A 110278-nucleotide genomic window follows, 5' to 3' on the forward strand; every position below is an offset into this window, starting at 1 on the left:
GGCACGGCGAACCTGCGGGCCAGGGCGCGTGCTCGGGGTGGTGCCTTTGGGCTGACCCCGGGGGAGAACGGCGGGGTGCGGGCGCGCTGGCACGTCCCGGTCCATGGTCAGGACGTCCCATGATCAGGGTCTTCCTCGTCGATGATCATGAGATCGTCCGACGCGGCATTGCGCGGCTCGTCGACGTCGAACCAGAGCTGGAGGTCGTGGGGGAGTCGGCGACGGTGCGCGGGACGCTCGACCGGGTTCAGGTCACGCATCCTGATGTGGTCGTGCTGGACCTGCACCTGCCCGACGGGACCGGGATCGATCTGTGTCGCAGCATCCGTTCTGCGCACCCGGCGATCCGCTGCCTGATCCTGACCGCCGATGATGACGAGAGCGCCCGCGTCGCCGCGGTCATCGCCGGCGCCTCGGGACATGTGCTCAAGAGCATCCGCGGGGGACGTCTGGTCGAGGCCATCCTGCGGATCGCCCGGGGTGAGAGTCTGATCCCCGAGAATCTGGCGGAGCGAGTGCACAGAGACCTCTCTGCCCAGGCGCTCCACGCCCGGCGGCCGCGCGTGAGCCTCACGCTGCGCGAGCAGCAGGTGCTGAAGCTGATCACCGAGGGACTGACGAACCGGCAGATCGGGCAGCGGCTGGGTCTCGCGGAGAAGACCGTGAAGAACTACGTCTCCGGGCTGCTGGCCAAGCTCGGCATGGAGCGCAGGACTCAGGTAGCCGCCTACGGCGCCGCCACCCAAGACAGTGATATCCACAGCTGACGCACCTGTCTGGCGCCCACCCGACGCCTCTGGTAGGACCTATGGCCCTACATGGGCCCGACCCTGATGCGAGAGGCTGGACCCAGCTCGCAGGACTGCGGGCGGGGAGAAGGGAATCCACCTGTGATCATCGCGACAAGAACCCGATCAGACAACAAGATCCACTCTCTGGTTCTCGCCGAACTCGAGTGGACGCCGGAGATCGACGCCTCAGAGGTCGAGGTCGAGGTCGAAGCCGGAGTCGTCACCTTGTCGGGTGAAGTGGGGGACTATTTCGAATACCTCGCCGCCTCGCGTGCCATGCGACGCGTGCACGGCATCGCTGGGGTTCTGAATCGGCTGACCGTGCTTCCTCGCTCGGCGAGATGGGTCACCGACACGGACATCGGCCGCGTCGCTGAACGTGTCCTGACCTGGTCCGCGAACATCCCAGGGACGGTGCGGTCGCGGGTCGAGGGCGGGTGCGTGACGCTCACCGGGCAGGTCGACTGGCACTTTCAGCGGGAAGCGGCCGAGCGGGCGGTGGAGAACATCCGGGGAGTGCACACGGTGCGCAACGAGGTCACGCTGATCCCCCGCCCCGTCTCCGAGGAAGCCGCCGAACGGATCAGGAGTGCCCTGTTCCGCGATCCCCAGGTCGACGCCGGCCGCATCAGCGTCTCAGTCGTGGGCAACACGGCGGTCCTCACCGGATACGTGAAGTCGCTGATGGAGAAGACCCAGGCAGGTGAGGCTGCCTGGTCCTCACCTGACGTGACCACGCTCGACAATCGCCTCGACGTGCGCCCCTACTGAGGCGCACGCACTGATCGAAGCACACTTCCGGTCCCGTGATGCGCTGGGCCCAGCTCGACGTTGCTTCGAAGTCCACCCGACCTGAATCACCCGTCCCACGAGAGGAAGGGACCATGACAGATCATCTTTCTCGCTTCGATTCGCTGGCAGGGTTGGTGAGTCTTCGCCACAACTTGTTCGACGAAGGGATGCGCGGAACGCCGAGCACCGACGTCTACACCAGGGATGAGAAGGAACTGGTCGTGGAGGCGCATCTGTCGAATTTCGCGGACACCGACATCACCGTCAGCGTCGACGATCGAACGCTCGTGATCCAGGCGGAGCGGCGCGAACGCGAGGAGGACAAGGGCAAGCGGTACCTGCTCCGCGAGAGCACCAGCAGCTTTCGGCGCAGCGTCGATCTACCGGAGCAGGCGAAGGACCGGCAGATCAGGGCGGTCTTCGACCACGGGGTTCTGACGGTGTCCGTTCCGCTGGAGGAATCGACCACGCTCAAGTGGATACCGATCGACAACGGACACTCGAACAACTGACTCCGGCAAGACCGGAGTCTGCAAAGACTAAGGGGGCGTGATGTTCGACTGGCTCTATTTCTGGAACCTCATCTGGTCCTTCTTCACGCTGCTCTCGCTCGTCTTCGTTCCGGTCTTCATCGTGATGATCTACTTCGTCACGCGGACACCCAGGGCTCGGGCACCTGGAGCTCGTCCTGGGGCCTCGTCGAGGTTTGCCCGCTCGGACGGTGCGGTGCCCGGGCCCGTGGGTGAGAGTCACACGAAGAAGGCCGCGTGAGCTCCGGGTCGTCCCCCAGGGCCACCCGGCCCTCGCCGAATGGTGCGCACGGGTGTCATCCGCGGCTGGAGATCCAGGCGCTGACCTCGCGGGCCTGCAGATCCACGAACTTGCGCATATAGGGCTCGGCGGCCGCCTTGATCTTCTTGCCGATGATCGGAATGTTGACGTTGACGTCGCCCCGGACCGTGGAGAGCGTCTCGGTGGCCCCGCGCACGTGCAGGTTCTGCGCTGACTGCGCCGAGACCGGAGCCGAGGCGATCTTCACCGCGGTGTCCGCGCGGCGTGACCCGGCCCCGTCGGGTGCGCCCCAGGAATGGGTGACGTGCACGGTGACCTCACCCTTGATGACCTTCTTGGCGATCTCCGGCAGCTTGTCCGCGGGCATGGACTGCTCGGTGACGATCTCGAAGGGACCGTCCAGCGGGCCGAGGACCTCGAAGCTCAGCAGCTTCGCGCCGACCTTCTTGGACAGGTGCTCATTGAATTCTCGGTCCGCGTAGGCCTCGATGATGTCCTGCGCGCTGTGCGGGATCATGAGCTCTGTTTCAAGTGCCACTGATGGTCTCCTCGTTGACGTCTTGGTGAAGGCATTCTGCGACGGCGGTCACGGAACCTACCCATTGTAAAGTTGTCCCAGTGACCATCATGACTCTTCTCCTGCTCCTCGGCGGTTTCGTCCTGCTCGTCGGCGGCGGCGAGGCCCTGGTCCGAGGCGCCGCCTCCCTGGGTCGCACGGTGGGCCTGTCCTCGCTGATCATCGGACTCACCGTGGTGTCCTTCGCGACCTCAGCCCCGGAGCTGGCCGTCAGCACCGGCGCCGCGCTGAGCGGCTCACCCGGCCTGGCGGTGGGCAATGTGGTGGGCAGCAACATCGCCAACATCCTCTTCGTCATGGGCCTCACCGCGATCTTCGGCGCGCTGTTCGTGAAGATCCAGCTGATCAAGGCCGACATCCCGATCATGATCGGACTCTCGGGGCTCGCCCTGCTGATGGCGCTTGACGGCGGCTACAGCCTCCTCGACGGCATCGTGCTGCTGGGTCTGCTGCTGGCCTACCTGGTGGTCACCCTCGTGATGGCCCGTCGGCAGACGCGCCGGGAAGCCCGTGAGGAGGCGGAACGGCTCGATGTGGACACGGTTCTCGCCGGCGGCTCGGTGCGACTGACCAAGGGTCTGCGCACCTCGAAGCTGCGAGCCGTGCTGATCGACGTGCTCCTGGTGCTCGGCGGGGTGGCGCTGCTGGTCGTCGGTGCTCAGATGCTGGTCACCGCGTCCACCACCATTGCGATGGTGCTCGGGGTCAGTGATCTGATCATCGGTCTGACCATCGTGGCCATCGGCACCTCGCTGCCGGAACTCGCCACCAGCATCATCGCCGCCCTGCGCGGCGAGCGGGACATGGCGGTGGGCAACCTGGTGGGCAGCAACATCTTCAACATCGGCGCGGTCCTCGGGATCACCGCGATCATCGCCCCGGACGGCGTCGAGGTCGCCTCGGCCGCCGTCAACTTCGACCTGCCGGTGATGATCGCGGTCGCCCTGGTCCTGCTCCCGCTGGCGTTCACCGCCCAAGCAATCGGACGCTGGGAGGGACTGGTGCTGGTGGCGCTCTACAGCGCCTATGTCGTCTATCTGGTGCTCTACGCGGCTGGGCATTCAGCGCTGCAGCCCTTCAGCTCGGCGATGCTATGGTTCGTGCTGCCGATCACCGCGCTCTGGATCGCGGCTCTGGTCGGATACGAGGTCGGGGTGCTGCGCACCCGCCGGGCGGCCCGGGCCGGGGCGTCATAGCCGGATCAGCGAGTATCCTGTGTGAGGCCCGAAACTCACGATTCTCCCACCGCGCCGAAACACCACCGCGGATCTCCGGCATCGATCTGTATGCGAAACGAGGCGTCACTCTCCCATGGCTCTGTCAGGTCTGCGCACAGCGCTCACGGCGAACCCCTCCTATCGGCGCGTCGCCTCGGCCGCCGCCCATCCCGCGGGGGAACGCACCGACGAGCTGCAGATCTCCTCGACCACCGGACTTCGACCTGCGCTGATCGCCGAGATCGCGACCCAGCTGCGCGGCACGAGCCCCACCGGCACGCTGCTGGCGGTGACCGCCACCGACCGCGAGGCCGACGAGCTGGCCACCTCGCTCGCCGCATACGCCCCGGAGGCCGCGGTGGCGCACTTCCCCTCCTGGGAGACCCTGCCGCATGAGCGGCTCTCTCCACGCTCGGACACTGTGGGACGTCGGCTCGGGGTGCTGCGCCGACTCGCCCACCCGGACGAGGCCGGAGGCGTGCTCGACGTCGTCGTCGCTCCGGTCCGGGCCGTGGTGCAGCCGCTGGTCGCCGGGCTGGGGGATCTCGCACCGGTGCGGCTGAAGGTCGGCGAGTTCGCCGACTTCGACCAGACCGTCGCGCAGCTCGCCGATGCCGCCTATTCCCGGGTGGACATGGTCACCCGGCGCGGCGAGTTCGCCGTGCGCGGCGGCATCCTCGACATCTTCCCGCCCACCGAGCCGCACCCGGTGCGCATCGAGTTCTTCGGCGACGAGGTCGAGCAGATGCGCTGGTTCGCCGTGTCCGATCAGCGTTCGCTCGACACCGAGTCCACCGAACACCCGGAGGTGCTCGACGCCGCGCCCTGCCGCGAGCTGCTGATCACCGACGCCGTGATGGCCCGCGCCAAGGAGCTGATCATTCAGATGCCGCACGCGGCGGATCTGCTCACCAAGCTCGCCGAAGGCATCGCCGCCGAGGGCATGGAGTCCCTGGCCCCGGTCCTGGTGCCCGAGATGGTGCCCTTCGTGGACCAGCTGCCCACCGGCTCGCTCACCGTGGTGATCGAGCCGGAGAAGACCCGTGGGCGCGCCCACGACCTGGCCGCCACCAACGAGGAGTTCCTCGCCGCCGCCTGGTCCGCCGCCCCAGACGGCGCGGCCGCACCGCTGGACATCAGCGGAGCGCAGATCGGCAGCGAACAGCAGGGCCTGTCCGCAGGCGGCTTCGCCAGCCTCGCCGAGACCCGCGAAGCCTCCATCGCCCACGGCGCCGGCTGGTGGTCGATGACCTCCCTGGGCCTCGATGAGGAGCTGGAGCAGGACGCCGACATCGTCTCGATCGCCTCCCGTGAGCCGATCGGCTACCGCGGCAGCGTCGAAGACGTGATGACCTTCCTCGCCGAGCGCGCCAAGGCGAACTGGTCCGTGGTGGTCACCACCGCCGCCTCCGGCTCCGCCCAGCGGGTCCATGAGCTGCTCACCGAACACGACGTTCCCTGCGTCCGGGTGGACACCCTCGAGGAGACCCCTGCCCCGGGCACGATCACGATCTCCACCGCCAACGTCTCTGAGGGCTTCGCAGTGGACCCGCTGCAGCTGGCGCTGCTGACCGAGTCCGAGATGCTCGGCCGCGCCATCCGGCAGGACTCCGGCTCCGCACGGAAGGTGCCGGCCCGGCGTCGTCGCCATGTGGTGGACCCGCTGGCGCTGAAGCCGGGGGACTATGTGGTCCACGAGCAGCACGGCATCGGCCAGTTCGTGGAGCTGATCCAGCGCAAGGTCGGCTCCCCGCAGGCCATCAAGGCCGGCACCGCGGGCATCCGGGAGTACCTGGTCCTGGAGTACGCCGCCTCCAAGCGCGGCGGCGCGAAGGACCGGCTGATGGTCCCCACCGACCAGCTGGATCAGGTCTCCCAGTACGTGGGCGGCGAGGCGCCGTCGCTGTCGAAGATGGGCGGCAGTGACTGGTCCCAGACCAAGCGCAAGGCCAAGAAGGCGGTCAAGGAGATCGCCGGGGAGCTGATCAGGCTCTATGCGGCACGCATGGCTTCGCGCGGGTTCTCCTTCGGCCCCGACACTCCGTGGCAGGGGGAGCTCGAGGACGCCTTCCCCTACGCCGAGACCCCGGACCAGCTCACCGCCACCGATGAGGTCAAGGCGGACATGCAGCGCGAGATCCCGATGGACCGGCTGATCTCCGGAGACGTCGGCTACGGCAAGACCGAGATCGCCATCCGCGCCGCCTTCAAGGCCGTGCAGGACGGCAAGCAGGTCGCCGTGCTGGTGCCCACCACGCTGCTGGTCTCCCAGCACTATGAGACCTTCACCGAGCGCTACGCCGGGTTCCCGGTGCGGGTGGCGCCGCTCTCACGGTTCCAGACCGCCAAGGAGTCCAAGGAGACGATGGCCGGTCTGCGCGAGGGCAGTGTGGACATCGTCATCGGGACCCACCGGCTGCTGTCCAAGGAGGTCGACTTCCACGACCTGGGCCTGGTGATCATCGATGAGGAGCAGCGCTTCGGCGTCGAGCACAAGGAACAGCTCAAGAAGATGCGCACCAATGTGGACGTGCTCGCCATGTCCGCCACCCCCATCCCGCGCACCCTGGAGATGTCCATGGCCGGGATCCGGGAGACCTCCACGCTGGCCACACCGCCGGAGGAGCGGCACCCGGTGCTCACCTACGTGGGCCCCTACACCGATAAGCAGGTCTCCGCCGCGATCCGCCGCGAGCTGATGCGCGAGGGACAGGTGTTCTTCGTGCACAACCGGGTCTCCTCGATCGACGCGACCGCCGCCCGGATCCGGGAGCTGGTCCCCGAGGCGCGGGTGGAGGTCGCCCACGGGCAGATGAGCGAGACCCGGCTCGAGCAGATCATCCAGGACTTCTGGGAGAAGCGCTTCGACGTGCTGGTCTCCACCACGATCATCGAGACCGGGCTGGACATCTCCAACGCCAACACCCTGATCGTGGATCGGGCCTCGACCTACGGGCTCTCCCAGCTGCACCAGCTGCGCGGACGCGTGGGACGTTCCCGGGAGCGCGCCTACGCCTACTTCCTCTACCCGGCCGAGAAGCCGCTGGGCGAGGTCGCCCTGGAGCGGCTGCGCGCGGTGGCGGCGAACAACGAGCTCGGCGCCGGCCTGCAGCTGGCCATGAAGGATCTGGAGATCCGCGGCGCCGGCAACATGCTCGGCGGGGAGCAGTCCGGGCACATCGCAGGGGTCGGCTTCGACCTGTACCTGCGCCTGGTCGGCGAGGCTGTGGCCGATTACCGCGGGGACACCGAGGAGACCTTCACCGAGGTCAAGATCGAGCTGCCGATCAACGCCCACCTCCCGCATGACTACGTCCCGGGGGAGCGGCTGCGCCTGGAGGGCTACCGCAAGCTCGCCGCCGCGGACACCCAGGAGAAGATCGCCGAGGTCATCACCGAATGGCAGGACCGCTACGGGGACCTGCCCGACCCGGTGACCAACATCGTGGAGGTGGCCCGGTTCCGCAACCGCGCCCGGGCAGCGGGGATCCACGACGTCGGCACCCAGGGTCAGTTCATCAGGTTCGGCCCGGTGACCGAGCTGGCGGAGTCCAAGGCGATGCGCCTGGAACGGATGTACCCGGGCAGCCAGCACAAGGTCACCATGAAGCAGGTGCTGATCCCGAAGCCGAAGACCCGCGGCGTCACCGGGGTGGAGCTCACCGATTCAGAGCTGCTGGCCTGGCTCAATCAGGTGTTCGAGGCGATCTTCCCGCCGGTCTGATCCGCCGCCGGTCGGCGCAGCGCGGAACGGGGCAGCCCGTTCAGCGGCAGCGACAGCGGGCTGCGGTTCACGAGCATGCCCAGGCCCCAGCACAGCAGCAGTGCCGCCAGGGTGCGCAGCGGCGGGTTCTCCAGCGCGAAGAGGCGCAGCAACAGGTACAGGATGATCGCGTGGGCGAAGACCACGAAGGTCGCGGTCTGCACCAGTTCCGAGATGACGACGCCGAGGATCCGCCCGCGCCGCGGCTGGGTCAGCACGGTCGGATCGTCACCGTCCGCAGAGCTCGTGCTGGTCCGTTGCGGGCGCGGCCCGCCGAGCAGCGCGTTGACGGCGCTGGAGAAGACCAGCACCAGGCCGATGCTGATCAGCACCGAGACGGCCGGCGAGAGCAGGAACGTCCCGAAGCCTGAGTACTTGATGTTCATCGTCCGGACGCCAGCGGCCACGGCGCCGAAGCCGACACTCAAGCAGAGCAGCCCGAGCCACGGCCTGGCCGGCAGGCTCAGTCCGCGCGGGGAGCGCATGAAGCGGCCGAACCAGTGCCCGGCCAGCATGAACGCCATGCAGGCCGGTGCCAAACCGATCCCCAAGGGGGTATAGCCCATGACAGATCCTGGGATCTGCGCCACCGCGAGGCCGCCGACCGCCACCGCGACGCCGACCCACCAGGGCTGGCTGAGCACCGCGCGCAGCAGCAGCGCGGCGAAGAAGAGCACGGAGATGAACCAGAAGACCAGGAAGGGCATGTTCGTCATGGCGCCGCCGAAGAGCGCCTGGGGAACGGTCATCGGGTCGAACGGCCACGGGGTGGGGACCATCGCCAGCACCGCGACGCTGAGCAGCACGAACCAGACCAGATAGGGCAGGGCCAGGCTGCGGCTGCGGGCGAGGAACTCCTCACGCACGGTCCGCGAGGTGGAGAAGAAGAACCCGGCCAGGAAGAAGAACAGCGGCATCCGCCAGATCTGCAGGTACTCCGCCCCCGGCATGCCGGCCCAGGCGTGGCCGAGGACCACGGCGGCCACCGAGATGACCCGCAGCAGGTCGATGCCTAGATTCCGGGCGCGCACAGGTCGTGGCGCCGGAGCGGTCATGTCAGCTGAAGGTCGAAGCGAGGTCAGCGGACGTGTGGCTCCGCCGCCGACTCTCGCGAAGAGCTGGCGCGGGAGGCCATGGCGTCGAGCGGCTCACCGTGCTCACCGTGGAGGTCCTGCTGCTCCAGGGAGTCCGAGCGGCCGATGACCTCCTTGGCGACGAGGAACGAGCCGCAGTACAGGACGATGAAGATCATCCCGGGCAGCCAGACCTGATCCAGATCCCAGAAGTACAATGCGACGATCGAGCCGACGAGCATGAAGAAGACGAAGAGGAACGCGACGAAGTTCCCTACAAAATTGCCCTGGCCCGAATAGGCCTTGACCTTACCGTTGCTGATCATGTGCTCCCCTTAGGATGCGGTGCGGTCTGCTGGACGCCCATCTCAGTAGCTCCCGGCAGCACCCGATGTGCTGGAATCTCTAGGCTCCACGATATCAAGAGAGGAGCTCGCTCCGATGCGTGTGGCGCCGGCGGACACCATCGCGACGGCGTCGTCATAGCTGCGCACTCCGCCGGAGGCTTTGATGCCCAGCCGGCCACCGACCAGGGAGTGCATCAGGGTGATGTCGGCGAGGGTGGCTCCGCCGCCGGCGAACCCGGTGGAGGTCTTCACGAAGTCAGCCCCGGCCGCTTCCGCGGCCCGGCATACCAGCTCCTTCGCTGACTCGCCGAGCAGCACCGTCTCCAGGATCACCTTGAGGATCGCGCCGCCTGCGTGGGCGGCGTCGGCCAGCGCACGGATCTGCGCCTCGACGTAGCTGTGGTGACCGGCATTCGCGGCGGCGATGTCCACCACCATGTCCACCTCCTGGGCGCCGAGCTGAACCGCCTCCACGGTCTCCGCCAGCTTCGACGCGGTGGTCGAGGCTCCCAGCGGGAAGCCGACCACGGTGCAGGTCTTGACCTCGGTGCCGGTGAGCTCCGCGGCGACCAGCGGCACCCAGCGCGGGTTGATGCAGACCGCGGCGAAGGAATGGGTGCGCGCCTCGGTGACGATCCGCCGGATGGTGGCCTCATCGGTGTCAGGCTTCAGGGCGGTGTGATCGATCAGCGGTGCCATCTCGGCGGGGGTGGGGGTATGTGACATGGGCGTGCTCCTGGAGGGTCAGTGGGAGGGGCAGGTGGGGCTGGACGGCGGGCTGGTCAGCCCAGCAGGGACTCCATCGAGGTGCGCAGCTGTTCCAGGCGCTTGGCCGCCTGGGCGCGGGCCGCGCCGATGGCCTCGGGGTCGGCGTTGATTCCGGGGGTGTCCGCCACGGCTTCGAGGTAGCACTTGACCTTCGGCTCGGTGCCGGAGGGCCGGACGATCACCCGGTCCCCAGCCTCGGTGAGGTAGATCAGAGCATCGGTCTTGGTCGCCTCGCTCAGCTCCGTGCCGGGCAGCGGATCCCGGGTCAGGTCCAGGGACTCGACCACGGGGGAGCCGGCGATCTCCACTGGAGCCTGTGCGCGCAGCGCCGCGGTGACCTTGCCCAGCTCGGAGAGGTCGTTGACCCGGATGGTGACCTGGCCGGTGACGAAGACTCCGGCCTCGGCGGCGATCTCGTCCAGGGCGGCGATCAGGCTGGTGCCGCGGGCCTTCAGCGAAGCGGTCATCTCCGCGAAGATCAGCGCGGCAGAGACGCCGTCCTTGTCCTTGACGTGTTCGGGGTCCACGTTGAAGCCGATGGCCTCCTCGTAGCCGAAGCTCATGTGCTGGACCCGGGCCAGCCATTTGAACCCGGTCAGCGTCGCGGCATGTTCGACGCCGCGGACCTCGCACAGCCGCGCGAGCAGCCGGGAGGAGACGATCGAGTTCGCCAGCACCGGGGCGCTGCCGTCGGCCTGGGGGCGCAGCGGTCCGCGTTCGAGCAGGTGGCGGCCCAGCAGGGCCCCGATCTCATCACCGGAGAGCTGGCGCCAGGCGCCGGCCGACACGTCATAGACCGCCGCGGAGAGCCGATCAGCGTCGGGGTCATTGGCCAGCACCAGGTCTGCCTGCTCGGCCTCGGCGGCCTTCAGTGCGAGGTCCAGGGCGCCGGGCTCCTCAGGATTGGGGAAGTCGGCCGTGGGGAAGTCGGGATCCGGTTCGAACTGCTCGGCCACCGGGGTCACGGTGAACCCGCCGGCACGCAGCAGCGAGGTGACCATCTCCCCGCCGACGCCGTGCATCGCGGTGTAGACCACGTGCAGGTCGCGCTGCGGGTAGGTCTCCGGATCCAGCAGCTCCAGGGCCTCGCGCTCGTAGCTGCTGCGGGCCTCATCGGTGACGGGGTGCGGCTCAGCGTCGCCGGCGGAGGCGCCGGCGCCGTCAGCGGCCCCAGCGCCGACCTCCGCGGCGGGTGCGGGTGTGTCCGCCAGTTCGGCGATCCTTGCCGCGATGTCCTGATCCACCGGTGGCACGATCTGCGCACCGACCCCATGGCCGTGGGGTTCCAGGAAGCGGGAGAGCTCCCCGCCGAGGTAGACCTTGTACCCGTTGTCCTGGGGCGGATTGTGGCTCGCGGTGACCATCACACCGATCTCGGCGTCGAGCACCAGCACCTGGCGGGCCAGCAGCGGGGTGGGTCCCGGGCGGGTGAAGAGGTGGACCTCCCAGCCGGCGGCGGAGAAGATCTCGGCGGTGTCGGCGGCGAACTCGTCGGACTGGTGGCGGGCGTCGTAGCCGATCACGATCTTGCGCGCCCCGCTGCGCATCAGGTCCTGCGGGTTGTCCGCCTGCTGCTGGGCCTTGGCCAGCTGCTCCTCGGCGTAGCTGAGCATCCCCGCCGCCGTCTGGCGGACCACCAGGCGGTTCATCCGCAGCGGTCCCGGACCCAGCTCCGCGCGCAGCCCGGCGGTGCCGAAGGCGAGCCGACCGGCGAAGAGCCGTTGAAGCTCTGCGGTCGCCGAGGCGTCCGAGTCCTCGGCGCGCTGCAGCAGCTGCTGCAGCTTGGACCGGGTGCCGGCGTCCGGGTCCTGGTCGATCCAGCGGCGAACGGCAAAGATCAGCTTCTCGGTCATGGCGGTCTGCTCCCTCATCTCGGTCGGGGTATCGGGTCTGGGTCGGTCGGTCATCGGTGCAGGACAGAAGTGGAGAGCGACGGGCTCGGCGCGTGAGGCTCGTCAGAGGTCACGCTGATCAGGGCGCCAGGATGCGCCCGATGACCTCTGCCAGCAGGGCGGATATCCGCGGGGCGGCCTGGCGTCCGGCGTCGAGGACCTCGCTGTGGCTCAGCGGCTCCGGGGAGATGCCGGCGGCCTGGTTGGTGACCAGGGAGATGCCGAAGACCTCCATGCCGGCGGCGCGGGCGGCGATCGCCTCCAGCGCGGTGGACATCCCCACCAGATCGGCGCCCAGCGTTCCGGCCATCCTGACCTCGGCGGGAGTCTCGTAGTGCGGGCCGGGGAACTGCGCGTAGACACCCTCGGGCAGATCGGGATCGACTTCCCGAGCCGCTGCACGCAGCCGGCTGGAATAGAGGTCGGTCATGTCCACGAAGTGCGCGCCGCGCAGGGAGGAGGTGCCGGTGAGGTTGAGGTGATCGGAGATCAGCACCGGGGTGCCGGGCTTCCACTGCGGGTTCAGCCCGCCGCACCCGTTGGTCAGCACCATGGTCGCCGCACCCGCAGCGGCGGCGGTGCGCACCCCGTGGGCGACGGCGTCGACTCCGCGGCCCTCGTAGTAATGGGTGCGCGCGCCGATCACGAGCACATGCGCGCCCGAGGGGGTGCGCAGGACCTTCAGCGTGCCGCTGTGCCCGGAGACGCCCGAGGCATGGAAGCCGGGAACCTGTTCGGCGTCGACCTCCGCGATGAGCTCACCAAGCCTGGCGGCGGCCTCACCCCATCCGGAGCCCAGGGTGCAGGCCAGGTCGATCGAGTCGACGCCGGCCTGGTGCAGCAGCTCTCGCGCGGCCTCTTCGGCGCGCAGGTTCGCCGGGGCGGTCGGGTCATCGGTGGAGGTCAGCTCCGCAGGCGCGCCGAGTGGGTCGCCGAGCGGGGCGCTGGTGGGGGCACTGTGCTGGGTCTGGACTCTGTCGTGGCTCACATGGGTCAATCTACAGTCTGGGTGGGACACAGCGGCAGGCTGACGCGACGGATCTGGCTCCACCGGCGCGCCGCAGCGGCTCTCGAATCGCCGCGAGCTGACGGACCGGTCAGGTCGAGTCTTCGAGCTTGCGATGTCACATCCCTGTGTGGCGTATGACATTGCTGTCTCAACTGGGCAGAATGGGGCGGTGACTCCAACTAATATGCAACGACGCTTCGCCCCTGACCGCATCGCCATCCTCGGCGGAGGCCCGGGAGGCTATGAAGCCGCTATGGTCGCCGCCGACGCCGGCGCGGAGGTCACCATCATCGAGGAGAAGGGCCTCGGCGGCTCCGCGGTGCTCACCGACGTGGTTCCGTCCAAGACGCTGATCGCCACCGCCGACGCGATGCGCCGGGTCAACATCTCCACCGCCTTCGGCGTGCGCTTCGGTGAACATGCCAGCGGCACCGAGGGTGCGGCCGGCGACGAGGCCAAAGAGGCAGAGGCCTGGGCCGACTTCTCCAAGGTCAACGAGCGCCTGCTCAAGCTCGCGCACAGCCAGTCCCGCGACATCCACGCCACTCTGGAGTCCTATGGGGTGAGGGTGATCATCGGGCGCGGCAAGCTCGTGCCGCCGCACAGCATCGAGGTCACCTCTGGGGAACATGCCGGTGACGTGGTCGTCGCCGACGCGATCATCGTGGCGACCGGCGCTCACCCGCGCGAACTCGGCTCCGCAAAGCCGGACGGCGAACGGATCCTCAACTGGACCCAGGCCTACAACCTCACCGAGGTCCCGGAACACATGATCGTCGTCGGCTCCGGCGTCACCGGCGCCGAGTTCGCCTCGGCCTACCGTCGGCTCGGCGCCGAGGTCACGCTGGTCTCCTCCCGCGACCAGGTCCTGCCCGGGGAGGACGCCGACGCCGCCACGGTGCTGGAGAACTCCTTCAAACGCGTCGGAGTCCACGTCGCGTCACGGACCCGCGCCGAGTCCGTGGAGCGCACCGAGGACGGGGTCGATGTCCGGCTCACCAACGGTGAGGTGCTGCACGGCTCGCACTGCCTGATGGCGGTGGGCGGGATCCCGAACACCGCCGACCTCGGGCTCGAGGAGGCCGGGGTCGAGATCTCCGAATCCGGCCACGTCCAGGTGGACACCGTCTCGCGCACCACGGCCAACAACATCTACGCCGCAGGGGACTGCACCGGGGTGATGCCGCTGGCCTCCGTCGCGGCGATGCAGGGCCGTGTGGCCGTGGCCCATATGCAGGGCGAGAGCGTGAAGCCGCTGAAGCTCCACCAGGTCGCCTCAAACGTGTTCACCTCCCCGGAGATCGCCACGGTCGGGGTCACCCAGGAACAGGTCGACTCCGGAAAGTACCAGGCCGATGTGATCAAGCTCGACCTGGCCACCAACGCCCGGGCCAAGATGATGAACATCCGTGAAGGCTTCGTGAAGATCTTCTCGCGCAAGGGCTCCGGCACCGTGATCGGTGCCGTCGTCGTCGCCCCGCGCGCCTCCGAGCTGATCTTCCCGCTCGCGCTGGCCGTGACGCACAAGCTGCACGTCGACGACGTCGCCACCACCTTCACCGTCTACCCCTCGCTGACCGGCTCGATCTCCGAAGCCGCCCGCCGACTCCACCTTCACGTCACCGACCCGGAGGACTGACCCGCATGAGCAGCCCCACGCCCCCCGAACCGGTGAAGCCGGGAAGCGCGACGCCGCGCACCCCGACCGCGGTGGATGCCTTCGCCGAGGACTACTTCGAGCGGCTGCTCGCCCTGGACCCGGAGGAGGCCACGGTGCTGGGCCGCCCCGGCGTGGAGACCGAGTACGCCGACTACTCCCCGGCCGGACGCGAAGAAGTCGCGCAGCTGCAGCGCGAGACGCTGACCCGGCTGGCCGGGCTGACGCCAGCGGACCGCATCGACGAGGTGACCCTGCATGCGATGGCCGAGCGGATCGGGCTTGACGTCGCGCTGCACGATTCCGGGCGGACCGAGCTGAACAACCTGGCATCGGCACCGCAGGGAGTGCGGATGGTCCTTGAGCTGATGCCCGCGCAGACCGAGCAGGACTTCCTCCACATCGCCGGGCGGCTGCACAACCTGCCTGCCGCGCTCGAAGGCTACTGGGGCTCGCTCCAAGCCTCCGCCGAGCGAGGCCAGGTCCCCGCCGTACGCCAGGTCCAGGCGGTGGCGCAGCAGTGCCGCAGCTACGCCCGCGACGACGGCGCGCTCGCCGGCTACCTGCACAGCGGCCAGCAGGCCCAGGTCAGCGCGACCACGCAGGACGCCCTGGCCGCCGGCACCGCCGCCGCGCAGCAGGCCTACCGGCTGCTGGCGCGGCGCCTCGAGGAAAAGCTGCTGCCCCAGGCTCCGGCGGCCGACGCGGTGGGGATCGAGACGTACCGGCTGGCCAGCCGGTACTTCACCGGCACCGCGCTGGACCTCCAGGAGACCTACCGGTGGGGCCTGGAGGAGCTCGCCCGGCTCGTCGCCGCTCAGGAGGAGGTCGCCCAGCAGATCAGCCCCGGCGCCTCCGTGGAGGACGCCAAGGCGATCCTTGACGCGGATCCCACCCGACAGCTCTCCGGGACGGCTGCGCTGCAGGAATGGATGCAGCGGCTCTCGGACGAGGCGATGGCGGCCCTGAAGGACGTGCACTTCGACATTCCGTCCCCCATGGACGCCCTGGAATGCATGATCGCGCCGACCCAGGACGGCGGGGTCTACTACACCGGACCCAGTGACGACTTCTCCCGGCCGGGCCGGATGTGGTGGTCGGTGCCTGAAGCGGACGAGCGCTTCACCACCTGGGCGGAGACCACCACCGTCTACCACGAGGGGGTCCCGGGGCATCATCTGCAGATCGCCACCGCCACCCTGGTGAAGGACCGGCTGAACTCGTGGCGGCGCCACGGCAGCTTCGTCTCCGGCTTCGCCGAGGGGTGGGCGCTCTACGCAGAGCAGCTCATGGCCGAACTGGGATTCCTCGCAGACCCCGGAGACCTGATGGGGATGTATGACATGCAGCGGATGCGCGCGGCCCGCGTGGTCTTCGACATCGGGGTTCACTGCGGCTTCGACGCCCCAGCAGAATGGGGCGGGAAGCCCTGGACCCCTGAGCAGGGCAAGGAGTTTCTGCGCGCCCACCTTCCGATCTCGCCGGCGCAGCTGGACTTCGAGTTCACCCGCTATCTCGGCTGGCCCGGTCAGGCGCCGTCGTACAAGGTCGGACAGCGTGTCTTCGAGCAGATCCGCGCCGAGCGTGAGGCGGTCGCCCGGGCAGCCGAGGAGCCATTCGACCTGCGTGCCTTCCACACCGAGCTGCTGGGACTCGGCATGATCGGGCTGGACACGATGCGATTCGCGATGCGGCCATGAGACTGCGCCCCGGCCGGAACCGTGACTGGCCGGTGAGCCCTGCGGTGCAGACCTCCGCCGGGCGGGTGGAGCTGCGCCCCCTGCGGCCCGAGGACGAGCATCGCTTCATGGCGCTGCGCGTGCTCAACAGCGAGTGGCTGCAGCCCTGGGACGCCACCACCCCCGAGAATCCCGATCCCCGCGATTCCGCCGCCAGCTTCCGGCAGATGGCTCGCCACCTGACCCGCAGCGCCCGGACCGGCACGCACCTGCCCTGGCTGATCTGGTTCACCGCCGACGGCGGAGCGCCCCGGCTGGTCGGTCAGCTGACGGTGGGCCCGATCATCGCCGGCTCCGCGCAGACCACCTCCCTGGGCTACTGGCTCGACGAGGGACATGCCGGGCGGGGGATCACCCCGATGGCCGTGGCGCTCGCGGTCGACCACCTCTTCTTCGAACGCGGACTGCACCGGGTGGAGATCGCCGTTCGTCCGGAGAACGCAGCGAGTCTGCGGGTGGTGGAGAAGCTGGGATTCCGGGAGGAAGGAATGCGCCTGCGGTTCCTGCACATCCACGGGGCCTGGCGCGACCACAGGTGCTTCGCGCTGACCCGGGAAGAGATCGGCGACGGTCTTGTGGCGCGTTGCCGCGGATCACAATCCGGTGTCGGATAGGCTCACCCTGTACTTCATGAAGGGCAAGGGGGCCAGAGATGCTGGGCATGGAACACACCGAGAGCGGTTTCCTCTCCGCTGTGCAGGGCCTGCCCATCCCCTCCTCCGCGCTCATCGCCCTGATCGCCGTGCTCTTCCTGGGCGCCCTGGTCCTGCGCGGACGGCGCCAGGCCAGCAGCTTCACCGAGGCCGCGCCCACGGTTCAGGACGGCCCGACGATCACTCGGGAAACCTCCCTGCGGACGCTGCCGGCCTCCACCGAGCCGATGACCAGCACCACCGCCCACCCCGACACCCACCGAGGGGCGACAATGTCTTCCACCACTGAGTCCTCAGCCACCGCGTCTTCCACCACCGAGTCTTCCACCACCGAGTCTTCACGCTCGGCCTCCGGGTTCCAGCTGCACTGGGGTCGCACCCTGGTGGCGCTCCTCGGAGTGCTCGCTCTGCTCACCGCCGTCGTCACCGGGATCCTCGCGCCGCTCACCGCGGTGCCCGCAGCGCTGCCGCTCAGCGCCGCTGGCGTGTTCCTGCTCGCACTGGTGGCCATGAGGACCATGGCGGTGCTGCGCCGACGCAGCCGGCGTCGAGCGCGCGTGCAGTCCGCCATCGAAGAAGCGATGAATCCGCTGCAGTCCAGCCCCTGGGTGAATCCGGCCGACGCCGGGCTCTTCGACGCGCTGAGCGCCGACGACCGTGGCGCCGGGGGCCCGAACTCCTTGCAGCAGATCGACGAGGACGGACTTCCCGTGGGACTGGAACGCACCTTCGGGGCTGAGGTGCAGACCGCGGGCCCGGTCCTGGGCGATGCCGCTGAGCCGGTCGGCCCCTGGCAGCCGCGTTCCGTGCCGCGACCGAAATACCTGGACCTGGACAAGGCCGAGCGGATCGAGCCGGAGGCGCTCGCGGTGCAGACCCCCGTGCCGCGCAGCGACGTCAAGCTCACCCAGCGCCGCTTCCTGGACACGTCGGCCCCCGCTGAGCAGACCCCGGCGGCCCAGCAGAGCTCCACAGAGCAGAACCCCCCGGTGGACCAGATCAAGGCCCCGAAGCATGATTCGATGAACCTCGACGAAGTACTCAAGCGCCGGCGCGCCTGATGTCGCGAGGCATGACCCCAGCAGAGCTGGAGGCCAGGCAGCTGGCATTCATGGAGTCCTTCGACGCGCACCCGCCGATCGCGGAGGCGATTCAGCACACCGGCGTCTACGCCACCAGCGTGCACCTGGAATCGTTGCAGCACCGCCCGGGAGCGGGGGTGACCGGGGTCTACCGGGTGGCGACCGGACGCCCCGTGATGCCGCGCGGCGGACCTGCGGGGGCCTATACCGAGACCTCTGACCACGTGGACGAGCTCTATGTGGGCATGACCACCGAGCCGGTGCCCGCTGACGCTGACGGTGTCGTCCAGTCACACAGCCCCTATGGCCGGCTCTCGATCTGGCAGCACCCGCTGGACCCCTCGCTGCCAGGGCTGCGCATCGCGACCGACCCAGACTCGGTCCGCAATGTCTGGGGGGCAGGCCGGGACCTGGTCAGCCTGGAGACCATCAGCTATCGGCCGCTGCGTCGGGCCGTGATCGCCGCGGAGTTCGACGACGGCACCCGGCTGTTCCTGAAGGTCCTGCGTGAGCGTCGCGCCCATCATCTGCACACCCGGCACCAGCTGCTGCTCGACGCCGGGATCCCCGCCGCCGTGCCGGTGCGTGAGCCGGTGCTCGACGTCGTCGCCCTGCAGGAAGGCTCGGGGGAGTCCCTGGCAGAGTATTTCCTCGCCGACGGCGCCGCCGCCGCCGCGCCGGAGCAGTTCATCGATCTGCTCGAGAAGCTGCCCGCGGAGGTCATGACGCTTCCGGCACGAGAGGCCTGGACCGATCGGCTCTCGGCATACGCCTCGGCGGCCTCCTCGGCTCTGCCCGAGGCGGAGGACCGGATCCGCGCACTGGTGGAACACATCAGCGCTGCGCTCCCGCTGACCAATCGTGGCCCGGTGGTGCCCACCCACGGTGACTTCTATGAGGCCAATCTGCTGATGCGCGGCGGAGAGGTCTCGGCGCTGTTGGACGTGGATTCTCTGGGGCCGGGTCACCGGGTGGATGATCTCGCCTGTTTCCTGGGCCACCTTGCGGTGCTGCCCGCCGTGGACCCGCGCTATGTCCACGTCCCTGCCGCGTTCGAGCGCTTCGCTTCCGGATTCGCCGCCACCGTCGATGCGCAGGGGCTTCGGGTGCGCACCGCCTCCGTGGCGCTGTCCCTGGTGGCCGGTGCGCGCGACACCCGTCGGCGGCAGTGGCAGGCGCAGGCCGAGCATCGGCTCAGCTGTGCGGAGGCCGTGGTCGGTCTGCGCCCCGCGGGCCCGGCGCTGCCGGAGTGGCCGAGGCTCTAGAACTGAACGATCACGCCGTCGGCCAGCAGATCTGGGTGTGCCACTTCTCAGGATCAGGCTCGGCCCCTGGATCCGTGAGGTAGCTCTCCCACATCATGTCGCCGGGCGTGACGTCGGCGTCGACGAAGTAGCGTTCCAGCTCGGAGTACGTGCGCTCCAACGTGTCGTATGACCCGATGTGGATCGCTTCGACCACACGGCCACCGGGGAGACTGCCCGGAGCGACGGGTCCGTCCGGTGTGATGGGCGAGTCGACGGGAAATCCTGCCTCGACATCCACCGTGTCTCCCGGGCGACCGTGATATCTGCCGAACGGGGCACCCGTGGGGCTGACGCCCTGGGCTTGCAGCACTCGCATCGTCTCTTCAAACGCCCGAGAGAAGAAGTCGGTCAGTCCCGTCATCGGCACCCGCTCCCTGATGCCGGCGGTGTGCTTCTCGGAGAGCTGGGTGAGTCTGATGTCTGTCATAGGGTGATGCTCGTCGGGGAGACGCGCCACGGGTAGAGCCGAAAGTCCCTGCCGAGGATCCGACGGCCGAGCAGATCAGCTGCGCATCCTGCGCTTCAACCGGGTGAGCTTGCGGCGCAGGTCCGCCGCGGCCTCGGCCTTGCCCTGCCGCATCAGCGCCTCGATCTGACCCTCCAGGGCATCGGCCATCAGCGCAGGGCTGGCCTCGCGCTCGTCGGTGGACATCCGGAAGATCGTCTCGGCCTCATCGGCCCGCCCCATCTCCAGCAGCACCTTGGCCGCGAAGACCTCTGCGTCCCCGGCCGCATCCTCGTCTCCGGCCTCGGCGAACAGGTCAGCGGCTTCCAAGCCGGCGGCCACCGCCTTGGTTCCTTCACCCAGCGCCGTCCATCCGCGTGCCAGTGAATCGGTGATGTCCGCGCGCTGCCAGGTGGTCCCGTGTTCTCTCGCCAGAGCCAGCGCGCGATCCAGATGATCGATTCCAGTCTGGTCCTCGGCGCGGGTGAGCAGGTGCCCCAGAGAGTGGAGCGCCTGCAGCAGCACCAGCGGGTCCAGGTCCTCGCTGTGCTCGACCAGCTCGAGTCCACGTTCGTAGTGGCCGCGGGCCACCTCGAGGCGGTCCAGGGAGGCGGCCAGCGCCCCCGCGGCAAGATGGGCGCGCGCTGCCTCATCGGTCTCCTGGACCTCGCTGAAGAGCTCTGCGGCCTCGTTCCAATGCGACATCGCCTCCAGCGGCCGCTTCAGATGGGTCACCGCGTGGCCGAGCCCCATCAGCGCCCGGGCCCGGGTGGACCGGTCCTCCGCGGAGCCGCCCAGCCGCACGGAGAGGGCATCGAGCACCTTCTCCGCCTCGGGATAGTCGTCCAGTTCCAGGAGCTGCTGGCCCAGCGCCAGGCTCAGCAGTCGCGATTCACGGAACTCTCCGAGCTCGGCCTGCTGCACCGCGACCCGCCAGGCCAGGACCGAAGCCTCGCCGTCGTCTTCTTCTCCGGTGAGCCCAGCCAGCAGCGCGGCAGCTGAGGCGGCGCCCTTGCGCACCCTGGCCGCGGCGTAGAGCTCCACGGAGCGCAGCGCTGACTCGATGGCTTCGAGATTGCGGTCTTCGTGATGGTGGATCGTGGCCTGCAGCATCGCCATGGCGCCGTGCACTGCACGATTCGCCGGCGCGGCGAGGACCAGCCCAGCTGTGGTGAGCGCCTCGGCGATCTCACCGGAGAGCAGCAGGGTGTGCGCCAGGAACATTCTGGCGCCGGCCAGCGCCTCGGGCCGGTCGAGAGCGGTGAGGATCGCACAGGCCTCCTGCACCAGCGGCAGGGTGGGTTCGGGTCCTTCGTCCTGGAGCCTGCGCACGGCCAGGGAGGAGAGCACATCAGCGAGCTCCACGGTGACATTCCCGGACGCCTGGTCCTCCGCGCGCAGATCTTCGGCGACCCGGGACAGGATCTCACCCTCCACCCGGTCAGGTTCGCGCAGCAACATCGCGCCGAGGTCGTCTTCGACCCGGGCCTGCCGGAAGCGGCCCAGCTCGCGCAGCAGGCTCAGCCGCTGGGCGATGAAGGGAGCTGAAGCGGCGGAGTCCCCGCGCATCTCATGGACCCCGGCCAGGATGCGCAGCAGCATCAGCCGGTTCTCGGGATCCTCGCCGCCGGGAGAGCGCAGTCCGGCCTCAGCGGCCTCAGCGGCCGTGCGGAACCGCTCACCGTAGGCACCCTCGTATGCAAGGTCGAGCCAGCCCGCGGCGTCGTCGGCGGGCACAGTCGTCCCACCGGCGGCCTCGAGGAGTGCCGTCAGACGCGGAATCAGCGGACTCGTCATCTGCACCAGAGTAACGCCGATCGAGTGCCGTCGTAGAATGGCGCTCATGACTTCTTCCCCTCCGGCGCCTCGGCGTGTCCGCCGCGTCACGGGGTTCACCGCGATCACCGCCGCTGGGGTCATGGCTCTGACGAGCTGTTCGTCGCCGCCCCCCACGGAGGAGCCCACCGGCCGCGCCGCCGAGGGGGCCTGGACCATCGCAGTCGGGGATCACCCGCTGGATCAGACCATCGCCAATGTCTACGCTCTGGCGCTGAACTCCCGGGACACTCCCGCCGTGGTGGAGACCTCCGATCGCCGCCCCGCTGATGTGGTCGCCGAAGGTGAGACCGATCTGGTCCTCGGGCGATCCCTGACCTTAGCCCGGCAGCTCGATCCCGAGGCGTTCGCCGAGCTGGAGCAGCCGAGCTCGGCCGAGCTGCTCGGCGTGATCGAAGACAGCCTCGATGATCAGGCCCAGCTGCTGGACCCGATCGCTGCGGTGCTCGGCAGCTCCCTGGTGATCACCTCGATCACCGCCGAGCTCAATGACATCGCCACCGAGGGGGAGGTGGATGATCCCGCCTTCGCCGATGCCTGTGACGAGCTGCGCATCGGGGTGCGTCCGGACCTGCCCGCCCCGGAGCCTCTTCTGGCCGAGGTCTATGACTGCGATCCCGCCGAGATCGTCGTCGCGGGGGAGAACGAACTGCTCAACGCGGTGATCACCGCCGAGCTCGACGCCGCGATCGTCACGACCTCGCACCCCGACATCCAGGAGCAGGGGCTCATCGCGCTCACCGATGCTGAGCGCGCCTTCCCGCAGGAGCAGTACGTTCCGGTGGTCTCCGCGGAGATCGCCGAGGAGGTCCCCGGGGTGGCGGTGGAGCTGGCTCAGGCGTTGAACGAGGACGCCCTGGTCACGCTGCGCCGACTCATCGACGGGGATCAGGGGCTGACCCCGCAGGAGGCCGCGGAGTATTGGTTGGTCCAGGAGGGCTTCGTCGCGGAGCCCGAGGACTGGGGCTGACGAGGCTCGTAGCTGAGGGCAGACCGCTGGGTTCGCGCAGCTGTGCGCAACTCGCCGAACGGGTCGAGGCTTGTAACGTCCCGACGCGGACCGTGTCATAGGGCACAATCTGTTCATGGAGGAATTCGAGGACTTCACTCAGGCCCAGAAGCTCCGCAACGTGCGGTACGACGTGCGCGGACCCATCGCAGTGGAAGCCGCGCGACTAGAGCGCGCGGGCCACCGGATCACCAAGCTGAACATCGGCAATATGGCGCCCTTCGGCTTTGACGCGCCGGACTCGATCCTGGTGGACATGATCAAGAACCTTCCCAGCTCCCAGGGCTACTCCGAGTCCCAGGGCATCTACTCGGCCCGCACCGCGGTGGCCCAGTACTACCAGTCCCGCGGCATGCGCGATGCCGAGGTGTCGGACGTGATCCTGGGCAACGGGGTCTCCGAGCTGATCACGATGGTGCTGCAGGCGCTGCTCAACCCCGGCGACGAGGTCCTCATCCCAGCGCCGGACTACCCGCTGTGGACCGCGATCACCACCTTGTGCAGCGGACGCGCCGTCCACTACGTCTGCGACGAGGAGAACCACTGGTGGCCGGACCCGGAAGAGGTCGAGTCCAAGGTCACCGACCGGACCAAGGCCCTGGTGCTGATCAACCCGAACAATCCGACCGGGGCGGTCTACCCGCGCGAGATCCTCGAAGCCATGGTGGACATCGCCCGGCGGCACAATCTCCTGCTGCTCTCCGATGAGATCTACGAGAAGATCACCTTCGACGACGCGGAGATGATCAACGCCTGCACCCTGGCCGACGATGTCTTCACGATCACCTTCTCCGGGCTGTCCAAGACCTGGCGCGTGGCAGGATTCCGCTCGGGCTGGCTCTACATGTCGGGACCCAAGCACCGGGCCAAGAACTACATCGAGGGCCTGAACCTGATGTCGAACCTGCGCATGTGCCCCAACGTCCCGGCCCAGCACGCGATCCAGACCGCGCTCGGCGGCTACCAGTCCGTGGAGGAGTTCATCCGTCCCGGCGGCAGGCTCTACGAGCAGCGCAATGTCGCGCACAAGCTGCTCGCAGAGATCGAAGGCGTCGACGTCCACCAGGCCGACGGCGCGCTCTACCTCTTCCCGCGGCTGGACCCCGAGATCTATCCGATCCAGAACGATGAGACCTTCGTGATGGAGCTGCTGCGCCAGCAGAAGATCCTGGTCTCCCACGGTCGGGCGTTCAACTGGATCGATGACAACCACTTCAGGCTGGTGTCGCTGCCTCCGGTGGAGGAGCTGGAAGAGGCCATCGCCGGGATTGCGGACTTCCTGGCCTCCTACCGAGACGCGTTCGCCCGCACCTGAGCGGCCCGCCGCGAAGAATCGAGCAGGTGACGAGCTGAGCCGGTGACACGCTCAGCATGTGAAACAGGGGGGCTCTTTCGCCCCGGAAGGTGCAGGATAGGACAGTGCGCAACTCCAGGATGCAGGAATTCGAAGACTTCACCCAGTCGCCCAAGCTTCAGGACGTCCGGTACGACGTGCGCGGACCCATCGCGCAGGAGGCCGCCCGGCTGGAGCGCGAAGGGCATGCGATCACCCGGCTGAACATCGGCAACCCCGCGCCCTTCGGCTTCGAGGCGCCGGACTCGATCCGGATGGCGATGATCAGCAACCTCCACGACGCGCAGGGCTACTCCGACTCCCAGGGCATCTACTCGGCCCGGATCGCGGTGGCGCAGTACTACCAGGCGCGCGGGATGACCGAGGCCGATCCCTCAGACATCTACCTGGGCAACGGGGTCTCCGAGCTGATCTCGATGGTGCTCCAGGCGCTGCTCGCCCCCGGTGACGAGGTGCTCATCCCAGCTCCGGACTACCCGCTGTGGACCGGCGCCACGACGCTGGCCGGCGGCCGGGCTGTGCACTACATCTGCGACGAGGACAACAGCTGGTGGCCGGACCCGGAGGAGATCGAGTCCAAGGTCACCGCCCGCACCAAGGCCCTGGTCATCATCAACCCGAACAACCCGACCGGAGCGGTCTACCCGCGCGAGATCCTCGAAGCCATGGTGGACATCGCCCGGCGGCACAACCTGATGCTGCTCTCGGACGAGATCTACGAGAACATCACCTTCGACGACGCCGAGATGATCAACGCCTGCACGCTCTCCGACGACGTCTTCACGATCACCTTCTCCGGACTCTCGAAGACCTGGCGGGTCGCGGGCTTCCGCTCGGGCTGGATCTATGTCTCCGGCCCGACCCACCGTGCGAAGAACTACATGGAGGGGCTGACCCTCCTGATGAACATGCGCATGTGCGCCAATGTGCCGGCACAGCACGCGATCCAGGCGGCTCTGGGCGGGCATCAGTCCATCAAGGACCTGATCGACCCGGGCGGGCGGCTCTTCGAGCAGCGCGAGACCGCGTTCCGGCTGCTGCGTGAGATCGAGGGGGTGCAGGTGCACCAGGCCGACGGCGCGCTGTACCTCTTCCCGCGGCTGGACCCGGAGATCTATCCGATCGAGAACGACGAGAAGTTCGTCATCGAGCTGCTGCGTCAGCAGAAGATCCTGGTCTCCCACGGACGCGCCTTCAACTGGATCGATGACAACCACTTCCGACTGGTGACCCTGCCCGGGGTCGAAGACCTCGAGCACGCCATCGCCGGGATCGCGGAGTTCCTCGCGGACTACCGCGACGCCGCCGTCCGGGCCTGAGCAGTCGCCTCGGGCCGGCCTCGTTGGACGGTGAGACGGTGAGACGGTGAGACGGTGAGACGGTGCCGGCGGAGGCCTGCGCCGGCTGGGCTGCGGTCCATGGTGACCGGCCAGGCCCTCACCGGCCGCCCCGGAGCTCAGCTGTCCTCGGTCAGCTCCGCGCGGACTTCCTCCAGACGGGTCCTGGCGCCGTCGAGCCAGCGCTCGCACCGGTCGGCCAGGGCTTCACCGCGCTGCCACAGCGCCAGTGACTCCTCCAGCGGAGCGCCGCCGGTCTCGAGCTTGGTCACCACAGAGATGAGCTCCTCCCGGGCGCGCTCGTAGCTCATAGTCTCGATGTCCTCGGTCTGCGCGGTGCTGAACTCGGTGGACTTCGAGGTCGGTGCTCCTGTGGTGCTGCCGTCGTCGGTCATTGCGCTGCCTCTCGGTTCTGGATCTGTGCATCGTGTTCGGCCTGAGCGGCCCTGCGGTCTCTGGGGAAGATCTCCTCGGCGCGGGCGGTGAGTTCGCCGGAGGCGACCATGATGCTCAGCCGATCCCCGACGGCCACGGTGCCGGCGTCGCGCAGGACGTCCCAGCCTGCGCCGCCCTGGGTCTGCACCACGGCGTAGCCGCGGTCAAGGGTGGACTGCGGGGAGAGCGACCGGACCCGAGCCCGGGTCTGTGCGACCCAGTCGGTGTCGCGGCGCAACGCGGTCTCCATGCCGAAGAGCGAGCGACGCCGCAGCATCAGCAGCTCTTGGGCGCGCCCGGTGATCATGTCCTGGGGCTGGGCGAGCACCGGCCGGGATCGCAGCGCCTGAAGCCATTCGGTCTCGCGACCGATGAGCCGTTGGACGCCGGCTGACATGCGTTCGCGGGCGTGGGTGAGCTGATCGCGCTCCTGGGCCTCATCGACCACCAGCAGCTTCGCGGCGCCGGTGGGGGTGGAGGCGCGCATATCGGCGACCTCATCGAGCAGCGGGCGGTCCGCCTCGTGCCCGATGGCAGAGACGACCGGTGTGTGGGCCGCCGCCACGGCGCGGATCAGGCGTTCGTCGGAGAAGGGCAGCACCACCTCCTCCAGGGCGCCGCCGCCGCGGGCGATCACGATCACCTCCACCGCTGGGTCGGCGTCGAGTTCGGCCAGGGCCGCCGCGACCTCCTGGGGCGCGCCGGGTCCCTGGGTCGCGACCTCACGGATCTCGAACTGCGCGGCGGCCCAGCGGGCGTGGGTGTTGCGCAGGATGTCCTTCTTCGCGTCGGAGTTCCGGCCGGTGATCAGCCCGATCCGCAGCGGCAGCACCGGCAGCGGCTTCTTCCGATCCAACCGGAAGAGGCCCTCGGCGGCGAGGCGCTGCCTGAGCTGCTCGATCCGGGCCAGCAGGTCACCCAGTCCCACCGGCTTCATCTGCTGGGCCACCAGCGAGAGCCGCCCGGACTTCTCGTAGAGGTTCGGCTTGACCAGGGCCACCACCCGAGAGCCGGGCTGGACGGTCCCGCTGAGGCTGCCGGCGACGGTGCGCCAGGCCACCGTGGAGAACGAGACCTCCTGCTCCAGGTCCCGCAGGGTCATCCAGGCGTTGCCGTTGCGCAGGTTGAACTCCACCAGCTGGCCTTCGACCCAGGTCGGCGGTGCCGCCTCGATATGGGCCTTGAGCTTGCCGGAATAGGTGCTCAGCGCCCACGGCGTCTCCGCCGAGGTGTCCTGCGCCTGTGCCGGCTCGCTCATGTTCTGCCTTCGATCATCGACGGTCTCCCCGGAAGGTTCGCTATGGTGCTTACAGCCTATGCCACCCCCTTGACATGGTTGAAGGAGTTATCCACATGCGCCAGGTGCTCAGTGTCATCTCGCTGCTGCTGGCCGCGGTGCTGGCCGGCTCGGCGCTGGCGGGGTTCCAGGCCGACCAGCTCCTGCGCGAGGACGAGCCCATTCGGCAGATCGCCGGCGAGCTCCCGCAGCAGGAGGGGTTCAGCGAGCTGGTCTCCGAGACGCTGCTGGATCAGATGGAGTCTGAGCTGCCCGGAGGGCTGGCGAATCTGCTCGGTGACCGGGCAGACTCCGCCGTGGACTCCATCGTGGCCTCCATGTTGGAGAACGAGGAGATCGACGCCGCCTGGGACGAGACCCTGCAGGGCACCCGGGTGGACTACGCCGCGCAGCTGGAGACCATGTTCGATCAGGGCACCACAGGGCAGTCCAGCGACCTGGACCTCGCCGTGGATCTGAGCCCGATGGCGGAGGCCATGACCGGGCCGCTGCGCGAGGGTCTGGACTCGGCCCTGGGCTGGCTGCCCTTCCTGGACACCGCCAGCTTCGAGTTCCTCGCCCCCGAGGTGGTGGTGGACATCGAAGCCACCACCGGAGAGGGCGCCGATCCCTACACCTGGGCGCTGCTGGCCGAGGTCAGCAGACATTGGCTGGTGCTCGCGGTCCTGGCCGGGGTGATGGTCGCGGTGGGCCTTCTGCTGGGACCGGGCCGCAGCCGATGGGTGGCGCTGGCCCTCGGCGGCCTGCTCGGAGTGGGCCTGGGGCTCGGGATCGCGCTCACCGTCGCGGCAGCGGAGTTCGGCGCAATGACCGATGCGGCCACCCAGTCCCTGGTGGACCACCTCGAGGTGCAGATCACCGCATGGGCCCAGCCGGCCTGGTGGGTCTTCAGCGGCGCGGCGGGCGCCGCCGTCGTCGTCGGACTGCTCGGCAGTGTGGCCGCGCGGAGCAGCCGAAGGGTGACCTCGCCGCGAGGCCTCGATCGGTGACCTTGGCCGGCGGCTTGATCCGGTGACCCGAACTGGGGCTTCACCCGGTGACTTCAACCAGGGACACGGTGTGACGGCCCCAGCCACCCGCCGGTAGACTCAGCCCCATGACTTCCACCGCCACCGCTCCCGACGCTTCGGCCCGGCGACAGCACATCGCTGTCCCCATGCCGATGGTGCCCCGCCGGCGCCGCAGCCCCGAGGAAGTGGCCGCAGAGTCCACCTTCACCGGTCCGCGCAAGGTGCTGCTCGCGGCGCCGCGCGGCTATTGCGCCGGGGTTGACCGCGCCGTCGTCGCCGTGGAGAAGGCGCTGGAGACCTACGGTGCTCCGGTCTACGTGCGCAAAGAGATCGTGCACAACCGACACGTCGTGGAGACCCTGCAGGAGAAGGGCGTCATCTTCGTCGAGGAGGCCGATGAGGTCCCCGAGGGTGCGCTGCTCGTCTTCTCGGCCCACGGAGTCTCCCCGGCGGTCAAAGACCTGGCCGACAGTCGGAATCTGCAGACCATCGACGCGACCTGCCCGCTGGTCACCAAGGTTCACCGCGAGGCCGTGCGCTTCGCCAGGGACGACTACGAGATCCTGCTGATCGGCCACGAGGGCCACGAAGAGGTCGAGGGCACCTACGGCGAGGCGCCGGACAACACCACGATCGTCAACGGTCCCTGGGAGGTCGATGACCTCCAGGTGCGCAACCCTGATCAGCTGATCTGGCTCTCACAGACCACGCTCTCGGTGGACGAGACCATGGAGACCGTGCAGAAGCTGCGCGAGCGCTTCCCGAAGCTGCAGGATCCGCCCTCAGACGACATCTGCTACGCCACCTCCAACCGACAGGCCGCGATCAAGAAGGTCGCTCCGCAGTCGGATCTGGTGATCGTGGTGGGCTCCGAGAACTCCTCGAACTCCGTGCGGCTCAAAGAGGTCGCCAAGGAGTACGGCGCCGCCCGCGCCGAGCGCGTGGACTACGCCAACCAGGTCGATGAGGCCTGGTTCCAGGAGGCCGCGACGATCGGGGTGACCTCCGGAGCCTCGGTCCCCGAGGTCCTGGTCGACGACGTCCTCCGGCTGCTCGCCGACTACGGCTACGGCAAGGTCGAAGAGGTCATCACCGCCGAAGAGGACATCGTGTTCTCGCTGCCCAAGGAGATCCGCAAGGCGCTCACCCAGGCCGGCCACGACGACGTCGGCACCGGTGGCCGCAAGCGCAGCGCCTGCTCCACCTCCTGAGCCCCCAAGAGCCTCCGAGTTCCAGTTCTGGGCCCTGTTCGTGGGGGAGCGGTGCGCCCGGTCCGGGCATGACCTGGGCTGACATACGATGAGGAGATGACGGTGCTGGGCATGACTGCGGTGATCGCGGCCGCGGTGTTGATCGGCACCATCCTCCAACGGGTCTCCGGCACCGGTGTGGGCCTGGTGGTCGCCCCGGTGCTCTCCATCCTTCTCGGCCCCGCCTTCGGGGTGCTGGTGACCAATATGACCACCTTCGTCTCCGGCGGCCTGATCATGATCGCGGTCTGGTCCCATGTCAGCTGGCGGCGCTTCTGGCTGATCATGCCCGCCTCGGTGCTGGGCGCGATTCCCGGGGCCTGGGTCGTCGGGCAGCTCAGCGCAGGCTGGCTGTCGATCATCGTCGGCGCGATCGTGGTCTTCGCGCTGCTGGTGACCTTCGCGCTGCCGAAGCTGCCGCATCTGCCCGGCCGCGGCGCCGGACTCTTCGCAGGGCTGCTGGGCGGATTCTTCAACACCACCTCTGGCGTCGCCGGGCCGGTGATGGTCATCTACTCCCGGGTCTCGCGCTGGGACCATCGCAGCTTCGCGGCCACGCTGCAACCGATCTTCATGACCATGGGTGCGGTCTCGGTGATCACGAAGCTGCTGATGGGCTCGGTGGAGGTCAACGGTCAGGCCGGGCCTCCGCTGGGATGGCTGTTCCCGGTGATCGTGGTGACCGTGATTGTGGGAATCCTGCTCGGCACGCAGCTGGCCAAACGCGTGTCCATTCCCACCGCGCGGACGCTCGCGATGACGCTGGCCGGACTCGGAGGAGCGGGCGCGATCATCCGCGGCACCATGGACGTCCTGGCATGACTGGTGCGCACACCACAGGGGCGCTCCCATGACCGCGCAGAGCGCACACAGCCGCCGACTGCTCATCGCGCTGTTCTTCATCGGGGTGGCGACCTTCGCCCAGCTCTACTCGCCCCAGGGCCTGCTGCCGCTGATCGCGACGGAGCAGGAGGTCTCCGCCGACCGAGCGGCGCTGATGATCTCCACCGCCACCCTCGGGCTCGCCCTCGGCGTGATCCCCTGGTCCTATATCGGGGACGCCCACGGGCGGAAGAAGGCCATGATCTGGGCGATCAGCCTCGCCTGCTTCTTCGGGATCCTTGCGGTGCTCATGCCCGTCCTCTTCGTGAGCCAGGGCTTCGAGCTCACCCTGCTGATGCGCTTCATCGAGGGGTTCATGCTCGGCGGGGTGCCGGCACTGGCCGTGGCGTACCTCAACGAGGAGGTCAGTCCCAAGATCGCGGTGGCCGCGGCGGGCACGTATATCTCGGGGACCTCGCTGGGCGGCCTGACCGGGCGCATCGTGGCGGCCCCAGTGGGGGAGCAGCTCGGCTGGAAGATCGGGATGCTCACCGTGACGCTGATCGCCGTGGCCTGCGTGGTGGTGTTCCTGCGGCTGGCGCCCATCGCGCAGAACTTCACCCCGCGCCGGGTCCGGCTGCGCGAGATCGTGCCGGCGCTGACCGGGAACCTGCGCTCAGCCACCCTCTGGACCCTGTACCTGCAGGGCTTCCTCACCATGGGCGGCTTCGTGGCCATGTACAACTTCCTGGGCTTCCACCTCTCCGCTCCGCCGTATTCGATCCCGTTGTGGATCGTCTCCTTCGTCTTCCTCGCCTACCTGGCCGGCACCTGGTCCTCCCCGCGGGCCGGACGGCTGGCCGCGCGATACTCGCGCAAACCGGTGCTGATCGCAGGGAACCTGATCATGATCCTGGGCGTCGGACTGACCCTGGTGCCGCATCTGGCGGTGATCATCCTGGGCACCGTGGTGCTCACCGCAGGGTTCTTCGCCGCCCACGCCGTCGCCTCGGGCTGGGTCGGTGCGGCCGCCACGGCCGGTCGTGCCCAGTCGGCCTCGCTGTATAACCTGGGCTACTACGGAGGCTCCTCGATCTTCGGCTACCTCGGCGGAACCGCGCTGAACGCCGCGGGCTGGTCCGGGACGGTCCTGATGGTGCTCGGACTCGCCGGGCTCGCGACCGTGCTGGCCGTCGTCGTCCTGCCCAGGGACTGAGCGCCCCACACCTGAGCGCCCCACACCTGGGCGCCCAGGCACACCACGGCGCCCAGTTCGAGCAGGGTGACCACAGCTCGCTCGTCATCATTTCGGTTCAAGGTCGCAACTTATCCTGAGTCCCCGTAGACTCTGTGAGCCCTGTCACCAGATAGAGCGCACCCCAGCACCCCACCAGCAGGAGTACCGGCAATGACGACGCCTCCGCGTTCACGTGTCTCAGGCGACCACCTGAAGAAATACGACCCCCGCACGCAGTCGGAGGCCGAGTCCGAAGAGCTCTCAGTCGGTGCTCGCGCCGAGGGCCTCGAACGCCCGGCTCTGCTGCGCCGGATGATCGGCCTCATCGGCGGCGTCGTCCTGGCGCTCCTGGTCTACACCGTGATGCCCGGGGACATGGAGGTCTGGCCCCGGCTGACCGCCGCCACCGCGGTGCTGATGGCAGTGTGGTGGATGACCGAGGCCATCCCGATCCCGGCCACGGCGCTGCTGCCGCTGATCATCTTCCCGCTGCTGGTCCCCGCGGGGGACTTCGGCAGCGCCGAGGAGGCGGTGGGCGGGGTCTCCGTCGACGACGTGGGCGCCAGCTACGGAAACAACATCATCTTCCTGTTCATGGGCGGCTTCATGCTCGCCCTGGCCATGCAGCGCTGGAACCTGCACCGCAGGATCGCGCTGATGACCCTGCGCGCCATGGGCTCCAAGCCGGTGAACCTGATCGCCGGATTCATGATCGCCACCGGCTTCCTCTCCATGTGGGTCTCCAACACCGCCACCGCGGTGATGATGCTGCCCATCGGCGTCTCGGTGCTGATGCTGGTCAGCAAGATCATGAAGGGCGAGGACCCGGCCACGGCCAAGCACGCCGACGAGGAAGAGACGAACCAGGCGCTGAAGTCGAACTTCGGCACCGCCCTGATGCTCGGCATCGCCTACGCCGCATCCATCGGCTCCCTGGGCACCATCATCGGCACCCCGCCCAACGCGCTGCTGGCCGGTCACATGTCGGCCAACCACGACCTGACCATCGGCTTCGGTCAGTGGATGCTCGTGGGTGTGCCGATCTCGATCATCATGCTGGTCATCGCCTGGGTCCTGCTGACCCGGGTGCTCTTCCGCCCCGAGATCGACGACATCCCCGGCGGCGGTGACCTGATCCGTGACGAGCTGCGCAAGCTCGGTCCGATGTCCGCCGCCGAGGTGCGCGTGCTGGTCATCTTCGTGCTCGCCGCGGCCTCCTGGGTCTTCATCCCGCTGATCTCCACCAACCTCCTCGGCATGGAGGATCCGTTCATCTCCGATGCGGGCATCGCCATGGTCGTGGGTCTGCTGCTGTTCCTGCTCCCCGGCGGCGCCGCCAAGGGTGTGCGCCTGCTGGACTGGGAGTACGCCGCGAAGCTGCCCTGGGGCGTGCTGCTGCTCTTCGGCGGAGGCCTGGCCCTCTCGGCTCAGTTCGGCAACTCCGGGCTCTCCGTCTGGCTCGGCACGCAGGTCGAGGGCCTCGCCGGGATCCCGGTCTGGGTCCTGGTCCTGGTCGCGGCCTTGGGCATCCTGGTGCTCACCGAGATGACCTCGAACACGGCGACGGCGGCCACCTTCCTTCCGGTCGCCTCCGGCGTGGCGATGGGCACCGGCGTCGACCCGCTGATCCTCGCCGCCCCGGTGGCGCTGGCCGCGACCTGCGCCTTCATGCTGCCGGTGGCCACACCTCCGAACGCGATCGCCTACGGCTCCGGCTATGTGACCATCGGGCAGATGATCAAGGGCGGCGTCTGGCTCAACGTGGCCGGCGTCGTCATCATCACCGCGGTCTGCATGACCATCCTGGTCTGGGTCTTCGGCCTGACCCTGTAGCACCGAGGAGCTCCCACATGCCCGTCCTCTCGAGGAGCAGGGCACTTCACAACAGCGAAGTCAGGGGCAGTGAACCGCAGCGTCAGCGCGGATCGCTGCCCCTGACTCTTCACTGTCCTTGACTTTTCACTGCCCCTGACTGCGCTCAGACTCCAGCCGGGGACCCAGCGGGCTGACCTCGGTGCTCACCGTGGTGGTGCTCAGCGTCTCGCCGAGGTCCTCCAGCAGCCCCTCCGCAGAGGTGGCGGTGGGCTCACCGACCTCCAGCCGGCTCATCGCCTCCACCTTGGGCAGCACCTGACGCTCGATGTTGCCGATCAGCGAGTTGTACGCCGTCACCGCCTGGCGCAGCCGGTCCCCGGTGCGGGCCAGATGTTCGCTCATCTTGGCCAGCCGGCGGTAGAGGTCGCGGGAATGATCCACGACCTCGCGGATGTTCTGCGCCAGCCGCTCCTGCCGCCAGGCCGCGGAGACGGCCTTGAGCGAGGCCAGCAGCGAGGCAGGGGAGACCAGGGTGACGCCCTTGGAGAGCGCGTCATCGAGCAGCATCGGGTCCGCCTCCATCGCCGCCGAGAGCAGAGACTCGGCAGGGACGAAGCAGAAGACCACATCGGGGGAGAGGTCCACCGCCTCCCAGTATCGCTTCTTCGCCAGCTCATCCACCCGGGCACGCAGCGCCTTGGCCTGGGCCTTGGGGTCCGTGGCGTTCAAGGGGGCCTTCGCGTCCAGGACCAGCTGGCGTCCACCGGGCAGGTGCACCACCATGTCTGGGATCAGCAGCTGCCCGTCGATCCCGCGTCCGCTGTGCTGCTCGGTGAAGTCCACATGGGGGAGCATCCCGGCGGACTCCACCACCCGGCGCAGCTGCACCTCGCCCCAGTGTCCGCGCGCCGAGGTCGAATGCAGGCTCCCGAGCAGCGCCTGGGTGGATTCGATGATCCGCGCATCGGTCTCTGCGGCGGAGGTCAGCTGCTGGGAGAGTCGGGAGTGCTGGGCGGCCCGCTCGGTCTCGAGCTCCTGGACCCGGCGGTGCATCTCGGTGACGCCCTGACGCACCGGGTGCAGCATCTCCACCAGCGTCTCGCGCTCCCTGGCCGCCTCGGAATCCTCCTCGCGCCGCCGCTCGAGCTCCCAGAGCCGGCCTTCTGCGGTGGCCAGCTCCTGCTGCGCCGACACGAGCTGGGCCTGGGCGTCGACGAGGTCCGTCTGTGCGCCGTGCAGCTGACCGCGCAGCGCGGCGGCGTCCTCGGTGCCGCGGCGCAGCAGATAGAGCACCAGCCAGCTGCCCAGGACGCCGAGCAGAACACCGAGCAGGACAGCGGCGAAGAAGTACAGATTGGTCATGACACCCAGCATGTCACCGGGCACTGACATAGTGTGGCGCGAGAGAGCCTGAGGTTGAACCTCCCCCGAGAACCCGAACGCGATAACCCAGACGCGAGAAAGCCCGAGGAGATCCATGATTCGCATCCTGCTGGTCCGCCATGGCGAGACCGAGTGGAACAAGGCGCACCGGCTGCAGGGCCATTCGGACATCGAGCTGTCCGACTCCGGGGCGCTGCAGGCGCGCACCACCGGCGCCTTCATCCGCGCGCAGCACCCCGCACAGGCTCATGTCTCCAGCCTGGTCCGCACCCAGCAGACCTTCGCCGAGTTCGGCCTGGATCTGACCCCGCGCATCTGGGACGAGCTGCGCGAGCAGAACCTGGGCGAGTGGGAGGGCGCCTATGCCGCGCAGATCCGGGACGCCGAGCCGGAGAACTTCGAGGGCTGGCGCGCCGGCAGCTACACCCCCGCCGATGGGGAGACCCACCAGGCGCTGCAGACCCGGATGACCGGAGCGTTCGCGGACATCGTGCGCGCCACCGCGGAGACCGCACCCACTGCCTCGGCTGATCTGAGCTTTGAGGTGCGCACCGCCGTCCTCGTCTCCCATGGCGCTGCGCTGCGGGTGCTCTTCGAAGGCCTGGGGCTCATCGACCGGACCCAGTTCATCCCGCTGACCCCGGCCTCGGTCACGGTGCTCGACATCCCGCTCACCAAGGGCCCGGTCTCCTCCTCGCTGCCGAACTCGGGTCTCGACGAGGACCACGACGACGACGCCGAGGCCCGCGCGATCCGGGCGCTCACCGACGCCCAGATCGCCGATCACGCCAGGCTGCGGCTGATCAACCTCTCCCCGGAGCTGCTGAACCCGGGTGAGAAGACGACCGCGATCTGAGCGGCAACACCGCCTGACACAGACGAGTGGGCGATCTGAGGGATTCTTTCGCCCCTGAAGGCAGGAAGACTCACTCAGATCGCCCACTCGATGCGGGGTGTCCCGGGAGGCCGGGCCGGTGCAAGACCTAGACGTTGGCCGCCTTGATCAGGTCCGCGCAGCGCTCACCGATCATCATGGTGGTGATGTTCGGGTTCACCGTGGTCAGCTCCGGCATCACCGAGGCGTCGGCCACGCGCAGACCCTGCACGCCCTTGACCCGCAGCTGAGAGTCCACCGGTGACATCGCATCGTCATCGGCGCCCATCCGCACGGATCCCGCCGGATGATAGACGGTGTTGTGCGTGCGGGTCACATAGTCCGCCAGCTCCTCGTCGGTCTGCGTGTCAGGACCCGGGAAGAGCTCCTGCCCGGCCCAGTCCGCCATGGCGGGCTGCGCGGCGATCTGGCGGGCCAGCTTGATGCCCTCCACCGCCACGCGCATGTCATGGCCCTCGGCGTCGGTGAAGTAGCGCGGATCCACCTTGGGCTTGTCCCGATAGTCCTTGGAGCGCAGCCGCACCGTCCCGCGCGATTTCGCGTGGGTGACGTTCGGGGTCAGGCAGAAGGTGTTGTCCGCGGTCGGGTAGCCCTGGCGCAGAGTGTGCATGTCGAAGGGCACCGAGCCGTAGTGCATCATCAGGTCCGGGCGGTCCAGACCCTCACGGGTGGGCGCGAAGATCCCGATCTCCCACCACTGGTAGGAGTCCTCCACCATGGGCTGCCTGGCCTCCCAGGCGATGACCGCCTCGGGGTGGTCCTGCAGGTGCTCGCCCACGCCGGGGGAGTCCACGCGGGGGTTGATGCCGAACTCGGCCAGGTGCTGCGCCGGGCCGATCCCGGAGAGCATCAGCAGCTTCGGCGAGTCGATCGCGCCCGCGGAGAGCACGATCTCCTTGGTCGCGCTGATCCGGTGCGCCCGGCCGAACGCGTTGTTGACCGCGTCCACGCCGACCGCCCGGTCGCCCTCGAAGACGATCTCGCGCACCCAGGTGTCGGTCAGCACGCTCAAGTTCGCCCGCTCCAGGATCGGGTGCAGGTAGGAGACCGACGACGACGCCCGGGTCCCGTCCTGGCGTCGGTTCACCTGGAAGAAGTTCGCACCCTTGAGCACGGTCTCCCCGGAGTTGAACTGCACCCGCGGGATGCCCTGTTCCTCACAGGCGTCCAGCAGCGCCACGCCACAGGGGTCATTCGGCGGGATGGTCATCAGATTCACGGGGCCGCTGCGGCCGTGGTGGTCGCCGGGGGCGTCATTGGTCTCCAGCCGCTTGAACAGCGGGTAGGTGGACTCGGCGTTCCAGCCGGTGGCCCCCATCGCCTCCCATTCGTCCATGTCCTCGCGCAGCGCCCAGAAGGCGATGCAGGAGTTGTGCGAGGAGCAGCCGCCGAGCACCTTGGCGCGGGCGTGGCGCATGAAGGAGTTGCCGTTCTCCTGGGCCTCGATGGGGTAGTCCCAGTCGAAGCCTGATTCCAACAGCTCCATCCAGCGGTTGAGCTGCAGGATCTCTGGCTTGTCTGCATCGGTGGGGCCTGCCTCCAGCAGGGCCACCGTGACGTTCGGGTCCTCGGACAGGCGGGCGGCGACGGCGGCGCCGCCGGATCCGCCGCCGATCACGACGTAGTCGAAAGTGGTGTTCTCCACAGGGTCTCCTTAGTTCTCCGGCATGCTGAACCAGCCGGTGACGGCGGGCTCGGTGTTCTCGTAGATGTGCTTGGACTCGCGGTACTCGTCCAGGCCCATATGACCCAGCTCGCGGCCGACGCCGGACTGTTTGAAGCCGCCCCACTCCGCCTGCGGCAGGTAGGGGTGGTAGTCGTTGATCCAGATGGTGCCGTGGCGCAGCCGTGAGGACACCCGGTGGGCGGTGCCGCGGTCGGATGTCCAGACCGCTCCGGCGAGGCCGTAGATGGTGTCGTTGGCGGTCTCGATGGCCTCGGCCTCGGTGGTGAAGGTCTCCACGGTGATGACCGGGCCGAAGCCCTCCTCTTCCACGACGGACATGCCGCGCTTGACGTCGTCGAGCACGGTGGGGGCGTAGAAGTACCCGTTGCGGTGCTCCTCGCCGCCGAAGTGGTGTCCGGTGCGCAGCGTGGCGCCCTCTTCGATGCCGCGCTGGGTGTAGTCGTACACCTTCTGGCGGTGCTCGGCGGAGATCAGCGGTCCGGTCTCGGCGGTCTCTTCGAAGGGCCCGCCCATCCGGATGTTCTCGGCGCGGCGGACCAGCTCGGTGACGAACTTCTCCTTGATCGACTCCTCGATGATCAGCCGGGTGCCTGCGGAGCAGACCAGGCCGGAGTCCACGAAGCCGGCGTTGAGCGCGTTGTCCACCGCGGCGTCGAAGTCGGCGTCGGCGAAGACCACATTGGGGTTCTTCCCGCCCAGCTCCAGGGCGACCTTCTTCACCGTCTCCGCAGCAGTCGCGGCGATCTTGCGTCCGGTGACCACACCTCCGGTGAAGGAGACCATGTCCACATCAGGGTGGGAGGCCAGCGGCGCACCGGCGGTGGCGCCGGCCCCGGTGATCAGGTTCGCCACACCGGCGGGCAGACCGAGGGAGTCATAGACGTCCATGATCAGCATGCCGGTGTGCGGGGTCAGCTCCGCGGGCTTGAGGATGAAGCTGTTGCCCGCGGCCAGGGCGGGCGCCATCTTCCAGGCGGCCTGCAGCAGCGGGTAGTTCCACGGGGTGATCATCGCGCAGACCCCGACCGGCTCGTAGACGACCCGGGAGAGCACCGTCGGGTCCCCGGCGTCGACCAGGCGACCTGACTCGGCATCGGCGAGCTTCCCGAAGTGCCGGTAGCAGGCGATGATGTCGTCCATGTCGATCTGCGCCTCGACGAACCGCTTGCCGGTGTCCAGCGCCTCGGCGCGAGCGAACTCGTCCTTGCGCGCCTCGATGGCGTCTGCCACGGCCAGGACGAAGGCGCCGCGCTCGGCGGCGGGGGTGTCGGCCCAGACGTGGGAGTCGAAGGCCTTGCGGGCGGCGGCGATCGCGGCGAGGGTGTCGGCCTCACCAGCTTCGGAGACGACACCCACTTCGGAGCCGTCTGCGGGGCAGTGGATGGTGCGCGTCTCGCCGGACTGGGCCGGAACCCATTGCCCGTCGATGAACAACGTTGAGACCTGCTCTGCTCTACTCATATGTGTTCCTCAGCTTCCGGTGGTGCGGTCATGGTCCCAGTCATCTGGGATGTTGCTGCCGGTGTGCAGCGATGAGGACTGCCCGCCTTCTTCGCTCATGGTCAGGAAGGCGAGGTGGCGCTCGTAGGAGTCCAGGACATCGGCGATGACCTGGTCCCGGGTGTAGCCCATCAGGTCATGGCCTTCCGAGCCCGTGGCAGAGAACGTCTCCACGCGGTAGTAGGTCTCCTCGGTCGGGCGCACGCTGCGCGCGAAGCTCGGCACCGAGTAGGCGATCGGGTAGACCTGGTACTTGAACTCGGTCTGCTCGCCGAAGTAGACGTGCAGATCGATGTGCGGAATCTGGGTTTCCGGAACCAGGCCCCGTTCGCAGCTGATGTCTGCGCCCTGGTCGCGCAGCTCCTCGGCGACGTCTTCCACAGCCGGGGCGGCCACGGTGTCGATGAACTCGGTGGCCTGCTTCGCGGTGGGGAAGTGCATCCCCCGGGCGAGACGACGGCGCCAGCTCAGGCCGCTGCGCTCGCCGGCGTCCTGGCTGCGCTCCGAGACCATCCAGGGCAGGGTGGCCTCACGCGATTCACGGTTGTAGCGCTCCATCTGCAGCGCTCGCCAGATGCCCATCATCAGCACATACATGACGACCGAGAACGGCAGCCCGATGATCACCGTGGCCATCTGCAAGGTGTAGACCCCGTCGAGCATCAGCACCGCCAGCGTCAGGGCACCGGTGGCCAGAGCCCAGAACACGCGGAGCCACGGGGCGCCGTCGTCGGAGTGGCTCAGCGGTTTCGAGGTGAAGTTCGCCATCACCAGGGCGCCGGAGTCGGCGGAGGTGATGTAGAACAGCAGACCGGTGATCACCGAGAGACCGATGGTGAAGGTCGCGCCGGGGTACTGCTCCAGGAGCAGGTAGTAGCTGGACTCGGGGGCCTCGACGGCGGCGGTGATGAACTCGGTGTTGCCGCTGAGGAACTCCCAGATCGCGCCGTTGCCGAAGATCGAGATCCACAGCAGGATGAACCCGAACGGGATGATCAGGGTGCCGATGATGAACTGGCGCAGGGTGCGGCCGCGGGAGATGCGGGCCAGGAAGAGCCCGACGAAGGGGGCCCAGGCGATCCACCATGCCCAGAAGAACAGCGTCCACCATTCGAGCCACTCACCTTCCGGCGGGTCATAGGCGAAGGTGTTCAGCAGCATCGAGGGGAAGAATGCGGCGAAGTCGCCGATGTTCTTCACCAGGGCGTTGAGCAGGTAGGTGGTCTGACCCGCGATCAGCACGTAGATCAGCAGGATGACGGCGAAGATGACATTGAGCTCGGAGAGCCGGCGGATGCCGCGATCCACGCCGGAGACGCTGGAGAAGATCACGACGATGACCGAGAGGACGATCAACCCGATCTGCGCACCGGTGCCCTGCTCGATGCCGAACAGCCACTCGAGGCCGTAGTTCAAGAAGACCACGCCGATGCCGAGGCTGGTGGCGATGCCGAAGATGGTGCCCACGACGGCCGCGATCTCGATGCCGTCGCCGGTGACGCCCTGGGCGCGCTTGCCGATGATCGGGTAGAGCGCGCTGCGGATGCTCAGCGGCAGGTGGTAGCGGTAGGCGAAGAGACCGAAGGCCATGCCCATCAGCGCGTACATCGCCCAGCCGGGGATGCCGTAGTGGAACAGCGTCCACAGCACGGCCATCTCGGTGGCCGCGGAGGAGCCCACCTCCACGCCGGGGGCTGTGGTGAGGTTCGTGGCAGGTCCGGAGATCGCGAAGAACATCAGGTCCACGCCGATGCCGGCAGCGAAGAGCATCGCTGTCCAGGTGAAGAGGTTGTACTTCGGTGTGGAGTGGTCGGGTCCCATCTTCGTCCGGCCCACGCGGGAGAAGGCGACGATGAGGACGAAGACCACCACGATGCCTGCGGTGAGGATGTAATACCAGCCGAGGTTCGCGCCGATCCAGAGGAAGACGGATTCGAGCGTGGTGTAGGCGGCGCCTGGTGCGAGCCAGGCCCACAGGGTGAAGGCGATGATGATCGCCGCTGAGCCGAGGAAGACCGGCAGATTTACTTTCGAGTGTGCAGGAGCACCTTTCGAGCCGTCCCCCTGGACATCGCTCGGGACGTCACTCGGGACGTCTTGCGTGGCCGATGCCATGAAATTATGTTCCTTCCAGTGCTGAGTCAGTGCGCTTGTGTATCAGTAGGTTCGAGTGATTGAGCCTCAGGCATCTTAGACACGGGTGAGTCGCGTCCGGGGCACCAGGGGGCGGTGAATGTGACCCGAATCTCCTGAATCTGTCGAGACTCGGTCCACATAATGAACGGAGTCTCAGTCTATGGCGCGCTGGTCGGAGCCGGGAAGGCCCTGGAAGTCGCCGCAGGGGCCGTGCGGACGGTAGGTTAGGTGACCGTGGCTTTGACTATCGGAATCGTAGGACTACCCAATGTGGGCAAGTCGACCCTGTTCAACGCGCTGACTCGTCAGTCGATCTTGGCGGCGAACTATCCGTTCGCCACCATCGAGCCCAATGTGGGCATCGTGAATCTGCCTGACGAGCGGCTGGACGCGCTGGCGAAGATCTTCGGTTCGCAGAAGATCCTTCCCGCAACCGTCTCCTTCGTCGACATCGCCGGGATCGTCAAGGGCGCCTCCGAGGGGGAGGGACTGGGCAACCAGTTCCTCGCCACGATTCGTGAGGCCCATGCGATCGCCCAGGTGGTCCGGGTGTTCGAGGACGAGAACGTCATCCACGTGGACGGCAAGGTGGATCCCACCTCAGATATGGAGACGATCAACACCGAGCTGATCCTCGCAGATCTCCAGACCATGGAGAACGCGATCCCGAAGCTGGAGAAGCAGGTCAAGGGGCGCAAGGCCGAGCAGGCCACCCTGGATGCCTACCTGGTTGCGCAGAAGACCCTGGAGCGTGGAGACACCATCTTCAGCTCCATCACCAAGGACAAGCTGGAGATGGAGCACCTGGCCCAGCTGAACCTGCTCACCGCCAAGCCCTTCATCTACGTGTTCAACGCCGATGAAGGCGTGCTGAACTCCGCCGAGAAGCAGGCCGAGCTCGCCGCCCTGGTGGCCCCTGCCGATGCGGTGTTCCTCGATGCCAAGCTCGAGGCCGACCTCGTCGAGCTCTCCGAGGAGGAGGCCCGCGAGATGCTCGAGCTCAACGGCCAGGACGAGTCCGGCATGGACCAGCTGGCACGCGTCGGCTTCGCCACCCTCGGGCTGCAGACCTACCTCACCGCCGGTCCGAAAGAGACCCGCGCCTGGACGGTCAACAAGGGAGCGACGGCGCCCGAGGCGGCCGGCGTCATCCACACCGACTTCCAGCGCGGCTTCATCAAGGCCGAGATCGTGAACTTCGATGACCTGGTGGCTGCGGGGTCGATGGCGGAGGCCAAGTCCGCCGGCAAGGTCCGGATCGAAGGCAAGGAATACATCATGAAGGACGGCGACGTGGTGGAGTTCCGGTTCAATGTTTAGCATCAGCCCCTGACCACAGACTTCATCTCTTTCCGATCGTTCTCGTCGTGGTCAGGTTTGGCCACTGAATCCGCGCCGTTAGAGAGTTCATTCACGCCATCGAGCTGCGACTTGCCCGTGGAGGACAGCGGAAGGTTCCAGTAGGGGGCCGGTGACTGGTTTTACGGTCCACGCAAAACTCCTGCTTTTCGAGCTCATTCGCTTGTCTGCCTGAGGACACGGCTTGCTTTCCGTCCTGCTGAGCGGGCCTCCAACTTTTCTCTAGACGTTAAGCACGCCCAGTGCCTCACTTCCGGCGTTAGGTGAGGGACGTGATTTCGTAGGTATGGCCTGCCTCGCGCAGCCGCTCAACCAGAATGTTACCGAGGGCGGTCGCCGGGGTCAGCGATCCTGTGGCGGGCGGCAGACGGTCGCCGTCGAGGGCAAGTGAGAGCGCTGTCTCTCCGGCCATCACGGCGGTGGCGGCGTATCCCGGATCGCCGGGCCCGGCTGCGATGGCACGATAGCGCTGGCCGCTCTCCGTGGAAGCAGTCACCTGGGAACGGAACCAGCCTGAGCGCCGCGCGGCCTCGCTCGGGCCCGCACCGGGCGACGGAAGGACACGGTCCAGTAATTTCCTCGTCAAGGGTAGGGCCAGTGCGGCTCCGAACAGCCGCAGGCCAAGCGCCGTCGCCCCGGCGGTGACGGCGCCGACAGGCCCTCGCCCCATACCCATCACTTCGCCGTACCGCAGGGACCGACCGTAGGCCCAACCCTGGAGGGCATTGCTGCGACGTACGATCCGCGTATTCGCCGACGCCATGATGAAGGGCGCGGCCCACGGGCCGTCATCCGAACGGCTGATCCACCCCAGATCCGGAGGTTGCCGGGTCGCGGGCTCCGCCGTCCGGTCTGGACTGAGGGAGTAGGGATCGCCCGCGAGCGATCGCAGCACAGGGTCCGTCCTCATACCGTCGAGCTGACCACGCATGGACTCGATGGTGCCGCCGCTGAAACCGCCCTTCGCCCGGGCGACGAGCTGCACCTCGGTCAGTCCGCCCGCGCCATCAGCCTGCGCGGCCTGGTGCAGGAGGAGCCCCGCGAGGTCCGACGGGACGGAGTCATAGCCGCACGCATGGACGATCCGTGCACCTGTACTCCTCGCAAGGGCATCCCAACGGTCGATAGCTTCACGGACGAAGGACACCTCGCCCGTCAGGTCCCCGTAGTGGGTGCCGGCGCGGGCACACGCCTCGACAACCGACAGTCCATATTTCGCGTAGGGACCCACCGTGGTGAAGAGAACTCTGGTGCCCGTGGCCATGGCCGCGAGCGAGTCAGGGCGCCCCGTATCGGCCTCAATGATGGCCCAGTCATGAGCGGCGACGGGCAGTCTGGACCGTACGGCTTCGAGCTTTACCCTCGACCTCCCCGCGAGTCCCACTCGCAGGTCCGGTGGAGCGTGGTGCGCAAGGTATCCAGCAACCAGTTCCCCGACAAAGCCGGTCGCACCAAAGAGGACGAGGTCGTGGTCGCGCGTTGGGGACTCCATGCCGGCAGTCTTCCACAGCAGACCGGCACCGGCACCGAAAAGTGAATCCCTCTCCTAGCGCTGAAGCGCTCCGTCACCCCAGAACCAGATCACAGATCATCATTAGTTCGCGGGGCGTGGTGCCCTGCCCAGTCCTCTAACCGCAGAGGTGATCCGTGACGCGACGTGGTGGAGTTCAGGTTTAACGTGTAGCTCAATGAATTTCGAGACGGCCCAGCGAACCGACTAGGGCTGGGCTACCTGCCGCACGTGATCTAGGGTCTATCCATGACGAATCTTCAGGGTGCGGTTGTTCTGGTAGTCGGCGCCACCGGCGGGCTCGGCTCGCGGATCGCCGATCGGCTGGAGAGCAACGGCGCCATTGTTTCCCGGTCGTCGAAGTCTGCTGGGCACGATCTGCGTGAACTCTCGGTGATTCGGGAGGTGCTGGATGCCACGATTGCACAGCACGGGCGCCTCGACGGGCTGGTGGTTGCGTCCGGGGTCGTCGCCTTCGGCGCCGCTTCGGAGATTGAACCTGCCACGGTGGATGAGCTGTTCGCTGTGAACACGACCGGTGCGATCCAGCTCATCACCCAGAGCCAGTCCTACCTCGCGGCCTCGGCACAGGACGGCCGGGAGCCCTTCGTGGTGACACTGAGCGGCGTCGTCGCTGAGACACCGGTCGCAGGACTGGCAGCATATTCGGCGTCGAAAGCTGGGCTCGCGGCCTTCGTCGTCGCAGCGGCGCGCGAGTATCGTCGCGCGGGCATCCGACTCCTGGATGCCCGCCCTGGCCACACCGGCACCTCGCTGTCCGAGCACCCGATCGCCGGGTCAGCGCCGCGATTCGGAACGCCGCTGGATCCAGACCTCGTTGCAGCGCGGATCATCACTGCGATCGTCAATGGCGAGAAGGATCTGCCCAGCACCGCCTTCTAGGCGCGGCCGAGAGGATGAGACTGAGCTTCGTATGCGAAAGGCCCGACTCGAGAGTGCGAGCCTGGCCTTACGAATACAGCGCCAGAGATTCGGATGGACTCCGAAGTGGGTTCATTGCTGAGGGCCGGGCGACTTCCTCAGAACAGTGGCCAGGGAACCGCCGACATCTCACCGGCGGGAGCCGGAAACCGCCCCGTCAGGCGCAACCTGGAACAGCGCGCAGCGAGCGCTGCGACTTCTTCGGCACTGAGCAGGTCCGCCAGGTTTCGGCCCAGGTCACCGTGCAGTCCTTCGCTGACCCGATCGATGCCCTCGCGCTCCTCGGCGGTCAGAGCGTCTCCCAGCCATCCCCAGAGGACCGTGCGCAGCTTGTGGTCACGGTGGAAGGTGAGCCCATGGTCCACGCCGTGCCGGTGGCCGTCCGTCATCGCAAGAATGTGGTCGCCTTTGCGGTCGGCGTTGTTGACGACCAGGTCGAACACGGCCATGTGCCGCAGCGCTGGCGAGTCTTCGTGAATGAGCGTGATCATCCGCCCGTTTTCGTCTCGCCCCTCGAGAACGTGTTTCCAGCCCGCCTTCGGCACGTGGTCCGTCGCGACCAGATCGACGGCGCTGTGATCGGGGTCTTGCTCCTGCCAGAGCTGTACCATTCCTTCGCCCAAGGGACCATCGCGCAGCCAGGTGTGCGGGACCACGCCCCAGCCGAGGGCCTGCGAGACGAGGTAGGCGGCGATCTCCCGGTGCGCCAGGGTTCCGTCGGGAAAGTCCCACAGCGGGCTTTCGCCGGCTATCGGCTTATAGACCACGGTCACGTCGCCGATGCTGCCCAGGAACGTCGCATTGGAAGCCGTCCTGATGCGCCCGGTGAGCGTCAGCTCCGCAGTCACCAGGTCCGTCGCCGCCATCAGCCCTCGGCAACGGTGCAGGTATGTCCCTCGGCGTCCACGGGGTAACCACAGAGCGGGCACGCCGGGCGCCCGGCGCCCACGACCTCGAGGGTGCGCTTTGCGAATGCACGGGCGGTGCCGACCGGCAGTCGCACCAGCAGCATCTCGGTCACCTGAGCGTCGTCTTGGTCAGGCGAATCACCATATCCATCAACATCGGCGTCCGTGATGGGGTGGGCCTCGATCACGATCTGGGCCGTGGTCGGGTCCCAGCCCAGGCTCATGGCACCGGTGCGGAAATCCTCCTCAACAGCCTCGAGCTGGTCGTTGTCGACAAGTTCAACGGGAGTGCTCGTGGGAACGCTGTAGCGGTTGCCCTCGACGGTGATGAGCTGGTCGAGGATCTCATCGATCTTCTCCGCGAGCAGAGCCGACTGCTGCTTCTCGAGCGCGATGCTCACCAGCTGCTTCCCTGAGCGCACCTGCAGGTAAAACGTGCGCGCCCCCGGAGGGCCGATGGTGCCGACGACGGCCCGATCGGGCCAGTCGAACTCGTGAACACGTGTAGGCATGTCAGTATTCTAGGCGTTCTAGATTCACGGCGTCTTGTGCCCTGCGCCGCCGCCCACCGGCGCATCCCCAGAGTGGATGCCCTTCGACAGCCACGAAAGATCACCCGCGTCGGTGTTGGTCGCGTGGACGCTCGGTCGGCCAGCGCCGTAGCGCACGATCGACACGGATGCGGGGCCCACGTTGATGCGCTGGAACAGGTCAAGGTGCATGCCGAGCGCGTCGGCGAGGATCGACTTGATGATGTCACCGTGGCTGACCGCTGCCCACACGGCCTCGGGTCCATGCTCGGCTTCGAGGGCTGCATCGTGGCGGCGAATCGCTGCCACCGACCGAGCCTGCATCGCGGCCATCGATTCACCGTCGGGAAAGACGACGGCGGATGGCTGCGACTGCACCAGCGGCCACAGATCCTCGGTCGCGAGATCGGTGAGCATGCGGCCCTGCCACTGGCCGTAATCGCATTCGGTGAGATCGGGGTCGACCGGCGCGTATGGCGTGCCCGCCTGGCGATCGAGGATGTGCTGGGCGGTCTGTTGACAACGCTCAAGGGGGCTCGACACCACCGCGACCAGAGGAACGGCCGCGAGCCGGTCTCCGGTGTGAGCCGCTTGGTCGCGCCCGAACTGGTCCAGGCTGACGCCGACGGCCCTGCCGGCCAGCAGCCCAGTGGCATTTGCTATGGAGCGGCCGTGCCGCACGAGAATCACTGTCGCCATCCAGTCAGCCTAACCACCCGGGCGACGTAACGCGGTGGAGGTTCCAGTGCCGGTGGGGCCAAGTCAGACTTTCAGGACCACGAGATTGCGTGAGTGAGGCCCCGGCCTGCAATCACCCAAACCAGGGCGGGCACTCCATTCCGTCTAGCCCTCGCTCTCGCACTCCGGCACGCACGCACGATCCGGCCCATCAGATGTGCACTCTCGACGCCATACCGACCAGTCGGTACTGTCGCCTCATGGGTACTCTCCGCATACCCTCCTCGCTTCACGATGTCTTCGGCGCGCACCAGTCGGCCGCGTCAATCACGCTCGTGCTGCTCGCCGTGCCGATTGCCGTGCTCGCCGTGCTGCCGGCCTTGCTCACCGTCGAGCTCTGGCGAGCCGTGCTGGCCGCGCTGCTCGTCGCCGACATCGCGGCAGGAGTTGTCGCCAACTTCACGCGAGGCACGAACGACCACTATGCGGTGAGCGCCAAGCGCCGAGCGGTCTTCATCGCGGTGCATGTACACCTGCCCATCGTCGCCTTGCTTCTCGGGCTGCCCTTGTTCCCTGCGCTCATCGGGTGGGCACTCACGATCGCGGCAGGCACCGCCGTCGTGTTGCTGCAGGGCTCGCCCGTGCAGCGACCTGCGGCCGGGTTGGGCATAGTCATCGTGCTCGGCGCGACTGCCCTGGTTGCCGAGATGACGTCCGTGCTGCTGTTCATCACGGCGCTGTTCGCGATCAAGGTCGTGCTGTCGTTCGCCGTCGACCACAGCGGGGCGACGGGGCCGTGACCCTGGCAGACGTCACGCTGCGCCCCGCTGAATGCCGGGATCGCGATGGTGCGGCCCGCATGTTGGCGCAAGCCTTCGTGCACGATCCCCTCATCGCCGCCGCGACCAGCACCACGCAGCACCCGCAGGCCGCTCGCGAGGCAGTGTTCCGCGCCTCCATCGTCGGTACCCTGAACGCCGGCGGCGAGCTCGTTCTCGCCGAGCGCGCGGGCACCATCATCGGCGCGGCCCTCATCGCCGACCCGCAGAGCGGCACCCTGGCGAGAACACTGCGGGCCAGGGTCGCACGGATGATCTCGGGCGCACGCTTTCTCATGCTCGCCCGCCACCTCGCGCCGGGGGCCTTGACGCTCCTCAACGACGCCGACCTCGCCTCGCGCAGGCTGGCGCCTCCTCACCCCCACCACGTGCTCGTCGCCGTGGGAGTCACCGAATCCGCTCGAGGTCTCGGGGTCGGTCGACTACTGGTCGACCACACGCTGCAGCGTGCGCGCCAAGACTCCCGGTCGTGGGGGGTCAGGCTCGAGACTGAGAGCCCCGGCAACGCCGAACTCTATGCCCGCTGGGGCTTCACCCTGCTCGGCGTCGTTCCCGTTGCGCAGTGCGAGGTGCACGTCATGGCGCAGGCCGGCACTCCCGACGGGGAGAACGACGAGGTGCCGTGATGTCAGACGCCAGAGCGAGTATCGTCGACGCAGCGTTTCGGTTGTTTCTCGAGAACGGCTACGACGGCGCGAGCCTGGCGCGTATTCTCGCTGAGGTGCCCTACTCGAAGGGGGCCCTGTACCACCACTTCGAGAGCAAGGAGGCTCTGCTCGAGGCCGTGATCGAACGGTTCTTCACTGACCCGCTCACCGACCCGCAGCAGCCTCGACCCACGACCCCGGTCGCCCTCACTCACCGGCTCGTCGACGATTACGTCGACTCGATCGAGAGCATCGCGCAGTTCGCACCCCCACTCTCGTACTACGCCTTCCTCATCGCCGTTGCGCCTCGCGTGCAGCCTGCGCTAGAGGCCGCTGCCGACCACATCGAAGCCGAACTCACCGCATCTCTGGCGTCGGTCGTGCCCGGCGAGAACCCCGCCGCCGCCCGAACGCTGGCCGGCGACGTCATGGCGCTCGTCGAAGGCTCGGGCCTTCTCACGGTGCTGCAGCATCGCGTGCCCGACCGGGCCCAGTTGCACGCTCGCGTCGACCGTCTTCTGCGCGCCCACTTCGCTGCACGAGGCCTCGCTGTGGAGGTGATCTCATGAACTCATGACACCGAAGAAGCTCTCCCGTGTCGTCGCCATTTCCGAAGCGATCACCTGGACCCTGCTCTTCGCCGGCCTCATCATTCGCGCTACGACGGGTTTCGCACCGGTAGTGACGATCAGCGGCCGCATCCACGGCTTCGTCACTCTCGCCCACAGCGCCACTGCGGTGCTCACCGCCGTCAACCAGGCTCTTCGTACTTGACCGGGCAGCTCGCTTCTCCGGGCTGTCTCCCGGCGGTGTTGGCGGGTGCAGGCCAGGTCGTGGAGCTTGATGCCGGCGAGGCTGGCGTCGCGCAGCGTTTTGAAGACGCGCTGGAAGGTGGAGACCGCGAGGGCCGTTTCCCGTCCGAGATCGCCGACGAGATCCTCGCCCCGGACGTCGATGCCGGAGGGCGAGCGGTCCGCAGATAGTCACAAGAAGTCCGGCCGAGACCGACGATCGCCGATGACGCCCAACGGTGCCGAAAATGCGTTTCCGCAGGTTGGACCGCATTCCTCGGTGTCGGCCAACGGTGACCACCAACAGCCGAAACCCCGCCTGACCGTTCCGCTTCAACGTCTGTTCGTGTGACTTCCTGGTGGGGGAATCAGCGGCGATCGCCGCAGGCGGGACCGGGCTGGACGGTGAGGATCGCTGGCTCGGCGTCTCCAGCGACCGACGGGGCTGCCTTCCAGTCCCTGGACGGCCAACCTGGCCGCTCACTACTCTAGGAGGAAGAGTGAGCCGACGATCGGAGCGCCGTGACTACGACTGAGATCGACGCAGGCCGCTACACCGGCCTGCGCAGGTACAACATCATTGCCGCAGTCGTTCACGCGGCCCAAGCCGTGGCGGTGGTTCTGCTCGCCACCGACTTCACCCTTCCGGTCACGGGCAGCTACCCCGCCGGTCCACCCGGCACCCCTCCAGGTGAGGCGGTCACCCTGTGGGACCTGCCGATCCCCTTGGCGATTGCGGCGTTCTTGTTCCTGTCCGCTCTGTTCCACGCCATCGTGGCCTCGCCGCCGTTCTTCGGTCGCTACCGCGCGGGGCTGGCGAACGGGCACAACTACTTCCGCTGGGTGGAGTACTCACTGTCCAGCTCGCTGATGATCGTGATCATCGCCCAGCTGGTCGGCATCTTCGATGTTGTCGCGCTGCTGGCGCTGTTCGGCGTCAACGCCTCGATGATCCTCTTCGGCTGGCTCCAGGAGCGCTACCACGAGCCCGGCGACGGCGGATGGCTGCCGTTCGTCTTCGGGTGCATCGCCGGGATCGTGCCCTGGGTCGGCATCGTGATCTACACCCTGGCTCCTGGCTCCACCACAGGGGCCGAGCCGCCAGGATTCGTCTATGCGATCATCGTCTCGCTGTTCCTGTTCTTCAACGTGTTCGCCGTGGTGCAGTGGCTCCAGTACCGCCCGGTCGGACGGTTCCGCGACTACCTGCTGGGGGAGCGGCTCTACATCACGCTCAGCCTCACGGCCAAGTCCGCGCTGGCGTGGCAGATCTTCGCCGGCACCCTCGCCGCCTGAGCCCACTTGCTGGTCGTGGCGCCGCGCCGCGAGCACGCCGCTCCGCCGCAACCCTCCTGCTGTCACCCTGAGCCTGGCCGATGATGGGGGTATCAGATGACTGCTCGGGTCGAGTCCCTCAGGCGCAGCTGGGCAGAATTCGTCGGGCCAGAGGCCACCCGCGCAAACAACACGCTAGCGGTCAGTTCCGGGATCATCGGCCTCTTCTACTCCTACCGGTCAGCGAAGCGCGCTGGCGCGGGACGGTTCTCCCAGGCGGCATTGGGCGCCCTGGCTCTGGATCTGTTCGGCGGCGCCTACGTCAACAACACCCGGGCGTGCGTCCGCTGGTATGAACGCGCCGGGCAGGGGGCACGCGAGCACTGCGCGTTCGCTGCCCTTCATGTACACCCGTTGATCGTGGGCGCCGTGGATCAGCGCATCGGGGAGCGGAGCAACGGTGTGAGCTGGGCGTCTGCTCACTACGGCTACATGATGCTAGCCACAGCGATCACCCGCAGCTGTCCGTCTCGGCGACGGAGTCTCGGGGCGATCCTCACAGTGGGTGGTCTGCTTCTTGATCACGCGTTGCGAAGGTCGGCGGTCGCCCCGTGGTTCGCGTGGACCTACTATCCGAAGCTGCTCTTGGGACACGCCGCGGGTTCCCTCTGGCCCGACGAAGACCTCGGCGTCGAGCACTTCGACTCCTACGTCTAACCGGCTCCGTGGACCGACTGCCGCAGAGCGGGGGATTCAACCTGTGTCAGACCCGTTCCGCAGGCTCCCAGGTCCCCGTATCGGCGAATTCGCGAATGAGCCTGCTGAACAGATCCGGGTCCTCGATGTTCCAAGGGTGGTGCATCTTCGGAGCGATCCACGTCTGCAGCTGTGGAAGCGACTGACGCAGAACCGGGAAGCCATCGCGCACCGAACGCTGTTCCTTCTCTCCGGCAATCGCCAGGACTGGCCCTGAGTAATGGAACCGACTTGCGGGCATGCACCCTGCGGCGACTTCCCGGTAGGTCAGCCGGTTCGTCTCCGCGGAGACCCGCACGGCGGAATCCACGAACAACTCCCTGCTGTCGGGCGGGACCCCGAAGGCCATCGCCTGGGCGTTCCAGTACCAGCGTCTGCGCAGGAGCGGAATCTGCGGGGGGATCAGGAGGCGTTCGATCCTGGTCAGTCCGGCGACTGGAGCTCCGGTGACCACGGTGCTGCGTACAAGCTCCGGGTGGCGATGCAGCAGGCGCACGACCACGAGACCGCCGAGTGACAGTCCCACCACATGGGCGCGGCCATCAAGTGCGTGCGCGCGGATGACCCCGGCGACGTCGTCGGCGGCTCCGGCCAGCCCTGGCCACGGCTCCCGATAGCGCTCGCCGAGGCCTGGCAGGTCCGGGGTGAGGAGGTGGCGGTCGGGGAGACGCTCCACCTGGGGTGCCCACATCCAGCTCCCGGTGCTGTTTCCGGGGAGGAAGATGATGGTCTCACCATCCTGTGGCCCGTGCTCCAGCGGCCATTGATGGGAATCCGCTGTCAAGGCTCAGCTCTCCAGTGCCTCGTAAGGCGCCGAAAGCCTGGGGTAGTAGTCATTCCACTCCACACCCGCGGGATCCGCTCCACCCAGGACCGCCGAGAGTCGGTCGAGGTAGTACTCCCACCCGGGGCCGATGCTGCCCAGCGGGTCATCGCCGATCCGCTGGGCGAAGAGCAGGGTGGTGATGCCGTCCTGGTGGCTCAGCTCGAAGCGCAGGTGCCAGACAGCCGGTCCGACGCTGGTCTGCACGGTAAGGCTGCGCGGTGGGCTGCATTCCAGGATTTCGCACTCCTCCGGCGGAGCGTCCTCGCCCTCCGCGGTCATCAAGAAGGTGACCTTCCCGCTGGCGGGATCTCCCTCCCAGCGCCCGATCCAATTCACGAGCTGCGCGGAGTCCGTCATCGCCGCCCAGATGGTCTCGAGCGGCTCCGCGAAACGGCGCTGAAGCTGGAGCTCCCTGCCGTGAGGCCCGACGCCGAGGGTCCCCGTCGCTGCTGGTCCTGTGGTCATCTGAGGGTCACCTTCTCTAGGCGGTCCGGCCCTATGCAGTCCGCGTGTGCGGATATGCCGGCTCACGATGCTGGAAGCTCAGGATGTTCGGGTTCTGGATCACGCCCTCGTTGATCTCGATCGCGCGGGAGATGATCGGACTCGTCGCCCAGGTGGCCTGGCCTTCCATCACGGTGCGCAGGAACGGCAGGATCGCCGCGCTGACCTCCCAGGTGGCTGAGTTCCACAGGTATGACGGGCTGTGGTCGACGGCGTAGTAGTTGACCCCTCGTCCAACGGTGAACATCGGATCGTCGAACGTCGTGGTCTGCGCCCACTCGAAGCCCATCCCCGGGTCACACGACACGTCGATGATCAGGCTGCCTCCAGAGAAGAGCTCCAGGTCCTGGGTCCGCAGATACGTCAGCGGCGCGGTGACGTCTTGGAGCGTGCAGTTGACGACGATGTCATGCGATGCCAGGAACTCGGGCAGCGGAACATCCCCGGCTGAGGTGAGGACCTCGCTCAGAGGTGACGTGCCCGACGCCGTCTTGAGCTGGGTGATCTGGGCGGTGTGGATCGGCGAGCCGACCGCAGTCGCACCGCGCTGGGTCAGGACCTGGATGTCATGGATTCCCTGCGCCTTGAGCGCCGTCACCGCACCTCGGGCCGTGGCTCCGAAGCCGATCACCACCGCACTGAGCCGGGGACCGTAGTCCCCGGTCGAGCCGGTCAGGCTCAGTGCGTGAAGCACGGAGCAGTAGCCGGCAAGCTCGTTGTTCTTGTGGAACACGTGCAGATTGAAATCACCCCGAGGGGTCCAATGGTTCATCGCCTCGAAGGCGATCAGCGTGAGCCGGTTGTCGATCGCAGTCTGCGTCAATCCGGCATCCTGGACGCAGTGCGGCCAGCCCCACAGGATGCCGCCTTCGGGAACCGCCGCCACGTCTGCCGCCTGCGGTTTGGGCAGGAGCAGGACATCAGCAGATGCAATGACCTCCGCACGTTCAGCGACCCTGCCCACGCGGGACTCCACGTAATCGGGTGCCAACTGGAAGTCAGACCCGTAGCCCCGCTCGACGATCATCCGGGCGCGCAGGTCCGGGTCGATCTGGTCCAGGTGGTGGGGGTGAATCGGCAGGCGCCGTTCGTTCTCCATCGAAGAGTTCGCGAGCACCCCGAGACTCAGCAATTCGCGGCTCGGGGAGGACGCCTCCGAGGTCTCGGCGGAGGCAGCGGTGGAAGAGGAAGTGGTGCTTGACATCGGTATTCCCGTCTTGAGGGAGCCCTGGTCGGCTCCTTCCCCGACTGTACGCCGATCTCCCACAGCGGATCACGAGTTGCTGACCTCAGTCGCGACCAGGTCGGCGCCGGTTCGCCTTGATCTCTGAGCGTTCACGCTTGCCTGCGAGCCGACGCCGGTGCGACCCCCGCGTGCGCCGCGTGGGACGTCGGATGATCGGGGGAGCGATGGCCTCACGGAGCAGCTCGGAGAGGCGTTCACGTGCCGCGGTCCGATTGCGCCGCTGGGAGCGGTGCTCGGCGGCGCTGATGGTGAGCACCGTGCCGGCCAGCCGGGCAGCCAGCCGATCCAGGGCAAGTCTGCGCTGGACCTCGGTGAGCGACGTCGTCGTTGCCAGGTCGAGGCTGAGCTGGACGCGGGAGTCGGTGGTGTTGACGCCCTGACCGCCGGGCCCGGAGGCGTGGGAGAACTGCTCGTGCAGCTCACCTGCCGGGATGAGCAGGCCATGGGGTGCCCCGGGCCCCGGGGGTACGCGCAGATTCTCCACGCCTTCCAGTCTGCCGCACCGCGGCCGAGGGCCCACGCGCAGGTCGGCTCAGGCCAGTCCTTCGATGATCCGCAGCGCGCTGCCGGTGCCGTCCTCGTGCGCCATCGTGTCTGCGGCCGCGCGGACCCTAGGGCGGAAGTCTTCAGCGGCACCCAGTGCTGCGCTCAGTCGATCTGCGGTGAGCTTGCGCTGCGGGATCGGATCGGCTGCGAGACCCTTCTCACGCCGCCGCTCGGCCCAGAACGGCTGATCGGCGATGAACGGAACCAGCACCGACACAGCCCCGGCCGCCGTCGCCGCATGGACGGTGCCGATGCCGCCGTGATGCACCGCGGCCGCGGCTTCCGGCAGCACTGCGGCGTGGGCCACGGCATCGGTGACCAGGATGTCGTCGTCGCGCAGCTCAGAAGGTACCTCGAGGCCGCCGAGCCCGGTCGCCAACAGCCCACGGAATCCCGCGGCGCGGATCCCGCCGATGACCTCCCGTGCCCGAGCATGTGGGTTCCCGGCCGCCATCGAGCCGAATCCGGCGTAGACGAAGTTGCCCTCGGCCATGAACTCGGCCACCTCCGGAGACACGATCTCCGGACCATCCAGCTTCCACGGCCCGGTCATGTGCACCGTGTCGTCCCAGTTGGCGGGACGGTGGAGCAGCGCGGGACTGATCGGCATCAGCGTGGAGGCGGGCGGTGTGGGGCTCCTTGTGAAGCTGCCGACCATGCGCGACACGTCCTTCAGATCCCTGCGGAACATCGCCTCGCCTGCGCTGGCGAGACGGTAGGTGGAGCGGTTGAACCGGCCGAGATCTCGAGTGATGGTTCCAGCGGCGGGGAACGCGCTGGTGGGTGTCAACGCGGGCACTATCTCGACTCGAATGTGGGGGATCGAGAGTGCGTCCGCGACCAGCCCGGCAGAGAGGATCTTCGGGTGCGCCACGAGGACATCGGGCTCGAAGTCCAAGGCGGCCCTGGCGGACTCGATGATCACCGCCCGCATGAGCGGTTGGATGATCGAACGATAGGAGCGAAGCGCGGCGGCCGCTGAGACCCCCTGCTGGGTGATCATGGCCGTGTAGTCCACGCTCATGCTCACGACATCGAGCCCATTGAGGTCGACTCCTGAGTTATCGGGAACCACCAAACGCACCTCATGGCCCGCGCTCACGGCGCGCCTGGTCAGCGCCGCGAACGGTTCGACGTCGCCGCGCGAGCCAGCGGCAGCCAGAAGCAGTCGCATCGCATCCACCCACCCTTTGGTCTGGCCGATCTAGCCCAGCCGCTGACCCCGCTGCGGCGGAGCAAAGACCGTGGTCACCGCCGGGGCGTAGAGCACCGAATCGGGGGCCCGCGTGCTGAGCCCGGGGAAGCCCGCCGCGGCCAGCAGCCCGTCCTCGAGGTGGACCAGCTCCGCGTGCTGCAACGGCCACGGCTCATGGCTGTTCCTGCAATAGATGGTGCGCCCCAGATGCCGCTCATGGAAGCCCCAGCGGGCGGTCAGAAATTCCGCCACCGGGTCCTGAGCCAGCTCAGCGTCGGCCGCGGGGTCAGGAATCGGACGAACCCGCAGCGTGGAGGCGGCGTCGCGCTGGCCATGCCGGCGCGTCGTGTACTCGACCTCGCCGTCGGAGGCCTGGATCTTCATCGACGCCCACTGATACCGCAGCCCGAACGCCGCCCGCGCGACCAGCACCGGGATCAGGTGGGAGGCTTCCAGGCTGCGGAAGACCACTCCGCGGCGACCGTGCTCGTCGATGGAGTAGAGCCGCACATTGACCTCCGGAAAGTCACCGAGCCACGGAATGCTCGGCCCGCCGAAGAAGGAGCTCTTCGACATCTGGAACCCGATGAGCCCCACCCAGGAGCTGCCATCCAGCACGTCCGGGGAACAGCCTTCAGGCATATACGGCGCGACGGCGCCGGGGTCGACCCGCCAATGCACGAAGGACACCTCGCTCCACCGCTGCCTCAGCACGGCGGGGCCGCCCAGCGGTGGGGCCTCTCGGGAGAGTGTGTTGAAAGCCATCATGAAACCTCATCATCGGCGCAGGGAGGTCGATGCTCGAAAGAGCAGCGGCAGTTCATCAGCATCTTATCCAGCGTGGATCTGCTCAGGGCACGGTGCCGCGCGTCCGGGACTCATACGGCGTAGATTTATCCAGTAGTGCAGGAGTGAGATGTGCTGACTTCTCAAGACGGGCGGCGAGGGCTGCGATCAAGTAAGGGCCGGGGCCGATATGAGCATCAACGACGAGAATCTCGACGAGCGCGCAGCGCCGAACACCGCGCCGGTCACCGTGTCGGTGGTCATCCCGGTCAAGGACGACAGCGCAGAACTGACCGTCTGCCTCGCGGCGCTGGCGGCACAGACCCGGACCGCGGACGAGATCATCGTGGTCGACAACGCCTCTGTCGATGACTCCGCCGCGGCCGCCCGCGCTGCCGGCGCGACGGTGCTGAGCTGCCTGCAGCCGGGGATCCCCGCCGCGAGCGCCACCGGCTACGACGCCGCCACTTCTGACCTGATCCTCCGGCTCGATGCTGACTGTGTGCCGGAACCGCGATGGATCCAGGATGTGGTCACCGCCTTCGAGGAGCAGCCCCACGTCGCCGCCTTGACCGGTCCTGCCAAGTTCATCGACGGACCGGTGCTGCTGCGGCGTCCACTGGTGCATGCCTATCTCTTCGCCTACAGAAACTTCTCCAGGCCCGCGCTGGGGCATCGGCCGCTGTTCGGCTCCAACATGGCCATGCGGCGCGAAGCGTGGGAGCAGGTACGGCTCTCCGTGCACCGCGACGACCCCGAGATCCACGACGATCTGGACCTGGCCTTCCACCTCGGAGAGCGTCATCGTCTCGGCGCGATGGGCGGAGAGCCGATGGGCATCTCGATGCGCCCCTTCAGGGACGCCAGAGCCTTCCAGCGCCGGATCAAGCGCGGATTCCGGTCCGTGACGGTGCACTGGCCACACGACTTCCCGCCCTTCCGATGGCGCCGGGCGTCTCTGCGCAGACGCGGTCATGCTTCGGAATCGGGACGCGCACGCACATGAGTGCGCCTGACGCGCACGCGGATCCCCGCCCGACGGCCGTCCACCCAGCCGTCGCCCCTGAAGCTGCCCTGATCGGGCCCATGCCGGCCCCAAGGCTCCACGTCATGAGCTGGAACATCCGGCGGCGCACCTTCGCCTTCCATCCGCGCCGAGCCGATCGATGGGAGCGCCGGGCCCCCGGACTGCGCAGCCTGCTGCAGACCGAACGTCCGACTCTGCTCGGCGTCCAGGAAGCCCTCGCCGATCAGGTGAGGTTCGTCGCCGACGCGCTGGGCGGCTCCTACCGATCCGTCGGGCACGGGCGGGGGCCTCAAGGGGGAGGGGAGGCCTCGCCGCTCTACTACGACACAGACCGCCTCGAACTCCTGGACTGGGAGCAGAGCGCCCTCTCGGACACCCCGCACCACCCGGGTTCTCGAACCTGGGGAAATCTCATCCCGCGCAGCCTGGTCTCGGCGAGATTCCGGGACCGTGCCACATCCACGGCCTTCCTCGCGATGAACACCCACCTCGACCACCTCTCCCACCGCTCCCGGCTTCGTGCCGCGCAGAGCATCCGGCACCGGGTGACCACCAGTACGCTGCCGGTGGTGCTCACGGCGGATATGAACGCTCAGCCCAGCAGCGCACCGATTGCGGAGCTTCTCCGCGGCGAGGCGCTCGCCGACACCTGGGCCGCGGCTGCGCAACGCGACAGCGAGGAATGGGGGACCTTCGCCAACTACCGTGAACCGCGCCTCGACCGCCGCAGGATCGACTGGATCATGGCCTCACCGGAGTTGGGCGTGGCCCGCGCGGCGATCAATCCGGTGCGCCATCGCAGCGGGTGGGCCTCGGATCACCTGCCGGTCCAGGCGGTGCTGCACCTTCCCCGCCCCGGCAGACATCACCATCTCGGTGATTCTGCTGATCGCGGCCTGGAGCAACGTCTTTGACCTCTACACGCGCATCCCGAACTGGGATCTGCTGGTGCACTACTTCTACACACGTGTCCTGGCCGTTCCTCCTGTCGAACCGACGCGTGTCAGACGTTCGGCCTAGACTGACCACCACGCGACGGGATGGGGACTCATGGACACCGACGTCATAGTCATCGGCGCAGGACTCGCCGGGCTGCAGTGCGCCCGCCGCCTGCAGCGCAACGGACACCGGGTCACAGTGCTCGAAGCCGGGGACGCCGTCGGAGGACGGGTGCGCACCGACCTGATCGAGGGCTTTCGCTGCGACCGCGGGTTCCAGGTGCTGAACCCGGCCTACCCTGCCGTGCAGGATTGGATCGACATCGGTTCGCTCGGCCTTCAAGCATTCGGGGTCGGCGCCGTGATCCGCACCTCCACGACCACCACCACGCTGGCCCATCCGCTGCGGCACCCGCAGCATGCTCTGTCCACGCTGCGGAGCAGGCACACCCCGCCCTCAGACCTGCTCGCCTTCGCGCGCTGGATCGCCCCGACCCTGCGACAGTCCGCCACCGGGCCGCGTCCCGCGCAGGATCAGACGCTGCACGACTCCTTCGAGGAGGCCGGCCTCACCGGACGGCTGCGACGGGACGTGCTCGACACGTTCCTGGCCGGCGTCCTCGCCGACAGCACCGGGGAGAGCTCGGCGAACTATGTTCGCCTGCTGGTCCGCTACTTCGCCCTCGGCGCCCCCGGGCTGCCCCGCGGAGGGATGCAGGCGCTCCCCGAACAGATGGAGACCTGGCTTCACGAACCGGTGCGGCTGAACACGTCCGCCCGGGACCTGCGGCACAGCGGCGACGGCGTCCAGGTCAGCACCGACGCCGGGCCGCTGCGCGCCCGGGCCGCCGTCGTCGCCGTCGGACCGCAGGACATCCACGAGCTCACCGGCCAGCCGGCGCTGCCCACCCATGGTCTGACCACCTGGTGGTTCCGCGCCCCGGAGCTGCCCCAGCCCGGACCCTTCCTGATGCTCGACGCCAGCCGGCGCGGCGGAGGCCCCGCCGGTCCGATCTGGAACACCGCTGTGGTCTCGCAGGCCGCTCCTTCCTACGCCCCGGAGGGTCAGCACCTGATCCAGGCGACCACGCTGCTGGACCGTCCCGACGGCCTCGCCGAGGAGGCCGCCGTGCGCCGGGATCTGGAGCGGCTCTACCAGGGATCCACCGCAGACTGGGAGCTGCTCACCCATCACCTCGTGGAGCACACGCTCCCGGTCCAACACCCGCCCCTGCTTCAGGCCCGTCCCCAGCAGCTGGGGGATCGCGTGCTCATCGCCGGTGATCACCGCGACCATGGCTCGATCCAGGGGGCGCTGGTCTCCGGCGACCAGGCCGCGCAGTCGCTGACCAGACTGCTCGCCGGCTGAGCCCATGACGAGTCCTCCCGTGCTTCGTCTGGTGCTGCCCCACCAGCTCTTCAAGGAGCACCTCGACGTCGACCCTGACACGGTGTTCGTGCTGATCGAACATGACCTGCTGTTCCGGCAGTACTCCTTCCACGCTCAGAAGCTGGTCCTGCACCGCGCCTCGATGGACCAGTTCGCGCGGCGCCTGCGGGCCCGCGGTCACCAGGTGTCGGTGCTGCGCAGCCAGGCCGACCGCAGCTCCCACGCACAGCTGGTGGAGCTGATCCAGAAACTGGCCCCGGCACGGGTGACCGTCTACGACGTGGTCGATGACTGGCTGGAGCAGGATCTGCGCGCCGCGCTCGATGAGGGCGGATGCTGGCTGCGTGAGCAGGATGTGCTGGAGACGCCGAACTTCCTGACCAGCCGCGCGCAGGTCGATGACTGGTTCGGGTCCCACGGTGCCCGGATGCACGAGTTCTACGTCTGGCAGCGCCGCCGGTTCAAGCTCCTGCTCGACGCCGACGGGGAACCTGTCGGTGGGAAATGGTCCTTCGATGCGGAGAACCGCAAGAAGCTGCCGCGCGGGTACACGCCGCCCACGGTGGGGCGCTTCGCGAGTCATCCGATCCTGCAGCGGGACGGAATGTTCGATCTCGACGCGCTCAGGCGCGATGATGACAGCGGCAAAAGTTCTGAAAGTACTGAACGTACAGTCAGTGCCGAAACAGTCCAAGGGTCTGGCACTTCAGCCGATGACGACGGCGCGGCCGACGACGTCCAGCGGGCCATCGCCTGGGTGCGCGACGAGTTCCCCGACGCCCCGGGGGATCCCGCGCTGTTCGCCTGGCCCGTCAGCGCGGAGGAGGCGCGCGAGCATCTCCGCGAGTTCGTCCGGGAGCGTCTGAACGACTTCGGCCCCTATGAGGATGCGATCTCAGCGGAGCACCCATTCATCGCTCATGGGCTGCTGACCCCGGCGCTGAACATCGGACTGTTGGATCCCCGTGAGGTGGTGCAGACGGTTCTCGAGGCTGCCGACGAGTCCACCCCGCTGGCCTCCGTGGAGGGATTCATCCGTCAGGTCATCGGCTGGCGGGAGTACATGCGCGCCACCTATCGCACCCGGGGGCGTCAGCTGCGCAGCGCCAATCGGCTGGAGCACCACAACACATTGGGAACGGGCTGGTGGGATGCCAGCACCGGCCTGGCCCCGGTGGACCTGGTGATCTCCCGCGTCCTGGCGACCGGGTATGCCCACCACATCGAACGCCTGATGGTGCTGGGCAATGCCATGTCGCTGCTGCGGATCCACCCGGACGCGGTCTACGAGTGGTTCATGGAGCTCTTCATCGACGCCTACGACTGGGTGATGGTGCCCAACGTCTATGCCATGAGCCAGTTCGCGGCGGGAGAGGCGATCACCACCAAGCCCTATGTCTCTGGCAGCAACTACCTGCGCAAGATGTCGGACCTGCCCAAGGGGGACTGGGCACAGGAGTGGGACGGGCTCTACTGGACGTTCATCAGGGATCATCGCGAGATCTTCGAAGCTAACCCGCGCGCCCGCATGGTGGTCTCGCTGCTGGACAAGATGGACCAGGAGAAGCGACGCGCCCATCACGAGCGTGCTCAGCACCTGCTGGAACCCGGGCAGCCCAGCAGGCTGCTCCAACAGCCAGGGTGATGCCGATTCAGCTGCCGTCTGGAGCGGCCCCGCCGCGCTGCGTCCCTTCACGCTTCAGGGCTGCACTCCAGCTGCCGTAGGTGTTGCGGATGCTCGGGCCAGAGGGAAGATCGGTGCGCCCACGCTGCTGCTGGGCCTTCCGCCAGTCCACGTAGCTCTGATAGCTGGTGGTGAAACCTTCCCTGGCCCCGTGGCCGGTGAAGTCCCGCAGCGCCGCGCCGAACTGAGCTGGAGTGAACCGGGCCGTGCCGAAACCGGAGGGCCGCGCTCGGCTCGAAGGGGCCAGCCCGACATTTTGCAGCGCCGCGCTCCAGGACCCGTCGGCACGCTTGAGGATCGTGCTCGCGCCGATGGGCCAGACGTTCCAGCCCCTGTTCGGCGCTGCCGACTGGGCGGCGAGGAGATGACTGCGCAGCTCCTCGTACTTCTTCGCCGAAAGGCTCAGCGACGGGTCGCCGGCCACTGCGTCGCGACCTGCCCGCACGGCGTCGAGCACCTCATTGACGCTGTCCCCCGCACCCTGGTCCTGCAACATGCGAGTGACGGTGTCACGCAGATCATCGGCGAGTGCGGGGGACTGGCTGCTCGGAATGCGCCCCACCCCGATCGCATAGAACAGGCTGGCCGTGATGGCGCTCTGGCTCACTGGTGATGCGGCCATACGGTTCACCCTCCACGTTGCTGTTGATCTGCGGACTCCGGACGCTGCGGGATCAGGCGCAGCTGCCATGCGCGGAGTCTATAGGCTGGCCCGATGGTCGAATCAGAGGCGCTCAGCTGGGGCTGCTCGGGTCGGGCGCGGTGCTGCTGATCATGCAGATCCTCAGCATCGTGCTGGCGCTGGTGTCATTGGGCCCCGTGAACCTGCTGCTGTGAAGCGAATCGGTGCCGCACCCTGAACACGCCCTGGAAGGTTCACTTTGTGGACCCCCTGAGCGCCCGGTAGGTTGCGAGAATGCATCTTTCCCGTCGCACTTTGATAACAGCCGCCGCCGCTGGGGCCACTGCCGCCGGAGTCACGGTCGCCTCGGCACTGCCCGCCTCGGCGGCTCCGGGACAGTTCCGCACTCGGCCGCGCCCGCGCATGCGGCGCCAGCCCACCGACTATGACCGCACGCGGAAGCGGCAGAACCCTTCGAACAACCTCGGCTGCCCGCTGGGGAGGGGATTCTGATCGCCTCCCCGCAGGTCGGCTCCAGGAGCGCTCTGGGAAGCACTGACACCGCGGACCGCTGCTGGGCCTGGGTCGAGGGAAACAGCGGCGAGTCTGTGACGATCCTCGGCGAATGGTTCTCCGCCAGCGCCCGCACCACCGAACAGCTTCCGGCCCTGCTCGCCGGAGCGCAGCTCGAGCTCTCCGCGCAGGACGCGGACACGCTCACCGCCGTCTCACACGATATGGAGAACTGACCCGTGAAACAGAACGTGATCTGGAAGACCTCCCCGAACTCCACCGTGGGTCGCGGCGGGACCGCCGTGGACCGCATCGTCATCCACTACATCGTGGGAAACCTGGCTGCCTGTGACGCCACCTTCCTGAACCCCAACTCCCAGGTCAGTGCGCACTACGGGATCGGCGAGGGGCGCATCCACCAGTACGTCAGCGTGCACAACACCGCCTGGCACTCCGGGAACTGGGCCTTCAATCAGCGCAGCATCGGGATCGAGCACTCCGCGGACCCCGAGCGCGCGCCCACCACGCAGACGCTGAACATGTCGATCCAACGCTGTGTGACGCTGTGCCGGCAGTTCAACCTGAATCCGCGCACCGCCATCGTCCCGCACGAGTCTGTGGTCCCCACCGCCTGCCCGGGCACCGTGGACTGGGAGTACATCCGGGACCGCACCGCCGCCCTGATCTGAGCGGTGCGGGTGGGCTACAGCCAGTCCTCCCCGGCGTTCACCGACTCCCGATTCAGCAAGGCCAGATTCGCTGACTCTCGAGCCGACGCATCCCGATTCAGAGCTCCTGGATCGGACGCACCCTGGTCGAAGGGTCCCTCACTGACGGCGCCCGGATGGCTGACATTGTGGGTGGCGTGCAGCGCGGCGGCGATCACGTCGCGGGGGTCACCGGCGTGACGGAAGGCCTCCCTCTGGTGGTACGCACCGGTCCCATTGCGCAGAATCTCGCTGATCAGCGCATCCACCTGGCGGTCCTCTCCGTACTCCGAGAGCACCGGTGCGACGGTGTCGAGCAGGTGGGTCACCACTTCCCCGGCCGGAGCTGGCATCGCGGTGAAGGGATCCACCAGCAGAGACTCGATTCCGCAGCGACTGGCCCGCCAGGTCCACGCCCGCAGCACTGCGGTATCCACCGGCAGCGGGGGAACACCGGCGCGCCAATCTCGCGCAGCAGTCTCCACCAGGGCGCGAGTCAGGGTGGCGATCACCGCGGCGTGGCTGGCGAACAGGCAGACATCGGGGACCCGCACCTCCACCGTGGAATGACGTTCGCAGATTCGGGCGTCGAAATAGATCATGCCGTCATCCAGCGGCACCCGGGAGCGCAGCAGGGATTCGCGCTGCCGGTCGTAGGCGTCGATGGACTCGAAGAGATCGGGTGGCCCGGTGTTCGGCCAGCGGCCCCAGGTCTGATAGCGGTAGCTATGGAACGCGGTGTCGCTGTCGTCCCAGAAAGGGGAGTTGCTGCTGAGCGCCAGCAGCGTGGGCAGCCAGACCCGGATCCGGTCCAGCACCGCCACAGCCTCCGCCCGGGAGTGCACCTGCACATGGACGTGCATCCCACCGGTCAGTTGCTGCAGTGCCGTGATGCCCGCCCATCCAGCCATCTGCTGAAACCTCTGGTGCGGGACCAGGTGTGGAGTCACTGCCCCGGGAGCGGTGGCCAGGGCCACCACACGGCCTCCGACGTCGGCGGCACAGGAGTCCGCCCAGGCGCGGCCCGAGCGGATCGTCGCCAGCTGTTGACTCAACGTGGTCTGCGGCGGGTGGACCACCTCAAGCTGTTCCTGCTGCAGCTCTGAGGCCAGTTCATGCCCGGTCTCGGTCCGGACGCCGTGCCGCTCCGCGACCTGCCACCCCAGCGGCAGCAGCTCCAGCTCAGAGTCGTCCACCAGCAGCAGCTCTTCTTCAACGCCAAAGGTTCGCACGGACAGGTCCCTCACCCTCGAGAGTCATTCGGGTACGGCGACGAAACCGGCGGACAGTCACACCCCCGTGCTGACCGCGCCGGTCTTCGCCCCCGCTGATGAGGCGAGCGTACCTGCGAACCTCAACTCGCAGAAGAGTCGAAAGTACTATGGGAAGGTGGTCCTCGCTAAGGCGCAGGTCAGACCCATTCAGCGGCAGAAACCTGCCACTTTTCATGCGTCAGTCTCGGCGTGCGCACCTTGCCGCATGCCCGCCAGGAGGGGCGAGGATCATCCGGTGAAGGTATCCGGGTGACCGCCGCGGCGGCCGTCCTCGCCCTTGTCCAGCGTTGCGATGGCGGTCATGTCCTGATCGCTGAGCTCAAAGCTGTGGATGTCCATGTTCGTCGCGATCCGCTCTGCGGAATTGCTCTTCGGGATCGCGACGACGCCGCGCTGCAGGTGCCAGCGCAGCATCACCTGGGCCGCAGTGACCCCGAGCCGCTGCGCGATCTGGGTGAGCACCGGATCACCGAACTGATCCGTGCGGGCCAACGGGCTCCAGGCCTGCACCACGATTCCGCGCTCCTGGCAGAAGCGGCGGGCGTCGTCGTTGGGGAAGTAGGGGTGCATCTCGATCTGGTTCACCGCCGGGGCCACACCGGAGGCTTCGATGAGGCGCTCCAGCTGGGCGGGCTGGAAGTTCGAGACGCCGACGGCGCGGGCTCGGCCGTCCTCGGCGAGCTCTAACATGGCCTTCCATGTGTCCACATAGTCGATGTCCAGCATCGGCATCGGCCAGTGCATGAGGAACAGGTCCACATAGTCGAAGCCCAGCGTCACCAGCGACTCCGTGAACGTCTCCCGGACGGCGGTGGGCGCGTGATTCCCGTTGTTCAGCTTCGTGGTGAGAAAGACCGCGGCTCGGTCGACCCCGGAGCGCCTGACCGCCTCGCCGACCTCCGCCTCATTGCCATACATCTGCGCCGTGTCCAACAGCCGGTAGCCGGCATGCAGGGCGGACACCATCGCTTCGGTGGTGGCCTTGCCGGTGCCGAAGCCGATCTCTGGCATCTGAGTTCCTGAGTTGAGCTCGATCATGCGGCGATCCTACGCTCTCAACACGCTGCGGAGGTGGCGCTGGCCTGCACCGAGCCGGGTGAGATGAAGCCCAGAACCGCGGCGAAGCCGGTGAGCACTGCCAGCTGCCCGGGGTCGGATTCCGACTCTGGGACACCCGGCGCAGTGCGTGAACGACTTCTCCTGGAGAGTTCACGGTGACCCGCTCAGCCGAGGCCGTCCCGGAGCGGCTGGTGGCATCGCTGAGGTCGGTCGTGGCCTCGCCCGCGCCCTCGCCCGCGCCCTCGGACTGGAGCTGAGCGTGGCCGGCAGGGATCTGCAGCGGCGCGGAATAGAAACCGCTCACCGGGGGGTTGCCATGACCATGCGTGCAATGAGCTATTCCAAATACGGCGACCCCCAGACCCTCGAACTGACCGAACTCCCGCTGCCCAAGGTGGCGCCCGGAGCCGTCCTGATCAAGATCGAACGCGCCTCGGTGAACCCGGTGGACTGGAAGCTCATGTCCGGCGGGCTGGATCAGCTCATCGACGTCGTCTTCCCGGTGATCCCCGGCTGGGACGTCTCCGGGGTCATCGAGACCACCGGCCCCGACGTGCCGGAGTTCACCGCCGGTGACCGAGTCGCCGCCTACGCCCGCAAGGACTTCACCCACGGGGGGACCTACGCCGAGTACGTCTCGGTGCCTGCCGCCTCCGTGGCACGGGTCCCCGACGGGGTGGACTTCGACTCCGCCGCCGGACTGCCGCTCGCCGGCCTCACCGCGCTGCGCTCGCTGGAGACCCTCGAGATCACCGCCGAGGACACGCTGCTGATCCATGCCGCCTCCGGCGGGGTGGGCCACCTGGCCGCTCAGCTTGCAGTCGAGCGCGGGGCCACCGTGCTGGGCACCGCGTCGGAGCACAACCACGCGAAGCTGCGCGAACTCGGCGTGACACCGCTGACCTATGGCGAAGGCCTGGCCGACCGGGTCCGCGAAGCCGCGCCCCAGGGCGTCACCGCTGTGGCGGACTTCGTCGGGGAGGTCCTTGACGACACGCTGGCAGTGCTGGCCGACGGTGGCCGGCACATCTCCGTGGCCGACCCCTCCGTCGAGGAGCACGGCGGCCACTGGATCTGGGTCCGCCCTGATGGAGACCGGCTGCGCTCGCTGCTGGAGAAGGTCGCGGCAGACAACCTGCGCGTGGCCGTGGATCGCGTCTTCCCGCTGGCAGAATCCGCCGCGGCCATGGAGGCCAACCAGTCGGGGTCCAACGGCAAGATCCTCATCGATACCACCCGTTGAAGCGCCGACGGTCGGCACCGCGCCTCACGCGTCGTGCCGACCACCAGCCAGCGGGTCTAGCCTGACCACGCGAGGTCTCATCCCAGGGGGAGAGGGCCAACCGGTTCTTCTGTGAGACCAGCTCTGGTCGAAAACCACAGAGAAGAGTTGCGATGAATGACATCCATATTCCAGGCGCGCCACAGGCCGACCCTCCCACGGAGGGCCAGCCGGTCGAGCCGCGCGAGCCGCTTCCGCCCAAGCAGGACCAGCGCGCGGCAGCACCGGTCAGCCCCACGGGCGCCGAAGTGCCGGGCAGTGACACGGGACGCGTGCAGCAGGGCAGGTACCTGACCACCGCGCAGGGAGCCCGCGTCCGCGACACCGACCACTCATTGAAGGCCGGCAGCCGGGGACCGACTCTGTTGCAGGACCACCACCTGCGCGAGAAGATCATGCACTTCGATCACGAGCGGATCCCGGAGCGCGTGGTCCACGCCCGCGGCGCCGCCGCGCACGGCGTCTTCGAGTCCTACGGCACCGCCGGTCACCTGACCTCAGCGAAGTTTCTGGCGGAGAAGGCCACGACCGAAGTGTTCACCCGCTTCTCCACCGTGCTGGGCAGCCGAGGCTCCGCTGACACGGTGCGTGACACCCGTGGCTTCTCCACGAAGTTCTACACCGACGAGGGCAACTATGACCTCGTGGGCAACAACATTCCGGTGTTCTTCATCCAGGACGGGATCAAGTTCCCGGACATCATCCACGCCGGCAAGCCCCACCCGGACCGGGAGATCCCACAGGCGCAGAGCGCGCACGACACCTTCTGGGACTTCGTCTCGCTGCACACCGAGGCGCAGCACCACACCATCTGGAACATGTCCGACCGCGGCATTCCGCGCTCGCTGCGCATGATGGAAGGCTTCGGCGTCCACACCTTCCGGCTGATCAACGCCGCGGGCGAATCTTCGCTGGTGAAGTTCCACTGGAAGCCCAAGCTGGGCGTGCACTCCATCACCTGGGAGGAAGCGCTGATGACCAACGGTGTGGACCCGGACTTCCACCGCCGGGACCTCGCCGACGCCATCGAGGCCGGCGCCTTCCCGGAATGGGAGCTCGGCGTGCAGGTCTTCCCCGACACCGAGGATCAGATGTTCGAAGGCATCGACCTGTTGGACCCCACCAAGTTCATCCCCGAGGAGCTCGCCGAGGTGCAGATGCTCGGCAAGATGACCCTGAACAAGAACCCGCAGAACTACTTCGCGGAGACCGAACAGGTGGCCTTCCACCCGGGACACCTGGTCCCCGGCATCGAGGTCACCAATGACCCGCTGCTGCAGGCCCGGCTGTTCTCCTACCTGGACACCCAGATCACCCGCCTGGGCGGCCCGAACTTCGCGCAGATTCCGATCAACCGGCCCCGCGCGGCGGTCAATGACATGCTCCGCGACGGCTTCCACCAGAGCGCCGACCACGCCGGAGTGGCCCCATACCACCCGAACTCCTTCGACGGCGGCAATCCATACCCGGTCAAGGACATCTCGGCCGAGTCCGGCGTGCCCAGCGCGCTGATCGACTTCCCGGAACCCGTGGCGGCCAGCGTGAAGGTGCGGGAGAACCCGCAGAGCTTCGATGACCACTACACCCAGGTCACGATGTTCTACCGCAGCCTCACCCGCACCGAGCAGCTGCACGTGATCCAGGCGTACACCTTCGAGCTGGCCAAGTGCTACGAGCCTAGGATCAAGGAGCGCCAGCTGCAGCAGCTGACCCACATCGACGCGGACCTCGCCGCCGGAGTGGCCGAGGGCCTCGGCCTTCCGGTGCCCGAGCCGCTCCAGACTCCGGTCGAGCCAGAGGTGCTCAGCCCCACGCTGTCCCAGATCGGCGGCACCTGGCCGATCGAAGGTCGGCTGGTCGGCGTGGTGGTCGATGAGTCCAGCGACATCGACGCGATCCAGAAGATCCGCAGGGCCATCGATGCCCAGGACATGGTCCCGCTGGTGGTCGCCCCCACCGGTGCGCCGCTGTCCGACGGCACCCCGGCCCAGCGGACCTACCTCACCGCACGGTCCATCGAGTTCGATGCGATCGTCTTCCTCACCGCGACCGCCGCCGGCGCCGCCGGGGCCAGCCCGGACACCGACCACAAGCTCGGTGACCCCACCGGTGACCCGCAGGTCGATCCGCGGCTGACGCTGATGGCCGCCGAGGCCTATCGCCACGGCAAGGCAGTGGTGTTCCCCGCGGGCACCCCGTTGCTGGCCGCCAGCGGCGTCTCCCCCACGGCGCCCGGCGTCCTGGTGGGCACACCCGAGAAGCTCACGGACGAGCTCTTCACGCTCATGGGCGCCCACCGCGCCTGGGAGCGCTTCGCCTGAACCCAGCGGGACCAGCTGGGACCAGCTGGTCCCAGCTGGTCGTCCTCAGCGACGGCTGCGCTGCATCAGCCTTTCGGCCCCTCCGGGAGACGTCACCGACCTCTCGCGAAGGGGCCGATCTGTTGTGCCCACCACTGGTGGAACTCCGCGATGTGGTGCTCGCTGGGGACCAGCGCCCCGCCGTCGTCGTAGGCCTTCGAGGACATCGACGGCTGGGTCTGCTCGCAGGCCTCGAAGTCCTGGAGGTTGACCCGGTGGAAGAGCTCCACCGACCGGGAGACGTCCAGCTGCTTCTCCACGACCTCGGGCAGGAACAGCCAGTCGCATTCCACGATGGTCTTCGCCGCTGACACCGGGTACATCCGGTGGAAGATCACGTGATCGGGCACGGTGTTGATGAACACCTGCGGGCGCACGGTGATCGCATAGTACTTGCGGTCCTGGGCTTCTGCGATGGCCGGCAGCGCCGCGACGCCGGCGGAGCCGTCCACGGTGAAGCCCTCGACCTGCGCGCCGAAGGAGGCGCCGTGGATCTCGTCCTGCGCCTGGGAGGCCCAGCCCTGCGCGAACTCCGGGATGACCTCGGTGAGCTCGGGGTGGATGGTGGCGCAGTGGTAGCACTCCATGAAGTTCTCGATGATCAGCTTCCAGTTCGCCGCGACCTCGTAGCGCCGGGTCTGCCCGACCCGAAGCTTCTCGATGCCGTAGTTCTCCAAGCTCTGGACCTCTCCGAAGCGCGTGGAGACCTCCGTCATCACGGTCTCCTCGAACGACGGCGGGGCTGAGCTCCCCGCCGCAGGGCTCACACAGAGCCAGATGTAGCCCAGCCATTCGCGCACGTGGACGGTCTTGAGCCCATGTTCTCCGCGATCGACATCGGGCATCGAGGTCAGGTTCGGGGCGGCGACGAGTTCGCCCTCCAGGGCATAGGTCCAGGCGTGATAGCCGCACTGCAGGGTCTTGGACCTGCCCTCCGCGGTGGTGCAGACCCGCATGCCGCGGTGTCGGCAGACGTTCAGATACGCCTTGATCCCGGCCTTGCGGGTGCGCACCACGATGATCTCCTCCCGGCCCACCGTGACCGTGCGCCACTGTCCGGGGCTTGCCAGGCTGTCTGCGCGGAGCACGGCGTTCCACATCTTCTCGAAGATCTCGGCCTGCTCACGAATGAAGATCTCCGGGTCGGTATAGGCGACCCCGGCGGGGGTCGGTTTCAACGAGGTGCCGGTCAGCGGGGTGTCGAGCTGGTCGATGATCATCGGTTCGTCCTTCGTGAGGGGCTCAGCAGGTCGGGGGTCCACCAGGTCAGGAGGGCCCAGCGGATTCAAGAAGATGCGGGAAGGCTCAGGCAGCCAGGACGGCCGGGCGGATGCGGCGGGACTTGCGCCAGCGCACCACCTCGCGCAGCCGGTTCATGCCCAGGATCCCGATCTCGGTGCCTCCGCGCAGGTAGCTCACCAGCAGGTCGTTTCCTTCGATGCTTCCAGCCAGCACCTGGACCTCGTCGGCGAGCGCGAGCATGCCGGCGGCCTGGATGGTCACGTGATGCTGGTCTGACCAGAGGTAGGGCTCCTGCATGGGGGAGGGGGACCCGCCGAGCAGCGCGGCGGCCAGCGCCTGAGCCTGATCCACGGTCTCCTGCCAGTGCCCCACTGGACGCAGCCCGGTGCGTTGGGCCGACCACAGTGCGCAGTCTCCTGCGGTCCAGACCCCCGGGATCCCGGTGAATCCGGTGTCGTCGGCGAGCACCGCCTGAGTGCCGGGATCCAGGGCGAGGGCGCTGCGACTCAGCCACTCGGTGGCTGGACTCGCGCCGATCGCGCTGATCACGACGTCGGCCGGGATCCCTCGGCCGTCACTGAGCGTGACCACCTGATCCGCCTGCGGATCACCGGGTGCCCGAGTCACGCCCAGCGCGCGGGCAGCGCCGGTGAAGCGCACGCCGTGCTGCTCATGCAGACTGTGCAGCGCGCGCGCCACCGGCCGACCCAGTCGGCGCAGCCCGGGCAGATCCTCACCGGCGATGACCGTCACGCTGCCGGCCCCGCGGGTGGTGCACGTCGCGGCGGTCTCCAGCGCCAGGAAGCCTCCTCCGATCACCGCAACCCGGGCGCCGGCCAGTGGAGCTGCGCGCAGTGCGGCGGCGTCCTCCACGCTGCGGATCGCATGACCGCTCAGGCGCCGCGCCTCGGCGCCGGTGGCGATCACCACCGCGTCGCCGAGGTAGAAGGTGCCCGAGGCGGTCTGCACCCCCAGCGGCTCCGTGGAGAGCGCGGTCACCGCATCGGATCTGACCCAGCGCGCATCCAGCGGATCGGAGGGGTCATCGAGGTAGAGATCGCACAGATCCGTGGTTCCGCACAGAAAGGCCTTGCTCAGTGCCGGGCGGTCATAGGCCGGATGGGCCTCCGCGCCGAGGATCGTGATCGGACCGGCGTGACCCTGGGCGCGCACCTGGCGCGCCGTGTGATAGCCGGCGAGGCCGGCGCCGATGATGAGCAGGTGACCTTCTTCAGCGAGACTCATGCGACCTCCACCCCCGGAGGCAGCTTCGGCGCCGCCGTGGAGAGCTCCACCAGGACCTCCCCGTCACGGACGGTGACCTGATGGGCCCGCACTCCACGCTTGGCGGGCGGCTGGTCCACCTCTCCGGTGGTCAGCGAGAAGGTGCTCTCATGCAGCGGGCACTCCACGCGGCAGTCCTCCACCCAGCCCGCCGCCAGCGAGGCGTCCTGATGGGTGCAGGTGTCATCCAGGGCGTGGACGGTGCCCTCCTCGGTGAGGAACACGGCGATCGGTGGACTCACGCTGGTGACTCGCAGGCCTTCGCCGGGAACCAGGTCATCGATGGAACAGGCTCGGAAACTCAATTGCCTTCACCGCCACTCAAGGATACTGTTGCATATAGTGCAACAACGTTCGTGATGCACAACAAAAGTATGCAAGGCCGCCCCGAGGGTGCGTCAAGGGTTTGGCCGAAATTGAAGACGAATTCATCGGAGCGAAACGAAGTCCGAACCACACGACATCAGGCCGACAGGAGTCAGGGGTGCTCACATGAGTGAAGTTCAGTCCGTGGATCGCGCGGCGCAGATCCTGCAGCTGCTCAGTGTCGAATCCCCGCTCAGCGTCAGTGAGATCTCCCGGCGCCTGCAGGTCCACCGGTCCACCGCCTCCCGGCTGATGGCGACGCTGGAGTCCCATGACCTGGTCGAGCAGGAGGGTCAGCGCGGAGCGTACCGGCTCGGGTTCGGGCTGCTCCGCCTGGCCAGCGCGGTGAGCGCCCGGGTGGACCTCTCCCGCGATGCCCAGGTGTGCTGCGACGCCGCTGCGGCTTCGCTGAACGAGACGGTCAACGTTGCGATCCTCGACGCCGGGTATGCGGTGACCATCACGCAGACGGTGGGGCAGCGGATGGTCGGCGTGGCCCGGCAGTACGTGGGTCAGCGCGCTCCGCTGCATGCCACCTCCACCGGCAAGGTGCTGCTGGCGCATTCCCCGGCCAGCGAGCAGGACCGGGTCCTCGGCGGAGCGTTGGAGGCATTCACCGCCTCCACCATCACTGCGACCGAGGTGCTGGCCGCCGAGCTGACCGCGGTGCGCCAGCGGGGCTGGGCCTCTGCGGTGGCGGAGTGGGAAGAGGGCATCAACGCCTTGGCGGTGCCGGTCCGCGGACCGCAGGGTGGAGTGGTGGCGGCGTTCTCCACCACGGCACCGGCGTTCAGGCTGCCGGAGTCTGCCTTCGTCGAGCATGTGGCGATGCTGCGCGATGCCGCCGGGGAGCTCGAGCATCGACTGGGCTTCCTTCCTCATCCGAACCACCCCTGACGGCACTGCTCCGTTGCGGGGGACGCGTCCCCGGCGGATCAATTCTGACCGACCCCTTGTCCGGGCCTCGAGGTATCCCTAGGCTGGTGCGTAATACACCATAGTGTTGCGAACTAAGCAACAGTAGGTGGCGGCTGAGGGAGCAGGGACATGGCGCAGCACTCCAGGGGTCCGCGCGTGGTGATCGTGGGCCTCGGCGTCGTCGGCGCGGCGGTGGCTGATGAACTGGTGCTGCGCGGCTGGACCGACGTCACCGTGGTGGAGCAGGGGCCCCTGTTCGAGACCGGCGGCTCGAGTTCACATGCTCCTGGCTTCGTCTTCCAGACCTCCCCGAACCGCGCGATGACGCAGCTGGCTCAGCGCACGCTGAGGAAGCTCGACGGCTTGAGCGTGAACGGGGAGTGGGTCTCCAAGCGGGTGGGCGGCATCGAGCTCGCCACCACCGAGGAGCGGCTGCGCGAGCTGCGCCGCCGACAGGGCTTCGCGCAGTCCTGGGGCGTGCCGGCCCAGCTGATCCCACCGGAGCAGATCGCCGCGCTCTGGCCCGGGCTGGACACCACCGGACTGCTCGGCGGGCTGCACACCCCGACCGACGCCGTGGTGAAGGGTGTGCGCGCGGTGGAGTTCCAGGCCCGGCGAGCCGAGACCGGGGGAGCCACGCTGCTGCCCTGGACCCGGGTCTCTGCGGTGAACACCTCAGGCTCACAGGTGACCGGAGTCCAGATCTGTCCCGTCGATGTCGAGGGATCCGGCGTCGACACGAGCGAGACCCTGCCCGCCGACGTCGTCCTGCTCTGCGCCGGACTCTGGGGACCGGGGATGGCGCGCGATCAGCTGGGGCTGGAGCTGCCGATGCTGCCTGTGGAGCACGGATTCGGGTTCAGCCTGCCCGTCTCCACCGGGGTCGACGCGGCCACCGAGGTCGTGAAGCCGATGCTGCGGCATCAGGACTGCGCGATGTACCTGCGCGAGTGGGGGGATCGGATCGCCGTGGGCGCCTATGAGCATCGACCGCTGCCGGTGGCCCCGGATCAGATCGCCGCCGCGGAGGACTTCGCCCGCACCGGGATCCACCCGGCCGTGCACCCCTTCACCGCCGAGGACTTCGCCCCCACCTGGGCCGAGGCGCAGCGCCTGCTGCCCCAGCTGGCCAGGGGCGGGGAGGGTGCGGCGGGACTGGACGCCGCGCGCAGCTTCAACGGGATCTTCTCCTTCACCCCCGACGGCGGTCCCCTGCTGGGGCCCGTGCCGGGCACCGCCGGGCTGTGGATGGCCCAATCGGTCTGGGTCACCCAGTCGGCCGGCGTCGGTGAGGTGATGGCGGACTGGATGACCACCGGAGACCCCGGCATCGACACCCACGGTCTGGACCTGGGTCGCTTCGACCCCGCGGTGGTCTCCTCCCGCTGGGCCCAGGAGCAGGGCGAGGAGTCCTACGACGAGGTCTACGACATCATCCACCCCAAGGCCACCACCCTGCGGATGCGCGGGCTGCGCACCTCGGCCTTCCACCCGCGGCAGCAGGAGCTCGGCGCGGTCTTCGAATCCGCCGCCGGCTGGGAGCGGCCGCTGTGGTTCGAGTCCAACCAGGGACTGGGCGAGGCGCGGCTCGGCGACCAGCCGCTCCCGGATCGAGACGCCTGGTCGGGCAGGCACTGGAGCCCGATCGCGGCCCGCGAGGCCCGGCACCTGCGCGAACACGTGGGGCTGGTGGACATGTCCTCGCTGTCGCGACTGCAGCTGCACAGCACAGGCCACAGCACCACCGACGGCGCTCCACCCAGCACCACCGACGGCACTCAACCCTGCACCGCCGTCGATGCCGACGCTGATCCAGAAGGGCACGGCGCCACCGCCTTCCTGCTGGACCTGCACGCCCGCGGGCTGCTCAGCCGGCGCCCGAGCAGGACCGTGGGCGGCATCGTCTATGCGTTGCTGCTCGATGAGCGAGGACGTGTGCTCTCCGACATCACCCTGGCCCGGACCGGGCCGCAGAGCTATCACCTGGGCATCAACGGCCCCCTGGACACCGCCTGGCTCCGCGCCCGGATCGCGGAGCATCAGCCGGCCGCAGGGGAGACCCTGCAGCTCACCGATGCCGGCACCGGCGCCTGCGGCCTGGGCCTGTGGGGACCACAGGCGCGCACCGTGCTGCAGAAGCTCGTCGCGGAGGACCTCTCCGATGAGCACTTCAAGTTCTACCGTGCCCGGCAGCTGCGGGTGGCAGGGGTTCCGGTGCTCGCCCTGCGGCTGAGCTACGTCGGGGAGCTCGGCTGGGAGCTCTACGCCCCGGCGGAGTTCGGCAGGTTCCTCTGGGACGCGCTGATGGACGCCGGCCAGGCGCAGCAGATCCGCCCCGTGGGGCGGCGCGCGTTCGAGAGCCTGCGGCTGGAGAAGGGCTTCCGACTCTGGGGAACCGACATGACCCGGGAGCACACCCCCGTCGAGGCCGGGGTGGACTTCGCCGTCACCGGGGAGGCGGCGAAGAAGCTCGCCGCGCTCGGGGCTGATGTGCCGCGGCGCCGTCTGCAGTGTCTGGTGCTGGAAGACCCGGCGCAGGTGCTCCTCGGGCACGAACCGGTCTTCGCCCCCGGCGGGACCGACCCGCTGGGCTATGTCACCAGCGCGGATCAGGGCTATACGGTGGGAGAGTCCATCGCCTACGCCTGGCTGGAGGGTTCGGCCCAGGGTGCGGCACGCAGCATCGGAGATCCGGTGGAGATCGCCTGTTTCGGGGAACGGCTGCCGGCCGTCGTCGCCGCGGAGCCGCGCTTCGATCCGGGCAGCACCAGGATGAGGGGATGAGCATGCAGGGTTCAGCCGACTATGACGTGATCGTGATCGGACTGGGATCCATGGGCGGTGCCGCGGCGAACGCGCTCGCCGAACGGGGCGCCCGGGTGCTGGGACTGGAGACCTACCAGCCGGGGCACGACCAGGGGTCCGCCCACGGCGGGACTCGGATCATCCGACAGTCCTATTTCGAGGACTCCGCCTATGTGCCGCTGCTCTTCAGCTCCTATGCCGGATTCCGCAAGCTGGAAGAGGAGTCTGGACGCGAGCTGATGCAGCTCTGCGGGGGCATCTACATCGGGCACCCGGAATCCAAGACCTTCGCCGGCTCGCATGCGGCAGCCCTGGAACACGGGCTCGACCATGAGGTGCTCACCGCCGCCCAGATCCGCGAACGCTTCCCGACCATGGACCCCCACGACGAGGCCATGGGCCTCTATGAGGCCAACGCCGGCTATGTGCGACCAGAAGAGACGGTCCGCGCCAACGCCGAGGTCGCCGCACGCAAGGGCGCCGAGCTGCACTTCGAAGAACCGGTCCGCTGGTGGTCCGCCGACGGAGAGGGCGTCACCGTGCGCACCAGCGCGGGCAGCTACCGGGCCGCGCGGCTGGTGATCACCCCCGGCGCCTGGGCGCCAGAGCTGCTCGCCGGGATGCGGCTTCCGCTGAGCGTGGAGCGGATGGTCTTCCACTGGTTCGCCCCCGACTTCGACGCCGTCCCCTACCCCGCCTGGAGCGAGGAACAGCATCCGGTCTACGTGGAGCAGACGTGTGAGAACCTGCAGATCTACGGGTTCCCGATGACCGACGGACCCGACGGGGGCTTCAAGCTCGGCTTCTTCCGTGAAGGCATCCCCACCACTGCGAACACCATCGATCGCAGCATCTACCCGGCCGAGAACGTGCGCATGCAGGCCCGCGCGCGGGAGCTGTTCCCACACCTGAGCGGGGATGTGGTCCAGGCCAAGACCTGTCTGTACACGGTGACCCCGGACGAGCACTTCGTCATCGGCCTGCATCCTGAGCATCCCCAGGTCTCGGTGGCCTGCGGCTTCTCCGGCCACGGCTTCAAATTCGTGCCGGTGGTCGGAGAGATCCTGGCCGATCTGGCGCTGGACGGGCACACCGCGCACCCCATCGGGCTCTTCGACCCGCAGCGCAGTAGTCTGCAGGGATGAGGACCATCGAACTGCCCGCCGCCGGACGCTCCACCTCCCAGCTGGTGCTGGGACTGATGCGGATCGCGGACAAGACCGACCAACAGGTCCGGGAGCTCTATGACCGTGCCCGAGCGGCCGGGGTGGACTTCCTCGATCATGCCGACATCTATGGGGAGACCCCGCACCAGTGCGAACGCCGTTTCGCCGAGGCGGTCAAGCTCACCAGCGCCGAACGCGACGAGGTGCTGATCCAGTCCAAGGTCGGCATCGTCAAGGACGGCCCCTTCTACGACTTCTCCTATGAGCACATCATCACCGAGGTGGAGGAATCGCTGCGGTCGCTGCAGACCGATCACCTCGACCTCCTGCTCCTGCACCGGCCCGACCCCCTGGTCGAGCCCGCCGAGGTGGCCCGGGCCTTCGACGAGCTCCAGTCCGCCGGGAAGGTGCGCCACTTCGGAGTCTCCAACCACACGGTGGGACAGATCGAGCTGCTCCGCACCGCGGTGACCCAGCCGCTGGTGGTCAACCAGATCCAGCTCTCCCTGGTCCACGCCCCGATCCTCACCGAGGGCGCCCAGGCCAACACCCTGGGCCAGACCGGCGCGGTCACCCCGGCCGGGGCCGACATCGTCGAGTACTGCCGCCGGCACGCGATCACGCTCCAGGCATGGTCGCCGTTTCAGTCACCCAGCGGGGTGTTCCTGGACAACCCGGACTACCCCGAGCTCAACGCGGTGCTGGGGCGGCTGGCGCAGCAGCACGGGGTCACTCCGACCGGGATCGCCACAGCCTGGCTGACCCGGCACCCCGCCGACATCCAGGTGGTGCTCGGCACCACCCAGGGCAGCCGGGTGGAAGAGGCCGCCGCCGGGTCCGAGATCAGGCTTTCGCGCCGGGAGTGGTACGAGCTGCTGGTCGCGGCCGGGCACCGGCTTCCCTGAGGGCTGGAACCTCTGAGCTTCATCAGCTTCTGAGGACACCGTGTCTCTGCCCGACGCGGGGCGCAGCTCAGGCGCGGTAGCGTCCGGGGCGATGGTTCAGCGCCAGCACCAGGTTCAGCAGCACCGCGCCCAGCGCCGAGTAGAGCACATTCAGCGGGGCGACGACGGTCAGCGCCAGCAGGATGACCACCACGTCCAGGCTCATCTGCACATATCCGGCGCGCAGACCCAGCCGCTCCTGCGCCACGAGGGCCACGATGTTGAACCCGCCCAGGCTCGCCCCGTGGCGGAAGATCGCGAGCAGCCCCATGCCGATCACGATATTGCCCGCCGGCACCCCGTAGAGCGGGTTGAGCTCGGGCAGGGCCAGCATCGGTCCGTGCAGCAGCGCGTAGCCCGAGACGATCGCGACGGCGGCAACGGTCTTGAGCGTGAAGGTCCAGCCCTTCTTCCAGATGGCCAGCGCGAAGAAGGGCACATTCACCAGCAGGAAGAGCCAGGAGAAGTTCAACGGGGTCGCGTAGGTCAGCAGCAGCGCAAGCCCTGCGGTGCCCCCGGTGACCGCCTCGGACTGCTGGAGCACATAGAGGCCCAGGGACGCGAGGAAGGTGCCGATCAGCACGCCGAAGACGTCTTCGGCGGGTGAATGCGGGATGGTTCTCTCCTCTGGCCAGGGAGGAACGTTCTGGGATCCGGACATGAGCGTCAGCCTATAGCGGGTCAACCCCGGTTCAGCGCGGAACAACGGGCTAAGTGAGCACCGTCACGGCGGCCGGGTGGTTGCGTATGGCATTCATCTGTAGGCGCCGCGCAGCATCGGCGGCGTAAGCTGGAGCTCCAAGACTTCAACGGCGAATCGAGGACACCCCCATGGATCCTGTGACACCTGCGCATGCGGCCCAGTACGGCGAGAACGGCGCAGAGGATCTCTCTTATGATCCCGAGTTCTGCGGACGTGTGGTCTGCGCGCGCGACGTCATCCGCGCGCTGCCCATGGTGGTCTTCGAGTTCCTCGCGGACCCCGCGCTGCAGGTCGAGTTCGACGGCAATGACAACCTCGCGAAGGCCGAGGCCGGCCAGCGGGTGCGCGGCGTCGGCGATGTCTTCCGCATGGAGCTCACCAACGGCAAGGTGCGGGAGAACCACGTGGTGGAGTTCCTCGAAGGGCAGCTCATCGCCTGGAAGCCCTCCACCCTGGGTGAGGCGCCAGCCGGTCATCTCTGGCGCTGGTCGCTGGCGGCCACCGAGGACGGTGGCACCGAGGTCACCCACACCTATGACTGGTCCCAGCTGCATGACGAGCAGCGGCTTGCCCGTGCCAGGTCCACGAGCTCCGCGACTCTGGCCCGATCTGTTGCGCGCCTGAAGACCGTGGTGGAGACCTCCGCCTAAGCTTGGGCTCCATGGAGAGCCAGACCGTCACGCAGTTCACCGAGACCGCCACGCAGTTCAGCAAGACCGTGGTCGCCGCCGCCCTGATGCGTCAGCGGCCCGGTCACGACGTCGAGCTCTTCATCGCCCGCAGAACCGCCCCGGAGCCCGTGGCGGGCATGTGGGAGTTTCCCGGCGGCAAGCTCGAGCCCGGTGAGACGCTGCACCAGGGACTGCACCGCGAGCTGAGCGAGGAGCTCGGCGTCGCCGTGGCTCTGCATGCGGAAGTCATCGGCAATGGGCACGGCGCCTACTTCGCCGAGGCCGGCTGGTGGCTGAAGGATACGACGGCGATGCGGCTCTTCCGCGGGGAGGTCCTCGCCGGTGAGCCGTTCCCACTTCAAGACCATGACCGTGTGGACTGGGTCCCGGTCACCGCGCGGCTGCTGGACTACCCGTGGATTCCGGCGGACCGACCGATCGTGGAACAGATCATCAGGGACCGAGACTCCTGAGCAAAAACGTATGACGGGCGTCTGAGCAGGACCTTCGCCGCATCTCGCGTGGGGAGATGCGCGCAGAGGCAGTGAGGAGGGCCCCTGCGCGCATCGCGCTTCCCATCGCGCAAGGCCATTAGAACACCTATTCTACGGCCCGGCAAGCGTCCAGGTTGAAACGTCGAAGTTCTGTTCTATCGACGCTTTCTGTGAGAAATCTGTCAGAACGCAGGTTCGATGCGAACGCGCTGTCCCGAGTTCCGGCCGGCACCCCGACCGGTGTCTCGGGCGCCGTTCCAGACGGTGTTCCAACCGGATCTCCAGCCGGTCCCTGAGCCGGTCCTTCAGGCGGAGCCTCGACCCTCGCGCCGGTCCCTGACCCGCCGGGCCCGCTCCAGCCGGGGGAGCACGCGCAGGGCCAGGATGATCGCCCCGGGCAGGGTGGAGGCCAGCGCCAGCAGGCCATAGCTGATCGAAGCCGTCACACCGAGGTGCGGGGCGAATCCGGCGAGCGAGAATGCCCATGCGGCCGCGGCTTCACGGGGTCCCCAGCCGCCGAATCCCAGCGGGACCGACATTCCGGCGATCGCGACTGCCGCCAGTCCGGGGGCCCAGGCCAGCGGAATCGTGGGGGTCACCACGAGAATCGTCAGCGCGAACAGTGCGGCGAAGGCCGCCCATCCGGTGGCGGAGAGCAGCACCACCTGAATGAGGTCACCACGAGAGAGCGGCTTCAGCCAGCGCCAGGCCACGACGACGGCGGCGGTCGCGACGCCCAACGAGGCGAGCCCCGCGAGCGGCGCCAGCACCAGGAGGGTCAGTCCAGCAGCGATGAACGCCACCGCGGTGCCCATCAGCCGCTCAGCGGCCATGGCCGCGAACGCCCGGCGCAGCGCGCTGCCGCCAGCCTCGACCTCGGCGTCGCTGCTGTCGTCGGCCGCCCGCAGCGCGTCCCCTGCCAGCCCCCCGGGGAGCACCCCGTTGAGGAAGGCCGCCTGCCAGCAGCGTGCGATCGCGGGGCCGACGCCGATGCTGATCCGGTGGTGGCGGGCGATCACGCGCCAGCGCAGGGCCTGGGTGAGCACACCGATCCCGCCGAGCAGCGCCGCGGCGGGGAAGATCCACACCGGGAGCAGCCTGAACGCGTCCATGAACGGGGTCATGCCCCACTGGGCGGCGAGGAAGCCGAAGATGCCCAGCGTGATCGCGACCTGCAGCCCGGCGAAGAGGAAGGTGTGTCCCCTGCGGACGGTCTGGCTGCGCTGGTCGAGGCTCATCGCGTCACCGGGTGGAGGTGCCTGGCAGACTCAACAGGTCGAGATGTCCCACGCTGACCCGCAGCTCGCCCTGGGACAGCTGCGACTCGCGCGCCGAGAGCCAGTCCTGAGCGACGCCTGCCAGCGACGGGTCATGTTCCACAGCCACAGCGGCGCGATCGCGGAGATACCGCTGGATCAGCGCCGCCTCCGTGGAGTCCAGCGCCCAGTCGGTCGCGATCAGTGTGACCTCTGCGCCGCGATCGCGCAGCAGCTGCGCCACGGTGTGGGCGGCGTCGGGCCCCAGCAGGCCGTCTCGGCGCTGGTGGGCGTCGAAGGCGTCGGTGATGACCGCGTCGCTGGGGTGGCCGGGCTGGATCTCCACGTTCCCGGTCACGGTGAGGCTCAGCAGCGCCGAGACGTGAGCCCCGGCCGCGGGGCCGGCGATCGCGTCGGCGAGCACCTCGGCCTCGCTGGGGCTGAGCAGGTCCAGCAGTGCCGAGCAGGTCACCAGCTGGACCTGCTCGCCACGGGTCAGGCGCGGGAGGTCCTCGATGGTGCCCAGCACCCGGGTGGTCTCACCGGGACCGGCGGCGGAGGGGTCCTCCGCGGCGACCTCGAGGAGATCCGCGTCATGGTCGAGCAGCGTCCAGTGCTGCGCGACGGACAGTCGTGGGGCCAGCCAGGCCTGGTTGGACCCGGTGCCGGCCCCGACGTCGATGACGTGCACGGAGGAGGGTGGCGGCACGGGTGCCGGGGCGGGCACGGAGCCGGCGTCGTCGGTATCTGAACCGGCGGTGTCCGAGCCGGTCGCAGCTGAGCCGGTGGGGATGGGCAGCAGCTCGTCCAGCCGTGCGATCAGCGTCTCGATCAGCGGGGCGGCCTTCTCGCGGGCCTGGTGATCGGCGCGGCGGCGCTGACCCAGCCAATCGGCGGGCACCGGCCGCGTCACCATTCGATCGCCGTTCTGAGATCCTGCGCTGCGTGTGACCATGTCCGAAGTCTAGCCCGGTGCGCCTGCGCGGCGCGGCGCCATTGCTGGCGCAGATGCACATCGCTCGACCAGGCGCGCAGCAGGTCTGACCAGGCGCTGGGGTCGTATGGATCCAGCGCGGCCCCGGGGGTCGGGAGCTCGGACCGAGGCCCCGACGGGTCACCGCACAGGGCGTCCTGCGCACCGGTCCCGGCTCCCACCAGTGCGGGGATCCCGCGGGCGAGCGCCTCGGTGACCACCATCCCGTAGGTCTCGGCCAGGGAGGGAAGCACCAGGAGGTCCGTCTCACCCCACAGGGTCTCCAGCTGCTGCCCGGACACGGGGCCGATCACCGCGGCACGTCCGTCGGGCAGCGCGTCGGCGGCGGCGCGGACCCGCCCCGCATAGCCGGGATCCTGACCTTCCGGCCCGGCGATCACCACGCTCCAGGGCAGTGCGGTGAGCTCTCCGAGGGCCTGCAGCAGACCCAGCGGGTTCTTCCGCGGGGTCACCGCTCCGAGGAAGAGCAGCCGCGCCGGCAGGCTGCCCGCCGCCAGCGCAGCAGGGTCGACCCCGGGCTCCGCCACCGAGACCTGTCCCAGTCCGTAACGAGACTGCAGGTCATCGTGCGCCCACCCGCTGGTGCACACGACGACGTGCGCGGCGCTCACCGCTGCGGCCTCGCCGGCGGCAAGCCGCTGCTGCTCGCCGGGGGTCAGCCCCGACTCGGCCGGCAGCGGCAGATGCACCAGCATCGCGACCCGCGTGCCCGCAGCGGCGGCGACGCGGAGCTCCTCCGGGGCGGCGGAGGCGATGATCCCGTCGATCAGCACCCGCCGGTGCTGCCGCAGGCGCTGCGCCAGGATTCGACGGTCCGCGGGGGCGGGTCGGGGCCAGGCTCCGGGGACTGGGACCTCTTCGACGTCGAGGCCCATAGTCCGCCATTGTGCGAGCACCCGCTGGTTATAGGCCAGCCCGCCGCTGGGTCCGGGAAGGTCGGCGGGCACGATGAACGCGTATCGCGCCATCAGCGCGTCTTCCCGGTGCGGGCGAAGCGTTCCAGGCCGATGGCGTCCCGGGCGAAGGAGAGGACCAGCAGGGTCAGCGCGATCGCGGTCACGGCCGCGGCGAAGGGGACAGGGGTGATCGGCAGCAGCGCGACCCACAGCACCGAGGCCTGGATCGCGGCCACGGTCCGGCGGAACAGGCTGTAGCGCAGCTCCCCGCGCAGCGCCGGGCGGATTCGGGCAGCGGCTGCGAAGAGGTAGCGCATCGCGCCGATCGCCACCGCCCACCAGCCCACGGTGGCCGCCGCGATGAGCGACACCACCAGGAGCGCGGCCGCATCGGCCTCCATGTCCAACCGCGCACCCGAGGCGCTGGAGCTGCGCGTGTGCCGGGCCACCCAGCCATCGACGGCGTCGAGCAGCAGTGCGACACCGATGACCACCGCCAGGACCCAGCTGCGGGCGGGGATCGCCTCGGCGAATATCAGCACCGCCGCGGCGGTGAGCACCCCGATCAGTCCCACGCGGAGCAGGGTCACCCGGTCAGCGGTGGTCACCGCGCGGGGCCGGCGCCGCAGCAATGAGACGGCCGCGACGGCCGGGGCGATGAGCGCGACGGCCATGATCACCACGGCGGTCCCCGCATTCGGAGCGAGAGTCAGGGCCAGCACCAGCGCGACGGCACCGGGGGCGAGGATCAGGACGACGGCGTCCCACGCCACCCGGCCGCGACCGGTGCCTCCCGCAGATGCGCCCGCATCAGGTCCTCCGGCGGCTGAGGACCCAGCTCCAGGCGTCCGGCCCCCGTGTCGATCGGGGCCGCGCCCTGTCTTCTCCATGTCAGATAACCTAGCCGGGATTCGCACCACCGGCAGGGACTCTGCGCTCAATGCCCAGGTCCGCTGTTCAGCGCCTGGTCCTGTATCCGGTCCACCGCGAGCCGGATCGCTCCACGCCGGACCGCGTCGGCCCCGAGCGTCGAAGCTTCGATCTGCAGCCACGGCGCATAGAGGTACTGGGCGAGCTTCTGCTTCGCGAGCGCGGCCACGTCGGTCAGCGCCGGAGCGATGGCTCCGGAGACCAGGATCCGATCCAGATCGAGCAGGCCGGAGAGCACCACGCAGATCCGCGCCAGCCGGTCCGCGAGCTGGTCGATGATCTCCCGCGCGAGCGGATCCCCCTGCGCCGCCGCAGCGAAGACATGTTCCGAGGTCACCGCCTCGGCAGTCACCTCACCCAGCGGACCGGCAAGCTCTGGGGTCTTCTGCAGGGCCTCTCGGGCGAGGTGGCGGGCCCACCAGCCCAGCCCGTTCGCGGACTCGACGCCGTGCACCAGATCGAGCATGCCGAGCTCGCCGATGCCGCCGCGCGGCTGGTGCAGCAGACGCCCCTCCATCACGATTCCGGCGCCGAGGCGCTCCCCGGAGAGGATCACGGCGAAGGAGTCGTGCAAGGAGCTGGACTGCAGGTCCAGCTCCGCCAGGGCGGCGAGATTGGCGTCATTGTCCACCGCGCAGTCCCAGCCGTGCTCGGCCCCCAGGGAGATCAGCTCGGGGTTCATCAGGCTCCAGAAGGGATTCAGCCCCCTGGGGGAGTGCCCTGACGAGTCCACCGGCGCGGGCACTGCGATGACCAGGCACGCGACGTCGGCGTGGGCGAGCCCGGCCTGCGCCAGGGCCGCGTCGACCGTGTCCAGGATCGTGCGTCGTCGCTCCTGGGCCGGCTGCGGCGGGGCGTCGGATCCCTGTGGATTCGACTCTCGGGTGGCGCAGCCGACCTCGACGCCGCGCAGGTTCGCCACCGCCGCGGTGACCTGGTGCAGGCCGGCGTCGACGCCGATCACATGGCAGGCATCTTCACGGAAGGCGTACCGCAGGGCCGGGCGGCCCTTGGTGTACTGACCGGCCTGGCGGGAGTTCTCGGACACCTCCAGCCAGCCCTGCTCGGTGAGCTCTCGGCACAGCGTCAGGATCGTGGCCCGGGTGAGTCCGGTCGCGTGCATCAGCTCCGTGGCGGTGCTGGGCTCGCGGCCCCACATGCAGCTCAGCACGCGCTGCGCATTGAGCTGGCGGATCAGCTGGGAAGAACCAGCCGGCGCAGGAGGACGCGTCTGACTCATGGGTGGCCTGCTTCCGAACTGTCTTGTCGAGGAGGAATCCTCCGCACATTATTGCATCGCTTATATTAAGTCTTTATATTAAAGCGGGATTGGAGTTGCCAGGGTTCGACAGCACATGGCTGCGCGCTCTCCGGGCTCACCCAGGGCGCCGTCCAACGATCTCCTCGCAACCTGGATCCAGGTTGCGAGACCCACCCGAAACAACGAGAGGACGAGAACCCCTTGTCATTCGCCTCCACCGCAGAATCGCCGACAGCAGCCGCCGGACTCGGCAGCGACCCCCAGTGGTGGCGCCAGGCCGCGGTCTACCAGATCTACCCGCGCTCCTTCGCCGATGCCGACGGCAACGGCATCGGAGACCTGCGCGGCATCACCTCGCGGGTGGGGTATCTGCAGGACCTCGGGATCGACGCCGTCTGGCTCAGCCCCTTCTACCCCTCGGCGCTGGCCGACGGCGGCTACGACGTGGACGACTACCGTGACGTCGACCCCAAGATCGGCACGCTGGAAGACTTCGACACCATGATCGACGCGCTGCACCGCGCGGGGATCCGACTGATCGTGGACATCGTGCCCAACCACACCTCGGACCGCCACGAATGGTTCCTCGAGGCGCTGAAGTCGCCGAAGGGATCGGCCGCCCGGGAGCGCTACATCTTCCGCGACGGCACCGGCGCAGCGGGAGAGCAGCCGCCGTCGGACTGGACCTCGATCTTCGGCGGGCCCGCCTGGACCAGGATCACCGAACCCGATGGCTCTCCAGGTCAGTGGTTCCTGCACAGCTTCGCGAAGGAACAGCCGGACCTGAACTGGCACAACCGCGAGGTCCACGAGGACTTCCTGCAGACTCTGCGCTTCTGGTCCGACCGCGGCGTGGACGGATTCCGGGTCGACGTCGCACACGGATTGTCCAAGGACCTGCCGGCGAACCTGCCCAGCCAGGCCGAGCTGGACGCCACGCCGAAGGACGGTGCCCACCCCATCTGGGACCGGGACGAGGTCCACGAGATCTACCGCGAATGGCGCGGAGTCTTCAACGAGTACGACCCGCCGAAGATCGGCGTGGCAGAGGCCTGGGTGGATTCGGCCCGCCGGCCGAAGTACGCCTCCGCCGAGGGGCTGGGCCAGGCATTCAACTTCGACCTGCTCGAGGCCAGCTTCGACGCTGCGCAGTTCCGCGAGACGGTGACCTTCAACCTGGAGCTGGCGGCCAAGTCCGGGTCCTCCAGCACCTGGGTGCTCTCGAACCACGACGTGGTGCGCCACGCAACCCGCTACGGACTCCCGCCCAAGGCGCCGCAGGAGGACAAGGCCGGCACTCACTGGCTGCTCACCGCCGGCACCTCTCCGGAGCTGGAAGCCGAGGCCGGGCTGCGTCGGGCCCGGGCCGCCTCGCTGTTCGAGCTTGCGCTGCCCGGCAGCGCCTACCTCTACCAGGGGGAGGAGCTGGGGCTGCACGAGGTCGCCGAGATCCCTGACACCGACCGACAGGACCCGACGTTCTTCCGCAGCCCCGGGTTCAGCGTCGGCCGCGATGGCTGCCGGGTCCCGATGCCCTGGTCCAGTGCAGGGGGGAGCTTAGGGTTCGGTGAGGGCGATGCCCATCTGCCCCAGCCAGAGTGGTTCGCCCGCTACAGCGTGCAGGCTCAGGACACGGTCGAGGACTCGACCCTGAACCTCTACCGGCGTGCGCTGCAGCTGCGCCGCGAGCTGCAGGGCGAGGACGCGCTGGAGTGGATTGAGCTGCCCGGTTCTGAGGTGCTGGCCTTCCGGCGCCCCGGGGGATGGCTCTGTGTGACCAACTTCGGCGACGAGGCGGTCCCGCTGCCCGACGGGGAGGTGCTGGTGAGCTCCCAGCCGCTCGCTGTGGACGTGCTGCCGGGGGAGACCACGGTCTGGCTGCGTGAGCACTGACCTCTCCGGGCATCCCTCGATCGCTGTGCGACAGACGCGTGGGCCCTGAGTCTGCGTGCTGTGCGGCGGTTCCGCTGCGCAGCCCCGATGCGAGGGCCGCAGCCCTTCACCGGTAGCGTGAAAGTCATGGACGCCACCGCCTGGACCTCCCAGACCCGGCGCCCGGGCCTCATGCTCGGTGCCATGCTGCTGGCCGTGACACTCCCGGCCTGTGGCTCGAGTGCCGGGGCGCCGGAAGACGCCTCCTCCGAGCAGTCTGATGTCGCTCCCGAGGGGGATGACGCCGGAGATGCCGCCGAGGCAGCTGACGCGGATGCGGAAGGCGGGGCGGATGAAGACTCGACCGGCGCTGCAGACCCAGCGGACGGGGAAGACTCAGCCGACCAGGAAGACTCAGCAGCAGCCGACGCACAGGCCGACGCACAGGCCGAGGCCGAGCCGGCCGAGCTCCCCGGTGGGGGCGACACGCTCTTCCCCGACCGGCGCTTCCTCGCCGCCTATGGCGCCCCCGGGATCCCCGCGCTCGGGGTCCTGGGTGAGGGCGAGCCGGAGGACGCCGCCGAGCGGGTGAAGTTCTACGCCGAGCAGTACCAGGAGCACTCCGAGGAGCCGGTCCAGCCGGCCTTCGAGATCATCACCTCCATCGCCACCAACGAGCCCGGGCTGGACGGCAACTACAGCAACGCCCTGGATCCCGAGGTCATCGAGCCCTGGGTGGACCTGGCCGCCGAGGAGGACATCTACGTGGTCCTCGACCTGCAGCCCGGCCACGCCAGCTTCCTGGACCAGGCCCAGAGATATGAGGAGTTCCTGGCCCAGCCCCACGTGGGCCTCGCCCTGGACCCCGAATGGCGGCTCAGCGAGGGACAGCGGCACATGGAGCAGATCGGTTCGGTCAGCGCCGAGGAGATCAACGAGGTCGCCGACTGGCTGGCCGGACTGACCGCGGAGCATGAGCTTCCGCAGAAGCTGCTGGTGCTGCACCAGTTCAATCACGCCATGATCTCCAGCCGCGAGGAGATCGACACCTCCCACGAAGAGCTGGCCATCCTGCTCCACGCCGACGGCCACGGCACCCCTCAGATGAAGACCGAGACCTACGAGACCCTGCAGCAGGGTCTCAGCGAAGACATCTGGCTCGGCTGGAAGAACTTCTACGACGAGGACTCACCGACCTTCACCTCGGAGCAGACCTTTGACGTCGACCCCAAACCGTGGTTCGTCTCCTACCAGTGACCCGCATAAACTGACCGGGATTGTTTCCACCCACCTGACCCGGGAGCAGAATGTCCACGCCCGAAACACCGCATCCGCTGGATGAATCCGCCATCGACCATGCTGTGCAGCAGGCCGTCGACGCCTTCGCCGCAGCCCGCGACCTCGACGAGCTCAAGGCCGCTCGGCTCGCGCACACCGGAGACAAGGCACCCCTGGTGCTGGCCAACCGGGCGATCGGATCGCTGGAGAAGACCGAGAAGGCAGCCGCGGGCAAGCTGCTCGGCGGCGCTCGCGGGACGATGCAGAAGGCCCTCGCCGCGCGCACCGAGGTGCTCGAGGTCGAGCACGCGGAGCGGATCCTGGTGGAGGAGACCGTCGACGTCACCGCAGCTCACCGTCGTCGTCCCCTGGGTGCCCGGCACCCGCTCTCGGTGCTGCAGGAGCGGGTCTCGGACGTCTTCATCGCCATGGGCTGGGAGATCGCCGAGGGCCCCGAGGTGGAATCCGAGTGGTTCAACTTCGATGCGCTGAACATCGCGCCGGACCACCCATCCAGAGAGATGCAGGACACCTTCTTCGTGGAGCCCCCCGAGGCCCACCTGGTGCTGCGCACCCACACCTCCCCGGTGCAGATCCGGTCGCTGCTGAGCCGCGAGCTGCCGGTCTACGTGCTCTGCCCCGGCAAGACCTTCCGCACCGACGAGCTCGATGCCACCCACACCCCGGTGTTCCACCAGTTCGAGGGCCTCGCCGTGGACAAGGGCCTCACCATGGCCGATCTCAAAGGCACCCTGGAGCACTTCGCCCGGCAGATGTTCGGCCCCGACGCCGCCATCCGGCTGCGCCCGAGCTACTTCCCCTTCACCGAACCCTCCGCGGAGCTCGACGTCTGGCACGCGCAGGCCAAGGGCGGCCCGCGCTGGGTCGAATGGGGCGGCTGCGGCATGATGAACCCCGCCGTGCTGCGCGCCGCCGGGGTGGACCCGGAGGAGTACACCGGCTTCGCCTTCGGCATGGGCATCGAGCGCACCCTGATGTTCCGCAACGGCGTCCCCGACATGCGCGACATGATCGAAGGCGACATCCGCTTCAGCCAGCACTTCGGAATGGAGGTCTGAGACATGCGCATTCCGCTTTCTTGGATACGTGAATACACCCGGTTCCCCGCGTCGGGCACCGCCGAGGACCTGATGGCCGAGCTGGTCAAGGTCGGGCTCGAGGAGGAGGACGTACACCGTCCCACCGATGAGCTGAGCGGCCCGATAGTCGTCGGCGAGGTGCTGGAGAAGATCCCCGAACCCCAGTCCAACGGCAAGACCATCAACTGGTGCCAGGTTCGCGTGGTCCCCGAGGGGGCCGCCCAGACCCTGACCCACGAGGGCATCGACCCCTCGGGCGTCCAGGGCGTCGTCTGCGGCGCGCACAACTTCGAGGTCGGCGACAAGGTCGTGGTGACCCTCCCCGGAGCGGTGCTCCCCGGCGATTTCCGGATCGCCGCGCGCAAGACCTACGGCCACGTCTCCGCCGGCATGATCGCCTCGGTGCGCGAACTCGGCATCGGCGAGGACCACGACGGGATCCTGGTGCTCTCCACCCTCGGGCTCGACCCGGAGCCGGGCACCGACGCCATGGAGCTGCTGGGCCTCTACGACTCCGCCGCGGAGATCAACGTGACCCCCGACCGGGGCTACGCCTTCTCGCTGCGCGGGATCGCCCGCGAGTACTCCCACGCCACCGGCTCGCCGTTCATCGACCCCGCTGCCCAGATCAGCACGGGGAAGATCAACACCGACGACGACGACGCCGCCGCCCGTCCCGGTCACGAGGTCACGCTCACCGATCACACCCCCATCTACGGGGTGGACGGCTGCAGCCGCTTCGTCACGCACAAGGTCACCGGGATCAACCCGGAGGCTCCCACCCCGCCGTGGATGGCCTCCCGGCTGCGCCTGGCCGGAATGCGGTCGATCAGCATCGCCGTGGACGTCTCCAACTACGTGATGCTCGAACTGGGACAGCCCAACCACTGCTACGACGCGGCCAAGCTCGACGGCGGCATCGAGGTCCGCCGCGCCGCGCCCGGCGAGAAGCTCACCACCCTGGACGAGAAGGTCCGCACCCTCAACGCCGAGGACCTGGTGATCACGGATCAGTCCGGCCCCATCGGGATCGCCGGCGTGATGGGCGGAGCCCGCACCGAAGTGGACGCCACCACCTCCACCGTCATCGTCGAAGCCGCGCACTTCGACCCGATCAGCATCAGCCGCAGCAAGCGCCGGCACAAGCTGCCCTCGGAGGCGTCGAAGCGCTTCGAACGCGGCGTGGACCCGCTGCTGCCCCCGCTCGCCGCGCAGCGCGTGGTGGACCTGCTGGTGCAGCTCGCCGGCGGCACCGACACCCGTGAGGTCACCGATGCGGGCGCCCCCGAGCTGCCGCAGCCCATCCGCCTGGACCCGGCCCTGCCGGAGAGGCTGACCGGGGTGCCCTACACCCAGGAGCAGATCAGCTCCACCCTCGGCGCCATCGGCGCCGAGCTCCGCCAGGAGGGGGAGCACCTGCTGGTGACCCCGCCGAGCTGGCGACCAGACCTGACCATCCCCGCCGCCCTGGTGGAGGAGATCGCCAGGCTCGTCGGCTATGACCAGATCCCCTCCCGGCTTCCGGTGCCGCCGGCCGGCCGCGGACTCACCACCTCCCAGCAGCGCCGACGCGGCGTCTACGCCGGGATGGCCGCCGCAGGGTTCACCGAGGTGCTCAGCTACCCCTTCTACTCCGAGGCCGCCAACACCCGCTTCGGGCAGGCCGAGGACACCGGGAAGCCGATGCCCATGCTGCGCCTGGCGAACCCGATCGCCAGCCAGCACCCGGCGCTGCGCACCACCGTGCTTCCCGGGCTGCTCGAGGCGCTGCGCCGCAACGTCTCCCGCGGCTTCACCGACGTCGCCCTCTTCGAAGCCGGAGCGGTCTTCCACCCGAAGTCCCAGCTCGGCTCCGCCGCCACCCCTGACCTGGGGGTCTACCCGGGCGAAGAGGTGCTGGCAGAGCTCGACGCCGGCATCCCCGATCAGCCGCTGCACATCGCGGCCGCGCTCAGCGGCGCCGAGGCGGCCGAGCTGCCTGGTGTGCCGGGGCGCCGTCGTGATTGGGCAGACGCGGTGGACGCCGCGCAGAAGGTCGCTGACCTGCTGCGCGTGCAGCTCGAGGTGGTGCAGGGCCAGCATCAGGCCTTCCACCCCGGCCGCACCGCCGAGATCCGGTTCAACGGAGAGCGCGTCGGCCATGCCGGTGAGCTGCACCCGAAGGTCATCGAGGAGCTGGACCTGCCCGCCCGCACCTCGGTGATGGAGCTCGACCTCTCCGCGCTGATCAACGGCTCCCCGGCACAGATCAGCGCCGAGCCGATCTCCACCTTCCCGCCCACCACCCAGGACGTGTCGCTGATCGTGGCTCACGCGCTTCCGGCCGCCGAGCTCGAGGCCACCCTGACCGAGGGTGCAGGCGAGCTGCTGGAGAACATCGAGCTCTTCGACGTGTACTCCGGTGAGCACATCGAGGCTGGACACAAGTCGCTGGCCTTCGCACTGCGCTTCCGCGCCGAGGACCGCACGCTCACCGCCGAGGAGGCCTCCGAGGCTCGCGCCGGCGCCGTCGCACTGGCGCAGCAGCGCCACAGTGCTGTTCAGAGATAGCAGCGCCGTCCAGCGGCAGCCACAGGCGGTTCGTTCCTGATGGCGCAGATGGTCCGGCAGGCGCTCAGTCTGCCGGGCCATCTCGCTGTGGAGCACCCGAGCCTGGTCCGTCGAGCCACTGGCCGCGGTGCATCACCTCGCGCACCGTCCACGCCTGATCCAGCAGCACCAGGTCCGCACGTCCACCGGGGAGCAGCCTGCCGACGTCGTCGATCCCGATCATCTCTGCGGGGTTGGCGGTGGCGGCCATCAGCGCCTGGGCCGAGGTGATCCCGGCGTTCAGGATGCTGCGGCGCACCGCCTCGGCGAGTGTCACGGCCGAACCCGCGATCGCGCCCAGCGTCCCGTCGGGCTCCACGAGCCGGGCGACGCCGCGCGCGACGTCCACAATCGCAGCGCCCAGGGCGTAGCGGCCCTCCGGTGCGGCAGCGCCGGCCATCGCGTCGGACACCAGGACCAGCCGCCGGGACCCGCCGTTGCGGGCCGCCGAGTGCCAGACATAGCGGACCATCTCCGGGTCCAGGTGCACCCCATCGTGGATCAGCTCCAAGAAGGCCGTGGGGTCTTCGAGCAGCGCCAGCGCCGGGCCGGGGTCGCGGTGATGCAGCCCCGACATCGCGTTGAACAGATGAGTCGCGGCGCTCGCCCCGGCGGTCAGGGCGGCCCGGGTCTGCGCGCCGTCGGCTCCGGTGTGCCCGATTCCCACGGTCCACCCTGCGGCCCGCAGTCGGGCAGCGGCCCCGGTGGCGCCGGGCAGCTCGGGCGCGAGGGTCACGTATCTGATCAGATCCGCCGCAGCGTGCTCAAGCACCGCCGAGACGGCCGCGGGCGTCGGATCGCTGAGCATGGACGCCTCATGGGCGCCACGGTGGGCGATGCTCAGCCACGGCCCCTCCAGATGGACCCCGGCCAGCTCGTCAGCCTCCACCAGAGGGCGCAGCTGCTCCGCCTGGTCCAGCAGCGTCGGGATCGGCGCACTGACCAGGGAGGCGAGCATGGTGGTGGAGCCCCGCCGGCGGTGCGCCGCCAGGACCGTCCGCGCAGCCCCAGCGCCCTCGGTGAAGGCCGAGCCGCCGCCGCCGTGGGCGTGGACGTCGACGAACCCGGGTGCCAGCACCTGGTCGGTGAGGTGCAGATCCGGGCGCGCAGGAGGGTGGCCGTGGCCGGCGTCGAGGATTCTCCCCTCGGCCAGGCGCAGCCAGTACGGCCCGATGGACCCCTCCGGGGTCAGCGCCGCCTCGGCGAAGAGCAGCCGGGTCACCGAAGGATTCCCGGGATCAGCACGGTGAGCGCCGCTTATGGCTTCAGCAGCAGCTTGCCGGTGGTCCGGCGGTTCTCCAGGTCATCGTGCGCCCGGCCCGCCTCGGCGAGCGGGTAGCTGGCGCCGATGCTGAGCTTCAGATCGCCGCTGGTCAGTGCGCGGAAGAGTTCTGCGTAGCGCCAGGTGCGCTCCTCGGCGTTGCGCAGGTACCAGTGCGTGGCCGGACGGGTGACGTAGAGCCCGCCGCGGCGGTTGAGCTCCTGCGGATCCAGCGGGGGCACCTGGCCGGAGGCGCCGCCGTAGAGCACGAACATCCCGCGGATCGCCAGGGAGTCCAAGGACCCGAGGTAGGTGTCCTTGCCGACGCCGTCGAAGACGGCGGCCACACCCTCGCCCTTGGTGATCTCGCGAACCCGCTCGGCGAAGTTCTCATAGCCCATCACGTAGTCCGCTCCGGCGGCCTGAGCGATCTGGGCCTTCTCCTCGGTCGAGCAGGTGGTGATCACCCGTGCGCCCTTGGCCTTGAGCAGCTGGGTCAGGATCTGGCCCACCCCTCCGGCACCGGCGTGGGTCAGCACGGTCTCCCCGGGGGAGACCCGGTAGGTGGAGTTGACCAGGTAGTGGGCGGTGATGCCCTGCAGCGGCAGAGCCGCCGCCTGCTCATCGGTGACCTCATCCGGGACGCGCACGGCCTTGCCTGCATCGACCAAGAAGTGCGAGGCGTAGGTGCCGGTGGAGGCCTCCAGGGTGGTGATCCGCTGCCCGACGGAGAGTGACTCCACGCCCTCGCCGACGGCGAGGACACGGCCGGCGCCTTCGGTGCCAGGGGTGAAGGGATACTCCACCGGATACACACCGCTGCGCTGGTAGGTCTCGATGAAGTTGACCCCTGCTGCGGCAGTCTCCACCAGCACCTGGTTCGGTCCAGGCTCAGGCAGCGGCACCTGAGCCTCGACGAGCACCTCGGGGCCCCCTGCCTGCTCGGCATGCACCACTCGTGCTCTGTCGGGCAGATCTTCTGGGAAAACGCTCTGTTCATTCATGGCGGCAAGCGTACCCAACGCAGGCCCGGAGCGGCGAAGTCGGCGGGCCCGACTTATGCATAAATATTGGAGATGACGCATATATCTGCCTAGACTGCTGGGCATGACCTATTCGATCGCTGTCTCCGGAGCCTCAGGCTACGCCGGGGGAGAAGTCCTGCGGCTGCTGGCCGGCCACCCCGAGGTGGAGATCGGCGCAGTCACCGCACACTCGAGTGCGGGGGAGCGGCTGGGAGCGGTGCAGCCGCACCTGGTCACGCTGGCGGACCGGGTGCTCATCGACACCACCGCGGAGAATCTCGCCGGACACGACGTCGTCTTCCTGGCCCTGCCGCACGGCGCCTCGGCGGAGATCGCCGCCCAGCTCGGCGAGGACACCATCGTGATCGACGCCGCCGCTGACCACCGGCTGGAATCGGCTGCCGCCTGGGAGAAGTTCTACGGCTCCGCCCATCAGGGGACCTGGCCCTACGGGCTGCCCGAGCTGCCCGGACAGCGGGCCAAGCTCGCCGGCGCCCGGCGCATCGCGGTGCCCGGCTGCTACCCCACCACCATCATGCTCGGCCTCGCCCCGGCCCTGGCCGCCGGACTTCTCCAGCCCGATGACATCGTGATCGTCGCGGCCACCGGCAGCTCCGGTGCAGGCAAGGCGCTCAAACTACACCTGCTCAGCGCCGAGGTCATCGGCGGGATGAGCCCCTACGGTGTCGGCGGGGTGCACCGGCACACCCCGGAGATCGAGCAGGGCCTCGGCCACGCGGCCGGTGTTGAAGTCCAGGTCTCCTTCACCCCCACCCTGGCCCCGATGGCCCGCGGCATCCTGGCCACCTCCACCGCGAAGCTCGCCCCCGGCACCACCGAGGCCGCGCTGCGCGCGGCCTACCGCGAGCACTACGACGGCGAGGCCTTCGTCCACCTGCTGCCCGAGGGCCAGTGGCCAGCCACCAAACAGGTGGTGGGCTCCAACCACGTGACGCTGCAGCTGGCGGTGGACGAACACGCCGGGCGCGCCGTCGTCGTCTCGGCCGCGGACAACCTGACCAAGGGCACCGCCGGCGGCGCCGTGCAGTCCATGAACATCGCCCTGGGTCTCCCCGAGACCACCGGGCTCAACCTGCTGGGAGTCTCCCCATGAGTGTCACCGCCGCGACAGGATTCAGCGCCGCAGGCGTCGCCGCCGGGCTGAAGTCCGTCGATGCCCAGGGCGACCCGCCGCGCGACGTCGCGCTGGTGCTCAACCACGGGCCGGACAAGCACGCCGCGGCGGTGTTCACCACCAACCGGGTGGCCGCCGCACCGGTGCTCTGGTCCCAGCAGGCCATCGCCGACGGTCGCGCCGACGCCGTGGTGCTGAACTCCGGCGGCGCCAATGCCTGTACCGGGGCACCGGGCTTCGCCGACACCCACCAGACCGCCGAGGTGGTGGCCGAGAAGCTCCAGGCCACCGGGGCGGACATCTCCGCCGGAGACGTGTTGGTCTGCTCCACCGGACTCATCGGGGTGCGCCTGGACATGCCCGCACTGCTGGGCGGGATCGACGCCGCGGTGGCCCAGCTCGAAACCGCCGACGCCGCCGGGCAGCGGGCGGCGCAGGCGATCATGACCACCGACTCGGTCATGAAGATCTCCACGGCTTCCGCCGCGGACTTCACCGTGGGCGGGATGGCCAAGGGTGCTGGCATGCTCGCCCCCGGAATGGCCACCATGCTCTCGGTGGTCACCACCGACGCCGTCATCGCCCAGCCGGACCTCGACGCGGCGCTGCGCGAAGCGGTCCGGCTCAGCTTCAACCGTGCGGACTCCGATGGCTGCATGTCCACCAATGACACGGTGATCGCCATGGCCTCCGGCGCGCACCCGCAGGCAGACCCCTCCGGGGTGGACCTGGCAGAGTTCCAGGCCGCGCTGAACCAGGTGTGCCAGGACCTCGCGACCCAGCTCATCGCCGACGCCGAGGGCGCCCACCACGAGATCGCGATCACCACGATCAACGCCGCCACCGAGGAGCAGGCCGAGACCGCCGGGCGCTCCGTGGCCCGCTCCAACCTCTTCAAGACCGCGATCTTCGGACAGGACCCCAACTGGGGCCGGATCCTCTCCGCGGTCGGCACCACCGACGTGGACTTCGACCCCTCCACCATCGACGTCAGCGTCAACGGCGTGTGGATCTGCCGCGCCGGCGGGATCGGCGACGACCGGGAGCTGGTGGACCTGAGCGGCCGCCACGTGAAGGTGGTCATCGATCTGAAGGCCGGTCCGGCCGAGGCGACGATCCTCACCAACGACCTGACCCATGACTATGTGCATGAGAACTCTGCCTACTCCAGCTGAAGAAGGACCCCGATGACCTCCAGCATGAAACCGCGCGACGCCGGGAGCCTGAGCTCCGCCGGTGAGAAGGCCTCCGTCCTGGTCGAGGCGCTGCCCTGGATCCAGAAGTTCGCCGGAGAGACCATCGTGATCAAGTACGGCGGCAACGCCATGATCAACGACGAGCTCCGCCGCGCCTTCGCCGAGGACGTGGTCTTCCTGCGCCACGTCGGGGTCAACCCGGTGGTGGTGCACGGGGGAGGCCCGCAGATCAACGCGATGCTGGAGACCCTCGGCATCGAGTCCGAGTTCCGCGCCGGGCAGCGGGTCACCACCCCCGAAGCCATGGACGTGGTCCGGATGGTGCTCACCGGGCAGGTCGGGCGCGAGCTCATCGGACTGATCAACAGCCACGGCCCCTACGCGGTGGGCCTCTCCGGCGAGGACGCCGCGCTGCTGCGCGCCACCCGCACCACCGTGGAGATCGACGGCGAGACCGTGGACCTCGGCCTCGTCGGCGAGGTCAGCGGGGTCAACCCCGATGCGATCACCGACCTGCTCGCCGCCGGGCGGATCCCGGTGATCTCGACCATCGCCCCTGAGTTCGACTCCACCGCCGCCGACGCCGCTCCCACCGGCGAGGTGCTCAACGTCAACGCCGATCTCGCGGCGGCCGCCGTCGCCTCGGCGCTCGGTGCGGCCAAGCTGGTGATGCTCACCGATGTGGAGGGCCTCTACGCCAACTGGCCGGACAAGTCCTCGCTGATCTCCTCACTCAGCGCCACCGACCTGCGTGCCATGCTGCCCAGCCTGGAATCGGGGATGATCCCGAAGATGACAGCGGCGCTGAAGGCCGTGGAGGCCGGCGTCCCACGTGCCCACGTGGTCGATGGCCGGGCGCCGCATTCGATGCTCCTGGAGATCGTCACCACCGAGGGCGTCGGCACCCAGATCGTTCCCGACGGGGAGGCCCTATGAGCCAGCAGAACACGCCCGAGCCGAACACCGCTGACCTCAGCACCGCCGATCTCAGCAGCGCCGACCTCAACAGCGCCGCGCTCGCCGTCGAGGACGGTGATCAGCTGCTGGCCCGGTACACCGAGTCGCTGCTCGGGGTCTTCGGGACCCCGCAGCGGGTGCTGGTCCGCGGCTCAGGCGCCACCGTCTTCGACGCCGACGGCCGGGAGTACCTCGACCTGCTCGGCGGCATCGCGGTCAACGCCCTGGGCCACGCCCACCCGCTGATCACCAGCGTGGTCTCCGCCCAGCTGAGCACCCTGGGGCACATCTCGAACTTCTTCACCAGCCCCACCCAGATCGCGCTCGCCGAGAAGCTGCGGCACCTCGCCCAGGCACCCGCCGGCTCCAAGGCGTTCTTCACCAACTCCGGCGCCGAGGCCAACGAGGCCGCGTTCAAACTGGCACGCCGCCATGGCGGCAGCGAACGGCCCCGGATCATCGCCCTGGAGCACGGCTTCCACGGACGCACCATGGGTGCGCTGGCGATGACCCACAAGCCCAGCTATCGCGAACCCTTCGAGCCCCTGCCCGGCGGAGTCGAATGGGTCCCGGCCGGAGACGCCGAGGCGCTTCGCGCGGCGGTGGATGAGACCGTGGCCGCCGTGATCATCGAACCCGTCCAGGGCGAGGCCGGAGTCCACGGCCACCCGGCCGGATACCTGGAGGCGGCACGCGAGATCACCCGCGCCGCCGGGGCGCTGCTGATCTTCGACGAGGTGCAGACCGGCATCGGCCGCACCGGCTCCTGGTTCGCCTCCGCACCGGCAGATTCGACCCCGGTGCTCCCGGACGCGATGACCCTGGCCAAGGGCCTCGGCGGCGGGTTCCCGATCGGGGCGATGCTCACCTTCGGGGAACACCCCAGCTCGCTGCTGAACCCCGGCCAGCACGGCACCACCTTCGGCGGAAACCCCGCCGCCACCGCGGCCGCCCTGGCCACCCTGCACGTCATCGAGTCCACCGACCTGCTCCGCCATGTCCGGGAGGTCAGCGCCTACACGGCCAGCCGGCTCGCCGCGCTGGACTTCGTCACCGAAGTGCGCGCACACGGGCTGCTGATCGGATTCGACCTCGCGGCCGCACCGGGTGAGACGCTGGCCCCCGCGATGGTCGCCGCGGCCCTGGAGGCCGGGTTCATCATCAACGCCACCGGCCCTTCGACGCTGCGCCTGGCCCCGCCGCTGATCATCACCGCGGAGCAGATCCAGCTGTTCATCGACGCCCTTCCCGAGATCCACCGCAGGAGCACCTCATGACCGTCCGTCACTTCCTCACCGACCTGGACCTCAGCCCCGTCGAGCTGGACCAGGTGCTGACCCTCGCCGGACATATGAAGGCCAACCCCTATGCGATCAAGGCACTGGCCGGCCCGCAGACGGCCGCGGTGTTCTTCGACAAGACCTCCACCCGGACCCGCTTCTCCTTCGTCGCCGGGATCTCCGCGCTCGGCGGCGCCCCGCTGGTGGTGAACCCCGGCGAGTCCCAGCTCGGGCACAAGGAGACCATCGCCGACACCGCCCGGGTGCTCGACCGCATGGTCAGCCTGATCATCTGGCGCACCTACGCCCAGTCAGGCCTGGAGGAGATGGCCCAGCACAGCGCGGTCCCGGTCATCAACGCGCTCTCCGACGACTACCATCCCTGCCAGCTGCTCGCCGATCTGCTGACCCTGCGCGAACACCTCGGCACCACCCAGGGCCGCTCCCTGGCCTACCTGGGAGACGCGGCGAACAACATGGCGAACTCCTACCTGCTCGCCGGGGTCAACGCCGGCATGGACGTGCGAATCGCCGGCCCCGAAGGCTTCCTGCCCGAGCAGCACATCATCGACGCCGCACAGGCCCGCGCCGCGCAGACCGGCGGCAAGGTGCTGATCACCACCGATCCGGTCCAGGCGCTGGACGGCGCCGACGCGGTGGCCACCGACACCTGGGTCTCCATGGGGCAGGAGGAGGAGAAGCAGCAGCGGCTCCAGCTCTTCGGGGACTACCGGGTCGACGCCGCCGCCATGGCCCACGCCGCGCCGGGCGCCGTCGTCCTGCACTGTCTCCCGGCCTACCGCGGGGTGGAGATCAGCGCCGAGGTCATCGACGGGCCGCAATCGGTGGTCTGGGACGAGGCGGAGAACCGGCTGCACGCGCAGAAGGCGCTGATGGCCTGGCTGCTGGTGCGCTCCGGGCTGGCCGACGAACAGACCGCGGAACTGGTCCGCGCGGGGGAGCGCTGAGATGTCGCCGACCACCAAGACCGCCCGGCACGCGAAGATCCGCGAGCTGATCTCGCGCTCCCAGGTCCGCTCTCAGGCCGAGCTCGCCGAACGCCTCGCTGACGCCGGCGTCACGGTCACGCAGGGGACGCTCTCGCGTGACCTGGTCGAGATCGGAGCCGCCCGGGTGCGCGGAGTCCAGGGCGGGCTGATCTACGCGGTGCCCTCCGACGGCCACGACCGTGAGCTGCAGGCCGACCAGACCGAGGCGACGACGACGGCGCGGCTGATCGCGCTGTGCAAGGACCTCTTGGTCTCTGCCGAGCCCAGCGCGAACCTGGTCATCCTGCGCACCCCTCCCGGAGCGGCGCAGTTCCTGGCCAGCGCGGTGGACCACGCCGGGATCCCGGAGGTCCTGGGGTGCATCGCCGGAGACGACACGATCATGGTGGTCACCACCGAGCCGGACGGGGGAGCGGCGGTCGCGCGGCGCTTCACCGGCTTCGCCGAGGGCCGCAGCTGAGGCAGCCTCGGGCGGAGGCGCAGCGCCGGTCGGCGGCACAGGGGCCCCTCGGCTGCTCGGCCTGAGAGGGGCGACTCAGCGCTGGTGGCTGTCCAGGATGGCGCGCATCGAGTCCAGGCCGAAGATCTCGGCCACCGCGTAGGCGCTCTGCCGCCCCAGGCGGGGGTCTGAGCCGGCGTCGAGCAGCGCCTTCGTGGCCGGTACGTTCTGTCGGAACACCGCGCAGCCCAGAGCGGTCTGACCTTGATCGTTGATCCGGTCCACATCTGCGCCGCGGGCCAGGAGGCCTTCGGCCTGCTCGGTGTGGTCGTTGTAGACGGAGAGGATGAGCAGCGTGTCACCCTTCTCGTTGCTCAGGTTCACCGGCAGGCCGCGATCCACGAGGTCAAGCAGCTCCTCGGTCTTGCCCGCCCGGGCGACGCCGAACATCGAGGCCAGGAACTCCATCTGCTCCTCGGTCAGCTCAGGCGCCCCGCCGGTGGAAGGCTGCTGGTTCGCCGGGAGATCGGCCGAGTGCTGGGAGTCCTGTGACATGGCCGCAAGTCTATCTGAGACAGGGCCGGCGACCTGATCCGCTGGGGGCGCGGAGAGGATAACCTGACGGGGACCCCGAACCTCACCGACACGTTTATGCAGACCTGCGAATAATTATGTAGGCTGTCGTCGAGCCAAAGTTCCGTTCCCCAAGGAGATTCGTTGTGACTGATCGTATTGTTCTCGCCTATTCCGGCGGCCTCGACACCTCTGTGGCCATCGGCTGGATCGCCGAAGCCACAGGCCAGGAGGTCGTCGCCGTCGCCGTCGACGTCGGCCAGGGCGGTGAATCACTGGAGACGGTGCGTCAGCGCGCCCTGGACTGCGGCGCCGTGGAGGCCTATGTCGCCGACGCCCGTGACGAGTTCGCCGATCAGTACTGCATGCCCACGCTGAAGGCCAACGGCCTCTACATGGACTCCTACCCGCTGGTCTCCGCGATCTCTCGTCCGGTGATCACCAAGCACCTGGTCGCCGCCGCCCAGCAGTTCGGCGCCACCACGGTGGCCCACGGCTGCACCGGCAAGGGCAACGACCAGGTCCGCTTCGAGGTCGGCATCCAGACCCTGGGCCCGGAGCTCAAGTGCATCGCCCCGGTCCGCGACCTCGCCCTGACCCGCGAGCTGGCCATCGAATACGCCGAGAAGCACAACCTGCCGATCGAGACCACCAAGAAGAACCCCTTCTCGATCGACCAGAACGTCTGGGGCCGCGCCGTGGAGACCGGCTTCCTGGAAGACATCTGGAACGGACCCACCAAGGACGTCTACGAGTACACCGAGGACCCCTCCTTCCCGCCCTCAGCCGACGTCGTCACCATCACCTTCGACCAGGGCGTCCCGGTGGCCCTCGACGGACAGACCGTGACCGCGCTCGAGGCCATCGAGCAGCTCAACCGCCGCGCCGGTGCGCAGGGCGTGGGCCGGATCGACATCGTCGAGGACCGCCTGGTGGGGATCAAGTCCCGCGAGATCTACGAGGCCCCCGGCGCGATGGCGCTGATCGCCGCGCACCGCGAGCTCGAGAACATCACCCTGGAGCGCGAGCAGGCCCGGTTCAAGAAGACGGTGGACCAGCGCTGGACCGAGCTGGTCTATGACGGCCAGTGGTTCTCCCCGCTCAAGCGCAACCTCGACGCCTTCATCGACGAGACCCAGAAGTACGTCTCCGGCGAGATCCGGCTCGAGCTGCACGGCGGCCGCGCCACCGTGCAGGGCCGCCGCTCCGAGACCAGCCTGTATGACTTCAACCTGGCCACCTACGACGCCGGCGACGCCTTCGATCAGTCCAGCGCCCGCGGATTCATCGACATCTTCGGCCTGTCCTCCAAGGTGGCCTCCCAGCGCGAGCAGCGCATCCACGGCAAGCCGGACTTCTCCGGCCTCGGCAACCTGGACCGCTGAGCATGAACCCGGAGAGCACCAAGCACGGCACCAACGAGGGCGCGCTCTGGGGCGGAAGGTTCGCCTCAGGGCCGGCAGATGCGCTGGCCGCGCTGAGCAAGTCCACGCACTTCGACTTCCGGCTGGCCCGCTATGACATCGCCGGATCCCGCGCGCACGCCAGGGTGCTGCACCGCACCGGTCTGCTTGATGACGTCGAGCTGCACGGGATGCTTTCTGCCCTCGACCAGCTCGAGGCCGACGTGCTCTCCGGGGACTTCACTCCGGCGCAGAGCGACGAAGACGTGCACGGGGCGCTGGAGCGCGGACTGCTTGCCCGCGCCGGCGAGGACCTGGGCGGGAAGCTGCGCGCCGGACGCTCGCGCAACGACCAGATCGCCACCATGGGGCGGATGTTCCTGCGTGATCATGCCCGGGTCATCGGCGCCGGGGTGCTCGGCACCATCGAGGCGCTGATCACTCAGGCCGAGGCCCACCCGAATGCGCCGATGCCGGGCCGGACGCATCTGCAGCATGCGCAGCCGGTGCTGCTGAGTCACCACCTGTTGGCCCACGCCTGGGCGCTGCTGCGTGATCTGCAGCGGATCGTGGACTGGGACCGGCGGGCGGCCACCTCGCCCTACGGCTCCGGCGCCCTGGCCGGATCCTCGCTGGGTCTGGACCCGCAGCGCGTGGCCGAGGAGCTCGGCTTCGGCCAGGCGGCCTGGAACTCCATCGACGGCACCGCGGCGCGCGATGTCTACGCGGAGTTCTCCTGGGTCAGCGCCATGATCGGCGTGGATCTCTCCCGGATCAGCGAGGAGATCATCTTCTGGGCCACCAAGGAGGCCGGCTTCGTCACCCTCGATGATGCCTTCTCCACCGGCAGCTCGATCATGCCGCAGAAGAAGAACCCCGACGTGGCCGAGCTCGCCCGCGGCAAGTCCGGTCGCCTCATCGGTGACCTGACCGGGCTGCTGGCCACGCTCAAGGGCCTGCCGCTGGCCTATAACCGGGACCTGCAGGAGGACAAGGAGCCGCTCTTCGACGCGGTGGACACCCTGGAGCTGCTGCTTCCGGCGGTCTCCGGGATGATCGCCACCCTGGTCTTCCACACCGACCGGATGGCCGAGCTGGCCCCGCGCGGCTTCGCACTCGCCACCGACATCGCCGAATGGCTGGTCCGCCAGGGCGTGCCCTTCCGAGTGGCACATGAGCTCTCCGGCGAAGCCGTCCGGGTGGCTGAAGCGCGCGACGTCGAACTCTGGGACCTCACCGACGAAGAGCTCAGCGGCATCTCTGTCCAGCTGACTCCGGCGGTGCGTGAGGTGCTGACCACCTTCGGATCGCTGAACTCACGATCCTCCCGCGGCGGCACGGCGCCGTCAGCGGTGGCCGAGCAGCTCGAGGAGCTCACGCTGCAGCTGAGCCCGATCAAGGAGTTCATCCGCTCCGCGGGCAGCAATGTCGGTCCAGACAGCGTCAGCTGAGCTGTTCGCTGAACCGGGCGCTGGAGTGAACCCCACATGACCCAGGCCGCTTCGAGGCGGCGCAGAGCCGTCCCGGCCGTCCTGGCCGGGGCGGCTCTGCTTGCGCTCACCGGATGCGCCGAGCCTCGGCAGGCCCCGGGCCTGGAGTACCCCAGCGCCCCCGCTCAGCGGCTCCCCGAAGCGGCCGCGCCCGCCGAGGCCCCCGCGCCCGGGCAGCCATGGGCCCCCATCGCCGGGCTCGCCGACGAGCAGTGGCTCGAGGCGGTGGCGGACCGCACCGGCATCCCGCAGCGCGCCCTCGCCGCCTACACCGGAGCGGCCCTGCTGGTGGAGCAGACCCGACCCGAATGCGGACTGGGCTGGAACACCCTGGCCGGCATCGGGCAGGTCGAATCCCAGCACGGCACCTACGCGGACGCCCAGGTTCAGCCAGACGGTCAGGTCGCCCCCGCCATCATCGGCATCCCGCTGGACGGATCCCCGGGCCTGGCCGAGATCCCCGACACCGACGGCGGCGCACTGGACGGGGACGCCGAGTGGGACCGGGCGGTGGGGCCGATGCAGTTCATCCCGGCCACCTGGGAGCTCTACGCCCAGGACGGCTCACGCAGCGGAGCCTCAGATCCGCATCAGTTCGACGACGCCGCGCTCACCGCCGCCGTCTACCTGTGCGAGAGCGGGGAAGACCTGACCAGTGACGAGGGCTGGGTGGACGCCGTCGTCGCCTATAACCAGTCGATGGAGTACGTCAACGACGTCGCCGCCCACGCCCAGGACTATGTCAGCCCTGACGGGCCTTCAGCCGCGGATTCTTCTTATTGATCACGTAGGTGCGCCCCCGGCGTCGCACCACCTGTGATCCCGGCTTGTTCTTCAATGCACGCAGTGAATTGCGGACCTTCATTATGACCTCCTAGTGAGAATGAGTAGCATTAGCGTTAACAATACTCGAAGGGAGTCGGCGATGACGATGTCAGGCGAGGTGCCAGCTGTGCAGGTGGTCGCGGTGATGGGGGCCTGCGGTCCTGAGCGGAAGGACTTCGCCGCAGCACTGGCCCAGCGGCGCGGCGCCGTGCTGCTGCAGGCTGATCGCCTCGCGACGGATGAGACGGCGCTGGATTCTGCGCTGCGGCTGCTGCGGCTCGTGCCCGACAGGCCCGAGCTGGTGGTCGAGTATCCACTGGCCAGCGCCATCACCGAGGTCATCGGCTCGCTGACGGCGTCAGACGGGCTGAGCGGTCTGGACCGTGACCACAGGCCGCAGCCCCAGCTCACCGAGGTCATCTGTGTCGTGGATGCCGCTCACCTGCTCGACGACCTCGCATCCGATGACTACGTGGTGCTCGAGGCTGACCAGCACGGGAGGCACCCGGGGGAGCTGGCCTACGTCTGCCGCGCCGAAGTCATCGTCAAGCAGATCGAATATGCCTCCACGGTCATGATGGTGAACTGGCGCCTGATCGACCCGGGTGAGCTGGCCATTCTGGTGGCGCTGGTGGCCCACCTGAGTCCGCACGCGCAGGTGCGGTTCAGCGGAGATCCTGGGGCTCGGACTCTGCGTTCGAAGGTGCCCGGCTATTCGGGGGAGGAGTCCCGTGCCGGTTGGACCTGCCTCTTGAACGGCGACTTCCAGCCACGCCATCGGCACGCCCGCGTCTCGGCCTTCCGCTACGAACAGCTCCGCCCCTTCCACCCCGGCCGCCTCAAACAGCTGTTGGATCTGCGCGTCGAGGTCGAGGAGTTCGGCCGCGTGATCCGCTCCGCAGGATTCGCCCGGCTCGCCACCCGAGGCCACATCACCGCGCAGTGGGAGCACATCGGGCAGATCATCTCGCTGGCTCCGCTGGCCTTCGATCATCAGCTCGAGGACCCCGAGGAGATGCTCGCCTTCGGTCAGGACATCGCCTTCATCGGGATGGACCTCGACGCCGAAGGACTCACAGCGGCCTTGGACGAGGCCACGCTCACCGATGTCGAGCTCACCGACGGTCCGCAGCTCTGGCGCACCTTCAGCGACCCCTTCCCGGTCTGGGAGTCGGTCACCGAGGCCGAAGACTGAGCCGAGCACCAGCCCGGGACCAGGTCTGCCATCATGGGCAGATGGACTCTGCGCGACTGAACGCCCTCTTCGACGCCCACGCCACCGAGCTGGCTCCGGCGCTGCTGGGCTGTGAGCTCACCGTGCTGACGGAGGGCGGGTCCGTGCGGGTGCGGCTGACGGAGGTCGAGGCCTACGGGGACCAGGGCGAGGATCCTGGCGCGCACAGCTACAACGGCAAGACCGCTCGCAATGCGGCGCTCTTCGGACCTCCCCGGCACACCTACGTCTACCTCAACTACGGGATCCACCGCTGCCTGAACTTCGCCTGCGCCGACGAGGGCACCGCGGGAGGCGTGCTGCTGCGCGCCGGCGAGGTCCTTGCCGGCCGTGAGCTGGCGATCGAGCGCCGCGGCGGCCGCGACACCGGAGCGAAGCTGCTCTCAGGGCCCGGCCGGCTGGGCCAGGGACTGGGCATCACCCTGCCGATGGACGCGCTGCCCGTGCACCTGAGGAACTCCGCCGCCAGCGCTGACCCCGCACGGTTCACCCTGACCCCGCCCGCCGAGCCGGTGAACCCCGAGCAGATCCGCAGCGGCGCGCGCGTCGGAGTCTCCGGAGCCGGCGGCAGCATCGGCTATCCCTGGCGCTACTGGCTCGACGCCGACCCCACGGTCTCGGCCTACCGCCCCGGACGCAATGTTCCTGCGGAGGTCAGCCCCTGACCCGGCTGGAATCTCGACAGATTCGGTTCAGCGGAATAGAGGTATGCTTGGTGGTCAGCAAATTCGCGACGGAGAGCTGCGCTGCTTGATGAGTGATTCACAGTCCTCGGCCACGGCCGAGATCATGCCTGAAGACAACGACGTTCCGGTGCCCGGCCTCGAAGCCGGAGTGGAGGAGGAGCGCGAGTACGTCGGCGTGCTCTACTCCCGGCTCGATGAGCTCCGCGCGGAGAAAGAGGTCCAGCTCGCCAAGGTGCGCCGGGTCGGCTCCAGCGGCACCATGCAGAACGCCTCCGAGCGCGACGCCTTCGCCGCGATGTACGAGGACCGGCTCGCGCAGCTCAATGCGGTCGACGATCGGCTGGTCTTCGGCCGCCTCGATCACGACTCGGGAGAGTGCCGCTATATCGGGCGCATCGGACTGACCTCCGCGAGTCACCAGCGGCTGATGCTGGACTGGCGCGCCCCCGAGGCCGGCGTCTTCTACCAGGCGACCGCCTTCGAACGCCAAGGCGTGCGCCGTCGTCGACATCTGATGCTCAAGCGCCGTGAGGTGCACGGGGTGGAGGACGACATCCTCGACGCGACCATGTTGGAGGAGGCCAGCCACAACCATGGCGACGGCGCCCTGCTGGCCGCGCTGACCGCACGACGCACCGGGCAGATGGGCGACATCGTCGCGACCATCCAGTCCGAGCAGGACCGCATCATCCGCGCCGAGCTGCCCGGCGTCATGGTGGTCCAGGGCGGACCCGGCACCGGCAAGACCGCCGTGGCGCTGCACCGTGCGGCCTACCTGCTCTACAGCCACCGCGACCGGCTGAAGTCCGCCGGCGTGCTGATCGTGGGCCCGAACTCCACCTTCATGTCCTATATCGACCGGGTGCTGCCCTCCCTGGGTGAGACCGGTGTGGTGCTGTCCTCCCTCTCAGAGCTCTTCCCCGGGGTGCGCGGCACCGAGGAGAGGGACTCGCGGGTCGAAGAGATCAAGGGACGCCTGGACTGGGTCCAGATCATCGACGCCGCCGTCACCCACCGCCAGCGCACCCTCCCGGATGTCCGCGACGTCACCGTCGACGGCACCCGCGTCGGGGTCACCCCGAAGATGGTCAATCGGGCCCTCGAGCGGGCCCGCGCCACCGGCAAGCCTTATAACGAGGCGCGCACCACCTTCGTCAAGGTTCTGGTCAAGGAGATCGCCGAGAAGCTCGAACGGATCATCGAGAAGCGCTCCGAGGGCAATGACGCCGACCGGTCCTACCTGCTCGAAGACGTCCGCAGCGCTCGCGACGTCCGGGTGCTGCTGAACCTGTGCTGGATGCCGCGCAGCCCGCAGGGACTGCTCGAAGATCTCTACGCCAAGCCGAAGTACCTGGCCGACGTCGCGCCCGAGCTCACCGCTGCGGAGCGGGACCTGCTGCAGCGCCAGCCCGGCAGCCCGTTCACGAGTGCAGATGTTCCGCTGCTGGATGAGGCCGCAGAGCTGCTGGGCACCCTGGATGAATCGGCCGGGCGCGAGGCCGCACGACAGAAGGCCGCTGCGGCGCGCTCGTTGGACAACGCCCAGCGCGCAGTGGAGAACGCCACCCCGCAGCTCGAGGAGATGGGCATCGAAGGGTTCCTCGACGCCCAGGCAGTGGTGGACATGAACGCCGAGTCCGGCCCCCGGCTGACCGCGGCCGAACGCGCCCAGGTGGACCGCAGCTGGACCTACGGCCACGTGGTGGTCGATGAGGCGCAGGAGCTCTCGCCGATGCAGTGGCACGTGCTGATGCGCCGCTGCCCGCTGAAGTCCTTCACCATCGTCGGTGACATCGCCCAGGGCTCCTCGCCGTCGGCCGCGTCGAGCTGGCAGGAGGCCATGGCGCCCTTCGTTGGAAAGCGGATGCGCGTGGAGGAGCTCACGGTCAACTACCGCACTCCCGGCACCATCGTGGAACTCGCCGAGCGGGTCGCCCAGGCCAATGGGCTCCAGACCACCTCGCTGCGCACCGTGCGCGAAGGTGACTACCCGCCGGTGATCGAGAAGGTCCAGGCCGATCAGCTCATCACCGCCGCCACCGCCGCGGTGCGCGCAGAACATGAGCGAGTGGGGGAGGGGCTCGTCGCGGCGATCGTGCCGCAGCGGCTGCTCGCCGCCGCCCGCCGCGCACTGGTGACCGAGTTCGGTCCACGCGTGGGTAGGGGTGCCGGTTCATTGACCGAGGACATCCTGGCACTCTCCGCCGACGAGGCCAAGGGCCTGGAGTTCGACGCCGTGGTGCTGATCGAGCCGGCAGAGATCCTTGAGGAGACCGCCGGACGGGTGGGCAGCCTCTACGTCGCCCTCACCCGACCCACCCATGCGCTGCACGTCCTGGCCGCCCGGGAACTCCCGGCCGGGTTCTGACCGATTCTGCCGGGTTCTGACGGACCAGGCCCGAGATGATTGGTAACGTACCTGCTGTGACCCAGATGAGCCTCGAATCCACGAACCCGGCGCTGGCCGCTCAGCGCAACGACGACAGCTTCGAGTCGCTCTGGCAGGAGCTGAACTGGCGGGGACTCGTCCATGTCTCCACCGATGCAGACGCGCTGGAGCAGGCGCTCTCGGGTGAGCCCATCGTCTATTACTGCGGCTTCGACCCCACGGCGGCCTCCCTGCACCTGGGCCACCTGGTGCAGCTTCTGACCATGCGCCGCATCCAGCTGGCAGGGCACAAGCCGCTGGCGCTGGTGGGCGGTTCCACCGGTCTGATCGGAGATCCGAGGCCGTCGAGCGAACGCACGCTGAACACCCCAGAGGTCGTCTCCGGCTGGGTGGATTCCCTGCAGCAGCAGATCAAGCACTACATCTCCTTCGACGGGGAGAGTGCGGCCACCATGGTGAACAACCTGGACTGGACCGAAGGTGTGAGCGCGATCGAGTTCCTGCGTGACATCGGGAAGTACTTCCGTGTGGGCACGATGATCAAGAAGGACATCGTGGCCAAGCGGCTGAACTCCGATGAGGGCATCTCCTACACCGAGTTCAGCTACCAGATCCTGCAGGGTTTCGACTACCTGCAGCTCTTCCGCCAGTACCACTGCACGCTGCAGTTCGGCGGCTCGGATCAGTGGGGCAACCTGACCTCCGGCACCGAGCTGGTCCGCCGCGCCGAAGGTGCCCAGGTGCACGCACTGGGCACACCTCTGATCACCAACTCCGACGGCACCAAGTTCGGCAAGTCCGAGGGCAACGCCATCTGGCTCGAGCCGCAGCTGTGCTCGCCCTATGCCTTCTACCAGTTCTGGCTCAACCAGTCCGACGCCGATGTGATCGACAGGCTCAAGGTCTTCACCTTCCGGACCCGGGAAGAGATCGCCGAGCTTGAGCGCTCGGTGCAGGATGCACCCTTCAAGCGAGAGGCCCAGCGAGCACTCGCCTGGGACGTGACCTCCCTGGTGCATGGCGAAGATGCCACAAGGAAGGTGATCGACGCTTCCGGTGCGATCTTCGGCAAGGGGGAGCTGACCCTGATCGATGAGCCCACCCTGCAGGCGGTGGCCTCCGAGCTTCCCCATGCACACGTGCCTGCCGGGGAAGCGACTGCAGTCCGACTGCTGGTGGACACCGGCCTGGTCAAGTCCAATGGAGAGGCACGTCGGGCGATCAGCGACGGCGGCGCCTACGTCAACAACGAGAAGATCACCGATGCCGATGCGCCGGTGGACGCCTCGATGTGGCTGCACGAGAAGTTCCTGCTGGTCCGGCGCGGCAAGAAGAACCTCGCGCTGGTCCATCGGGGATGAGTCCGGGTTCGATGTGAAAACCGCCAGGTCACGGGGATCCAGGGGTGTGATGCAGGTCGCACTGGTTTTGGTTTGCGGACTCGGCGGGGCGTGTGTAAAGTTCTATCTCGTGCTCAAGGGGGCACGGCGGGAAGCTGAGGCGGA

101 protein-coding genes are annotated in these 110278 nt (G+C 68.4%); 61 read left to right on the forward strand and 40 right to left on the reverse strand.

Translation table 11 applies throughout. The features are described 5' to 3' along the window. The first annotated feature begins 119 nt into the window (after positions 1-119). The 4 genes from LTH93_RS11995 to LTH93_RS12010 all read left to right on the forward strand — a co-directional run bounded on the left by LTH93_RS11995 (position 120) and on the right by LTH93_RS12010 (position 2354). Positions 120-767: a response regulator gene (locus LTH93_RS11995; RefSeq protein ID WP_241471087.1), complete on the forward strand. Its 648-nt coding sequence runs from the start codon at positions 120-122 to the stop codon at positions 765-767. A gap of 123 nt (positions 768-890) precedes the next feature. Beyond that, a complete protein-coding gene (locus tag LTH93_RS12000) occupies positions 891-1562 on the forward strand; it encodes a BON domain-containing protein (RefSeq protein ID WP_241471088.1) in 672 nt (223 codons plus the stop codon). A gap of 113 nt (positions 1563-1675) precedes the next feature. Next, positions 1676-2095: an Hsp20/alpha crystallin family protein gene (locus LTH93_RS12005; protein ID WP_241471089.1), complete on the forward strand. Its 420-nt coding sequence runs from the start codon at positions 1676-1678 to the stop codon at positions 2093-2095. A gap of 40 nt (positions 2096-2135) precedes the next feature. Next, the gene (locus tag LTH93_RS12010; protein WP_241466130.1) at positions 2136-2354 is read left to right on the forward strand and encodes a hypothetical protein; all 219 of its coding nucleotides are present in this window, start codon (positions 2136-2138) and stop codon (positions 2352-2354) included. Between the two features lie 55 nt (positions 2355-2409). Here LTH93_RS12010 and LTH93_RS12015 read toward each other — a convergent pair whose 3' ends face one another. Continuing rightward, a complete protein-coding gene (locus LTH93_RS12015) occupies positions 2410-2913 on the reverse strand; it encodes a DUF2505 domain-containing protein (RefSeq protein WP_241471090.1) in 504 nt (167 codons plus the stop codon). A gap of 89 nt (positions 2914-3002) precedes the next feature. On the opposite strand from LTH93_RS12015, the gene LTH93_RS12020 reads away from it, so the two are divergent. Together LTH93_RS12020 and mfd are read left to right on the forward strand one after the other, a co-directional pair. Further along, positions 3003-4148: a calcium/sodium antiporter gene (locus LTH93_RS12020; RefSeq protein WP_255727600.1), complete on the forward strand. Its 1146-nt coding sequence runs from the start codon at positions 3003-3005 to the stop codon at positions 4146-4148. 115 nt (positions 4149-4263) lie between these two features. Beyond that, complete coding sequence (mfd, locus tag LTH93_RS12025) at positions 4264-7893, forward strand: transcription-repair coupling factor (protein ID WP_241471092.1); 3630 nt, start codon at positions 4264-4266, stop codon at positions 7891-7893. Here the strand turns inward: mfd and LTH93_RS12030 are convergent. From LTH93_RS12030 to LTH93_RS12050, 5 genes are all read right to left on the reverse strand, one after another. Further along, positions 7860-8987, reverse strand: coding sequence for an acyltransferase family protein (locus tag LTH93_RS12030; RefSeq protein ID WP_241471093.1), 1128 nt, complete (start codon positions 8985-8987; stop codon positions 7860-7862). The genes mfd and LTH93_RS12030 overlap by 34 nt on opposite strands. Before the next feature lie 23 nt (positions 8988-9010). After that, a complete protein-coding gene (locus LTH93_RS12035; RefSeq protein ID WP_241466139.1) occupies positions 9011-9331 on the reverse strand; it encodes a hypothetical protein in 321 nt (106 codons plus the stop codon). A 42-nt stretch (positions 9332-9373) separates the two neighbouring features. After that, positions 9374-10078: a deoxyribose-phosphate aldolase gene (gene deoC, locus LTH93_RS12040; RefSeq protein ID WP_241471094.1), complete on the reverse strand. Its 705-nt coding sequence runs from the start codon at positions 10076-10078 to the stop codon at positions 9374-9376. 56 nt (positions 10079-10134) lie between these two features. Beyond that, positions 10135-11991, reverse strand: coding sequence for a phospho-sugar mutase (locus LTH93_RS12045; protein WP_241471095.1), 1857 nt, complete (start codon positions 11989-11991; stop codon positions 10135-10137). Positions 11992-12091: 100 nt separating this feature from the next. Continuing rightward, on the reverse strand, positions 12092-12919 hold the full coding sequence (locus LTH93_RS12050) for a purine-nucleoside phosphorylase (RefSeq protein ID WP_370642761.1): 828 nt from the start codon (positions 12917-12919) through the stop codon (positions 12092-12094). A 286-nt stretch (positions 12920-13205) separates the two neighbouring features. Between LTH93_RS12050 and LTH93_RS12055 the strand changes: the two genes are divergently transcribed. From LTH93_RS12055 to LTH93_RS12075, 5 genes are read left to right on the forward strand one after another with little or no spacing between them, the layout of a single operon-like run. Further along, positions 13206-14660, forward strand: coding sequence for an NAD(P)H-quinone dehydrogenase (locus tag LTH93_RS12055; protein ID WP_241466296.1), 1455 nt, complete (start codon positions 13206-13208; stop codon positions 14658-14660). A gap of 5 nt (positions 14661-14665) precedes the next feature. Continuing rightward, positions 14666-16378: a DUF885 domain-containing protein gene (locus tag LTH93_RS12060; RefSeq protein WP_241471096.1), complete on the forward strand. Its 1713-nt coding sequence runs from the start codon at positions 14666-14668 to the stop codon at positions 16376-16378. After that, positions 16375-17031, forward strand: a complete 657-nt coding sequence (locus LTH93_RS12065; RefSeq protein WP_241466146.1) for a GNAT family N-acetyltransferase — start codon at positions 16375-16377, stop codon at positions 17029-17031. The genes LTH93_RS12060 and LTH93_RS12065 overlap by 4 nt, the downstream gene beginning before the upstream one ends. A gap of 47 nt (positions 17032-17078) precedes the next feature. Continuing rightward, the gene (locus LTH93_RS12070) at positions 17079-18131 is read left to right on the forward strand and encodes a hypothetical protein (protein ID WP_241471145.1); all 1053 of its coding nucleotides are present in this window, start codon (positions 17079-17081) and stop codon (positions 18129-18131) included. A gap of 11 nt (positions 18132-18142) precedes the next feature. Next, on the forward strand, positions 18143-19417 hold the full coding sequence (locus tag LTH93_RS12075) for a phosphotransferase (protein ID WP_241471097.1): 1275 nt from the start codon (positions 18143-18145) through the stop codon (positions 19415-19417). 10 nt (positions 19418-19427) lie between these two features. Here LTH93_RS12075 and LTH93_RS12080 read toward each other — a convergent pair whose 3' ends face one another. Further along, on the reverse strand, positions 19428-19886 hold the full coding sequence (locus tag LTH93_RS12080; RefSeq protein WP_241466152.1) for a GyrI-like domain-containing protein: 459 nt from the start codon (positions 19884-19886) through the stop codon (positions 19428-19430). Positions 19887-19961: 75 nt separating this feature from the next. Next, positions 19962-21749, reverse strand: a complete 1788-nt coding sequence (locus LTH93_RS12085; RefSeq protein WP_241471098.1) for a hypothetical protein — start codon at positions 21747-21749, stop codon at positions 19962-19964. Here LTH93_RS12085 and LTH93_RS12090 point away from each other — a divergent pair. The 3 genes from LTH93_RS12090 to LTH93_RS12100 all read left to right on the forward strand — a co-directional run bounded on the left by LTH93_RS12090 (position 21748) and on the right by LTH93_RS12100 (position 25422). Further along, a complete protein-coding gene (locus tag LTH93_RS12090; protein ID WP_241466156.1) occupies positions 21748-22710 on the forward strand; it encodes a glycine betaine ABC transporter substrate-binding protein in 963 nt (320 codons plus the stop codon). The two genes, LTH93_RS12085 and LTH93_RS12090, sit on opposite strands and share 2 nt — an antisense overlap. A 115-nt stretch (positions 22711-22825) precedes the next feature. After that, complete coding sequence (locus LTH93_RS12095) at positions 22826-24064, forward strand: pyridoxal phosphate-dependent aminotransferase (protein WP_241466158.1); 1239 nt, start codon at positions 22826-22828, stop codon at positions 24062-24064. Positions 24065-24183: 119 nt separating this feature from the next. Further along, the gene (locus tag LTH93_RS12100; protein ID WP_241466297.1) at positions 24184-25422 is read left to right on the forward strand and encodes a pyridoxal phosphate-dependent aminotransferase; all 1239 of its coding nucleotides are present in this window, start codon (positions 24184-24186) and stop codon (positions 25420-25422) included. Between the two features lie 137 nt (positions 25423-25559). Here LTH93_RS12100 and LTH93_RS12105 read toward each other — a convergent pair whose 3' ends face one another. After that, positions 25560-25835 (reverse strand): exodeoxyribonuclease VII small subunit, encoded by a 276-nt coding sequence (locus tag LTH93_RS12105; RefSeq protein ID WP_241466160.1) that lies wholly within the window; start codon positions 25833-25835, stop codon positions 25560-25562. Then, a complete protein-coding gene (gene xseA / locus LTH93_RS12110) occupies positions 25832-27133 on the reverse strand; it encodes an exodeoxyribonuclease VII large subunit (RefSeq protein ID WP_241471099.1) in 1302 nt (433 codons plus the stop codon). Before xseA ends, LTH93_RS12105 begins: the two co-directional genes overlap by 4 nt. Positions 27134-27207: 74 nt before the next feature. Between xseA and LTH93_RS12115 the strand changes: the two genes are divergently transcribed. The 5 genes from LTH93_RS12115 to LTH93_RS12135 all read left to right on the forward strand — a co-directional run bounded on the left by LTH93_RS12115 (position 27208) and on the right by LTH93_RS12135 (position 33324). Continuing rightward, positions 27208-28161 (forward strand): hypothetical protein, encoded by a 954-nt coding sequence (locus tag LTH93_RS12115; protein WP_241471100.1) that lies wholly within the window; start codon positions 27208-27210, stop codon positions 28159-28161. Between the two features lie 107 nt (positions 28162-28268). Continuing rightward, positions 28269-29393, forward strand: coding sequence for a 4-hydroxy-3-methylbut-2-enyl diphosphate reductase (locus LTH93_RS12120; protein WP_241466166.1), 1125 nt, complete (start codon positions 28269-28271; stop codon positions 29391-29393). A gap of 96 nt (positions 29394-29489) precedes the next feature. Further along, a complete protein-coding gene (locus LTH93_RS12125) occupies positions 29490-30254 on the forward strand; it encodes a sulfite exporter TauE/SafE family protein (protein ID WP_241466167.1) in 765 nt (254 codons plus the stop codon). A 28-nt stretch (positions 30255-30282) separates the two neighbouring features. Beyond that, positions 30283-31470, forward strand: a complete 1188-nt coding sequence (locus tag LTH93_RS12130; protein ID WP_241466169.1) for an MFS transporter — start codon at positions 30283-30285, stop codon at positions 31468-31470. 192 nt (positions 31471-31662) lie between these two features. Beyond that, positions 31663-33324, forward strand: coding sequence for an SLC13 family permease (locus tag LTH93_RS12135; protein ID WP_241466171.1), 1662 nt, complete (start codon positions 31663-31665; stop codon positions 33322-33324). A 126-nt stretch (positions 33325-33450) separates the two neighbouring features. Here LTH93_RS12135 and rmuC read toward each other — a convergent pair whose 3' ends face one another. After that, entirely contained in the window at positions 33451-34668 is a 1218-nt protein-coding gene (rmuC, locus tag LTH93_RS12140; RefSeq protein ID WP_241471101.1) for a DNA recombination protein RmuC, read from the reverse strand. 115 nt (positions 34669-34783) lie between these two features. Between rmuC and LTH93_RS12145 the strand changes: the two genes are divergently transcribed. After that, a complete protein-coding gene (locus LTH93_RS12145; RefSeq protein ID WP_241471102.1) occupies positions 34784-35545 on the forward strand; it encodes a histidine phosphatase family protein in 762 nt (253 codons plus the stop codon). 127 nt (positions 35546-35672) lie between these two features. Here LTH93_RS12145 and LTH93_RS12150 read toward each other — a convergent pair whose 3' ends face one another. Genes LTH93_RS12150 through betT form a run of 3 tightly spaced genes read right to left on the reverse strand, consistent with a single transcriptional unit; the run spans position 35673 to position 40886 of the window. Next, positions 35673-37229 (reverse strand): GMC family oxidoreductase, encoded by a 1557-nt coding sequence (locus LTH93_RS12150; protein WP_241466182.1) that lies wholly within the window; start codon positions 37227-37229, stop codon positions 35673-35675. 9 nt (positions 37230-37238) lie between these two features. Continuing rightward, on the reverse strand, positions 37239-38732 hold the full coding sequence (locus tag LTH93_RS12155; protein ID WP_241466184.1) for an aldehyde dehydrogenase family protein: 1494 nt from the start codon (positions 38730-38732) through the stop codon (positions 37239-37241). A 9-nt stretch (positions 38733-38741) separates the two neighbouring features. Then, entirely contained in the window at positions 38742-40886 is a 2145-nt protein-coding gene (gene betT / locus LTH93_RS12160; protein ID WP_241466186.1) for a choline BCCT transporter BetT, read from the reverse strand. 255 nt (positions 40887-41141) lie between these two features. Between betT and ychF the strand changes: the two genes are divergently transcribed. Then, positions 41142-42227, forward strand: a complete 1086-nt coding sequence (gene ychF, locus LTH93_RS12165; protein WP_241466188.1) for a redox-regulated ATPase YchF — start codon at positions 41142-41144, stop codon at positions 42225-42227. 298 nt (positions 42228-42525) lie between these two features. Here the strand turns inward: ychF and LTH93_RS12170 are convergent, their stop codons facing one another. Continuing rightward, positions 42526-43758, reverse strand: coding sequence for a saccharopine dehydrogenase family protein (locus LTH93_RS12170; protein WP_241471103.1), 1233 nt, complete (start codon positions 43756-43758; stop codon positions 42526-42528). A gap of 267 nt (positions 43759-44025) precedes the next feature. Between LTH93_RS12170 and LTH93_RS12175 the strand changes: the two genes are divergently transcribed. Then, entirely contained in the window at positions 44026-44679 is a 654-nt protein-coding gene (locus LTH93_RS12175; protein WP_241471104.1) for an SDR family NAD(P)-dependent oxidoreductase, read from the forward strand. 137 nt (positions 44680-44816) lie between these two features. On the opposite strand, the gene LTH93_RS12180 is transcribed toward LTH93_RS12175, so the two are convergent. Genes LTH93_RS12180 through LTH93_RS12190 form a run of 3 tightly spaced genes read right to left on the reverse strand, consistent with a single transcriptional unit; the run spans position 44817 to position 46855 of the window. Further along, complete coding sequence (locus tag LTH93_RS12180) at positions 44817-45584, reverse strand: SCO1664 family protein (protein WP_241466202.1); 768 nt, start codon at positions 45582-45584, stop codon at positions 44817-44819. After that, positions 45584-46138, reverse strand: coding sequence for a DUF3090 domain-containing protein (locus LTH93_RS12185; RefSeq protein ID WP_241466204.1), 555 nt, complete (start codon positions 46136-46138; stop codon positions 45584-45586). The genes LTH93_RS12180 and LTH93_RS12185 overlap by 1 nt, the downstream gene beginning before the upstream one ends. A gap of 24 nt (positions 46139-46162) precedes the next feature. After that, entirely contained in the window at positions 46163-46855 is a 693-nt protein-coding gene (locus tag LTH93_RS12190) for a histidine phosphatase family protein (protein WP_241466206.1), read from the reverse strand. Positions 46856-47094: 239 nt separating this feature from the next. Here LTH93_RS12190 and LTH93_RS12195 point away from each other — a divergent pair, with 239 nt between their 5' ends. The 7 genes from LTH93_RS12195 to LTH93_RS12225 all read left to right on the forward strand — a co-directional run bounded on the left by LTH93_RS12195 (position 47095) and on the right by LTH93_RS12225 (position 51103). Further along, positions 47095-47634 (forward strand): hypothetical protein, encoded by a 540-nt coding sequence (locus LTH93_RS12195; RefSeq protein ID WP_241471105.1) that lies wholly within the window; start codon positions 47095-47097, stop codon positions 47632-47634. Beyond that, entirely contained in the window at positions 47631-48299 is a 669-nt protein-coding gene (locus LTH93_RS12200) for a GNAT family N-acetyltransferase (protein ID WP_241471106.1), read from the forward strand. Before LTH93_RS12195 ends, LTH93_RS12200 begins: the two co-directional genes overlap by 4 nt. Then, positions 48299-48889, forward strand: a complete 591-nt coding sequence (locus LTH93_RS12205) for a TetR/AcrR family transcriptional regulator (RefSeq protein ID WP_241471107.1) — start codon at positions 48299-48301, stop codon at positions 48887-48889. Before LTH93_RS12200 ends, LTH93_RS12205 begins: the two co-directional genes overlap by 1 nt. 4 nt (positions 48890-48893) lie before the next feature. Then, positions 48894-49094, forward strand: a complete 201-nt coding sequence (locus LTH93_RS12210) for a DUF3817 domain-containing protein (RefSeq protein ID WP_241466214.1) — start codon at positions 48894-48896, stop codon at positions 49092-49094. Positions 49095-49153: 59 nt separating this feature from the next. After that, positions 49154-49303, forward strand: a complete 150-nt coding sequence (locus tag LTH93_RS12215) for a hypothetical protein (RefSeq protein ID WP_241471108.1) — start codon at positions 49154-49156, stop codon at positions 49301-49303. A 330-nt stretch (positions 49304-49633) separates the two neighbouring features. Next, the gene (gene heR / locus LTH93_RS12220; RefSeq protein WP_241466216.1) at positions 49634-50407 is read left to right on the forward strand and encodes a heliorhodopsin HeR; all 774 of its coding nucleotides are present in this window, start codon (positions 49634-49636) and stop codon (positions 50405-50407) included. A gap of 96 nt (positions 50408-50503) precedes the next feature. Continuing rightward, positions 50504-51103 (forward strand): hypothetical protein, encoded by a 600-nt coding sequence (locus LTH93_RS12225; RefSeq protein WP_241471109.1) that lies wholly within the window; start codon positions 50504-50506, stop codon positions 51101-51103. A gap of 46 nt (positions 51104-51149) precedes the next feature. Here the strand turns inward: LTH93_RS12225 and LTH93_RS12230 are convergent, their stop codons facing one another. From LTH93_RS12230 to LTH93_RS12255, 6 genes are all read right to left on the reverse strand, one after another. Continuing rightward, complete coding sequence (locus LTH93_RS12230; protein WP_241466220.1) at positions 51150-51926, reverse strand: alpha/beta fold hydrolase; 777 nt, start codon at positions 51924-51926, stop codon at positions 51150-51152. Positions 51927-51929: 3 nt separating this feature from the next. Next, positions 51930-52433, reverse strand: a complete 504-nt coding sequence (locus tag LTH93_RS12235; protein ID WP_241471111.1) for an SRPBCC family protein — start codon at positions 52431-52433, stop codon at positions 51930-51932. A 31-nt stretch (positions 52434-52464) separates the two neighbouring features. Next, entirely contained in the window at positions 52465-53571 is a 1107-nt protein-coding gene (locus LTH93_RS12240) for a N(5)-(carboxyethyl)ornithine synthase (RefSeq protein WP_370642762.1), read from the reverse strand. A 190-nt stretch (positions 53572-53761) separates the two neighbouring features. Continuing rightward, the gene (gene arfB / locus LTH93_RS12245) at positions 53762-54202 is read right to left on the reverse strand and encodes an alternative ribosome rescue aminoacyl-tRNA hydrolase ArfB (RefSeq protein WP_241466226.1); all 441 of its coding nucleotides are present in this window, start codon (positions 54200-54202) and stop codon (positions 53762-53764) included. A 48-nt stretch (positions 54203-54250) separates the two neighbouring features. Next, entirely contained in the window at positions 54251-55339 is a 1089-nt protein-coding gene (locus tag LTH93_RS12250) for a glycosyltransferase (RefSeq protein ID WP_241471112.1), read from the reverse strand. Between the two features lie 129 nt (positions 55340-55468). After that, positions 55469-56224: a YqjF family protein gene (locus LTH93_RS12255; protein WP_370642759.1), complete on the reverse strand. Its 756-nt coding sequence runs from the start codon at positions 56222-56224 to the stop codon at positions 55469-55471. Positions 56225-56435: 211 nt separating this feature from the next. Here LTH93_RS12255 and LTH93_RS12260 point away from each other — a divergent pair, with 211 nt between their 5' ends. The 4 genes from LTH93_RS12260 to LTH93_RS12275 all read left to right on the forward strand — a co-directional run bounded on the left by LTH93_RS12260 (position 56436) and on the right by LTH93_RS12275 (position 61245). After that, complete coding sequence (locus LTH93_RS12260) at positions 56436-57251, forward strand: glycosyltransferase family A protein (RefSeq protein WP_241471114.1); 816 nt, start codon at positions 56436-56438, stop codon at positions 57249-57251. A 104-nt stretch (positions 57252-57355) separates the two neighbouring features. Next, complete coding sequence (locus LTH93_RS12265) at positions 57356-58186, forward strand: endonuclease/exonuclease/phosphatase family protein (RefSeq protein ID WP_241471115.1); 831 nt, start codon at positions 57356-57358, stop codon at positions 58184-58186. A gap of 136 nt (positions 58187-58322) precedes the next feature. Next, positions 58323-59579: a flavin monoamine oxidase family protein gene (locus tag LTH93_RS12270; protein ID WP_241471116.1), complete on the forward strand. Its 1257-nt coding sequence runs from the start codon at positions 58323-58325 to the stop codon at positions 59577-59579. Between the two features lie 4 nt (positions 59580-59583). Continuing rightward, positions 59584-61245 (forward strand): cryptochrome/photolyase family protein, encoded by a 1662-nt coding sequence (locus tag LTH93_RS12275; protein WP_241466237.1) that lies wholly within the window; start codon positions 59584-59586, stop codon positions 61243-61245. Between the two features lie 7 nt (positions 61246-61252). Here the strand turns inward: LTH93_RS12275 and LTH93_RS12280 are convergent, their stop codons facing one another. Then, positions 61253-61906 (reverse strand): hypothetical protein, encoded by a 654-nt coding sequence (locus LTH93_RS12280; RefSeq protein WP_241471117.1) that lies wholly within the window; start codon positions 61904-61906, stop codon positions 61253-61255. Here LTH93_RS12280 and LTH93_RS12285 point away from each other — a divergent pair. The 3 genes from LTH93_RS12285 (at position 61894) to LTH93_RS12295 (ending at position 63108) form a co-directional block, all read left to right on the forward strand. After that, positions 61894-62121, forward strand: coding sequence for a hypothetical protein (locus tag LTH93_RS12285; RefSeq protein WP_241471118.1), 228 nt, complete (start codon positions 61894-61896; stop codon positions 62119-62121). The genes LTH93_RS12280 and LTH93_RS12285 overlap by 13 nt on opposite strands. Positions 62122-62514: 393 nt before the next feature. Continuing rightward, positions 62515-62655, forward strand: coding sequence for a hypothetical protein (locus LTH93_RS12290; protein WP_241466245.1), 141 nt, complete (start codon positions 62515-62517; stop codon positions 62653-62655). 3 nt (positions 62656-62658) lie between these two features. Further along, complete coding sequence (locus tag LTH93_RS12295; RefSeq protein ID WP_241466247.1) at positions 62659-63108, forward strand: N-acetylmuramoyl-L-alanine amidase; 450 nt, start codon at positions 62659-62661, stop codon at positions 63106-63108. Between the two features lie 14 nt (positions 63109-63122). Here the strand turns inward: LTH93_RS12295 and LTH93_RS12300 are convergent, their stop codons facing one another. Together LTH93_RS12300 and LTH93_RS12305 are read right to left on the reverse strand one after the other, a co-directional pair. Beyond that, the gene (locus LTH93_RS12300; RefSeq protein ID WP_241466249.1) at positions 63123-64358 is read right to left on the reverse strand and encodes a glutamate--cysteine ligase; all 1236 of its coding nucleotides are present in this window, start codon (positions 64356-64358) and stop codon (positions 63123-63125) included. Between the two features lie 270 nt (positions 64359-64628). Next, positions 64629-65438 carry an aldo/keto reductase gene (locus LTH93_RS12305; RefSeq protein WP_241471119.1) on the reverse strand — a complete coding sequence of 270 codons (810 nt, stop codon included), beginning with the start codon at positions 65436-65438 and terminating at the stop codon, positions 64629-64631. Between the two features lie 352 nt (positions 65439-65790). Here LTH93_RS12305 and LTH93_RS12310 point away from each other — a divergent pair, with 352 nt between their 5' ends. Beyond that, positions 65791-66702: an NADP-dependent oxidoreductase gene (locus tag LTH93_RS12310; RefSeq protein ID WP_342357761.1), complete on the forward strand. Its 912-nt coding sequence runs from the start codon at positions 65791-65793 to the stop codon at positions 66700-66702. Between the two features lie 152 nt (positions 66703-66854). Further along, positions 66855-69062 (forward strand): catalase, encoded by a 2208-nt coding sequence (locus LTH93_RS12315; RefSeq protein WP_241471120.1) that lies wholly within the window; start codon positions 66855-66857, stop codon positions 69060-69062. Positions 69063-69154: 92 nt separating this feature from the next. Here LTH93_RS12315 and LTH93_RS12320 read toward each other — a convergent pair whose 3' ends face one another. The 3 genes from LTH93_RS12320 to LTH93_RS12330 all read right to left on the reverse strand — a co-directional run bounded on the left by LTH93_RS12320 (position 69155) and on the right by LTH93_RS12330 (position 71932). Further along, entirely contained in the window at positions 69155-70321 is a 1167-nt protein-coding gene (locus LTH93_RS12320; protein ID WP_241466255.1) for an aromatic ring-hydroxylating oxygenase subunit alpha, read from the reverse strand. Between the two features lie 85 nt (positions 70322-70406). Next, positions 70407-71588 carry an NAD(P)/FAD-dependent oxidoreductase gene (locus LTH93_RS12325; protein WP_241471121.1) on the reverse strand — a complete coding sequence of 394 codons (1182 nt, stop codon included), beginning with the start codon at positions 71586-71588 and terminating at the stop codon, positions 70407-70409. After that, a complete protein-coding gene (locus tag LTH93_RS12330) occupies positions 71585-71932 on the reverse strand; it encodes a bifunctional 3-phenylpropionate/cinnamic acid dioxygenase ferredoxin subunit (protein ID WP_241466260.1) in 348 nt (115 codons plus the stop codon). The genes LTH93_RS12325 and LTH93_RS12330 overlap by 4 nt, the downstream gene beginning before the upstream one ends. A gap of 187 nt (positions 71933-72119) precedes the next feature. On the opposite strand from LTH93_RS12330, the gene LTH93_RS12335 reads away from it, so the two are divergent. From LTH93_RS12335 to LTH93_RS12350, 4 genes are all read left to right on the forward strand, one after another. Further along, positions 72120-72890, forward strand: a complete 771-nt coding sequence (locus LTH93_RS12335) for an IclR family transcriptional regulator (protein WP_241466265.1) — start codon at positions 72120-72122, stop codon at positions 72888-72890. Positions 72891-73040: 150 nt separating this feature from the next. After that, positions 73041-75695 (forward strand): GcvT family protein, encoded by a 2655-nt coding sequence (locus LTH93_RS12340; RefSeq protein ID WP_241471122.1) that lies wholly within the window; start codon positions 73041-73043, stop codon positions 75693-75695. Continuing rightward, a complete protein-coding gene (solA, locus tag LTH93_RS12345) occupies positions 75692-76861 on the forward strand; it encodes an N-methyl-L-tryptophan oxidase (protein WP_241471123.1) in 1170 nt (389 codons plus the stop codon). The genes LTH93_RS12340 and solA overlap by 4 nt, the downstream gene beginning before the upstream one ends. Continuing rightward, entirely contained in the window at positions 76858-77787 is a 930-nt protein-coding gene (locus LTH93_RS12350) for an aldo/keto reductase (protein WP_241471124.1), read from the forward strand. The genes solA and LTH93_RS12350 overlap by 4 nt, the downstream gene beginning before the upstream one ends. Before the next feature lie 67 nt (positions 77788-77854). Here the strand turns inward: LTH93_RS12350 and LTH93_RS12355 are convergent, their stop codons facing one another. Continuing rightward, positions 77855-78487, reverse strand: coding sequence for a YitT family protein (locus LTH93_RS12355; protein ID WP_241466269.1), 633 nt, complete (start codon positions 78485-78487; stop codon positions 77855-77857). A gap of 170 nt (positions 78488-78657) precedes the next feature. On the opposite strand from LTH93_RS12355, the gene LTH93_RS12360 reads away from it, so the two are divergent. Both LTH93_RS12360 and LTH93_RS12365 read left to right on the forward strand, forming a co-directional pair. Beyond that, positions 78658-79179, forward strand: coding sequence for a polyketide cyclase (locus LTH93_RS12360; protein WP_370642760.1), 522 nt, complete (start codon positions 78658-78660; stop codon positions 79177-79179). An 11-nt stretch (positions 79180-79190) separates the two neighbouring features. After that, entirely contained in the window at positions 79191-79673 is a 483-nt protein-coding gene (locus LTH93_RS12365) for a (deoxy)nucleoside triphosphate pyrophosphohydrolase (protein ID WP_241466270.1), read from the forward strand. A gap of 326 nt (positions 79674-79999) precedes the next feature. On the opposite strand, the gene LTH93_RS12370 is transcribed toward LTH93_RS12365, so the two are convergent. The 5 genes from LTH93_RS12370 to LTH93_RS12390 are packed head-to-tail and all read right to left on the reverse strand — an operon-like array spanning position 80000 to position 85010. Then, a complete protein-coding gene (locus tag LTH93_RS12370; RefSeq protein ID WP_241471125.1) occupies positions 80000-80932 on the reverse strand; it encodes a lysylphosphatidylglycerol synthase transmembrane domain-containing protein in 933 nt (310 codons plus the stop codon). A 4-nt stretch (positions 80933-80936) separates the two neighbouring features. Beyond that, on the reverse strand, positions 80937-81905 hold the full coding sequence (locus tag LTH93_RS12375) for a class I SAM-dependent methyltransferase (RefSeq protein ID WP_241471126.1): 969 nt from the start codon (positions 81903-81905) through the stop codon (positions 80937-80939). Continuing rightward, the gene (locus tag LTH93_RS12380) at positions 81860-82912 is read right to left on the reverse strand and encodes a glycosyltransferase family 4 protein (RefSeq protein WP_241471127.1); all 1053 of its coding nucleotides are present in this window, start codon (positions 82910-82912) and stop codon (positions 81860-81862) included. Before LTH93_RS12380 ends, LTH93_RS12375 begins: the two co-directional genes overlap by 46 nt. Beyond that, positions 82912-83730, reverse strand: coding sequence for a CDP-alcohol phosphatidyltransferase family protein (locus LTH93_RS12385; protein ID WP_241471128.1), 819 nt, complete (start codon positions 83728-83730; stop codon positions 82912-82914). Before LTH93_RS12385 ends, LTH93_RS12380 begins: the two co-directional genes overlap by 1 nt. A 47-nt stretch (positions 83731-83777) precedes the next feature. Beyond that, positions 83778-85010 carry an ROK family protein gene (locus LTH93_RS12390; protein ID WP_241471129.1) on the reverse strand — a complete coding sequence of 411 codons (1233 nt, stop codon included), beginning with the start codon at positions 85008-85010 and terminating at the stop codon, positions 83778-83780. A gap of 222 nt (positions 85011-85232) precedes the next feature. On the opposite strand from LTH93_RS12390, the gene LTH93_RS12395 reads away from it, so the two are divergent. The 4 genes from LTH93_RS12395 (at position 85233) to pheT (ending at position 91831) form a co-directional block, all read left to right on the forward strand. Continuing rightward, the gene (locus LTH93_RS12395) at positions 85233-86924 is read left to right on the forward strand and encodes a glycoside hydrolase family 13 protein (protein WP_241471130.1); all 1692 of its coding nucleotides are present in this window, start codon (positions 85233-85235) and stop codon (positions 86922-86924) included. Positions 86925-87050: 126 nt separating this feature from the next. After that, positions 87051-88160, forward strand: a complete 1110-nt coding sequence (locus LTH93_RS12400) for a hypothetical protein (RefSeq protein WP_241471131.1) — start codon at positions 87051-87053, stop codon at positions 88158-88160. A gap of 50 nt (positions 88161-88210) precedes the next feature. Continuing rightward, positions 88211-89260 carry a phenylalanine--tRNA ligase subunit alpha gene (gene pheS / locus LTH93_RS12405; RefSeq protein ID WP_241466278.1) on the forward strand — a complete coding sequence of 350 codons (1050 nt, stop codon included), beginning with the start codon at positions 88211-88213 and terminating at the stop codon, positions 89258-89260. A gap of 3 nt (positions 89261-89263) precedes the next feature. Next, on the forward strand, positions 89264-91831 hold the full coding sequence (pheT, locus tag LTH93_RS12410; protein ID WP_241471132.1) for a phenylalanine--tRNA ligase subunit beta: 2568 nt from the start codon (positions 89264-89266) through the stop codon (positions 91829-91831). Positions 91832-91895: 64 nt separating this feature from the next. On the opposite strand, the gene LTH93_RS12415 is transcribed toward pheT, so the two are convergent. Both LTH93_RS12415 and LTH93_RS12420 read right to left on the reverse strand, forming a co-directional pair. Next, a complete protein-coding gene (locus LTH93_RS12415; protein ID WP_241471133.1) occupies positions 91896-93092 on the reverse strand; it encodes an N-acetylglucosamine-6-phosphate deacetylase in 1197 nt (398 codons plus the stop codon). A gap of 35 nt (positions 93093-93127) precedes the next feature. Further along, the gene (locus LTH93_RS12420) at positions 93128-94135 is read right to left on the reverse strand and encodes a quinone oxidoreductase family protein (RefSeq protein ID WP_241471134.1); all 1008 of its coding nucleotides are present in this window, start codon (positions 94133-94135) and stop codon (positions 93128-93130) included. Between the two features lie 103 nt (positions 94136-94238). On the opposite strand from LTH93_RS12420, the gene argC reads away from it, so the two are divergent. The 6 genes from argC to LTH93_RS12450 are packed head-to-tail and all read left to right on the forward strand — an operon-like array spanning position 94239 to position 100194. Then, a complete protein-coding gene (argC, locus tag LTH93_RS12425; RefSeq protein WP_241471135.1) occupies positions 94239-95270 on the forward strand; it encodes an N-acetyl-gamma-glutamyl-phosphate reductase in 1032 nt (343 codons plus the stop codon). Beyond that, positions 95267-96466, forward strand: coding sequence for a bifunctional glutamate N-acetyltransferase/amino-acid acetyltransferase ArgJ (gene argJ, locus LTH93_RS12430; RefSeq protein WP_241471136.1), 1200 nt, complete (start codon positions 95267-95269; stop codon positions 96464-96466). The genes argC and argJ overlap by 4 nt, the downstream gene beginning before the upstream one ends. Positions 96467-96478: 12 nt before the next feature. Further along, a complete protein-coding gene (gene argB / locus LTH93_RS12435; protein ID WP_241466284.1) occupies positions 96479-97423 on the forward strand; it encodes an acetylglutamate kinase in 945 nt (314 codons plus the stop codon). Beyond that, complete coding sequence (locus LTH93_RS12440) at positions 97420-98721, forward strand: acetylornithine transaminase (RefSeq protein WP_241471137.1); 1302 nt, start codon at positions 97420-97422, stop codon at positions 98719-98721. The genes argB and LTH93_RS12440 overlap by 4 nt, the downstream gene beginning before the upstream one ends. Then, positions 98718-99692, forward strand: coding sequence for an ornithine carbamoyltransferase (argF, locus tag LTH93_RS12445; protein ID WP_241471138.1), 975 nt, complete (start codon positions 98718-98720; stop codon positions 99690-99692). Before LTH93_RS12440 ends, argF begins: the two co-directional genes overlap by 4 nt. A gap of 1 nt (position 99693) precedes the next feature. Then, positions 99694-100194, forward strand: a complete 501-nt coding sequence (locus LTH93_RS12450; RefSeq protein WP_241466287.1) for an arginine repressor — start codon at positions 99694-99696, stop codon at positions 100192-100194. Between the two features lie 75 nt (positions 100195-100269). Here LTH93_RS12450 and LTH93_RS12455 read toward each other — a convergent pair whose 3' ends face one another. Further along, a complete protein-coding gene (locus LTH93_RS12455) occupies positions 100270-100728 on the reverse strand; it encodes an ankyrin repeat domain-containing protein (protein WP_241466288.1) in 459 nt (152 codons plus the stop codon). Positions 100729-100892: 164 nt separating this feature from the next. On the opposite strand from LTH93_RS12455, the gene LTH93_RS12460 reads away from it, so the two are divergent. The 3 genes from LTH93_RS12460 to LTH93_RS12470 are packed head-to-tail and all read left to right on the forward strand — an operon-like array spanning position 100893 to position 104422. After that, positions 100893-102131, forward strand: a complete 1239-nt coding sequence (locus tag LTH93_RS12460; protein WP_241466289.1) for an argininosuccinate synthase — start codon at positions 100893-100895, stop codon at positions 102129-102131. 2 nt (positions 102132-102133) lie between these two features. After that, positions 102134-103600 (forward strand): argininosuccinate lyase, encoded by a 1467-nt coding sequence (gene argH, locus LTH93_RS12465; protein ID WP_241471139.1) that lies wholly within the window; start codon positions 102134-102136, stop codon positions 103598-103600. A gap of 36 nt (positions 103601-103636) precedes the next feature. Further along, positions 103637-104422, forward strand: coding sequence for a lytic transglycosylase domain-containing protein (locus tag LTH93_RS12470; RefSeq protein WP_241471140.1), 786 nt, complete (start codon positions 103637-103639; stop codon positions 104420-104422). On the opposite strand, the gene ykgO is transcribed toward LTH93_RS12470, so the two are convergent. Then, a complete protein-coding gene (gene ykgO / locus LTH93_RS12475) occupies positions 104382-104504 on the reverse strand; it encodes a type B 50S ribosomal protein L36 (protein WP_084479720.1) in 123 nt (40 codons plus the stop codon). The two genes, LTH93_RS12470 and ykgO, sit on opposite strands and share 41 nt — an antisense overlap. Before the next feature lie 60 nt (positions 104505-104564). Between ykgO and LTH93_RS12480 the strand changes: the two genes are divergently transcribed. The 4 genes from LTH93_RS12480 to tyrS all read left to right on the forward strand — a co-directional run bounded on the left by LTH93_RS12480 (position 104565) and on the right by tyrS (position 110134). Beyond that, positions 104565-105659, forward strand: coding sequence for a GTP-binding protein (locus LTH93_RS12480; protein WP_241471141.1), 1095 nt, complete (start codon positions 104565-104567; stop codon positions 105657-105659). A 41-nt stretch (positions 105660-105700) separates the two neighbouring features. Next, complete coding sequence (locus LTH93_RS12485; protein WP_241466293.1) at positions 105701-106363, forward strand: DNA-3-methyladenine glycosylase; 663 nt, start codon at positions 105701-105703, stop codon at positions 106361-106363. Between the two features lie 124 nt (positions 106364-106487). Further along, a complete protein-coding gene (locus LTH93_RS12490) occupies positions 106488-108752 on the forward strand; it encodes a HelD family protein (protein ID WP_241471143.1) in 2265 nt (754 codons plus the stop codon). Positions 108753-108817: 65 nt separating this feature from the next. After that, entirely contained in the window at positions 108818-110134 is a 1317-nt protein-coding gene (gene tyrS / locus LTH93_RS12495) for a tyrosine--tRNA ligase (protein ID WP_241471144.1), read from the forward strand. Positions 110135-110278: the final 144 nt, after the last annotated feature.

Origin of the sequence: Nesterenkonia sp. DZ6 (assembly GCF_022565835.1) — a bacterium.
Lineage (GTDB): Bacteria > Actinomycetota > Actinomycetes > Actinomycetales > Micrococcaceae > Nesterenkonia.

What these genes read in the sequence shown, in the direction of transcription:
- betT (WP_241466186.1), bottom strand. Translation starts at nt 40,886, where the DNA reads ATGGCATCGGCCACGCAAGACGTCCCGAGTGACGTCCCGAGCGATGTC.
- LTH93_RS12340 (WP_241471122.1), top strand. Translation starts at nt 73,041, where the DNA reads ATGGCGCAGCACTCCAGGGGTCCGCGCGTGGTGATCGTGGGCCTCGGC.
- LTH93_RS12485 (WP_241466293.1), top strand. Translation starts at nt 105,701, where the DNA reads ATGGACTCTGCGCGACTGAACGCCCTCTTCGACGCCCACGCCACCGAG.
- LTH93_RS12080 (WP_241466152.1), bottom strand. Translation starts at nt 19,886, where the DNA reads ATGACAGACATCAGACTCACCCAGCTCTCCGAGAAGCACACCGCCGGC.
- LTH93_RS12100 (WP_241466297.1), top strand. Translation starts at nt 24,184, where the DNA reads ATGCAGGAATTCGAAGACTTCACCCAGTCGCCCAAGCTTCAGGACGTC.
- LTH93_RS12380 (WP_241471127.1), bottom strand. Translation starts at nt 82,912, where the DNA reads ATGGCGCGATACGCGTTCATCGTGCCCGCCGACCTTCCCGGACCCAGC.
- LTH93_RS12055 (WP_241466296.1), top strand. Translation starts at nt 13,206, where the DNA reads ATGCAACGACGCTTCGCCCCTGACCGCATCGCCATCCTCGGCGGAGGC.
- LTH93_RS12440 (WP_241471137.1), top strand. Translation starts at nt 97,420, where the DNA reads ATGAGCCAGCAGAACACGCCCGAGCCGAACACCGCTGACCTCAGCACC.
- LTH93_RS12045 (WP_241471095.1), bottom strand. Translation starts at nt 11,991, where the DNA reads ATGAGGGAGCAGACCGCCATGACCGAGAAGCTGATCTTTGCCGTTCGC.
- LTH93_RS12470 (WP_241471140.1), top strand. Translation starts at nt 103,637, where the DNA reads ATGACCCAGGCCGCTTCGAGGCGGCGCAGAGCCGTCCCGGCCGTCCTG.
- LTH93_RS12335 (WP_241466265.1), top strand. Translation starts at nt 72,120, where the DNA reads ATGAGTGAAGTTCAGTCCGTGGATCGCGCGGCGCAGATCCTGCAGCTG.
- LTH93_RS12235 (WP_241471111.1), bottom strand. Translation starts at nt 52,433, where the DNA reads ATGACCACAGGACCAGCAGCGACGGGGACCCTCGGCGTCGGGCCTCAC.
- LTH93_RS12325 (WP_241471121.1), bottom strand. Translation starts at nt 71,588, where the DNA reads ATGAGTCTCGCTGAAGAAGGTCACCTGCTCATCATCGGCGCCGGCCTC.
- LTH93_RS12070 (WP_241471145.1), top strand. Translation starts at nt 17,079, where the DNA reads ATGGAACACACCGAGAGCGGTTTCCTCTCCGCTGTGCAGGGCCTGCCC.
- LTH93_RS12320 (WP_241466255.1), bottom strand. Translation starts at nt 70,321, where the DNA reads ATGATCATCGACCAGCTCGACACCCCGCTGACCGGCACCTCGTTGAAA.
- pheS (WP_241466278.1), top strand. Translation starts at nt 88,211, where the DNA reads ATGTCCACGCCCGAAACACCGCATCCGCTGGATGAATCCGCCATCGAC.
- argB (WP_241466284.1), top strand. Translation starts at nt 96,479, where the DNA reads ATGACCTCCAGCATGAAACCGCGCGACGCCGGGAGCCTGAGCTCCGCC.
- LTH93_RS12370 (WP_241471125.1), bottom strand. Translation starts at nt 80,932, where the DNA reads ATGAGCCTCGACCAGCGCAGCCAGACCGTCCGCAGGGGACACACCTTC.
- LTH93_RS12275 (WP_241466237.1), top strand. Translation starts at nt 59,584, where the DNA reads ATGACGAGTCCTCCCGTGCTTCGTCTGGTGCTGCCCCACCAGCTCTTC.
- LTH93_RS12255 (WP_370642759.1), bottom strand. Translation starts at nt 56,224, where the DNA reads ATGGCTTTCAACACACTCTCCCGAGAGGCCCCACCGCTGGGCGGCCCC.
- LTH93_RS12010 (WP_241466130.1), top strand. Translation starts at nt 2,136, where the DNA reads ATGTTCGACTGGCTCTATTTCTGGAACCTCATCTGGTCCTTCTTCACG.
- LTH93_RS12085 (WP_241471098.1), bottom strand. Translation starts at nt 21,749, where the DNA reads ATGAGCGCCATTCTACGACGGCACTCGATCGGCGTTACTCTGGTGCAG.
- LTH93_RS12310 (WP_342357761.1), top strand. Translation starts at nt 65,791, where the DNA reads ATGAGCTATTCCAAATACGGCGACCCCCAGACCCTCGAACTGACCGAA.
- LTH93_RS12115 (WP_241471100.1), top strand. Translation starts at nt 27,208, where the DNA reads ATGGTTGAAGGAGTTATCCACATGCGCCAGGTGCTCAGTGTCATCTCG.
- LTH93_RS12385 (WP_241471128.1), bottom strand. Translation starts at nt 83,730, where the DNA reads ATGGAGAAGACAGGGCGCGGCCCCGATCGACACGGGGGCCGGACGCCT.
- LTH93_RS12480 (WP_241471141.1), top strand. Translation starts at nt 104,565, where the DNA reads ATGACGATGTCAGGCGAGGTGCCAGCTGTGCAGGTGGTCGCGGTGATG.
- pheT (WP_241471132.1), top strand. Translation starts at nt 89,264, where the DNA reads ATGCGCATTCCGCTTTCTTGGATACGTGAATACACCCGGTTCCCCGCG.
- solA (WP_241471123.1), top strand. Translation starts at nt 75,692, where the DNA reads ATGAGCATGCAGGGTTCAGCCGACTATGACGTGATCGTGATCGGACTG.
- LTH93_RS12420 (WP_241471134.1), bottom strand. Translation starts at nt 94,135, where the DNA reads ATGAATGAACAGAGCGTTTTCCCAGAAGATCTGCCCGACAGAGCACGA.
- LTH93_RS12400 (WP_241471131.1), top strand. Translation starts at nt 87,051, where the DNA reads ATGGACGCCACCGCCTGGACCTCCCAGACCCGGCGCCCGGGCCTCATG.
- LTH93_RS12315 (WP_241471120.1), top strand. Translation starts at nt 66,855, where the DNA reads ATGAATGACATCCATATTCCAGGCGCGCCACAGGCCGACCCTCCCACG.
- LTH93_RS12455 (WP_241466288.1), bottom strand. Translation starts at nt 100,728, where the DNA reads ATGTCACAGGACTCCCAGCACTCGGCCGATCTCCCGGCGAACCAGCAG.
- LTH93_RS12145 (WP_241471102.1), top strand. Translation starts at nt 34,784, where the DNA reads ATGATTCGCATCCTGCTGGTCCGCCATGGCGAGACCGAGTGGAACAAG.
- LTH93_RS12450 (WP_241466287.1), top strand. Translation starts at nt 99,694, where the DNA reads ATGTCGCCGACCACCAAGACCGCCCGGCACGCGAAGATCCGCGAGCTG.
- argJ (WP_241471136.1), top strand. Translation starts at nt 95,267, where the DNA reads ATGAGTGTCACCGCCGCGACAGGATTCAGCGCCGCAGGCGTCGCCGCC.
- LTH93_RS12265 (WP_241471115.1), top strand. Translation starts at nt 57,356, where the DNA reads ATGAGCTGGAACATCCGGCGGCGCACCTTCGCCTTCCATCCGCGCCGA.
- LTH93_RS12020 (WP_255727600.1), top strand. Translation starts at nt 3,003, where the DNA reads ATGACTCTTCTCCTGCTCCTCGGCGGTTTCGTCCTGCTCGTCGGCGGC.
- LTH93_RS12180 (WP_241466202.1), bottom strand. Translation starts at nt 45,584, where the DNA reads ATGGCGGCGACGGACCTGGTGACTGCGGAGCTGACGCTCACCGGGCGC.
- LTH93_RS12185 (WP_241466204.1), bottom strand. Translation starts at nt 46,138, where the DNA reads ATGCCTACACGTGTTCACGAGTTCGACTGGCCCGATCGGGCCGTCGTC.
- LTH93_RS12350 (WP_241471124.1), top strand. Translation starts at nt 76,858, where the DNA reads ATGAGGACCATCGAACTGCCCGCCGCCGGACGCTCCACCTCCCAGCTG.
- LTH93_RS12120 (WP_241466166.1), top strand. Translation starts at nt 28,269, where the DNA reads ATGACTTCCACCGCCACCGCTCCCGACGCTTCGGCCCGGCGACAGCAC.
- LTH93_RS12075 (WP_241471097.1), top strand. Translation starts at nt 18,143, where the DNA reads ATGACCCCAGCAGAGCTGGAGGCCAGGCAGCTGGCATTCATGGAGTCC.
- LTH93_RS12130 (WP_241466169.1), top strand. Translation starts at nt 30,283, where the DNA reads ATGACCGCGCAGAGCGCACACAGCCGCCGACTGCTCATCGCGCTGTTC.
- LTH93_RS12225 (WP_241471109.1), top strand. Translation starts at nt 50,504, where the DNA reads ATGACTGCTCGGGTCGAGTCCCTCAGGCGCAGCTGGGCAGAATTCGTC.
- LTH93_RS12035 (WP_241466139.1), bottom strand. Translation starts at nt 9,331, where the DNA reads ATGATCAGCAACGGTAAGGTCAAGGCCTATTCGGGCCAGGGCAATTTT.
- LTH93_RS12170 (WP_241471103.1), bottom strand. Translation starts at nt 43,758, where the DNA reads ATGGAGTCCCCAACGCGCGACCACGACCTCGTCCTCTTTGGTGCGACC.
- LTH93_RS12105 (WP_241466160.1), bottom strand. Translation starts at nt 25,835, where the DNA reads ATGACCGACGACGGCAGCACCACAGGAGCACCGACCTCGAAGTCCACC.
- LTH93_RS12030 (WP_241471093.1), bottom strand. Translation starts at nt 8,987, where the DNA reads ATGACCGCTCCGGCGCCACGACCTGTGCGCGCCCGGAATCTAGGCATC.
- LTH93_RS12355 (WP_241466269.1), bottom strand. Translation starts at nt 78,487, where the DNA reads ATGTCCGGATCCCAGAACGTTCCTCCCTGGCCAGAGGAGAGAACCATC.
- LTH93_RS11995 (WP_241471087.1), top strand. Translation starts at nt 120, where the DNA reads ATGATCAGGGTCTTCCTCGTCGATGATCATGAGATCGTCCGACGCGGC.
- LTH93_RS12175 (WP_241471104.1), top strand. Translation starts at nt 44,026, where the DNA reads ATGACGAATCTTCAGGGTGCGGTTGTTCTGGTAGTCGGCGCCACCGGC.
- rmuC (WP_241471101.1), bottom strand. Translation starts at nt 34,668, where the DNA reads ATGACCAATCTGTACTTCTTCGCCGCTGTCCTGCTCGGTGTTCTGCTC.
- argC (WP_241471135.1), top strand. Translation starts at nt 94,239, where the DNA reads ATGACCTATTCGATCGCTGTCTCCGGAGCCTCAGGCTACGCCGGGGGA.
- LTH93_RS12125 (WP_241466167.1), top strand. Translation starts at nt 29,490, where the DNA reads ATGACGGTGCTGGGCATGACTGCGGTGATCGCGGCCGCGGTGTTGATC.
- LTH93_RS12060 (WP_241471096.1), top strand. Translation starts at nt 14,666, where the DNA reads ATGAGCAGCCCCACGCCCCCCGAACCGGTGAAGCCGGGAAGCGCGACG.
- LTH93_RS12365 (WP_241466270.1), top strand. Translation starts at nt 79,191, where the DNA reads ATGGAGAGCCAGACCGTCACGCAGTTCACCGAGACCGCCACGCAGTTC.
- LTH93_RS12065 (WP_241466146.1), top strand. Translation starts at nt 16,375, where the DNA reads ATGAGACTGCGCCCCGGCCGGAACCGTGACTGGCCGGTGAGCCCTGCG.
- LTH93_RS12155 (WP_241466184.1), bottom strand. Translation starts at nt 38,732, where the DNA reads ATGAGTAGAGCAGAGCAGGTCTCAACGTTGTTCATCGACGGGCAATGG.
- LTH93_RS12260 (WP_241471114.1), top strand. Translation starts at nt 56,436, where the DNA reads ATGAGCATCAACGACGAGAATCTCGACGAGCGCGCAGCGCCGAACACC.
- deoC (WP_241471094.1), bottom strand. Translation starts at nt 10,078, where the DNA reads ATGTCACATACCCCCACCCCCGCCGAGATGGCACCGCTGATCGATCAC.
- LTH93_RS12210 (WP_241466214.1), top strand. Translation starts at nt 48,894, where the DNA reads ATGACACCGAAGAAGCTCTCCCGTGTCGTCGCCATTTCCGAAGCGATC.
- LTH93_RS12390 (WP_241471129.1), bottom strand. Translation starts at nt 85,010, where the DNA reads ATGAGTCAGACGCGTCCTCCTGCGCCGGCTGGTTCTTCCCAGCTGATC.
- LTH93_RS12240 (WP_370642762.1), bottom strand. Translation starts at nt 53,571, where the DNA reads ATGGAGAACGAACGGCGCCTGCCGATTCACCCCCACCACCTGGACCAG.
- tyrS (WP_241471144.1), top strand. Translation starts at nt 108,818, where the DNA reads ATGAGCCTCGAATCCACGAACCCGGCGCTGGCCGCTCAGCGCAACGAC.
- LTH93_RS12490 (WP_241471143.1), top strand. Translation starts at nt 106,488, where the DNA reads ATGCCTGAAGACAACGACGTTCCGGTGCCCGGCCTCGAAGCCGGAGTG.
- argH (WP_241471139.1), top strand. Translation starts at nt 102,134, where the DNA reads ATGAACCCGGAGAGCACCAAGCACGGCACCAACGAGGGCGCGCTCTGG.
- LTH93_RS12360 (WP_370642760.1), top strand. Translation starts at nt 78,658, where the DNA reads ATGGATCCTGTGACACCTGCGCATGCGGCCCAGTACGGCGAGAACGGC.
- LTH93_RS12270 (WP_241471116.1), top strand. Translation starts at nt 58,323, where the DNA reads ATGGACACCGACGTCATAGTCATCGGCGCAGGACTCGCCGGGCTGCAG.
- LTH93_RS12280 (WP_241471117.1), bottom strand. Translation starts at nt 61,906, where the DNA reads ATGGCCGCATCACCAGTGAGCCAGAGCGCCATCACGGCCAGCCTGTTC.
- LTH93_RS12095 (WP_241466158.1), top strand. Translation starts at nt 22,826, where the DNA reads ATGGAGGAATTCGAGGACTTCACTCAGGCCCAGAAGCTCCGCAACGTG.
- LTH93_RS12190 (WP_241466206.1), bottom strand. Translation starts at nt 46,855, where the DNA reads ATGGCGACAGTGATTCTCGTGCGGCACGGCCGCTCCATAGCAAATGCC.
- xseA (WP_241471099.1), bottom strand. Translation starts at nt 27,133, where the DNA reads ATGAGCGAGCCGGCACAGGCGCAGGACACCTCGGCGGAGACGCCGTGG.
- ykgO (WP_084479720.1), bottom strand. Translation starts at nt 104,504, where the DNA reads ATGAAGGTCCGCAATTCACTGCGTGCATTGAAGAACAAGCCGGGATCA.
- LTH93_RS12090 (WP_241466156.1), top strand. Translation starts at nt 21,748, where the DNA reads ATGACTTCTTCCCCTCCGGCGCCTCGGCGTGTCCGCCGCGTCACGGGG.
- LTH93_RS12375 (WP_241471126.1), bottom strand. Translation starts at nt 81,905, where the DNA reads ATGGTCACACGCAGCGCAGGATCTCAGAACGGCGATCGAATGGTGACG.
- LTH93_RS12205 (WP_241471107.1), top strand. Translation starts at nt 48,299, where the DNA reads ATGTCAGACGCCAGAGCGAGTATCGTCGACGCAGCGTTTCGGTTGTTT.
- LTH93_RS12135 (WP_241466171.1), top strand. Translation starts at nt 31,663, where the DNA reads ATGACGACGCCTCCGCGTTCACGTGTCTCAGGCGACCACCTGAAGAAA.
- argF (WP_241471138.1), top strand. Translation starts at nt 98,718, where the DNA reads ATGACCGTCCGTCACTTCCTCACCGACCTGGACCTCAGCCCCGTCGAG.
- LTH93_RS12005 (WP_241471089.1), top strand. Translation starts at nt 1,676, where the DNA reads ATGACAGATCATCTTTCTCGCTTCGATTCGCTGGCAGGGTTGGTGAGT.
- LTH93_RS12305 (WP_241471119.1), bottom strand. Translation starts at nt 65,438, where the DNA reads ATGATCGAGCTCAACTCAGGAACTCAGATGCCAGAGATCGGCTTCGGC.
- mfd (WP_241471092.1), top strand. Translation starts at nt 4,264, where the DNA reads ATGGCTCTGTCAGGTCTGCGCACAGCGCTCACGGCGAACCCCTCCTAT.
- LTH93_RS12195 (WP_241471105.1), top strand. Translation starts at nt 47,095, where the DNA reads ATGGGTACTCTCCGCATACCCTCCTCGCTTCACGATGTCTTCGGCGCG.